At 41.9% G+C, this 102,377-nt stretch carries 89 protein-coding genes, 4 tRNA genes and 2 pseudogenes; 44 read left to right on the top strand and 51 right to left on the bottom strand.

Annotated elements, in window-relative coordinates:
* Both FTU05_RS07320 and FTU05_RS07315 read left to right on the top strand, forming a co-directional pair.
* A pseudogene (locus FTU05_RS07320) lies at positions 1-92 on the top strand (IS5/IS1182 family transposase); the annotation flags it as partial.
* A gap of 683 nt (positions 93-775) precedes the next feature.
* The gene (locus FTU05_RS07315) at positions 776-2,296 is read left to right on the top strand and encodes a catalase (protein ID WP_111884100.1); all 1,521 of its coding nucleotides are present in this window, start codon (positions 776-778) and stop codon (positions 2,294-2,296) included.
* 82 nt (positions 2,297-2,378) lie between these two features.
* Here FTU05_RS07315 and FTU05_RS07310 read toward each other — a convergent pair whose 3' ends face one another.
* From FTU05_RS07310 to hcaE, 9 genes are all read right to left on the bottom strand, one after another.
* Positions 2,379-3,434 (bottom strand): MBL fold metallo-hydrolase, encoded by a 1,056-nt coding sequence (locus FTU05_RS07310; RefSeq protein WP_180164762.1) that lies wholly within the window; start codon positions 3,432-3,434, stop codon positions 2,379-2,381.
* A 60-nt stretch (positions 3,435-3,494) separates the two neighbouring features.
* Positions 3,495-4,436 (bottom strand): cation diffusion facilitator family transporter, encoded by a 942-nt coding sequence (locus FTU05_RS07305; RefSeq protein ID WP_180034972.1) that lies wholly within the window; start codon positions 4,434-4,436, stop codon positions 3,495-3,497.
* Between the two features lie 231 nt (positions 4,437-4,667).
* A complete protein-coding gene (locus FTU05_RS07300; protein WP_168377924.1) occupies positions 4,668-5,570 on the bottom strand; it encodes a DMT family transporter in 903 nt (300 codons plus the stop codon).
* A 435-nt stretch (positions 5,571-6,005) separates the two neighbouring features.
* On the bottom strand, positions 6,006-7,241 hold the full coding sequence (hcaD, locus tag FTU05_RS07295) for a 3-phenylpropionate/cinnamic acid dioxygenase ferredoxin--NAD(+) reductase subunit (protein WP_180007136.1): 1,236 nt from the start codon (positions 7,239-7,241) through the stop codon (positions 6,006-6,008).
* Between the two features lie 11 nt (positions 7,242-7,252).
* On the bottom strand, positions 7,253-8,215 hold the full coding sequence (locus FTU05_RS07290) for a 3-carboxyethylcatechol 2,3-dioxygenase (protein ID WP_180164760.1): 963 nt from the start codon (positions 8,213-8,215) through the stop codon (positions 7,253-7,255).
* Between the two features lie 65 nt (positions 8,216-8,280).
* Positions 8,281-9,099, bottom strand: coding sequence for a 3-phenylpropionate-dihydrodiol/cinnamic acid-dihydrodiol dehydrogenase (hcaB, locus tag FTU05_RS07285; protein ID WP_078192772.1), 819 nt, complete (start codon positions 9,097-9,099; stop codon positions 8,281-8,283).
* Between the two features lie 2 nt (positions 9,100-9,101).
* Positions 9,102-9,428 carry a 3-phenylpropionate/cinnamic acid dioxygenase ferredoxin subunit gene (gene hcaC / locus FTU05_RS07280; RefSeq protein ID WP_067763933.1) on the bottom strand — a complete coding sequence of 109 codons (327 nt, stop codon included), beginning with the start codon at positions 9,426-9,428 and terminating at the stop codon, positions 9,102-9,104.
* Positions 9,428-9,946 (bottom strand): 3-phenylpropionate/cinnamic acid dioxygenase subunit beta, encoded by a 519-nt coding sequence (gene hcaF, locus FTU05_RS07275; protein ID WP_067763936.1) that lies wholly within the window; start codon positions 9,944-9,946, stop codon positions 9,428-9,430. Before hcaF ends, hcaC begins: the two co-directional genes overlap by 1 nt.
* Complete coding sequence (gene hcaE / locus FTU05_RS07270; protein WP_078192774.1) at positions 9,943-11,310, bottom strand: 3-phenylpropionate/cinnamic acid dioxygenase subunit alpha; 1,368 nt, start codon at positions 11,308-11,310, stop codon at positions 9,943-9,945. The genes hcaF and hcaE overlap by 4 nt, the downstream gene beginning before the upstream one ends.
* A 278-nt stretch (positions 11,311-11,588) precedes the next feature.
* On the opposite strand from hcaE, the gene hcaR reads away from it, so the two are divergent.
* A complete protein-coding gene (gene hcaR / locus FTU05_RS07265) occupies positions 11,589-12,494 on the top strand; it encodes a DNA-binding transcriptional regulator HcaR (RefSeq protein WP_180164758.1) in 906 nt (301 codons plus the stop codon).
* Between the two features lie 405 nt (positions 12,495-12,899).
* On the opposite strand, the gene FTU05_RS07260 is transcribed toward hcaR, so the two are convergent.
* From FTU05_RS07260 to FTU05_RS18090, 8 genes and pseudogenes are all read right to left on the bottom strand, one after another.
* A complete protein-coding gene (locus FTU05_RS07260; RefSeq protein WP_078192776.1) occupies positions 12,900-13,757 on the bottom strand; it encodes an alpha/beta fold hydrolase in 858 nt (285 codons plus the stop codon).
* Positions 13,758-14,050: 293 nt separating this feature from the next.
* A complete protein-coding gene (locus FTU05_RS07255) occupies positions 14,051-15,319 on the bottom strand; it encodes an OprD family outer membrane porin (protein WP_180164756.1) in 1,269 nt (422 codons plus the stop codon).
* 524 nt (positions 15,320-15,843) lie between these two features.
* A complete protein-coding gene (gene dmpG, locus FTU05_RS07250; protein WP_180164754.1) occupies positions 15,844-16,863 on the bottom strand; it encodes a 4-hydroxy-2-oxovalerate aldolase in 1,020 nt (339 codons plus the stop codon).
* 11 nt (positions 16,864-16,874) lie between these two features.
* Positions 16,875-17,771, bottom strand: coding sequence for an acetaldehyde dehydrogenase (acetylating) (locus FTU05_RS07245; RefSeq protein ID WP_180164752.1), 897 nt, complete (start codon positions 17,769-17,771; stop codon positions 16,875-16,877).
* A gap of 36 nt (positions 17,772-17,807) precedes the next feature.
* Positions 17,808-18,605 (bottom strand): 2-keto-4-pentenoate hydratase, encoded by a 798-nt coding sequence (gene mhpD, locus FTU05_RS07240; protein ID WP_180164750.1) that lies wholly within the window; start codon positions 18,603-18,605, stop codon positions 17,808-17,810.
* Between the two features lie 689 nt (positions 18,606-19,294).
* Positions 19,295-19,963 (bottom strand): HAD-IA family hydrolase, encoded by a 669-nt coding sequence (locus FTU05_RS07235; RefSeq protein WP_111884106.1) that lies wholly within the window; start codon positions 19,961-19,963, stop codon positions 19,295-19,297.
* A gap of 151 nt (positions 19,964-20,114) precedes the next feature.
* Positions 20,115-21,086: an RluA family pseudouridine synthase gene (locus FTU05_RS07230; protein ID WP_078189751.1), complete on the bottom strand. Its 972-nt coding sequence runs from the start codon at positions 21,084-21,086 to the stop codon at positions 20,115-20,117.
* A 55-nt stretch (positions 21,087-21,141) separates the two neighbouring features.
* Positions 21,142-21,450 (bottom strand): annotated as a pseudogene (locus FTU05_RS18090) (hypothetical protein).
* A gap of 394 nt (positions 21,451-21,844) precedes the next feature.
* Between FTU05_RS18090 and FTU05_RS07225 the strand changes: the two are divergent.
* The 6 genes from FTU05_RS07225 (at position 21,845) to FTU05_RS07200 (ending at position 28,076) form a co-directional block, all read left to right on the top strand.
* Complete coding sequence (locus tag FTU05_RS07225) at positions 21,845-25,273, top strand: Rne/Rng family ribonuclease (RefSeq protein WP_180164777.1); 3,429 nt, start codon at positions 21,845-21,847, stop codon at positions 25,271-25,273.
* Between the two features lie 185 nt (positions 25,274-25,458).
* Complete coding sequence (locus tag FTU05_RS07220) at positions 25,459-27,300, top strand: long-chain-acyl-CoA synthetase (RefSeq protein ID WP_180164748.1); 1,842 nt, start codon at positions 25,459-25,461, stop codon at positions 27,298-27,300.
* Between the two features lie 140 nt (positions 27,301-27,440).
* Positions 27,441-27,516, top strand: a tRNA-Lys gene (locus FTU05_RS07215).
* A gap of 21 nt (positions 27,517-27,537) precedes the next feature.
* Positions 27,538-27,613 (top strand) — tRNA-Lys (locus FTU05_RS07210).
* A gap of 49 nt (positions 27,614-27,662) precedes the next feature.
* Positions 27,663-27,738 (top strand) — tRNA-Lys (locus tag FTU05_RS07205).
* 262 nt (positions 27,739-28,000) lie between these two features.
* Positions 28,001-28,076 (top strand) — tRNA-Lys (locus FTU05_RS07200).
* 123 nt (positions 28,077-28,199) lie between these two features.
* Here FTU05_RS07200 and FTU05_RS07195 read toward each other — a convergent pair.
* Entirely contained in the window at positions 28,200-28,853 is a 654-nt protein-coding gene (locus FTU05_RS07195) for a hypothetical protein (protein WP_257230097.1), read from the bottom strand.
* Positions 28,854-29,153: 300 nt separating this feature from the next.
* Between FTU05_RS07195 and FTU05_RS07190 the strand changes: the two genes are divergently transcribed.
* Entirely contained in the window at positions 29,154-29,411 is a 258-nt protein-coding gene (locus FTU05_RS07190; protein ID WP_078189754.1) for a PspC domain-containing protein, read from the top strand.
* A gap of 117 nt (positions 29,412-29,528) precedes the next feature.
* On the opposite strand, the gene FTU05_RS07185 is transcribed toward FTU05_RS07190, so the two are convergent.
* Positions 29,529-30,635, bottom strand: a complete 1,107-nt coding sequence (locus FTU05_RS07185) for an HPP family protein (RefSeq protein WP_168377935.1) — start codon at positions 30,633-30,635, stop codon at positions 29,529-29,531.
* A gap of 275 nt (positions 30,636-30,910) precedes the next feature.
* On the opposite strand from FTU05_RS07185, the gene FTU05_RS07180 reads away from it, so the two are divergent.
* Entirely contained in the window at positions 30,911-31,492 is a 582-nt protein-coding gene (locus FTU05_RS07180; RefSeq protein WP_180109050.1) for a hypothetical protein, read from the top strand.
* Positions 31,492-32,100 (top strand): OmpA family protein, encoded by a 609-nt coding sequence (locus tag FTU05_RS07175; RefSeq protein WP_180164746.1) that lies wholly within the window; start codon positions 31,492-31,494, stop codon positions 32,098-32,100. Before FTU05_RS07180 ends, FTU05_RS07175 begins: the two co-directional genes overlap by 1 nt.
* Before the next feature lie 291 nt (positions 32,101-32,391).
* Here FTU05_RS07175 and FTU05_RS07170 read toward each other — a convergent pair whose 3' ends face one another.
* Positions 32,392-32,679 carry a 2OG-Fe(II) oxygenase gene (locus FTU05_RS07170; RefSeq protein ID WP_218956003.1) on the bottom strand — a complete coding sequence of 96 codons (288 nt, stop codon included), beginning with the start codon at positions 32,677-32,679 and terminating at the stop codon, positions 32,392-32,394.
* Between the two features lie 313 nt (positions 32,680-32,992).
* On the opposite strand from FTU05_RS07170, the gene glyQ reads away from it, so the two are divergent.
* From glyQ to FTU05_RS07130, 8 genes are all read left to right on the top strand, one after another.
* Positions 32,993-33,976 carry a glycine--tRNA ligase subunit alpha gene (gene glyQ / locus FTU05_RS07165; protein ID WP_067666981.1) on the top strand — a complete coding sequence of 328 codons (984 nt, stop codon included), beginning with the start codon at positions 32,993-32,995 and terminating at the stop codon, positions 33,974-33,976.
* Complete coding sequence (gene glyS, locus FTU05_RS07160; protein ID WP_180164744.1) at positions 33,976-36,045, top strand: glycine--tRNA ligase subunit beta; 2,070 nt, start codon at positions 33,976-33,978, stop codon at positions 36,043-36,045. The genes glyQ and glyS overlap by 1 nt, the downstream gene beginning before the upstream one ends.
* Before the next feature lies 1 nt (position 36,046).
* Positions 36,047-36,640: a DUF6036 family nucleotidyltransferase gene (locus FTU05_RS07155; protein WP_180041344.1), complete on the top strand. Its 594-nt coding sequence runs from the start codon at positions 36,047-36,049 to the stop codon at positions 36,638-36,640.
* Between the two features lie 4 nt (positions 36,641-36,644).
* Positions 36,645-37,031, top strand: coding sequence for a hypothetical protein (locus tag FTU05_RS07150; RefSeq protein ID WP_180041342.1), 387 nt, complete (start codon positions 36,645-36,647; stop codon positions 37,029-37,031).
* 392 nt (positions 37,032-37,423) lie between these two features.
* On the top strand, positions 37,424-37,813 hold the full coding sequence (locus FTU05_RS07145) for a hypothetical protein (RefSeq protein WP_078189759.1): 390 nt from the start codon (positions 37,424-37,426) through the stop codon (positions 37,811-37,813).
* 352 nt (positions 37,814-38,165) lie between these two features.
* Entirely contained in the window at positions 38,166-38,813 is a 648-nt protein-coding gene (locus FTU05_RS07140; RefSeq protein ID WP_180059395.1) for a hypothetical protein, read from the top strand.
* A 252-nt stretch (positions 38,814-39,065) separates the two neighbouring features.
* Positions 39,066-39,563: a hypothetical protein gene (locus tag FTU05_RS07135; protein ID WP_180054308.1), complete on the top strand. Its 498-nt coding sequence runs from the start codon at positions 39,066-39,068 to the stop codon at positions 39,561-39,563.
* Positions 39,564-39,674: 111 nt separating this feature from the next.
* Positions 39,675-40,184 (top strand): hypothetical protein, encoded by a 510-nt coding sequence (locus FTU05_RS07130; protein ID WP_180054306.1) that lies wholly within the window; start codon positions 39,675-39,677, stop codon positions 40,182-40,184.
* Between the two features lie 30 nt (positions 40,185-40,214).
* On the opposite strand, the gene FTU05_RS07125 is transcribed toward FTU05_RS07130, so the two are convergent.
* From FTU05_RS07125 to FTU05_RS07110, 4 genes are all read right to left on the bottom strand, one after another.
* Positions 40,215-40,640 carry a hypothetical protein gene (locus FTU05_RS07125; RefSeq protein ID WP_180164742.1) on the bottom strand — a complete coding sequence of 142 codons (426 nt, stop codon included), beginning with the start codon at positions 40,638-40,640 and terminating at the stop codon, positions 40,215-40,217.
* A 56-nt stretch (positions 40,641-40,696) separates the two neighbouring features.
* Complete coding sequence (locus tag FTU05_RS07120; protein ID WP_180026635.1) at positions 40,697-41,650, bottom strand: 2-hydroxyacid dehydrogenase; 954 nt, start codon at positions 41,648-41,650, stop codon at positions 40,697-40,699.
* 97 nt (positions 41,651-41,747) lie between these two features.
* Positions 41,748-41,939, bottom strand: a complete 192-nt coding sequence (locus FTU05_RS07115; protein WP_078189765.1) for a hypothetical protein — start codon at positions 41,937-41,939, stop codon at positions 41,748-41,750.
* A gap of 124 nt (positions 41,940-42,063) precedes the next feature.
* A complete protein-coding gene (locus FTU05_RS07110; RefSeq protein ID WP_180164773.1) occupies positions 42,064-43,335 on the bottom strand; it encodes an alpha/beta fold hydrolase in 1,272 nt (423 codons plus the stop codon).
* A 116-nt stretch (positions 43,336-43,451) separates the two neighbouring features.
* On the opposite strand from FTU05_RS07110, the gene FTU05_RS07105 reads away from it, so the two are divergent.
* Entirely contained in the window at positions 43,452-44,228 is a 777-nt protein-coding gene (locus tag FTU05_RS07105; protein WP_180054300.1) for a class I SAM-dependent methyltransferase, read from the top strand.
* A gap of 9 nt (positions 44,229-44,237) precedes the next feature.
* Positions 44,238-44,813 (top strand): hypothetical protein, encoded by a 576-nt coding sequence (locus FTU05_RS07100; protein WP_180164740.1) that lies wholly within the window; start codon positions 44,238-44,240, stop codon positions 44,811-44,813.
* A gap of 128 nt (positions 44,814-44,941) precedes the next feature.
* Here FTU05_RS07100 and FTU05_RS07095 read toward each other — a convergent pair whose 3' ends face one another.
* From FTU05_RS07095 to FTU05_RS07085, 3 genes are all read right to left on the bottom strand, one after another.
* Entirely contained in the window at positions 44,942-45,352 is a 411-nt protein-coding gene (locus FTU05_RS07095; RefSeq protein WP_078189768.1) for a GFA family protein, read from the bottom strand.
* A gap of 73 nt (positions 45,353-45,425) precedes the next feature.
* The gene (locus FTU05_RS07090; protein ID WP_180164738.1) at positions 45,426-46,631 is read right to left on the bottom strand and encodes a TIGR03862 family flavoprotein; all 1,206 of its coding nucleotides are present in this window, start codon (positions 46,629-46,631) and stop codon (positions 45,426-45,428) included.
* 6 nt (positions 46,632-46,637) lie between these two features.
* Entirely contained in the window at positions 46,638-47,288 is a 651-nt protein-coding gene (locus tag FTU05_RS07085; protein ID WP_180164770.1) for an SAM-dependent methyltransferase, read from the bottom strand.
* 83 nt (positions 47,289-47,371) lie between these two features.
* Here FTU05_RS07085 and FTU05_RS07080 point away from each other — a divergent pair, with 83 nt between their 5' ends.
* Positions 47,372-47,557 carry a DNA gyrase inhibitor YacG gene (locus FTU05_RS07080; protein ID WP_078189771.1) on the top strand — a complete coding sequence of 62 codons (186 nt, stop codon included), beginning with the start codon at positions 47,372-47,374 and terminating at the stop codon, positions 47,555-47,557.
* 93 nt (positions 47,558-47,650) lie between these two features.
* Here the strand turns inward: FTU05_RS07080 and FTU05_RS07075 are convergent, their stop codons facing one another.
* The 5 genes from FTU05_RS07075 to FTU05_RS07055 form a co-directional block, all read right to left on the bottom strand.
* Positions 47,651-48,295: an MBL fold metallo-hydrolase gene (locus FTU05_RS07075; protein ID WP_078189772.1), complete on the bottom strand. Its 645-nt coding sequence runs from the start codon at positions 48,293-48,295 to the stop codon at positions 47,651-47,653.
* A gap of 12 nt (positions 48,296-48,307) precedes the next feature.
* The gene (gene hemH, locus FTU05_RS07070) at positions 48,308-49,330 is read right to left on the bottom strand and encodes a ferrochelatase (protein WP_168377948.1); all 1,023 of its coding nucleotides are present in this window, start codon (positions 49,328-49,330) and stop codon (positions 48,308-48,310) included.
* Positions 49,331-49,395: 65 nt separating this feature from the next.
* A complete protein-coding gene (locus tag FTU05_RS07065) occupies positions 49,396-50,424 on the bottom strand; it encodes a DUF4062 domain-containing protein (protein ID WP_180054294.1) in 1,029 nt (342 codons plus the stop codon).
* A gap of 122 nt (positions 50,425-50,546) precedes the next feature.
* Complete coding sequence (gene murI / locus FTU05_RS07060; RefSeq protein WP_180164736.1) at positions 50,547-51,434, bottom strand: glutamate racemase; 888 nt, start codon at positions 51,432-51,434, stop codon at positions 50,547-50,549.
* A 48-nt stretch (positions 51,435-51,482) separates the two neighbouring features.
* Entirely contained in the window at positions 51,483-52,091 is a 609-nt protein-coding gene (locus FTU05_RS07055; protein WP_078192804.1) for a DUF1285 domain-containing protein, read from the bottom strand.
* A gap of 194 nt (positions 52,092-52,285) precedes the next feature.
* On the opposite strand from FTU05_RS07055, the gene FTU05_RS07050 reads away from it, so the two are divergent.
* Entirely contained in the window at positions 52,286-53,998 is a 1,713-nt protein-coding gene (locus tag FTU05_RS07050) for an electron transfer flavoprotein-ubiquinone oxidoreductase (protein ID WP_180105932.1), read from the top strand.
* A 223-nt stretch (positions 53,999-54,221) separates the two neighbouring features.
* Here FTU05_RS07050 and FTU05_RS07045 read toward each other — a convergent pair whose 3' ends face one another.
* From FTU05_RS07045 to tusA, 6 genes are all read right to left on the bottom strand, one after another.
* Entirely contained in the window at positions 54,222-54,605 is a 384-nt protein-coding gene (locus FTU05_RS07045) for a hypothetical protein (protein WP_180105931.1), read from the bottom strand.
* A 320-nt stretch (positions 54,606-54,925) separates the two neighbouring features.
* Positions 54,926-55,411, bottom strand: coding sequence for a hypothetical protein (locus tag FTU05_RS07040; protein WP_180066036.1), 486 nt, complete (start codon positions 55,409-55,411; stop codon positions 54,926-54,928).
* A complete protein-coding gene (locus tag FTU05_RS07035; protein WP_180066034.1) occupies positions 55,408-56,046 on the bottom strand; it encodes a hypothetical protein in 639 nt (212 codons plus the stop codon). The genes FTU05_RS07040 and FTU05_RS07035 overlap by 4 nt, the downstream gene beginning before the upstream one ends.
* On the bottom strand, positions 56,039-56,758 hold the full coding sequence (locus tag FTU05_RS07030) for a hypothetical protein (protein ID WP_180066032.1): 720 nt from the start codon (positions 56,756-56,758) through the stop codon (positions 56,039-56,041). Before FTU05_RS07030 ends, FTU05_RS07035 begins: the two co-directional genes overlap by 8 nt.
* A 3-nt stretch (positions 56,759-56,761) precedes the next feature.
* On the bottom strand, positions 56,762-59,383 hold the full coding sequence (locus FTU05_RS07025; RefSeq protein WP_180164734.1) for a type VI secretion system Vgr family protein: 2,622 nt from the start codon (positions 59,381-59,383) through the stop codon (positions 56,762-56,764).
* Between the two features lie 133 nt (positions 59,384-59,516).
* Positions 59,517-59,774 carry a sulfurtransferase TusA gene (tusA, locus tag FTU05_RS07020; RefSeq protein WP_078189780.1) on the bottom strand — a complete coding sequence of 86 codons (258 nt, stop codon included), beginning with the start codon at positions 59,772-59,774 and terminating at the stop codon, positions 59,517-59,519.
* A 200-nt stretch (positions 59,775-59,974) separates the two neighbouring features.
* On the opposite strand from tusA, the gene FTU05_RS07015 reads away from it, so the two are divergent.
* Entirely contained in the window at positions 59,975-60,814 is an 840-nt protein-coding gene (locus FTU05_RS07015) for an HlyC/CorC family transporter (protein WP_078189781.1), read from the top strand.
* Positions 60,811-62,370: an apolipoprotein N-acyltransferase gene (lnt, locus tag FTU05_RS07010; protein WP_180164732.1), complete on the top strand. Its 1,560-nt coding sequence runs from the start codon at positions 60,811-60,813 to the stop codon at positions 62,368-62,370. Before FTU05_RS07015 ends, lnt begins: the two co-directional genes overlap by 4 nt.
* An 83-nt stretch (positions 62,371-62,453) precedes the next feature.
* On the opposite strand, the gene FTU05_RS07005 is transcribed toward lnt, so the two are convergent.
* The 4 genes from FTU05_RS07005 to gspF form a co-directional block, all read right to left on the bottom strand.
* Positions 62,454-62,792, bottom strand: coding sequence for a tRNA-binding protein (locus FTU05_RS07005; protein WP_180007254.1), 339 nt, complete (start codon positions 62,790-62,792; stop codon positions 62,454-62,456).
* 247 nt (positions 62,793-63,039) lie between these two features.
* The gene (locus FTU05_RS07000; protein ID WP_078189783.1) at positions 63,040-63,375 is read right to left on the bottom strand and encodes a hypothetical protein; all 336 of its coding nucleotides are present in this window, start codon (positions 63,373-63,375) and stop codon (positions 63,040-63,042) included.
* A 282-nt stretch (positions 63,376-63,657) separates the two neighbouring features.
* Positions 63,658-64,074, bottom strand: coding sequence for a type II secretion system major pseudopilin GspG (gene gspG / locus FTU05_RS06995; RefSeq protein ID WP_373683967.1), 417 nt, complete (start codon positions 64,072-64,074; stop codon positions 63,658-63,660).
* Positions 64,075-64,131: 57 nt separating this feature from the next.
* Positions 64,132-65,337: a type II secretion system inner membrane protein GspF gene (gspF, locus tag FTU05_RS06990; RefSeq protein WP_180164730.1), complete on the bottom strand. Its 1,206-nt coding sequence runs from the start codon at positions 65,335-65,337 to the stop codon at positions 64,132-64,134.
* A gap of 150 nt (positions 65,338-65,487) precedes the next feature.
* Between gspF and FTU05_RS06985 the strand changes: the two genes are divergently transcribed.
* From FTU05_RS06985 to FTU05_RS06940, 10 genes are all read left to right on the top strand, one after another.
* A complete protein-coding gene (locus FTU05_RS06985; RefSeq protein WP_180164728.1) occupies positions 65,488-67,710 on the top strand; it encodes a primosomal protein N' in 2,223 nt (740 codons plus the stop codon).
* 78 nt (positions 67,711-67,788) lie between these two features.
* Positions 67,789-69,630, top strand: coding sequence for a monovalent cation:proton antiporter-2 (CPA2) family protein (locus tag FTU05_RS06980; RefSeq protein WP_180164726.1), 1,842 nt, complete (start codon positions 67,789-67,791; stop codon positions 69,628-69,630).
* 50 nt (positions 69,631-69,680) lie between these two features.
* Complete coding sequence (hslO, locus tag FTU05_RS06975; protein WP_078189788.1) at positions 69,681-70,556, top strand: Hsp33 family molecular chaperone HslO; 876 nt, start codon at positions 69,681-69,683, stop codon at positions 70,554-70,556.
* Between the two features lie 246 nt (positions 70,557-70,802).
* Positions 70,803-71,255 carry a DUF2147 domain-containing protein gene (locus FTU05_RS06970; protein ID WP_257230096.1) on the top strand — a complete coding sequence of 151 codons (453 nt, stop codon included), beginning with the start codon at positions 70,803-70,805 and terminating at the stop codon, positions 71,253-71,255.
* A gap of 284 nt (positions 71,256-71,539) precedes the next feature.
* Positions 71,540-72,004, top strand: coding sequence for a DUF2147 domain-containing protein (locus FTU05_RS06965; protein ID WP_168377964.1), 465 nt, complete (start codon positions 71,540-71,542; stop codon positions 72,002-72,004).
* A gap of 188 nt (positions 72,005-72,192) precedes the next feature.
* The gene (locus FTU05_RS06960; RefSeq protein ID WP_168377965.1) at positions 72,193-72,657 is read left to right on the top strand and encodes a DUF2147 domain-containing protein; all 465 of its coding nucleotides are present in this window, start codon (positions 72,193-72,195) and stop codon (positions 72,655-72,657) included.
* A 141-nt stretch (positions 72,658-72,798) separates the two neighbouring features.
* Positions 72,799-73,761 carry a DnaJ C-terminal domain-containing protein gene (locus FTU05_RS06955; protein WP_180022610.1) on the top strand — a complete coding sequence of 321 codons (963 nt, stop codon included), beginning with the start codon at positions 72,799-72,801 and terminating at the stop codon, positions 73,759-73,761.
* Between the two features lie 10 nt (positions 73,762-73,771).
* A complete protein-coding gene (locus FTU05_RS06950; RefSeq protein ID WP_078189792.1) occupies positions 73,772-74,110 on the top strand; it encodes a chaperone modulator CbpM in 339 nt (112 codons plus the stop codon).
* A gap of 69 nt (positions 74,111-74,179) precedes the next feature.
* Positions 74,180-74,443, top strand: a complete 264-nt coding sequence (locus FTU05_RS06945) for a YdcH family protein (RefSeq protein ID WP_180002890.1) — start codon at positions 74,180-74,182, stop codon at positions 74,441-74,443.
* A gap of 256 nt (positions 74,444-74,699) precedes the next feature.
* Complete coding sequence (locus tag FTU05_RS06940) at positions 74,700-74,906, top strand: hypothetical protein (protein WP_180164724.1); 207 nt, start codon at positions 74,700-74,702, stop codon at positions 74,904-74,906.
* Between the two features lie 14 nt (positions 74,907-74,920).
* On the opposite strand, the gene FTU05_RS06935 is transcribed toward FTU05_RS06940, so the two are convergent.
* The 6 genes from FTU05_RS06935 to FTU05_RS06910 form a co-directional block, all read right to left on the bottom strand.
* Entirely contained in the window at positions 74,921-76,189 is a 1,269-nt protein-coding gene (locus FTU05_RS06935; RefSeq protein WP_180041037.1) for a magnesium transporter CorA family protein, read from the bottom strand.
* Positions 76,190-76,327: 138 nt separating this feature from the next.
* Complete coding sequence (pnp, locus tag FTU05_RS06930; protein ID WP_171262611.1) at positions 76,328-78,415, bottom strand: polyribonucleotide nucleotidyltransferase; 2,088 nt, start codon at positions 78,413-78,415, stop codon at positions 76,328-76,330.
* A 273-nt stretch (positions 78,416-78,688) separates the two neighbouring features.
* Positions 78,689-78,958 carry a 30S ribosomal protein S15 gene (rpsO, locus tag FTU05_RS06925; RefSeq protein ID WP_005007057.1) on the bottom strand — a complete coding sequence of 90 codons (270 nt, stop codon included), beginning with the start codon at positions 78,956-78,958 and terminating at the stop codon, positions 78,689-78,691.
* A gap of 868 nt (positions 78,959-79,826) precedes the next feature.
* Entirely contained in the window at positions 79,827-81,608 is a 1,782-nt protein-coding gene (gene recD, locus FTU05_RS06920) for an exodeoxyribonuclease V subunit alpha (RefSeq protein WP_180164766.1), read from the bottom strand.
* Positions 81,609-81,748: 140 nt separating this feature from the next.
* A complete protein-coding gene (locus FTU05_RS06915; protein ID WP_180164722.1) occupies positions 81,749-85,519 on the bottom strand; it encodes a UvrD-helicase domain-containing protein in 3,771 nt (1,256 codons plus the stop codon).
* Positions 85,516-89,301 carry an exodeoxyribonuclease V subunit gamma gene (locus tag FTU05_RS06910; protein ID WP_180164720.1) on the bottom strand — a complete coding sequence of 1,262 codons (3,786 nt, stop codon included), beginning with the start codon at positions 89,299-89,301 and terminating at the stop codon, positions 85,516-85,518. The genes FTU05_RS06915 and FTU05_RS06910 overlap by 4 nt, the downstream gene beginning before the upstream one ends.
* A gap of 179 nt (positions 89,302-89,480) precedes the next feature.
* Here FTU05_RS06910 and FTU05_RS06905 point away from each other — a divergent pair, with 179 nt between their 5' ends.
* Positions 89,481-90,002, top strand: a complete 522-nt coding sequence (locus FTU05_RS06905) for a hypothetical protein (protein ID WP_180164718.1) — start codon at positions 89,481-89,483, stop codon at positions 90,000-90,002.
* Positions 90,003-90,138: 136 nt separating this feature from the next.
* Here the strand turns inward: FTU05_RS06905 and FTU05_RS06900 are convergent, their stop codons facing one another.
* Entirely contained in the window at positions 90,139-91,557 is a 1,419-nt protein-coding gene (locus tag FTU05_RS06900; RefSeq protein WP_168377973.1) for a phosphate--AMP phosphotransferase, read from the bottom strand.
* Between the two features lie 205 nt (positions 91,558-91,762).
* Here FTU05_RS06900 and FTU05_RS06895 point away from each other — a divergent pair, with 205 nt between their 5' ends.
* The 7 genes from FTU05_RS06895 (at position 91,763) to FTU05_RS06865 (ending at position 98,062) form a co-directional block, all read left to right on the top strand.
* Complete coding sequence (locus FTU05_RS06895) at positions 91,763-92,476, top strand: hypothetical protein (protein WP_180002883.1); 714 nt, start codon at positions 91,763-91,765, stop codon at positions 92,474-92,476.
* 226 nt (positions 92,477-92,702) lie between these two features.
* The gene (gene ubiE / locus FTU05_RS06890; RefSeq protein ID WP_078192823.1) at positions 92,703-93,647 is read left to right on the top strand and encodes a bifunctional demethylmenaquinone methyltransferase/2-methoxy-6-polyprenyl-1,4-benzoquinol methylase UbiE; all 945 of its coding nucleotides are present in this window, start codon (positions 92,703-92,705) and stop codon (positions 93,645-93,647) included.
* 16 nt (positions 93,648-93,663) lie between these two features.
* Complete coding sequence (locus tag FTU05_RS06885; RefSeq protein WP_180147084.1) at positions 93,664-94,332, top strand: SCP2 domain-containing protein; 669 nt, start codon at positions 93,664-93,666, stop codon at positions 94,330-94,332.
* 18 nt (positions 94,333-94,350) lie between these two features.
* Positions 94,351-95,970 carry an AarF/ABC1/UbiB kinase family protein gene (locus FTU05_RS06880; RefSeq protein WP_180164716.1) on the top strand — a complete coding sequence of 540 codons (1,620 nt, stop codon included), beginning with the start codon at positions 94,351-94,353 and terminating at the stop codon, positions 95,968-95,970.
* A 111-nt stretch (positions 95,971-96,081) separates the two neighbouring features.
* Positions 96,082-96,489, top strand: a complete 408-nt coding sequence (locus tag FTU05_RS06875) for a hypothetical protein (RefSeq protein ID WP_180026788.1) — start codon at positions 96,082-96,084, stop codon at positions 96,487-96,489.
* A gap of 106 nt (positions 96,490-96,595) precedes the next feature.
* Positions 96,596-97,675 (top strand): patatin-like phospholipase family protein, encoded by a 1,080-nt coding sequence (locus tag FTU05_RS06870; RefSeq protein WP_180002876.1) that lies wholly within the window; start codon positions 96,596-96,598, stop codon positions 97,673-97,675.
* 72 nt (positions 97,676-97,747) lie between these two features.
* On the top strand, positions 97,748-98,062 hold the full coding sequence (locus FTU05_RS06865) for a hypothetical protein (protein ID WP_078189807.1): 315 nt from the start codon (positions 97,748-97,750) through the stop codon (positions 98,060-98,062).
* 70 nt (positions 98,063-98,132) lie between these two features.
* Here FTU05_RS06865 and FTU05_RS06860 read toward each other — a convergent pair whose 3' ends face one another.
* Positions 98,133-100,313: a SulP family inorganic anion transporter gene (locus FTU05_RS06860; protein WP_180164764.1), complete on the bottom strand. Its 2,181-nt coding sequence runs from the start codon at positions 100,311-100,313 to the stop codon at positions 98,133-98,135.
* A gap of 235 nt (positions 100,314-100,548) precedes the next feature.
* Entirely contained in the window at positions 100,549-102,195 is a 1,647-nt protein-coding gene (locus FTU05_RS06855) for a DUF2075 domain-containing protein (protein WP_257230095.1), read from the bottom strand.
* Between the last annotated feature and the right edge of the window lie 182 nt (positions 102,196-102,377).

Raw genomic sequence — 102,377 nt, 5'->3', positions numbered from 1 at the left:
TTAGAGGAATTGCCACAAGATACGATAAGCTAAAACGTAACTATCAAAGCGCTGTTGCTTTAGCTTGTATATTTATATGGTTGCCTCTTTAGCTCAATTTATCGGCTGTAAATGTCAACACACCCTAGTTGCAAACTATACACAGGCCCATTGTATAATCACTTGAAGGAGCACTTGTATCAGCCACACAGTCGTGCCATGTGCTCATGCCAATACGGTCCAGTCTTGTTTAAGTGCTTATCCTTTTGGGAGTAAAATATACCCCGAGGTCAAAATGGGTTCGCCATTAACCCCCTCGACTACGATATGCGATCACGTAAGGTTGCCTAGTATGTTGATATGATGTAGGAATCGATTCACGCTGGAGTGACAACACCTGACCTGACAACAATAAAGATAGGTGTGCCAACTAGCATCACCCCATCACCCCATAAAACATTAAAACAAAATATATAAATAATATAAATTCAATAACTTAATCAATCGAATTAACCATTCGTTCAAAACTATATTTCCATTTGTCAAAAGCTAAATAAAGTTTTAGAGTAAATGAGTAGATAAAGACTCTTAAGCTTTCAATCACAACAGTTTTATGATATCTCGTCGATTTATTGCTGCCTAAAAATTTTTTACAATAAGAGAAAAACTGTTGTCACATTGTCACTTTAAAATGAATTAACAAAACGGTTAATGTCATGTGCTGTTGAGCGTGTTATCAATTGATAAGGTTATAACTCCCAACTTTAATACATGATTATAATAATGGAGATACTCAATGAGCGACGACGTTAAAAAATGTCCTGTCACCCACCTAACAACTGATGCTGGTGCTCCTGTTGTAGATAATCAGAACAGTATGACGGCAGGTGCACGTGGTCCTTTGCTTGCCCAAGACCTATGGCTTAATGAAAAACTCGGTAATTTCGTTCGCGAAGTGATTCCAGAGCGTCGTATGCACGCCAAAGGTTCTGGTGCCTTCGGTACGTTTACCGTAACTAACGATATTACCCAATATACTCGTGCTAAAATTTTCTCAGAAGTTGGTAAAAAAACTGAACTTTTTGCTCGTTTTTCTACCGTAGCAGGTGAGCGTGGTGCTGCAGATGCAGAACGCGATATTCGTGGTTTTGCCCTGAAATTCTATACTGAAGAAGGTAATTGGGATTTAGTTGGTAATAACACACCAGTCTTCTTCCTACGTGATGCTCGTAAATTCCCGGACTTAAACAAAGCAGTAAAACGTGATCCGAAAACCAATAAGCGTAGTGCAACTAATAACTGGGATTTTTGGACTTTACTTCCTGAAGCTCTACACCAAGTTACGATTGTGATGTCTGACCGCGGTATTCCAGATGGTTACCGTCATATGCATGGTTTTGGTAGCCATACTTTCAGTTTTATTAATGCTAATAATGAACGCTTCTGGGTTAAATTCCACATGCGCACTCAACAAGGCATTAAAAACTTAACCGATGCTGAAGCTGAAGCGATTATTGCCAAAGACCGTGAAAGCTCACAAACCGATCTGTTCAATGCAATTGAACGCGGCGATTTTCCAAAATGGAAAATGTACGTTCAAATTATGCCTGAACTTGATGCAGAAAAAGTACCTTATCACCCATTTGATTTAACCAAAGTATGGCCTAAAGGCGACTATCCGTTGATTGAAGTGGGTGAATTCGAACTCAACCGTAACCCTGAAAACTATTTCCAAGATGTTGAACAAGCCGCTTTCGCACCAAGTAACTTGGTGCCGGGTATTAGCTTCTCACCTGACCGTATGCTGCAAGCGCGTTTATTCAACTATGCTGATGCTGCACGTTATCGCGTGGGTGTAAACCATTACCAAATTCCTGTAAATGCACCACGTTGCCCTGTTCATTCCAACCGTCGTGATGGACAAGGCCGTATGGATGGTAACTATGGTGCAACACCGCATTATGAACCAAACAGCTTCAGCCAATGGCAAGAGCAACCACAATACAAAGAACCACCATTGAAAATTACTGGTGATGCTGACTTGTGGGATTATCGTGAAGATGACAGCGACTATTTCAGTCAACCACGTGCATTATTCAACTTAATGAATGATGAACAAAAACAAGCATTGTTTAATAACACTGCTGGCGCAATGGGCGATGCACTCGACTTCATCAAATACCGTCATATCCGTAACTGTTACGCATGTGATCCAGCTTATGGTGAAGGTGTTGCAAAAGCATTAGGCTTAACTGTAGCGGATGCGCAAGCTGCTCGTGCAACTGATCCAGCTCAAGGTAATCCTGGCTTGCTTTAAGTTTTATCTTTGAATAAAAAAACCACCTTTTAAGGTGGTTTTTTCTTGGCATTAAATATTCCAATTACCTTCTAATTAATCCTTAAACAATCAGTTTTTTGCCTTCATGCATGGTCAAAAATGGATTCATTAACTTTGACGTTTTACGCATGGCTTGATGTAAGTCATGCTCCGGCTGATCTCTAGCTTCATCGGTCAACTGAAAAGTCCGATAATGCATGGCCAATGAACATTTAGACTGTAAGTCTTTATGCGCTTGAAAAGCCTCTTCGGGATTCATATGCAAATATTTCATTAAACGACGTGGCTCATAAGCCCCAATCGGCAATAACGCCACACGCGGTGCGCCTAAGCGTGTATGAATTTGCTTGAAATGTGCGGCATAACCGGTATCACCTGCAAAGAAGAAATGCCCTGTGCTATGTAAGATAGAAAACCCGCCCCATAAGGCATGATTTTGATCGCGCCATCCACGCCCTGAACCATGCTGTGCAGGCGTATAAACGATACGCAAATCTTCAAACATTTCCGATTGCCACCAATCAAGTTCAATGACATTGAAATGTGTGGGTAAATAATAAGCATTGCCTAAACCAGTATAAATCGGCATAGCAAATTGTTCATGTAACCAATTCAAGGTTGCTAAATCCATATGATCATAATGATTATGGCTCAGTAAAACCCCATGAATTGTAGGTAATTCTTCTAAGGCAATTCCTGCAGGACAAGCACGTCGTGGTCCAGTCCCTTGACGTGGGCCTGCATACTCCGCCCATACAGGATCGGTCAAAAAATTATATGGCCCAATTTGAATCAAAACCGTCGCATGTCCGACAAACCAAACCAACCAATCATCCATTTTAGCCAATGGCCGATTGTGCGGAATGCTACGCGAAGAGGCAAAAAACTGTTGGTATTCTTGCTCACGATCTACTTTCCACGTGTCGCTTTTACGCGTCATGATCCATTTCAGCATATCTTTACGCGTAAACGGATCTGGATTTCGAATGGTATTAAAGAATTTTTCCCCATTAAAATGGTCGGTTGCCAGATAATCAAATACAGGCTTCGTCCACGTATGTTTCATACAACGTTCAGTACTGATTTGAAATTGTGCTGATTGAGTTTTTTGATTCATGTGTATTTAAAATTCATTCACTGTGCTGACAAACCATGCAAAGTATTTAACCTCGCAGACCTATTGATCAAGACGACCTTTCATGCGCTCAAGCCAAACCTTCCGAGATTGAGGCTTGACAAAGAGTGCCACAATTTCAGGATGAAGCTGTTTAATTTGTGCTTCAATTCTGTTGACACAAGCTTCTATATCATCTGACGTTAAATTATCTTTAAATTCAAGACTCAAAGATGCCAAAACTTGATGTGCACCCATCTGCTCTGTTAACACCCCATTGGCAGAATGCACTGCTGGATCTTGCTCTGCAACCATCAAGACATTATGCCTCAATTGTGGGTCAGCAGTTTCTCCCATGAGCAATCCTTTAGTCTCACGTGCAAGTAAAATTGCTGAAATAGCGAGTACAACCCCAATTAGAATTGATGCCAGACCATCAAGCATTGGCATATTCAGCGCGTGTGATAAATAGATACCGATCAGGGCAATAAACAGACCAATCAGCGCTGCTGAATCTTCAAATAACACGGTAAATGTCGTCGGATCTTTACTGCGTCGAAATGCTTCAAAATAGCCCTGTTTCCCTTTGATTTTACGAAATGCTTTCAATGCCACAAACCAAGAAGTCCCTTCACACAAAATCGCAATACCTAATACGATATAGTTAATCATCGGATTTTGCATTTCTTCGGGGTGATAAATATGACTAACCCCTTGATAAATCGACACGATCGCACCCAAAGCAAAGACCATCAACGCCACAATAAAAGCCCAAAAATACAGCTCTCGCCCATAGCCAAACGGATGGCGTGCATTTGCTGGCTGCTGCGATTTTTTCATACCGTAGAGCAGTAAGATTTCATTTAAAGTATCAACCACAGAGTGAATAGCTTCACTCAACATGGCCGAACTATTCGTGATATAGGCAGCGACAAACTTCACCAGTGCAATCGCTAAATTGCCGAAGAGCGCTGCATATACCACGATTTTGTTAGATTCAGACATTTAAAATTGTCCTAAATTTATTTTTATCAAACAGATCTATTTGATTTTATAGCTCATTCCATAGTACTCAAACTGACTGTAGCTGTTGTTTGTTATTTTGTTGTTTTTACACCAACTGTCGATTGTTTCGACAATGCCATCATGTTCCATGTGAAACACGCTCTTTAGCGAAAAGGTATAGAACAAAAAAGGAAGCCGCAGCTTCCGTATAATTCTGTAGATGTACGAGGTTCAACGTACTTTATTAAAATATTGCTCGCGCCACTCTTTCCAAAAGTACATCACAATACCAAACATCACGACCACGATTCCAACAAAGGCATTGGAGCTAATATGTTCACTGTTCAACGTCGCTCCCAAAACCAATGCTATGACAGGTGTCATCACATTACTGAGTGACACCGTTGATGCGGCCAAACGTCTTATAAGCCAGAAGTAACACAGCATTGCCACAATGGATGACATGATCATGGTAAAGACAAATCCAATCATGGCACGGCCGCTTGGCAATTCGGTTGGAAAATGCTGCCAGATAAAAGGAATAATGAGCATCGATCCTAAAGCAGAAACAATCAGGGAACCGGTTGCCTGTGACATCGGCTTTAACGGTGCATTAATCTGCTTCACCCAAAAAATCGAACTAATATACGACACCATGCTGATTAGCATCAGTACAACGCCAATTGGATTGACTTTGCTATCAGCAGAATCTGCAAAGACAAAAGTTAGACCTCCCACTGCAACCGCCATGCCCAACCACTGCAAAGCGACCAATTTATGTGTTTTTAAAATTACATGCCCAATCAAACCGGCAATTAAGGGTGAAAAACCAAAAATCAGTGCCATTAAACCAGAGGTGAGATAATTGGCTGCGAGATAAATAAACAACTGTGCGCCAATCAAATTCAAACTCCCTGCCACATAACTTTTTAATGAGGTTTCATCAAACGGCAAAGGATCACGCATCAATTTCAACAGAAACAGCGCAATAATAGATGCGCCGAAGTAACGGATAATCAACACCCACATCGGATGTATTTCCTGCACACTCCACACAATCGCGAGCGGCGTCGTCGCCCAAATCAGTACCAAAAGAGCATATATACTTGCCGTCAGCGGCAGTGAAGATTTCATTTCATTCTCAAATTTGATTGTTCTAACGACTTAACCTGAAACCCACTATTCAGATCTGGAACTACTCGTAAGACCATTAACTAATAAAGTTTAAGACCAATTATTGTTCTCCCCTTTATCAACTAAATTGGAGGCGGTATGAATGCCACCCGATCGTTTGGGGTATAAGGACTTCTCCTCAAACGATCAATAATCTCCCCTAACCCCTCTTTAAAAAAAGAGGGGGAATCATCCAAACGAAATCCATTCTTCACAAAGACTACTCCCTCCTTTGAAAAAGGAGGGCTGGGGAGGATTAAAACCGTTGAATAGATCTACATAAGCTAAAACTATATACATGGACTACAAAATAGCTTTATAAGTGCGACGCTAAAACTAAAGACATAAAAAAACAGACCTACGTTACCGCAAGTCTGCTCCTCTTAGACATTCAGCTTACTTTACAAGTTTACGTAAATCTTGGCTTAAATCTAAATATTTATCCGCTTCAAACGCCGCATTCTTGCTAATCAATTTTTTCAAATGACGCATCTCTTTTGCAGCATTCACCGTAATACCACCAACAATGACACCGTCAGTTACACCAAACAATACAAATGAAGACTCAGCCGCCAATTCAGGTTTAATTTCACCACGAACGATCCATTCGCTTGCAGCCATATCACCTACAAATTGATAGTTGATATTCAATTGATCTGTCCAGAACCACGCTGGATTTGGGGTTGGATGTTCTACATCCATTACATGACGAGCAAAGATACCTGCTTGCAAGTTCGCATTTTCCCATGTTTCCACGCGGCGGTGGTTACCACAGTCACGAAGCTGAGTCGCAACGTCACCCGCTGCATAAATATCTGGATGCGAAGTTTGGCAGTTATTATTCACTTTAATGGCAAAATCAACGTCTAAACCTGCATCAACCGCAAGTTGAGCATTTGGCACAATGCCAATACCATAGATCACTGCATCGGCACGAAGTTCTTCACCGCCTTCAAGCGTGATCACTACTTCTTCGCCATCAAGCTTACAGTCAGCAATAGAAGTCGAAAGACGAACATCTACACCTGCAAGACGTTGCTGTGCCAATAAGAATTCACTTAAAACACGTGGAGATGAACGACCCATGACCATCGGACCCATTTCAATCACGGTCACGATACAGTCTTTAGAACGTGCTGAAGATGCAAGCTCAAGACCAATCACACCACCGCCGATCAATACAATACGGCGACCCGCTTGTAATACAGGCACCAATGCTTGTGAATCTTCAAGGTTACGTAAGGTATAAACGTGTTTACCCAAAGCATCGAAATTCGGTAAACGGCGTGCTGCACCACCGGTTGCTAGAAGCAACTTGTCAAATGCAACAATTTCGCCATTTTTCAGTTCAACTGTTTTCGCATCGCTATGGATTTTCACAACGCCATTGCCACGAATATGTTCAACACCGAGTTCTGCCAATTTTTCTTCTGACAGAATTTCGATTTTGGTCTCTTCAGGTTTTAGAATTACGTCTTTAGACAAAGGCGGACGTTCATAAGGAAGATGTGTTTCATCACCCACCAAAATGATTTTGCCTTCATACTTGTTCGCACGGAGTTCTAAAATGGCGCTAGCACCAGCTTGACCAGCTCCAACAATAACGATGGTTTCGATACCATTTTGGCTCATGGGTTTGTTCCTTATTTCAATTCTGCAGATACGATGCCGAAGCCCGCAATCCACTCACTAATATCTTCGTAGCAATGTGTTGTCATGTCGTATTCGCCCACTTCATGTAGTGCAGCAAAAGCAGCCATCCAAGAACGAACTTCTTGACCGCCACGACCGCCTTCAACACGAATTTCAGCTTCAGTCATCGCTTCAATGGCAGCAAAGTCAGCTTTGGCGAAAGTATCAAGCAATGCACGATCCCATTCTGGGTTTAAAGGCACTGCGACAGAAGTATCACCCGCTGCGAGTTTTTGACCGACAGCAATGATTTTGCCTTGACGTGTATTACGTGCCTCTTCAGTTGGATTACGACCTGCAATCAGGAACTCTTCCACTTCTGGTGGAACTGAACCCATTTGCGGCGTTGGTGGATCATGAGACAAACCACCTGTACCCAAAACAAGTACACGTTCATTCTCTAAGTTCAATGATTTAATGAACTGACCGACTGCACGACCCAAAGCGACTGTACGCTTGGTTGTTGGCATCGGTGCAGCAGCACCATTGATAAAAATTGGAATCGTTGGATAACGATCAAGTTTGCCGTCGCACAGGAAGTGCAATGGCTGAGTCACACCATGGTCAGCTTGCATACGGTATGAGTACGCAACATCAACACCTTCATCCAACACACGACGTACTAAATTCACTGCAGTTTCTTCAGGTACGTTGATGTGATCATTGTCTTTACCATAATCCCAATCACCTGCTGCTTTGGCACGAATACCGACGCAGAAAGATGGCATGAGGTCATAGAAGAAACCATTGAAATGGTCTGGACCAAAAGTAATGATCAATGTTGGATTATAGTCTTCAACTTCTTTAGCGAGTTTGGCAAAAGTTTCGCGAACTTTTTCCTCTTTGTATTTCTCTTGCGGAGAAGCGAATTCCATTAGGGGACTGTGCGATGCACAAATAAGTTTAACGGCCATGGGTGACTCCTAAACGGAAGGCAGCCAAGACGGCTGCCGAGTAAGTCCTTTACGTATTTGGCGAATTAAATCTCGTCAAAGAAGCCAGCACGTGGTTGACGTAAACCACGGATACCCAGACCACATTCAGCATTAATTAAAACACCAGTTAATGGGCGGTTGTTTTGACGAGAAGCCAATAACACGTATGAACCAGTCATATCTTCAGGTTCGGGTAAGAAATTGAGCGGCATGCCGCGTGCAATCTTCTCAGGATCGCGTGCATCGAGTAGACCGAGGTTTTCTTGGCCTAAAGAAGCAGCACCTTTGATGTTTACATTCATACCCGACGGAGCAACAGCGTTCACTCGTACTTTAGGCGCAAGCTCGTAGGCTAATTCTTTCATGATCCCAACGCCAGCATGCTTAGACGCTGTGTATACAGGGCCTCCGCCTGCCGAATACAGTGCTGAGTTAGACAAAGTAAATATGATAGAACCTTCCGAAGCTATCAATGCATCAAGTGCAGCTTTGGCACCTAAGATGAGAGATTTGGTGTTAATACCCATAATCTCATCAAAAGCTTTTTCCAGCTGTTCACCCGATGTATTGACGATATCTGCGTAATGATCCCAGATACCTGCGTTTCCGACGAAACAGTCAAGTTTGCCATAATGTTCTACAGTTGCTTGAACTGCACGAACATTATCCTCATAGCTGGCTACATCTCCTGCGATCGCAAGCACGCGGTCACCAAAATGTTCTTTCAATGCATCAACTTTCGATTGAGAACGTTGAAGAACAGCAACTTGTGCACCTTCTTCTAAGAAACGTTCAACCAATGCCCAGCCTAAGCCTGAACCACCACCGGTAATAAGTGCAACTTCGCCTTGTAGCCAACCCATGATTACTCTCCTGCCATCTCTACGTATAAAGCACCATCTTCAACAATCACAGGGAATGTTTTGATAGGATCTGTTGCTGGTAAGCATAATGCTTGACCAGTTTTCAAACAGAATCGAGCCGAATGAAGTGGACATTCAACAGTGCCATCATCTTCAAGGTAACCTTCAGACATTGAAGCATTACCATGTGAACAACGGTCGTTCATCGCGAAAAATTCGCCATTGTTGTTGAATACTGCAAGCGCATCGATACCATTCACGCCGCAATCTACTTTCAATGCTTCGCCTTCGTCTAATTCGTCAACTTGGCAAACAAAAATCTTATTCATTAGAAGAACACGCTCAGGTTATGTGAGTTGTAAGTCACCTGATCAAGGGTAATCTTACGGTTGAAGATTTCGAAACCTTGCTCAGTGTCAACTTTGCGGATCTTGTCGTGACGCTTACCACAGTAGATTGTTACATCTTTCTCTTTCTGGGTACGGTACAACAAGTACGTTACGTAAACGTCGTATTCGCCTTCAACTTCTGTCGCTTCAACAATCACATTTGAAACCATGTGTGTTGTACGTGAAGGAGGTTCTTCAGCCCAAGCCATACCTGTCTCTAAACGAGCTACACGGCGTTCCAACAAATCTTTAGTATCGTTAAATACCCAAGTTGTTGGCGGCTCAATCGAACGACGACGGTCACGTGTTTGCGCGTTTGGTGTTGTGCGTAGCGTATAAGAAATATCTTCCGCTAATACAGCTAACCAATCACGGAACTTCCAATCGTCCAGCAATTTTGCTTCACGATAAAGAAACTGACTAATTTGGTGATGGAGTTCTAAACTAATTTGACTCATTTCATAAGCTCCTTCTCATATTCGTCAGCCGCAGCTTCAACGTCTTCCCATTTTTCATGAATCAATAGGTCAGCCCAACGACGGTACATACCTCGTGCAGCTGTTTCTGAGAAAATGTAGTTGGTGATACCAGGGATACCATCTTCACGTACTTTCTCGTTACCTTTACCCATTTCCATAATTAATTTGTTTTGACGGGCTTTATAACCACGTAAAACTTTTTGAATTTCAATCCAGTTCTCAGAGTCATCTTGCTCAAGGAAACCAGCAGGACCGAAGGCACGTGTTGCAGAACGTTCAAATGCTGCTTGTACATCTTCTGGCGCGTCCGCATCACAGATACAGAATGCCCATACTTCAGTTTTGTTTGGACCACGTGGGTGCCATACACGAAGCGTTGCAGTACCGTTCAACCAAGATAGTGTTGGGAACATAGTGTTGTGACCAGCAAGACGCAGTGCACGAGTTTCACCTAGGCGTTCTTTCACTTCTTCATACGTTTCACGGAAGTAGTTTGCTACTTCACCATCCACCCATACGTTTGCGTCTGGTTTCTCAGTGAAGAAGAAGCCTGAACCGTGACCACGTGAACCGTATTGGATCGCGTCTTTGGCAGTTTCCCAAACTGGACGGGCAGTTTGTGCAGCACCTAATTTCTTAGAAGATTCATCATCTGGTTTAGCACCAAGCACCTGAATCGCAGATGCATGAGAGAACAACGCGTGGTATTGGTCAGAAGCGAACTGTTCAGCTGCAAATTTCCAGTTACAGTCGATTTCCCATTTGTGTACACCACCAACGATCACAGTACCACCTTCACGACGGTCTACAACGCCGTCCAGGTACCAAGCGATATCGCCCATGTATTCTTCTAGATCTGGAGTTGTTTCATCCCAGCAGCCGAATACTAAGCCTTTGTATGATTTAACGCGGTTAACTTCTACCAGACCCCATTGCTCTTTACATGCACCATGTGGGTAAGCACGATCTTCAAGCGGGATATCTTTTAGAGAACCGTCAATACCGTATGACCAGCCGTGGTATGGGCAAGTGAACGCACGTGTATTACCACAGTCCGCGAAGCTCACACGCATAGAGCGGTGACGACATTGGTTTAAGAATGCTTTGATTGAGCCATCTTTTTGACGTGCCACGATGATTGGATCTTCACCCATATAGGTATTGAAGAAATCGCCAGCTTTAGGAATTTGGCTCTCATGGCATAGGAATAACCATGTACGACCGAACACACGTTCTAATTCAAGTTCGTAGATGTCTGGATCTGTATAGATAGATGGCGTGATACGTCCATTTTGTGCATCGACTAAAGCATCGATTTCGCGCACATCAATTTTTCCACTCATGAAAAGCTCTCCTGTGACCATAAGGCACAAAGTAATAGACTCAACTTTTCAACGATGATGGATTTTAGAGCGATATTCGGGAAATATTTATTTTGTTTTAATTAAGAGATTTTATGGATTATTACGGTAGATTTTTTTTATAGTATTTTTTTTAAATTACCGAGAACACCATTTATTTCGTGAATGGCAAAATAATCCTCACGCAATAGTTGTTTATAGATTATACTGAACGAACTTCTAAGTAAGACATTTTTTGGATTACTCCACGGGTTGATTATATGGAATTACGACACTTACGCTACTTCATTACTGTTGCTGAAGAACTCAATTTCAGTAAAGCTGCGTTAAAACTTTATACTGCTCAACCTTCTTTAAGCCAACAAATTAAAGATCTTGAAGAAGATGTCGGCGTAAAATTGTTGCACCGGACTAAACGCAAAGTTGAGCTCACAGAAGAAGGTGCCGTATTTCTAGAACAAGCACGTTTGACACTAGCTCAAGCAGACAAGGCCGTAGCGATGGCACGTCAGGTTTCACAAGCCAAGCAACAGATGCTACGGATTGGTTTTGTGCCTGTCGCAGAGATGAAAATCTTCCCTTATGTACTGCCTAATCTACGTGTTCAAAACCCAGAACTCAAAATTGAATTACTTAGTTTAAATAATCGCGATCAGATGAAATTACTGCAAAAAGGTGAACTAGATATCACTTTTACTCGCAATAACTTTCATAGCGACGAAATTGAAAGTCAGTTTGTACTACGTGAACCATTGATCTTTATTTTACCCAAAGATCACCCTTTAGCGAAGTACGAACGTATTCCAGTTAAAGCATTGAATGGTATTGATTTTATCATTTCTGCACGCGAACAATCAGGCACATTGCATGAAGCCATTTTAGACTTTGCTTCTAACCATGGCGTTCAATTTAATATCGTGCAAAAAGCCGACAATATCCTGTTTAACATTAACTCCATCGGCATGGGTTTAGGCTGCACGATCCTACCGGGATACATCGCGCCATTGACCATGAACAATACTGTGATTCGTCCTTTAGATGTCGAATTACCGTATCTAGACCTGTACGTAAGTTACCGAAAAACAGCGAGTTCTGTGGCTGTAGATAAATTCCTTGAACTGCTAACCAAAGTTTTTTATCTAGATATCAATCGCGAACAGGGTTAATTTTCGCCAAGTCATAATTTATAGATATAGCACCATTATTTTTGAAATAAATAATGGTGCTTTTTTTATGGCTAAAAAGTCGCTTTTTTAATCGTTTAAATGTTTTAATCGACGCATTTTATCTATCATGCATATCGACTTGATGGAAAATAACTTATAAATTTTAGTTTAGACATTGATAAAAATTGCTAAGAATAGCCGATTTACAACTTAAGTCTAATAAATAATTCCCCTTCCCCAACCATTTAGATGAGCTTATTTTATGTCTTTTTACTGATTTAGACCGTACACTGTCGACCTACTAATGAGAATAATACTCATTTAAAGTATTTCTTTCAAAAGATTTATATAAAAAAAGGATGGCAAAACCATCCTTTTTTTGAATTTCATGTCAGTGACAAGAAATTACACACCACGCGCTTTTAAATAATCTTTAATCACGGTGTTGAATTCTTCTGCTTTTTCAACTTGAGACCAGTGGCCACATTGGCTGAAAATATGCGCATCAGCATGAGGAACGGTATTCAAAATATCCCACGTACGAGATACAGGAATCACCACGTCTTGTACACCGTGAATCAACAATACTGGCACAGTAATGTCTTTCATTTTTTCGAAGTCGAGTGGGAATTCGAAACGGTCACGGTCGCGTGCGCCAACAACATCCATCAAACGATTTGATGCATAGTCATTTGCAGCAGATGCAAAACGTACTTTTACCAATTCATCTGTGATCAAGTCTTTGTTTACAACAAACATAGACAAGGTTTTCTTGATGCCTTCTTCGGTTAATACAGGGTTTGCATGTGCTTTAAGTGCTGCAGTTTGTTTAGCACCGCCTGTACCCATAGACACGATACCCAATACACGTTCTGGATAGTCCAAAGCCATTTGGAATGCTAACCAGCCACCGAGTGAGTTACCCACTAACCAAGTTTTTTCAATACCTAGTGCGTCTAACGTACGTACAGCGTGATCAACCCAAGCACGGATACCATAAGCAGTATTCGGTGCAACAACAGTTTGACCATAGCCAATCGTATCGATAGCGATACAACGTGCTTGTTCACCAATTTGAGGTAGGTTCAACCACCAGTTAGCAGCAGCAGATACACCTGTACCTGAACCGTGTAAAAATAGAATTGGTGTGCCTTCACCCACTTCGTGGTAATGCGTTAATTCGCCTTCAGCAGTTTCAATCCATTTATCTTCTAAACCAAAGAATGAATCAGTTGTATAATCAGGAATCTGAACAGTGCTCATACATGCTCCTCGTATTGCGTAGAGCTTATGTTTCAATCCATAGCGGATTTAAACACAAGGGGGACTCTTTTGGATTTTGTGGTTTTTACAGTCTCATATTACCTGTTCAGCCACTGCTAACTGATACATATTTACGATCATAAACAATAAATAGACTATAATTTAAGTTATTGTTTTTAAATACATAACTCAAAAATATATCCATAAAATCTTTGAGGTATTTCTTTTTTGAATAACCCAGCGAATAAAAAGGGAAGCGATGAATCGACTTCCCTCTTTTTTATCCTGAGAAATTAGAACTTATAGGTATAAGTTGTCGCGACACGGTACTCTTGCAAGTCAGATTTGTAATCGAAATCGGCATCGATATACATTGCCTGGAAGCCTAAGCCCTTCAACTTACCTTCAGGCACGGTGTAGTTCACAATTAAGTTCAATTCATCTGACTTCTGATCTTTAAGACCAGCAATTTCTGCATCTGAACCTGTGAAATACACAGCAGTTGTATTTAAGCCTTTCAAACCCATTTCTGAGAAATCATAGCCATAAGTAAAGCCCCATGATTTTTCATTTTTTGCAGTAAATGTTGCTATACCCCAGTTGACTAAGTACGGCTGCGGCACCCATCCACCCAGTGTTGGGAATGCATTATCACCAAACATTTGTTGATAACCCAAACCAAAGGTATGCGAACCGTAATTCACTTTCGCACCAACCGATAACGCTTGGTTATCAATTTCGCCATATAGTTTGTCACCCGAATCCGAGTTATCGAAGTAACGGATATGGCTATCCAGTTTAGCTTTTTCACCTAACTTAGTTTTATAGTTCGCGCCGACATATTGCTGTGTGTAAATGTCTTGAACATCGGCATACCAATAGCTACTACCAATTTCAGGTGTGAATTGATGGTCAATACCCGCAATATACATACCATCAGAAGTTGGCCCAAGATCATAATGACCCATGGTGCCATCTGGTAATCTTTTACCTGGAGCGAACATTGATAAATCACGGAATTGGTTGTCATAACGGTTATTGATCCCGTCAATGTATGCCAAAGTTAACTTAGTATCTTTAATCTCTTTCGATTCTAACCATGCACCGCTATAAGTCGTCATTAACTGACGTGATGGATCGAAAACCAACACTGGAGAAACTGGTAATAACTCACCCACTTTCAACTCAGTTTCAGATACTTTGGCTTTCAGGGTCACGCCCACTTTACCAAAGTTATCTTTTGATTCTTTACCATCGTGCGGCAAGATCCAGTCTGGGTTTTTATCACGTGCATTAAGTTTAAATGCATGTTGAACCAAAAGGTCAGCACCCACTTGAATACCTGCACCAATATCTTGATACCCTGACTTGGCATCCAAAGTCACACCCTGTGACCATGAACCCCAGTTACCCGCCGGATTTTCTTTAATTTGACGGTCTAAGTAGAAGTTTTTAAATTTCAATTGTACTTGGCTGTCGTCAACAAAGTCCGCATAAGTTGCAGATGTTCCTAATGTTGCTGTCGCAGCAAGAATTGCTATCCATAAATTTTGACGACGCATGGCTTATTCCCAGTGATCAAATTAAGCTATGACATCATCATGCTCAACAATACCTTGGAAAAAAATCCGACTACAGTATTAAGGTTTATCAGGCTTTTGTGCGACTTGAACTTTGGATGCGATTTCTAGTTATTTTCCTTAGAGATTAAAACAATAACTCTTTTTTATTATTTAGAACGACTGATTAAATTAACCCCATGTTTTATTAACGTAAAATTTAAAGTTTTTTATTTTTTGCAATTACATACGCTGTATTAATTGCTTTTAAGTTTAATCAAAGTTTTTTGCTGAGATTTATCCTTATTTAAGTTATAAAATTTAGCTATCACATAATATTTAATTTATATAATCATCAACAGCTTAAAGTTAAATTTCACTATTATGACTGCTCGGAATCGACCATTGGTTCGCAGAACTTTTCTTATTTCAATCCGCTTTTCATGCCTCAAATCAATCTCAAACCAAAACAGCCACTTAAGACATAAAAAAAGCGCCCATTTCGGGCGCTTTTTTTTTAAAGCAAATTAAGCATTGACTTCTTTTGCTTTAGACATGGTCAATGCTAGGTCTTCGATCATATCTTCCTGACCACCAACCGTACCACGACGACCAAGCTCAAGAAGAATTTCACGCGCAGACACGCCATATTTCGCTTCAGCACGTTTAGCAAATAACAAGAATGAAGAATACACACCTGCATAACCTAAAGTTGCTGCATCACGGTCAGCACGGATCGGGTTGTGCATCATTGGAATAACAAGGTCTTCAGCAATGTCTTGTACTTTAAACAAGTCAACGCCAGTTTCCATTTGCATACGGTTCGCAACAGCCACGAATAACTCAAGTGGTGTGTTACCTGCACCCGCACCTAGACCTGCAGATGCAAGATCGACACGAATCGCGCCAGCTTCAACAGCAGCAACCGTATTTGCTACGCCCATACCTAAGTTGTGGTGACCATGGAAACCGAGCTCAATCTCTGAACCCAAGTTTGCACGTAAGATACCTACACGGTCAGTTACATCTTGAGGAAGCATGTAACCTGCAGAGTCTGTTACATAAATACAGTTTGCACCGTAAGACACCATTTTTTGTGCTTCTTCGAGTAATTTCTCTGGTGTCGCCATGTGCGCCATCATCAAGAAGCCCACAGTGTCCATGCCGAGTTTACGCGCAGCCGTAATATGCTGTTCAGAAACGTCTGCTTCAGTTGAATGTGTTGCTACACGAATCGTAGAAACACCAACATCATGTGCCATATGCAAATGATCAACCGTACCGATACCAGGAAGTAAAAGTGCAGACACTTTCGCCTGTTTTAGGTTTGGAATAACGGCTTTTAAGTATTCTTCATCAGTTGCTGCAGCAAAACCGTAGTTCACTGAGTTACCACCAAGACCGTCACCATGAGTAACTTCGATCAGCGGTACACCGGCATCATCAAGCGCAGTTGAAATAGCAATCATTTGCTCGATTGATGTTTGATGGCGCATTGGGTGCATACCATCACGTAAAGTCATATCGTGAATAATAACCTTAGACATGTGGCTACTCCTTAAGCTTCAATAGTGGATAAAACGCGTTCTGCAAACATTTCTGCAGTACGTGCAGCTGCCGCAGTCATAATGTCGAGGTTACCTGCATATTTAGGAAGATAATCACCTAAACCTTCAACTTCTAAGAAGATTGAAACACGGTTACCGTCAAATACAGGACCATTTACAAGTTTGTAACCTGGTACATATTTTTGAACTTCAAGAATCATCGCATGTACAGATGCTGTGATTGCTGCTTGATCTGGTTCACCTTCAACAAGACAGTGAACAGTATCACGCATCATCAGTGGTGGCTCAGCAGGGTTAATGATGATGATCGCTTTACCTTGTTTCGCACCGCCCACTTTTTCAATAGCGCCAGCAGTCGTACGAGTAAATTCATCAATGTTTTTACGTGTACCTGGACCCACAGATTTTGTTGAAACTGTTGCAATGATTTCGCCGTATTCAACAGGCTGAACACGTGAAATCGCTGCAACCATAGGAATCGTTGCCTGACCACCACATGTCACCATGTTGACGTTCGGAACTTCACCTGCGTCCAATAACGCTTCTAAGTTTACTGGTGGTACGCAGAATGGACCGATTGCAGCAGGTGTTAAGTCAATCATTAACACACCAAGTTCATTTAATTTGCGGCTGTTTTCAGCATGAACATAGGCAGAAGTTGCATCAAATGCGATTTTGATTTCGTCTTCAATTACGTGTGCAAGTAAACCATCTACGCCTTCAGCAGTGGTTTTTAAACCCATTTTAGCAGCGCGAGCCAAACCTTCAGACGTCGGGTCAATACCAACCATCCATACTGGTTCTAAAAATTCGCTGCGTTGAAGTTTGTAAAGCAAGTCAGTACCAATGTTCCCTGGACCGATCAATGCACATTTAATCTTTTTCATGAATGTGTACTCTTAAAAATTCCGTAAAACCCAAGCTTATTTCGCTGCAAATGCTGCAGTCACAGAACCAAAGCCTTCAATTTCAACTTTGAATTCATTACCAGGATTTGCCACAACCATTGGGCCTAAAGCACCGGTCAATACGATGTCACCTGCAAGCAATGGACGACCACGACGAACCATTTCGTCAGCCAACCACACTGCTGCATTTAATGGGTTAGAAAGACACGCTTTACCCACACCTTGTGAAACCACTTCTTCACCACGCGTCATGACCATTTTGCAATTTACAAGGTCAAGATCTGCAAGTTTTACAGGCTTAGAACCCAGTACGAAACCTGCTGAAGATGCGTTATCTGCCACAGTATCAATCAACGAGATTTTCCAGTTTTCGATACGGCTATCGACCACTTCAATTGCAGGCAGTGCATATTCTGTTGCACTAATAATGTCTGCATAGGTGTGTTTTTCTTTGGTCAAATCTTGGTTAATCACCAAAGCAATTTCTGCTTCAACTTTTGGCTGAATCAATAAACCAGCAGGGATTTCTTCACCATCGCCATACGCCATGTCAGCAAACAACATACCGAAGTCAGGTTGATCAACGCCTAACTGCGCTTGTACAACTTTTGAAGTTAAGCCAATTTTACGACCTACAAGGCGACGACCTTCTGCCACCGCACGTTTGGTATTCACTTCTTGAACGGCATAAGCAATATCTACATCAGCACTTTCACCACCAAGTTGTGGACGGATCGGTGCAATCGCAGCCTGATTTACTTCCGCATCGCGTAATGCTTGCGCAACTGATTCAACAACAGCAGAATTCGACATCAATGTTTCCTTAAACTGCAAAAATTGGATGCACAACGTGTTTCATCCCGATCACCATCAAAATCAAAGTGATGAAAGTCATGTCAGGATTCGCCTAAAGCATTTCACTTGACATACTACACGTTATGTTTAGATGCATTTAGCATCGAGATTTTAGAAAGTGAATACCAATACTTATTTTATTTATGACTATAGCTATTAGCTATAAATTAATCATTATTTATTATTAATATTCAAAAACTTAAGTCAAAATAATTAAATAAAATTCACTATTTTTTTCGCCCTTAAATCTGAATCTCTACTAAAAAACTTGGCTTATACGACTAAAAGATAAGATTAAAAGATTATTTTAGCGTCAGGCCAGCTTTTACACATAGGTGTTCAATTTCATCTGATTTAGTTTAATAAATTAAAAATTTAAAAATAAATCAATAAACAACAATAAGATAAAACCAAAAATTCAAACAAAAAATCTATTCCAGCTTGTGGTAAAAGGCCAAATAGTTGCGCTCAACTTTTTAAGGTAAATTTGCTAGAAGACTGCTTGTTATTGTAGAAAAATCTAGTGTTATTACTTTTTTAAATAATTGAATTTACTCATTTCAACAACTAGAGCTTGCGTTACTATTCATTTGGTAACAAAAAAGGTGAAAACAAATTTCACCCTTTTTACTCGTTTGTATCTAAAACTATACAGCTAGACGTAATTTCACGTGTTCTAGTAGAAATTCAGTCAAATCACCTACGCTATGTGCAATATGTAAGGGTTGAAAACACTGGAGTGTTTCTACAGTATGCACTCCATAGCTCACGCCTACACGTGGCATCTGAATATTGAGGGCCATTTCTAAATCATACGACGTATCACCAACCATAATGGCTTGATCGGCACGTAGTCCTGTTTCCGCCAAAATTTCTGCCAACATCAACGGATCTGGCTTAGATTTGGTTTCACTGGCTGCACGTGTCGCACGAAACAACTCATGACTTTGCGTTTGAGCCAAGACACGGTCTAGACCTTTACGACTTTTTCCTGTTGCAACAGCCAATTGTAGACCGGCATCGCGTAATTCCTGCAACATATCCGCGACACCATCAAACCACATATCCCCTTTGGAATGGGCCACATAGTGATCGGCATAACTTTGCAAAATGTCGCTGTGCAATTCAGGAACCGTCGGAAATAACCGCTGTGCGACTTCCGGCAGACCTAAACCAATAATGCTTTTCGCATCAGCATCGGTCAGCGGCTGTGAATATTGATCTGCTGCAAATTTTAAACTCGCTACAATTTGACCCACAGAATCAAATAAAGTGCCATCCCAATCGAAAATGACTAGTTTTACAGCTGAGTTCATACGTTTTCCTAGATTTGATTCAGTGTTTGGTAATTCAGATTCTGGAGTGCATCAATTTATTTACCTCACCCCGGCCCTCTCCTTAAAGGAGAGGGAGAAAGAAAACTTACGAAGCAGTCCTGCTCAGGGAGAGAAGTCTCGTATTTAAAACTTACTCGTCATCTTCTGAAGACTTCACCACTTTGTCGGCTTTTTGCGCGCGTAGCTGCGCCACAAGGCTTTGCATATCTTCTGGCAATGGCGCTTCAATGGTTTGGTAACCCGGAATTTCTAAACGCATAGCATGTAGACATAAACGACGTGGCTTTGGACCACGGTATTCAGTTTCATGACCGTATTTTTCATCGCCCACCAATGGATGACCAATACTTAAACCATGTACACGGATCTGATGGGTACGGCCCGAAAGTGGAGACGCATAGACCAATGTGGCATGCATAAAACGTTCTTTCACGTTCCACAGCGTCTTCGACTCTTTACCTTCTTTAGGTGATACACGAACACGACGCTCGCCATTTGCCAGTTCGTAACGATGCAAAGGCTGATCAATGAGCTGCTTATCCAAACTCACCACGCCTTTCACCACAGCAGCATAAGTTTTTTGGATTTTGTGCTCACGTAACATGTCTTGCAGGCTTTTTAACACACTACGTTTTTTCGAAATCATCACCAAACCAGAAGTGTCGCGGTCAATTCGGTGAATCAGCTCAAGGTATTTCTTCCCTGTTGCGGCACGTAAACCTTCGATCAAGCCATACGCCACACCACTACCGCCGTGAACAGCAATACCAGAAGGTTTGTTTACCACCATTAAGCCTTCATCTTCATACACCACACGGCTCAGTAAACTTTGCGCGACTTTATCCGATACAGGAACCGCAGACTCATCTTTTTGCTCATAACGAATTGGAGCAACTCGAACTTGGTCACCAATATTGAGTTTGGTTTCCGCTTTGACGCGTTTTTTATTGACGCGGACTTGGCTTTCACGAATCAGACGATAAATGCGACTTTTAGGCACACCTTTCAGACGACTAAACAGGAAATTATCAATACGTTGACCCGCCTGATGCTCGTCCACTTCAAACCAGGTGACGCTTTGCCATTCTTGCGTAGAATTCATACAGTTACTGTGACCTAAAAAAATACTAAAATTGATTAAAAATTGATCATTTAAGCTATACTTTTCGCAAGAAACATAAGCTTAGCCCATAGGCAGATGATGCAAGGTTTGATATAGTCAGCGCACGGAAACCACCGTAACTGAGTAAAAGTTGATTCATTTCAGTATTTACTGTCATTGAACTTTCAAGCAATTACTCATTTAGCTCGGAAAGGTCCCAAAAGAATTATGCCGACGCCGAAGGCTTATTATATCGGCAAAACTGCAAACTGTTGCGTTTAATTGTGCCGTAGGTACATAAAACAGTTTGCCCCAAAAAAATATGTGCCAACCAAGGTTGGTTTTTAAACGTAAACTGATACACATCAGACCAGTCGCTCCCTGGAAATCGTGTTCAGGCCACAACGTTTGATGCATTGGATCTGCACAGTTTGTAAAGGTACGATGATAATTCCGTATCAAGACGCTCTATCAGATATGAATGGATGCTCTTCGAGCAATGTGACAGTGAAAGTTACTCACATCCAATGCACCGTTTGTCCGCCAGTGAAACGCGTTCAGGTGACTTTAATCGTTTAAAAGATTGAAGCCGTATTGCCATCATCAATACGTGAATCAAAAACCGTTGCCCGCCCAAAGAAGGTCGGTACACATGCACAGATGATGTTTTTCGATCTGTGCAACTTGATCCATGCTATCTGATGCTCGCTACGAGTCAGGCGATGTTCTTCTGTGTATCACTATTAGGTGTTACACCCATGAAACGTATGTTGATTAATGCAACACATGCCGAAGAAATTCGCGTTGCACTTGTCACTGGTCAGCGTCTTTACGATTTTGACTTAGAGAATCGTACCCGTGAACAAAAAAAATCGAATATCTATAAAGGTCATGTGACTCGCGTAGAGCCGTCTTTAGAAGCTGTATTTGTTGAATACGGTGCAGGTCGTCAAGGTTTCTTGTCGATGCGCGAAATAGCTAATTCTTATTACAAAGCAGATCCTCGCCAAACTTCAAACATCCGCGAATTGATCACTGAAGGCACTGAGCTTTTGGTTCAAGTGGAAAAAGAAGAACGTGGTAATAAAGGTGCTGCCCTTTCTACATTTATCTCTCTTGCTGGTCGTTATTTGGTCTTGATGCCAAACAACCCGAAAGGTGGCGGTATTAGCCGTCAAATTTCAGGTTCAGTTCGTGAAGAATTGAAAGAAATGTTGGCGTCTTTAAATGTCCCTCGTGGCATGAGCGTGATTGTACGTACTGCAGGTATTGGTCGTTCTCAAGAAGAACTCCAACTTGACCTTCAACACTTGCTGGACCTTTGGGCACAAATCCAAAGCACATCAAGTTCTGGTCCATCACCAATGTTGGTTCACCAAGAAGCCGGTGTGGTTACACGTGCGATCCGTGACTATTTACGTGATGATGTTGCTGAAATTCTGATTGACTCTGAGCAAGCGTATAACGAAGCGTATAACTTTGTTAAAGCAGTGATGCCACGTCAAATCGACAAATTAAAAACCTATACTTTAAATGAACCGTTATTCGCTCATTTTGGTATTGAAAGTCAAATCCAAACTGCCTATGAACGTGAAGTAAAACTTCCTTCTGGTGGTTCAATTGTGATTGACCAAACTGAAGCATTGGTTTCAATTGATATTAACTCTGCAAAATCAACACGTGGTAGCGACGTAGAAGATACAGCGCTCAATACCAACCTTGAAGCTGCAGAAGAAATTGCTCGCCAATTACGTTTACGTGATATCGGTGGTTTAGTTGTGATCGATTTCATCGACATGACCAAAGACCGTAACCAACGTATGGTTGAAGCTAAACTTCGTGAAGCAACACAAAGTGACCGTGCGCGTATCCAATTCGGTCAATTGTCACGCTTTGGTTTGATGGAAATGAGCCGTCAACGCTTACGTCCATCGCTTGAAGAAGCCACAGGTTATGTGTGCCCACGCTGTCATGGTACAGGTATGGTACGTGACCTACGTTCTTTATCACTTTCAATTATGCGTAAAGTGGAAGAAATTGCGCTACGCGAACGTCATGGTGAAGTTCAAGTTGAAGTGCCTGTTGAAATTGCTGCATTCTTATTGAATGAAAAGCGTCACAGCCTTGTATATCTTGAGCAAACTTCAAATGTACGTGTGACTGTACTTCCACACCCTCACCTAGAAACACCACATTACGAAATTTCGTATAACCCTGAAGGCTTTGCACCGACAAGCTATGAACGTACTGAAGCAACACGTTCTAGTGAAAAAGAATTGGGTTACGAAGCATCTGAGTGGCATTTAGGTGAAGAACAGGCCGCTGCTGCTCAGCAACAAGCACCTGTACAACAACAAGAAAAAGGCCACAAAAAGAATAAGCAACAACCTGTTGCTGCTCAACAAGCACCTGCACAAGTTGCAGCTCCTGCTGCATCATCTAGTCCATGTGCATGGTTAGAAAACTTATTTGTTCAAAAACAAGCTGCAACCGTTGACCAGTCGCGTACTGCAAACAATGCCGCTGCTGCAATTGAACAAATGGTGAATGGCGGTGCTGCAAGCCGTGGCCAGTTTGGTCAAATTACCCCTGCATCGGCAGCGCCTGCTGTTGTCGCAGATAATAATGCTTACCTTGCACCTTCTACTGTTGTGCATAAACAAGAACGTGACAGCCATTCAGAAAAAGCTGAACATGAAGAAAAACGTCACAATAAAAAGCGTACTAAGCATAAAGAACCACGTGAACAAGAAGCTCAACCGCATCAAGTTCATGAAGAAGTGTTACAACCTTCACGTCAAGACCGTCAAGAACAGCGTAATAACGAAGCACGTCAAAACGAACGCCAAGAGCAACGTTCTGAACGTCAAGAACCGCGCCAAGACAACCGTCAAGACCAACGTGAAAACCGTCGTAACTCACGCCGTCAACACAACAACGAACAAGTGCAGCAAGATGTTCAAAACAATGAACAACCGCAGTCTGTTCCGCGTCGCGACCGCAACAACCAACAACGTCCAAATCGCCCAAATCGCCACCGCGATCAAAGCGTATTGAACGAGCAAGCGATTGCTCAGGAAGTTGCAGCTGAGCAACAACCTGAAAACCGCAATCAACGTCAACCTAAAGTTGAAGTTGTTGATGCACCACGTCAAGACGTGATGCCAACAGCACTTGTGGTGAATGTTGATCAAGCTCAAAGCGAAATCGTAGCACTAAATACTGCCCCAGCAGTTGAAAAACCTGTAGAAACCCCAGTAGTCCAAAAAGCCGCTGTCGTTGAAGCAGAAAAAGTGGAAAAACTTGCGACTGAAACAAAAGAAGTAGGATATAAACCACAGCATGCGCAGCAAAAACCGTCTCGTGCAAGCAATGACCCACGTCAACGCCGCCGCGAACAACGTGCAGCTCGCGCTCAACAAGCACAGGCTCCGAAAATTTCGCCATCTCAAGTGCCGACACTGGGTCAATACACTGTAAGCAGCTTGATTAAGCATGTATACGGTGAAGACTGCTCAGTACTGATTGAGCAATTTGGCTTAATTCCAACATTCAACCGTGCATTGCAAAAATTCACGGAAGAATATGCCGCGACTTTGTCTGCACCTGCAGCTGAAGCAGCTGTAGAGAAAAAGCCTGTCACTCGTGATGTTCAAGTTACAAAAGCTGCACCTGAAGCTGAACCAGCGCCAATGTTGGATTTAACACCACCAAAGCCTGTGTCAGATAAACGTGTTGCTAATGACCCACGTGAGCGTCGTCGCCTTGCTAAACTTGCCGCTGAACAAGCGAAACAAGACCAAGCAAAAGCACATGTTGAGATGGAAGCTACGCCTGTCGCAGACACTGCTATTGAGGCGCCTGTAGTTGCAGAAGCTAAAGCTGCTACAGTTGAAGCCAATGTATCCGACGTTGCAGGTCAAACTGAAGCACCTGAAGCCGTTCAAGCTGAAGTACCGACACCCGTTCAAGCTGAACTGGATGTGAGTGCGCAGCCTGAAAAGACGGAAGAAGTGTCTAAAGCTCCTGCTAAACCAGTAGAAGAAAAAGCTCAAGCCGTTGAAGCGGAAAAGAAAGTTGAGGTTCCTGTAGACGAGAACTCGGCCACTGAAGGTGAAAAATCTGCACGCCCTCGTCGTCCTCGCGGTCGTCCACCGAAAAAAGCAAACACCGCAACTGAGCAGTAATTTGCTATTTTGCAGGTGAATAAAAAAATCCAGTCATTTCGGTGACTGGTTTTTTTTTGATACTTTTGTCAAATTAGGTTGATTGCACTAGATCGAAACGATTAAAAGACAATTGTAGAATTTGCTGCAAATTTCATTGCAAAGAAATAGACCGTATCGGATTACGAAAAATAAATAGGATTCACATGAGCCAAACTACACAACACGACCTTATTGGGATTGCTGATGTTGCAGCAAAAATTCCCGCGTTCATTAGCAAAGTACCCAACCTGTTGAGTGGTCTAAAGCAAGCCTATTTACGTACCCCAAATACTTCCGCAGGCTTAGGAATTGCATTTGAAAAAGCCGTCAAGCGTAATCCCAAAGGTTATGCACTTTATTTTGAAGAGCAAAAATATACCTATAACGAATTAAATGAATGGGCCAATCAAATTGGTCACTATTACCTAGCACTCGGTGCAAAAAAAGGTGATGTGATTGCAGTGATGATCGAGAACCGATCTGAACTCGTGGCAACTATCGTGGCATTAGCCAAAATTGGCGTCACTAGTGCCTTGGTCAACACCTCACAAGTCGGCAAAGTCCTGACACACAGCATCAACTTAGTGAACCCAATTGCGGTAATTGTGGGCGAAGAATGCCGTCAAGCCGTAGAAGATATTCGTAATGATCTCAGTGTGGCTACAGATCGTTTACATTGGTTTGCAGATCAAGCCACTCGTGTAGATGCTGGTCAAGCACCTAAAGGCTTCTTAAACCTTGCAGAAGCGATTGATGAATTTCCAAAGTTCAACACACCCACCACTGCAAGTGTAAAAGGCAAAGACGGCCTATTTTATATCTACACCTCTGGGACAACAGGCTTACCTAAAGCGGTGATTTTCACCAACAGCCGTTGGACTTTGGCTTATGGAACATATGGTCACGTCCTTAATCTGAATAAAGATGATGTGATGTATGTGACCTTACCGCTCTACCATGCTACAGGTACTGTAGTTTGTTGGTGTGGGGTGATTGCCGGTAGCGCCACGCTTGCCCTGCGTCGCAAGTTTTCAACTTCATCGTTTTGGAAAGATGTACAAAAATTTGATGCGTCAGCCATTGGCTATGTGGGTGAGCTTTGCCGTTATTTGATGGATGCCCCACATTCAGACCTTGAAAAAGGCCATCGTGTGAAAAAAATGATTGGTAACGGCATGCGACCAAACATTTGGGATAAGTTTAAAGAACGCTTTGGGGTTGAGGAAGTCCTTGAACTCTATGCTTCAAGTGAAGGCAACGTTGGCTTTAGTAATGTGTTTAACTTCGACAATACCGTTGGTTTTTCACCAACGCCTTATGCGATTATTCAGTTTGATAAAGAAAAAAATGAAGCTGTACATGATGCTAAAGGTCGCTGCATTAAAGTGAAAAAAGGCGAAGTCGGCTTACTCATCGGTAAAATTACCCGTCGCTCACCTTTTGATGGCTATACCGACACGGAAAAAAACAAATCCGTCATTATGAAAGATGTATTCAAGCATGGTGATTCATACTTCAACACTGGTGACTTGGTTCGAGACATTGGCTTCCGACATGCACAATTTGTCGACCGTCTAGGTGATACTTTCCGCTGGAAAGGTGAAAACGTTTCAACCACTGAAGTTGAAAACATGGTGAGTGAGTACGATAAAATTGCTGAAGCTGTGGTTTATGGCGTAGAAATTCCAGATACCAATGGCCGTGCAGGTATGGCTGCCATCACGCTCACCGACGGTGCCGAACTCAACGAACAAGATTGTAGTGAAATGGTTCTACAATTTAAAAAATGCTTACCAGCTTATGCCGTGCCAGTATTTTTACGTGTACAGAAAAAAGTCGAAACCACAGGCACATTTAAATACCAAAAAAACAAGCTGAAAGAACAAGCTTTTGATCCTAAGCAAACTGATGAACGTTTATTGGTATTGCTGCCAAATGCAACTGCTTACTGTGATTTAACTCCTGAAATTTATGCCAATATTCAGGCATATAAATACCGTTTTTAAGCAAATAGCGCTCATTTTAGCGACAGATATCCGCTAAAATGAGCTACTTTGTTGTATTTATAATCAAACACAAGCAAGTTTATGAATTTTTACTTGCGCTTGAAGCAGATCTTGCTACAATACGCACCATCAAGCGAAATGGGTCGTTAGCTCAGTTGGTAGAGCAGTAGACTTTTAATCTATTGGTCCCGCGTTCGAGTCGCGGACGACCCACCATTTCCTTCGATACCACAAGATGGGTCGTTAGCTCAGTTGGTAGAGCAGTAGACTTTTAATCTATTGGTCCCGCGTTCGAGTCGCGGACGACCCACCATCTTTCTAAAATGCCAGTTTTAGATTACAATCTTGTGCATACCCCCTAAGGGTCGTTAGCTCAGTTGGTAGAGCAGTAGACTTTTAATCTATTGGTCCCGCGTTCGAGTCGCGGACGACCCACCATTCTTTCTTAGGGCTTCTTTCTTCCGGCAGTTGAAGAAAAAGAAACCTGCAGGTTCCGACCAAGACAAACCATCACCATTACTGGTTTTGATTCGCCATTCTCGAAATTTTGCTATAGCGATGTTGCGAAGTATCATTCTTGTCTTGCTAGATGAAGTATTTGACCTGAAAAATTTTAGATAACAAATATTCCCTAGTATTCAAAACTACGCGCTTCGTTTATCTTGCTAAAATTTTAAAATGCTCTTTTAAAATTTTCCCAGGGTTGTTAGCTCAGTTGGTAGAGCAGTAGACTCTTAATCTATTGGTCGTGGGTTCGAACCCCACACAACCCACCAATTCTATGTCGTATTAATAATTCAATTTTTTATAAGCTAGTTGCATTCGATTAGCCAAGATTTGCGAATTTCACGCCGACGCTCAAACGCAATTTATAATTTTATTTACTTCATTCGCAGTATTTAATTTGGGTCTTTCACCAAGGTATAGGCATGTTGCGGCTGAGGATAACCCTTGGAAAATAATTCCTGATTTCGATCAACTGCACCTTGACGAATTTTGTCTAAATCCATGGTGATTTTATTTTCATTAATCACGTGATAATAAAAATTCACGCCTTCTTTTCGATGAACCACCAGCTCGGTATGTGCTTCATTGACACTCCACGTATCCTTACGGTATTTCACATTAATGCCTGGCGTATTGGTTTTTTCAGCAAACACTTTACCAATTTGAATAATACTGCGGTGTACCGTGCCATCTGGCAATAAGTTAAGAATGAACTCCGCATCGCCTTCTGGGCATGGAATAAAACTGTCATCGCATTTTACTTTGGCATGAAAACGTCCAATAAAAATTTTGGCATGCTCAGGAACAGGAGCTGACTTTATGTCATCGTCATTCGGCAATGTCGCCTGCCCTGCCACTTGGGTTAATTTTTTTCCATGATCTTGCTTCGCTTGAACTTCCGATGCGACAGTTGATGCTGAACTTTCACCCTTATCCGCTGCGGGTTGAGGCGTTGGACTACAACCAATAAAAGAGAGGCTGAACACTCCTGCAAACACTGAAAGATATGCAAATTTCATCAAAAAAGGTGAAGCCGATGTTTTCATATAATGTGCCAAGACCAATCATTCATTGGTTTTTTCAGTTCTTGCTGACTTAATATTGTAATCAAAAAATCAACGCTGTATACATATATTTGCGATATATGTTAATCATATCTCATTGTTATCGTTGATATTTAATTAATACTCAAGCTATTTTAAAGGCAAACTAATCAAACCAATTCTTCAAATTACATAACTTTACTTAATTTTTTTTCTGCACCCTTTAAATCGCAAAGCTTGTCACCATTTCTATAATATGAATTTGGAAATATTCAAATTTATTCTTTTTTGAAGGAGACCTGAATGGCCAATGTTGGTTTATATCGCTCAAACCGCTCTAACATGATTGCTGGTGTGATGGGGGGTATTGCTGAACGTTTTGGTTGGAACGCAAATTTACTGCGTATTATTTTTATCTTTGTATCATGCTTAAGCGCAGCCTTTCCCGGTATTTTGGTGTACTTGGTTTTATGGTTAGTCATGCCTAAAGCACAAGATAACTTTTTCCGTACCAATGGCTATTCAGACCCTATTCGTACTGTGAATGATGACAGACGTTAAAATCCTTTGACCCAGTTTGGTCGCTACGGTTTCTCCCCCAAGATTCCGTAGCTTTTTTTTGTCTACATATTGGCAAAGCCATATTTAAGTCTGATGAATTTAACTAAAGTTTAAGGCTTAAGATTTTGTTTGCTGATTTAACTGTTGATATAACGCGGCAATCATATCAGCACGGCTAATCATTCCCACCAACCGTTTTTGCTCAACAACTGGAATATAATTAAAAGATCTTTCCACAAAATATGGCACCAAGTCTTCAATCGGCTGATCCGGCTGCACGGTCACCACTTTGGGATTCATAATTTGATAAACGTGATTTTCCCAACTGGCTTTGGGGTCTGCGGCACGTTTAAACCATTCCACTACATCATATAAAGCCAAATTTCCCACCAAGCGATCCAGATCACTCACCACTGGCAAACTCATCAAATTGACTTGTTTAAACTTTTCCAATGCTGACTGAATATCATCTTCTGCACGCAAGCTAATCACTTGCTGGCTCATGAGATCACGACAATGAAACTGGCTTAGACCACGACGACTAGCTAACTGCTGTGCTTCTAAAATGATTTTTTGTAGGTCGTATTCACTGATATCGAGTAACTGACTTTGCTGTTCTAAGACTTGCTGAATATCCGCAGGTTGAATCGACACTTTTTGTGTCGGTGTTGGATCTGTCGTCCGTGTATTAACTTGTGATTTTTGTGGATACTGCTTACCTAGTAATCGGTTATAAATAATAGCAACCACCATCAAGAGGACCGAATTTAAAAGGACTGGATAGAAGAGAAAGGCGTAGCCTAAATCATGGACTGCCTCTCCGCCTAATACCGCGGTAATCGCTACTGCCCCACTCGGTGGATGCAATGAGTCCGTGGTCATCATTAAGATAATCGCTAATGCAACTGCGATACTAAAAGCTTCGGTTAAATTAGGAATATACATCGCACAAGTCACGCCAATCAAAGCCGCAAGACTATTACCGACCACCATATTCCACGGCTGTGCCAAAGGACTAGCAGGTACAGCAAAGAGCAGCACAGACGATGCGCCCATCGGGGCGATATACCATGCATTTAAGTCACCTAGCGCTAACCAACTAATCAGCGAAGATATACTCAAGCCAAGCAAAGCACCTACCCCACATAGGATGCGATCTTTTAATGGTAAAACTTTAAAGTTGGGTTTAAGCGTATTAAGCCAAGCTGATTTTGCGTGAAACACGAGATGCCTGATTGATTATTCGAACAGATGGGCGATTATAAAACGAAGTCTCTTATAAGATGTATTTATTTTATACCTTTATCTTATAAAATTTTCTACTGAACAATATCTAATCCAAATTAAAGCCGAAAGAACTGAATAATGCTCACGAGTCAATCACCTGCTCATCTCTCTTATTTCATTAACGTTTTACAACAAAACCTAGACAGGCTAGCTGTTTAAAATTCCCTATAGTCAAAAGACCTATAAAAATATTTGAAAAAAGGATGTTCTGAATGAATAAAAATATCTTCGCAATGTGTGCCCTCTGTGTGCTTGGCTTGGGTTTATCGGCCTGCTCCAAAGAACCTCAACAAGCCAATCCGCCAGCCAATGATAATACACCTCAAGAAATGGCCCCAACTGAAACTGCAAAAAATGGGGATGATCTTATTCGAGAACCAGCACCACAAGTTGAAGCACCAGCGCCTCAACCCACTTTAGCTGAAATCCCCATGAGTAAAGGCACTTTAGGTTTACAAAGCGTCAAGGTGATTGGAAAAATTTTAACTGTAAAAGTGATAGCTCAACCTAACCCTGCCCCAAATGGAAACACTGAATTTATGAGCACATCCATCAATTTGGAACAAACCAATTATATTGATGATGACACAGCCAAAAAAGTAGGACTGCTGCAAGATGATGCTGGCATTTGGATGGCAGCACCTTTAAATGCAACAAATAAAGCTATCCAAAAAGCCAGTTATGAACCTATTTTACTCACCTTTAAATTCCCTGCGCCGCCTGAAAGCACCAAGACCATTAGCATCAATTTAGGTAATGCAGGTTCTTTTGACGGCATACCGGTTGAACGCTAATGAGAACATTACTGTATAGCGCAAGTTTGAGCTTATTGATTGCAGGATGTGCAGATTCCAAAACTGATCCACCGCCTACTCAGACTGAACAGAACGTCACGGAAATAGACAACTCTCAGACTGTGCCAGAACAGCAGCCGAAGTCATCTGAACCAAGTCAACCTCAGGCAGAAGCCAGTAATTTATCGGCTGTCGGTTCAGATTTAAGTGCCAATCATAATGAATTTAATATTCAGGTGAATTTAAGTTCGGATGTGCTGTTTGATTTTGGCAAAGCCAATTTAAAACCCGAAGCTGAACCTGAGTTGCAGCAAGCAGCCCAGACCTTAAAAAGCAAAGGTAAAGGCATTATTGCCATTGTTGGCCATACCGATAATATTGGTTCAGATGCCGCCAACCAAAAACTGTCGTTACAGCGGGCTGAAGCGGTGCGTGATTATTTTAAAGCGCAAGGTATTGATTTAAATTATCAAATCAGCGGAATGGGAGAAAGTCAGCCGCTTAAACCGAATACCCTATCTAATGGTGAGGACAATCCTGAAGGTCGTCAGAAAAATCGACGGGTTGAAATTGTAATTAATAAAACCAAAAGCTTATCTGAGTCATAAAGCCTTGATAAAAAATGAGTCTAAATGGCTCATTTTTTATTTTATGACTAAATTTTTAGTGGTGAATTTTGATTCTTTTTTTGAGAATATCTCTAAACGATAGACGCGCCAAAGTCATATAGCAAACGTTCATTGAGCGGCGATATTTTTTATTCGATTTTCGTATGCTGTACCAAGCCACATAAGTTGCAAAAGACGTTATAAAAGACCGATTACCCTGTTGGTTATTTGGGATTTTTTTGAAGATGACAGGCTGAATTTTCTTAAAGATATTAATTTTATCTATCAAATTTAATCGATTACGCATCCGATACTTAATACATAGCGTGAGCTGCCCTGCACTTCTGTAACCTCATGCCGATACAAATCCGGTCTAAATAATTTAACTCTTGGTAAATCAATGATGCTTCGCTCACATATAAATTCACCACCTGCTTTAGATTTTTTAATCACGATATTCAACCTAAAATGCCGCCCCTGCTGTACGAGATCTTGATGTGGTGGAATCATTGAACCCACAGGAAAATGAAGAAAATAGGCATCACATTTAAGTCCTAAATGGTTTTGTAATAACAACATTTTGTCACAACCCGAATGCTGTCTTCCTTTTTACCAACGCAACCATTTAAAACCCATAAGTCTTTGAATAATTTTATTATTCCTAAATTTCATTGTATTTTTATAGCATGATCATCGTTAACAACAGTATCACTGATGAAGTTGTCTTATTGCCACCATATTTCACCAATAAAGACTCAGCTTCATTTAAAACCCGCAGTGCCTTTATTCTATCTGGCATTAAAAGCCCACTTGTTCACGCGAAACCTTTGCCACACACCCCCAAAATCCTTATAATTGAGCACAATTTTTATCTAATTTTAAGTGGATGACCATGAGTCGCGCCATATCGCATATTGATACCTTCCAAGGCTTAATTCTTGCCTTACAAAACTACTGGGCTGAACAAGGCTGTGTAATTCTTCAACCTTACGATATGGAAATGGGTGCGGGTACATTCCACACTGCAACTTTCCTACGTGCCTTAGGCCCTGAAACTTGGAACGCTGCTTATGTTCAGCCATCTCGCCGTCCGAAAGATGGCCGTTATGGTGAGAACCCAAACCGCCTACAACACTACTACCAGTTCCAAGTCGTGTTGAAACCAAACCCAGACAACATCCAACAGTTGTACTTAGATTCATTAAAAGCCATTGGTATTGATACCCTTGTTCACGACATTCGTTTCGTGGAAGACAACTGGGAATCTCCAACACTTGGCGCATGGGGCTTAGGTTGGGAAGTTTGGTTAAACGGCATGGAAGTGACTCAGTTCACTTACTTCCAACAAGTCGGTGGTGTTGAGTGCTACCCTGTGACAGGTGAAATCACTTACGGTCTAGAACGTCTGGCGATGTACCTCCAAGGTGTAGACTCTGTTTATGATTTGGTTTGGACCAAAGGTCAGTTTGGTACTGTAACTTATGGCGACGTGTTCCACCAAAACGAAGTGGAACAATCAACCTATAACTTTGAATATGCCAACGTTGAAAAAATGTTTGAATTATTCGACTTCTATGAAGCTGAAGCGACTCGTTTAATGGAAGCTGAACTTCCACTGCCTGCCTATGAACAAGTAATTAAAGCATCGCATAGCTTTAACTTACTTGATGCACGTGGCGCAATTTCAGTAACTGAACGTCAACGTTATATTTTACGTGTACGTACATTGGCTCGTGCGATTGCCCAAAGTTATGTCGCTGCGCGTGCGAAGCTTGGCTTCCCGATGGCAGAACCTGCTTTACGTGACGAAGTATTAGCTCAGTTAAAAGCACAAGTTGAAGCTGAAGCAAAAGTAGAATCTAAGGAGAGCAAATAATGTCTAAACATACAGTATTGTTCGAATTAGGCTGCGAAGAACTTCCACCAAAAAGTTTAAAAAAATTACGTGACGCGCTACATGCAGAAACGGTAAAAGGCTTAAAAGACGCAGGTCTAGCATTCGATTCAATCGAAGCTTATGCAGCACCACGCCGCCTTGCACTTAAAATTGTGAATGTCGATGCTGCACAAGCCGACACACAAAAACGTTTTGATGGCCCTGCTAAACAAGCAGCGTTTGATGCCGAAGGCAAACCAACTAAAGCGCTTGAAGGCTTTATGCGTGGTCAAGGCATCACTGTTGATCAAGTATCGACTTTCCAAGCCGGTAAAGTTGAAAAAGTGTGCTACTTAAAAGACGTGAAAGGTCAAAGCCTTGATGTTTTACTTCCACAAATTTTACAACACGCTTTAGATAACCTACCTATCGCAAAACGCATGCGTTCTGCTGCAAGCCGTACTGAGTTTGTACGTCCTGTAAAATGGGTTGTTTTGTTGAAAGACAGTGATGTAATTGAAGCAACCATTCAGGATCACCAAGCAGGTAACGTGACTTATGGTCACCGTTTCCATGCTCCTGAAGCAATTACACTTGCAAATGCTGATGCTTATCTTGATGCCCTTCGTACTGCAAAAGTGATTGCAAACTTTGAAGAGCGCCAAGCCATCATCGACCAACAAGTCAAAGCTTTAGCTGATGAAGTCAATGCCATTGCGATTGTCCCTGCGGACTTACGTGACGAAGTAACAGCATTGGTTGAATGGCCAGTTGCGCTTCGTGCAAGCTTTGAAGAACGCTTCCTTGCTGTTCCTCAAGAAGCACTCATCACGACGATGCAGGACAACCAAAAGTACTTCTGCTTAGTGAATAGCGACAATAAGCTTCAACCTTACTTCATTACCGTGTCAAACATTGAGTCGAAAGATCCGTCTCAAATTATTGAAGGTAACGAAAAAGTTGTTCGTCCACGTTTGTCAGATGCTGAATTCTTCTTCTTACAAGACCAAAAGCAACCGCTTGCATCTCGTAAAGAGAAACTTGCAAACATGGTGTTCCAAGCAGAACTTGGCACACTATGGAACAAGTCTGAACGTATTGCTAAATTGGCTGTGGCTTTGTCGGCTATCACAGGTGCAAACCCAGCAGATGCTGAAAAAGCTGCACTCCTTGCAAAATGCGACTTAACTTCTGAACTTGTGGGTGAGTTCCCTGAGCTTCAAGGTATTGCCGGTACTTACTACGCACGTATTGAAGGCGAAAATGATGAAGTCGCTGAATCTTTAGGTGAACAATACTTACCTAAATTTGCAGGTGACGTTTTACCAAAAACTAAGACCGGTACAACGCTTGCACTTGCTGACCGTTTAGATACGCTCACAGGTATTTTTGGTATTGGTCAAGCGCCGACAGGTTCTAAAGACCCATTTGCACTACGTCGTTCAGCAATTGGTATCTTGCGTCTTGTGACTGAAAATGATTTAGATGTTTCGATTGAAGATCTAATCAAACTTGCACTTGCTGCTTATGGCGATGTGATTAAAGATCACGATAAAACTTTAGCGGATGCTGTTGCATTCCTTGAAGGTCGTTACCGTGCGAAATACGAAGACCAAGGCGTGGCTGTAGATGTGATTCAAGCTGTTCAAGCACTTTCTCCAAAATCGCCACTTGATTTTGATAAACGTGTAAATGCGGTAAATCATTTCCGTGACTTACCTGAAGCTGCTGCGCTTGCTGCTGCAAACAAACGTGTTGCAAACATTCTTGCAAAAGAAGCTGCTCCTGAAGGAAATGTCGTTGAAGCAAACTTAGTTGAAGATGCTGAAAAAGCATTGTTCGCTGAACTTGCGAAAATCACACCTGTGGTTGAGCCGTTATTTGCTGCGAAAGATTACACTGCTGCGTTGTCTGCACTTGCTGCACTTCGTGCGCCTGTTGATGCGTTCTTTGACGGTGTGATGGTGATGGCAGATGATGCTGACCTAAAAGCAAACCGTTTACGTATGCTTGCACAAATTCGTGACTTGTTTACGAAAGTGGCTGATATTTCAGTGTTACAGCACTAATATGACAATCTATAGCGATTCTCCAATTGCTCTAGCAATTTTCGAGCTCTTCTCAGAGCTCGAAAATTGGATCCTAGAAAACCATTCTGATTTACCTCATGGTGCAGTCAAAGCATTTATTTTTGGTGGATGTGCTTTTCATATTCACACTAATGCTCGAGGTAGTAATGATATTGATGCACACATAGAAGCTATCAAAGAGTTAAAGAAAGATGAAATTTATTTATTCCTAGAAGGAAATGATATCGAATATTTAGATAACCATAATCTTGAAACCAATTTAGAATTTGACCGCGGATTCAATACTAGCTTAGCTTCTATTGATCCTGACTACGATGAACGTATAATTCCTCTCGTAACAGAACATGTGGTTGAGGTTTACTTAGTTTCTGGTCTAGACCTAGCCGTTTCCAAGTTAGCTCGTCTATCTGATCGCGATATAGAAGATATTAAAGAGCTATTTCTTAGAAATAAATTCACTCTTGAAGAATTTGAAAAATCAGCGAATAATGCTATGGATTACTATGCAACTCCGCAACAGTTAGAATCCAACATCAGATACATGATTTCGATCTTGTCAGAACTCAGAGATTAATTGTATGGATCAAGTAGAATTTGAAAATGCTTTGAAAAAACTATTAAAGCAGCCCCTAACCTCTGCCACATTTGAGGAGGTTCGACCTGTGGCTGAAGCATTACTGTATTCAGAATTTCTACCGTCCGTTACATTACATCTAAATAGACTAGAGAAACGCCGTCTTGTTTTCTTACTAGAAAAATTTAGACGCTATTCTTGTTCCAGCGTATCTAGAAGACAACAACTCAAATCCTTTTCGCAATCAATGAATGTTCAGCATACTTATAGAGTTCATGATGTCAGAACATTAGTTGATCCTTTAGCTAAAAAATATGGATTAAATGAGGATTTAAATCATCTAAAACCCCAATTGCTCAGCTTACAAACACGACATTATTCTCACGTTTAAATAAATCAATCAAAACCCTTTAAATAAAAATTACTCACTTAAGATTTGAAAATACAAAAACCTTTAGAGCAGTAAGCACAAAACAAGCTCAATATAAAAACAAAGAACCTCTCTCCGTCATCGAATACATCATGATTGCTATGCTCCCGCCAATCATAGCTGAATTTTTAATATTTTCAGGAGCTGAGCGCAACTTTTGATTTTATTTTTCTACCTATACAATCATCATTCTGGCATTACTATACATCCAATATAAAAAACAAAATCAGATAGATCTACCGATCCGTAAAATCGAATAGCATGAATATCTTAGACTAGAACCTTAAGCCTATAGCCAATAATTCACCAATTCCCTATACTCAATCCAACAACACTCAACAAGAATGAAACTTATGAAATTGAAAGCATTCCTTTTGACTGGTCTTGCGGGTCTAACACTTTCTGCATGTACATCTGCACCAACGATTCCACAACTTGAAACAGGTGTATTACAAGAGGTTCAAAACATTGATGTCTACCCAGATACCACAGATAACAAAGCAAAACTGACTAAATTTGTAGATAAATGCGTGATTGAATTTACAGGCAATTTAGAAGAAGCAAAATCGGTTGAACAATGGTCATTTAAAGGCTTAACCCTGATTTCAGGTGGTACAGCAACCTTTGCTAAAGACGGCACAAGTTCAGCACACAATTTTGATTTAAATGCTGCGGATGTACAAAAGAACTTCCTTGCATTACGCGGTCATTTTGCAAAAGATGCACTTACACAATGTGAATAAATGATAAAAACCATATCTCCAAATGGGGGTATGGTTTCATTTTTCCTTGAATCTTGAACTATAATCCGTTCAAACCCATTATTTTTTATGATGAAAATCGTAACTAGAACCACACCACAGCAACGCGCAAATCACATATAAGCCACTGTATTTTCATAAAATTACAATACTACGTTAACTTAACTAAGTTTCCACATTTCAAACTTCCGCGTATCTGAGCTGTTATCGCATTGTGTGACTTATCGCACAAAACCACTTTTTGCTTTTTTTTTACTCTTAAGATGTCCTCTGCTCCAAAAGCGCAAATGCTGAGTGCAACAGCAGCGTTCAATAAAAGAGGACAAATGCAAAGATGAAACCTTTATTTAAAACAACACTGATCACCGCAGCATTATTCGCAACCACCCCACTATTTGCGAACACCGCAGTAGAAGCCAATGCGAAAGTTGAAACACAGCAACCGTCTGTACTGCAAAATCTAAAACAAGACATTAATCAGTCTGCGCATACAGCCGGTGACAAAATTGAAAAAGGCGTCGATAAGACCAAAACATTCACCCAAGAAAAATGGCAAGACACCAAAGAATTCAGTGCTGACAAAAAGCAAGATGCAAAAAATAAATGGGCTGACCTAAAACAGTCTAAAGATGAAAAGTCAGATGCAGCGAAAGCCAAGATCGATGCCAAGGCTGAGCAAAATAAAGCTAAGCTTGATGAGCGCAAAGCACAGCTCGATGAAAAAGCTGCAAAAGACAAAGCAAAACTTGATGAACGTAAAAGCAATGTCGACAACAAAGTTGATCAAACCAAGAGCTATTTAGGTGAAAAAGCTCAGGAAGGTCGCCAATTTTCCAGTGAAAAATGGCAACAAACCAAAGCGAATTTCCAAAAAGGTCAAGAAGCCAATGTGAGTGGCAGTAGCAATGTGCAGTTGCAAACGCCTGTGGCACAAGCTGAAGTACATAGCTCACACGAGGCCAGCTTAGGCGCTCACAAATAAGTAAACTGGCTTTCATACCCTCTCCTCCAGAGAGTAGGCTCACCCTTCGGTGGGCCTTTTTTTGCCTTCATCAAAATACAACCGTGTACAAAGCTGTCATTTGCTGTATTGATTTTGCTACGGCAAGTTTTTTTCGCTGCAATTTTTCCTATAATGCATTAAAACCATTCATCAGATAGAAAATCTATAAAATTCAGAGGTGAAGCTGTGAAGATTTCATTAAAAGCAACGTTATGCATAAGCTTAATATTCATGACACCCATGCTTTGGGCACAAGAAAAAACAGCAGCGCAAAGTACTGAGCAACAAGCGAAAAAGCCTGTGAGCCCTTATGGCGACAATCCAAATTTATTGCATGTGTGGGCCTATAAAGCCCAAGAAGGCGTGGTCGGTGCTGCTAAAAATATTGGTGAAATGACTGAACGTGGAATTTCTAAAATTAAGCCTTCGGTTGACCAAGCTTGGGACAATACGAAAACAGCTACACAAAATACAGTACAACAGGTTGATCAGGGCGCACAGCAAGCCACCCAAAACGTCAATGAAAAATTGAAGCAAACCCGTGAAAATATCACAGGCAAAACCAGCCAACCTGCGCCCATCAGCCAACAGTCGTTGAGTGAACCGTCTTCAGGCAACACGATTAATACGGCTCCAAGCAACAATGCGGGACAAAATAACAATCAATATCCACAAAGTAGTTATCCATCGAGTTCGACGTCTACGACGTATCCAGTGACTGATTTATAATTTAACACCACATTTAAAAGCTCAACTTTGGTTGGGCTTTTTTAAAACCAAAATTGAATGCTGTTGGTCTTTGACCTATGCCTATAAAAACAATGAATTAATGAGAAAAAAATGCGAATTTTATTTGGTATCTTGCTTGGTATTCTGCTCTGCGTTGGCTCTTTGATTGGCTTACAACGTTTTCCACAATTGTTAAAAAGTTATCCACAGTTGCAGGCCATTTTTCCCCAATTGTACAATTCTCACCAATATAACCATGATGCCGAAGGTAAATTATTACAAACCTTAGAGATGCTAGATGACGAAGAATACAAATCGACTGAAGGCAATGAAGCGACACTGTATCAACTCGATGGTCAATGCAAAATAAACCTCTATGTTTTTGGTGAATCCAATCAATCCCTAACAAGTTTCTATTTTCACAATGATCAGATTTTACGTGCCTATGAGACAAATTTGATCTACCCAAATGGTGGCTTTAATCCTGTACCCAATACCAAAGATCCTTTTAAACTCGAAAAAAGTTATTTACGAATCATGATGCCAAACAGTATCAAGACTGAACTTGAATTTGAGCGGATCAAACATCACTTCAATGCTAAATTTTTGAAAAAATGCTGAAATTTAACTATTAAATTAAGCATTAATGCATTAAGCAGTAGGCTTGAGATATCCCCTACGTACAAACGATGCTGTACAAATTTGAATAAGCATCAACAGGCAAAATGGATAGTCAACCCAGACTGATAAACGATCAATATGCGCAACCTCTCCAAAGACAGAAAAATAGACCTGTCCCACAATAATAGGCACCACAACAAGCCATAGTCCCCAATACCAATAGCGATTTAAAAAATCAATAAGCGCTAAGACGCAATGCGCAATAAAAAATACCGAAACCAACACAACTTGTAAGGTCGGCATGAATTTATGAACTTCAAAATCAGGGTTCTGGAATAAATAATTTTCACTGATATTTAGTACATAACTGTACCATGCCCAAGTGATGCATGCGGTAAAGAGAATCAGCATGCAAAATAATCTTAAACTTTTTTTATTGGCAAGATCGACCTGCATAGACATCCCTATTTATATGGAGCATTGTTCAAAAATAATGTTCCTTAAACTCGATTTTAATTCACCTGTCGAATTACCATCCCAGCTTTAAAGGCTTCTACATTTTCCACCAATTGCTGCACAATGCGTTGTCGCGCATCGACGCTGCCCCATGCACTATGTGGGGTAATGATTAAATTTGGAATACTTGGGTCAAGCAACACATTGCCCTGCTTTGGTGGCTCAACGGTCAAGACATCGGTTGCCGCACCTGCGATCTTTCCTGATTTTAATGCCTCGGCTAATGCAGTTTCATTGACAACACCACCTCGTGCGCAATTGATCACAAAGGCCGATGCTTTCATTTGAGCCAAGCTTTCATAATCGAGTAAATCACGGGTTTCCTCTGTTAAAGGACAATGCAAACTGAGAAAATCGACCTGCGCTAGCATCTCAGAAAAGGCCACTCGCTCAGCCACCATAGGTCGATTCGGTAGCGCACCAATCATAATTTTCATGCCAAAAGCTTTAGCCAAATGTGCCACGGCTTGCCCCAATTCGCCATAGCCGACAATCCCCAAAGTCTTACCGGCCAACTCAATAATTGGAAAATCCAGTAAGCAGAACTGATCCGCTTTTTGCCAATTTCCTTGTTGAACCGCCCGATCATACTGTCGAAATGATGTCGCCAAGTTCAACATTAACATCAAGGTATGCTGTGCGACCGCAGCGGTGCCATAAGCTTGGCAATTACACACCACGATGCCTTGTTGCTGTGCTTGTACAAGGTCAACGTTATTGGTGCCAGTGGCAGAAATTAAGATCAGTTTTAATTGCGGATTGAGCTGCATGTACTCAGCATTGATGTGTACTTTATTGCTGATAATCACATCAGCCCCTTGTATGCGCTGGGCAACCTCTGCAGCCGCTGTTGCGGGATAGAGCATCAATTCATCAAACTGTGCTTCTAGTCCGCTAAAATCTAAGTCTTGTTTATCTAGAGACTGATAATCTAGAAATACCGCTTTCATGGCTGCTTCCCTTCTGGCCGATTATAAAGATTCGATTGTGAATGATTAAAACCTGTGATGCACCAAAGTGCAATCGAACAGCATATAAAAAAACCCGCTATTTCGCGGGTTTATCGAGATGATGTTGCAGTGAATTTCGAATTTTGAGTATGACATAAATGGTCAGTATCGTAAGTAACAACATACTGCTGCTAAAAATCAGTATGCTTGAACTAACCCCCTGTGCATAGGCTGAACCCATGGTCAGCACTAAGATGAATAATACAGCAAGCATCTGTGTTGAATGCATACTGATACCCCTCATATTCCTTATGATGTTTTGGGCAGTATGATTGTTTTTTATACTGCCTTTATCTCATCATAATCTCTTCCGACAAATTAGCAAGCTTTGGATTTTCAACTAAATGTCGAGCTTAAATTTGTTCGGGTTGCACCACGAACTGACAAGATGCATCGGCATTTTCCACAAAGAAGATTTGACCAAATTCATCACTACTCAAACGCAGTTCTTTATAGTTCAGCGTGTAATAGCCCACATATTTCTGCATTAAAATCGGATGCATACCTGTCGCCAATTCATCTTGAGCTAAGACCAGTTTCATTACCTGACGGTCATTCATCACCACCATGTAACGCTCATCTTGGACTTGTACGTATACCAGGCCTGTGCCCTTCGGCTGCAAAGGAATCAAAAACTTGTGATTCAGCGCAATCACACCGGCTGCATAGCTTTCAATTTTTTGGCTAATCACGTTAAACACTAAACCATGATCAAACTGGTCGAGTAACAGGCTACGATTTTCCTGAGGTAAAAAGGTCGTGATTCCCAACTTTTGCAGATCTTGCTCACTGACTTGTTTGTTATTAAACAATACCCGTAATAAGGTCTGTTTTTGTTTGGCATCAAAAAATTGTGGATCAAGCTGAAACGAATTGCTTTTTAAAATTTCACCCAAGGCATCTCGATGGCGAGTCAGTAAATTTTCGATAACTTTTCGATAATAAAATTTGCTGTTTTTCTTAACCCGACGCATTTTTTGATAAAAATACGGCGCATCAAAAGGATGTCTCAAGAAATCATTTAACAGTTCAGAACTCGCCAACACTGCAATGGCATCATGCCCTGTAAACGGCAGATGTAACACATGCACATGCGGAATTAAAGCCTGTAGTTTTTCAAAGTGAGCGCGATCTTCTGGACAATAAGGATCATACACCACGATATATTCACGTGTAGTCGATACGTCTTCAGCAAGCACCCGCATATTGGCATGCAGATTAGGTTGAAAGAACATGCCATAGCGTGTATCGACAATGTCTTCAGGGTCTATGGAGTACTGCGGCACCATACTGACCACACGATGGAATCCAAATAAATTGGCATACTTAATGGCAGCATAGCCGCCCATGGAACCACCATAGGCAATACGCATCTCAAATTGTTCGAGGATCGGCTTGATGGCTTGATACATCGGTTGCATTGACGATGCTGGAAACCACGATTTTTGTTTCGGCATCACACCGATCACATTAAAATCATATTTTTGCAAAGACTTCTCGGCATTGATGCTCAAACCCTTGGCACGGGTAATCAAATCACCGAAGGAGAAAATAAGCTCACGAGAATTGCCAGGCTGAAAAATGACACGAATTTGATCATCTTCAAAAATGATGTGCTTTTCCATTGTGCTTTGCTCCAGTCCTTGTTGCGTCACGCTTTTCCTTCCTTGTTGCATTCAAAGTTTATCTTGTTCCGAATATGCTATTTTATAGAGGCCATACAGATTAAAAAGTGCAGAATATGACACATTCAATACATCCTGCCGCACAACAAGGCTTTAGCTCTGCAGCTGAACTCTATCAACAAGCCCGTCCTGACTACCCGATTGAAATCAGTGCGTGGCTACAACAACATTTAGCTTTAGCCCCTCAAGCCCATCTGGTGGACTTAGGCTCAGGTACAGGCAAATTTCTCGAGTATATTCGCCCACTCAGTGAAAATATCACCGCGATCGAACCTGTGCATGAAATGCTGCAACAATTGCAGAAAAAACATCCGCATATTGCAACTTTAGCCGCCCAAAGTGATCAGATTCCACTGCATGATCATTCTGTGGCAGCGGTATTTTGTGCCCAATCTTTTCATTGGTTTGCCACCCCTGAAACCCTCAATGAAATCAGTCGTATCTTAGTTCCCAATGGGGATCTTGTATTGATTTGGAACCAACGTGATATTCAAGTCAATTGGGTCAAACAACTCGCTGATGTCTTGAGTGAGCTCGAAGGTGACACACCACGTTATCATAGTGGGCAATGGCAAAAAGTGTTTGCACAGCAGCAAACATTTAAATTAATTGCCGAAACCACCTTTCAACAATTGCATCATGGTACAGTGGAACACGTGGTTTCCAAACGATTATTGTCCACCAGTTTTATTGCAGCATTAAGCCCGGATGAACAACAAAAACTGAAACAACAATTTGAAAATATCGTGGCTGAATCAACCCAAAAGACTGCACAGGATTTCATTGATTTCCCCTATATCACGCATGTCTATATCTTTAGAAAAACATATTAGGACACGATTATGCTCTTGCCAATCTCTTTAAAGAAACTCAGTGTCATCTTCCTCATGGGTACGGTGCTAGGACTCACTGCATGTGAAAAATCATCAAAAACGGTGGAACAAAATAGTGAAATCAGTTCCGATGATCAAATCATGAAAGAGCTGAATAGTGATCCTATTAAAAACTTTGCCAAGACCCCAGATGATCTACACGACTTAACGCTACTGACACAATATGACGAGAGCTTTAGTCAAATTAGCGATAAGATGGAAGATGAGCTGATGAAACTGCGTGAGGAAGGAAAACTCACCGATGAATTTGCTACACAGCGTAAGCGTGACAACATCCAGTCGGCGCTGAATATGCTCAAAGAACTCGAAATGAAAACTGAGCAAGGCCGTTATATTCAAGGCTTGATGTATCAGTACTGGGACAATCAATCACAAATTTATCGTGAGAAAAATCAAGCAGCCGATGGCGAGTTAAAAAATCCTAGTGATAGTGTCAAAGGTCTCGGTCAGTTTATTCATGCTCAAGAACAATTGGGACATTGGCAGGAACAATATCCTGAACTACAAAAAACTCGACAGCCTTAATCTTCCAACCCTGTTGCAATCTATTCACCCAAATTCAACTTGGATGAATGAGAGAGCGATACGAGCTTATTACTTAACATCAAGGGTGCAAACCTGCCCTTGATGTGATTGCTCAATCTTGATTTTCGCTATGGTCGTTCAGCATATTGTGGTAAATCACCTGCGATATCATCCCATTCTGCTTTGGATGCGACAAAGATATGACAGGTTGGTTTCTGCGTCAGAGGTGTATCTAAGGTGCCTATACGTAAGCGGTAATAATCAGGCGTTTCAGCCTTTATACTGATGATCGGCGAACCACACTCACTACAAAAACAGCGCTGTGTGGTAGCGGTAGACGCATACTGTTTCAGAAACTGCTCACCGGCTACAATTTTAAAATCTGCTTTAGCAATCGGGGCATTGGTCGCAAATGCTGTACCATTGGCTTTTCTGCACCGAGAACAATGACATTGCACGATCTCACCAATCGGACCATTGATCTCATAACAAACCGCTCCACACAAGCAGCTTCCGGTATATTGTTCTTGTACGCGCATAGTGGTCTTTCTTAGAAGAATTTCATCTCAAAATATCACAACTCCTCAGCAAGATTGTGACAATTTGAAGCGCTTAGTTCTGCAAAGAAACCAGATAGTTTTGAACCCCTTCACCCGCTGCTCGACCGGTTGCAAGACATGCTGTCAGCAAATAGCCTCCAGTAGGCGCATCCCAATCCAACATTTCCCCGCAGACAAATACTGCAGGATTGCTCTGCAATTGTAAGCCATCATTTAGGACTGAACGCTTCACACCACCCGCGCAGCTAATCGCCTCATCTATCGGGCGAAATCCGTCAAGTTGAATATTTAAGTGTTTAATTTTCGCTGCAAGTAAGGCTGGCTCATGCCATAAAGATTTATCTACCAATTCACGGACCAGCGCAGCTTTCGCCGCATCTAAACCGGCTTTACGCCAAACATTGGTTAAAGACTGCTTCTTCGAAGGCTGTAGTTTCTTTGCCAATTGCTCAACACTTTGATCTGGCAATAAGTCCAAAGTTAGCTGCATGGGCTGAGCAGATTTCACCTGTTGACGCAGTGCTCGACCTTGTTTGTAGATCAATCCACTTTCCAGTCCATAGTGTGAAATGATGATATCGCCTTGGGTTTGCTCTGCATGATCGACCCATGCATTGACTCGCTTTAAAGGCTGTCCAAACACAGGCTGCATGAACTTCGACCAAACGCGTTCCACGCCTGCATTACTGGCCTGAAAAGCTTCAATGCTCTCAGGCTGTAGCCATTTTTGCCATGCGCCATCACTGCCTAAACGTGACCAAGACACAGCCCCACACGCCATAATAATCGCATCAAAGCCAAGCGCTTGATTTGATCCATCAACAAGGTTTTGAATCGTTAGCTGATTAGAGCGTAAATCCAAAACTTGATGTCGATAATGAAACTGCACCCCGTCTAAACTGAGGCGTTTTAACCAGGCACGAAGCAAAGGCGCAGCTTTCATTTCAATAGGAAAGACCCGACCTGATGAACCAATATAGGTTTCAATACCTAGCCCCATCATCCATTGTTGAATCCATGCTGCATCCCACTGCTTAACCCATGGGCTCAGCCATTCCACTTGATCATAGCGCTGCACAAATTGTTCAACGGGTTCTGCATGCGAAATATTCAGCCCCGTCTTGCCAGCCATTAAAAATTTACGGGCTGCCGACGGTTTTTGCTCATAAACATGAATGTCATAGTCAAATTGGCTAAGCACTTCCGCAGCCATCAATCCCGCAGGCCCTGCCCCAATGATTGCAATACGCTGAGTCATGCCCAATTATTCCGCAGATGCTTCGGTGGGTTGCTTACCTTGTAGCGGCTGAAAATCATCAAAACGTGTGGTGTAATCTACAGGCTTGGTAATGATTAGCTGCTGACAGAGTTCACCACGTTCAAGATATTTAATCTCAAAGTGTGTACGTGCTGAAGTCTCTGCAATGCGTTCTTTAAGAAAAGGCAGCTTCCAAACATCGATTAACTGCTGCTGCGCTTCCTCAATATATTCAGGAATATTACTGGCCAAGGTAATCTGACCACCCGGCTGCAAACGCGACAATAGAAATTCAAAAAATGGCATATTTAACCAGCGCTGTGCAGGATTATGCGGTTCAGGGTTTGGATACAAAATAAAGAATTGCTGTACTTGCGCAGAATGTAAGGCATGTACTACCCAAGGTAATGCATCAGCATGAATTGGAGTTAAATTGCTTTGCCCTTCAAGTTGATGCTGCTTTTGCATTGCCACAAATTTTTCACGTGTCCGCTCAACAGCAATCAATTGAAATTCAGGGTGATTGGCTGAAAACAATAATGCATGTTTACCTTTACCAGCCCCAATTTCCACACAAATCGGTGTGGAATCAATCGGCTGAAAATCACGGGGAGCTCGCATACGCTGCGCTTGAAATTGACGAATAGGCATAAACAGATCAAACTAAACAGAACGGCATAAGTCTAACAACTGCGACTGTATTTGCCTAATTGAATCATCCGTTTTTGCTGGAGTTAAGCATGCCCACCACCATGAATTGTCCACGCTGCGGCGCATTGACGACTTGGGAAAATAATGAATATCGCCCGTTTTGCTCAGATCGTTGTAAATTGATTGATCTCGGTGCATGGGCCAATGATGAATATCGTCTGCCGACACAAGATGCACCTCAGGCCGATGGTGGCCGTGAAGAAGACCAATTCTAAGGACTCAAGTGCATAACCCTATTATTTAGGTAAATAAAACAGGAATCCGTTTGGATTCCTGTTTTGTTAATTTAAGTTTCTCAATCTAGTTGCTTAACCCGCTTTACCAGCAACGAAAGGATTATGTTGTTTTTCATAACCAATGGTACTCATTGGACCATGCCCTGAAATAAACTGCGTGTCATCCGGCAAGCTAAAACATTCACGCTGAATGGAGTCGAGTAATTGTTGATGGTTACCGCGTGGAAAATCTGTCCGGCCTATCGAGCCTTTAAATAACACATCCCCCGTCCAAAGCACGGCATATTTTGCGTTATAGAACATGACATGACCTGGTGTATGCCCCGGTGCAAAACGAACTTCAAACTCTTCTGCACCCAGCTTCAAGGTTTCGCCGCCTTCCAACCATTGGGTCACATGGACATTTTCAGGGATCGGGAAACCGTATTTCGCAGAAACCTCCTGAATCATGTCCAACCAAAACGCATCTTCTTTATGCGGGCCAATCACTGGAACATTCCAAGCTTGGGTTAATGCCCCAACCGCACCTGCATGGTCTAAATGGCCATGCGTTAACCATAAGGCTTTGACCGTTAAACCGAGCGCTTCAACTTCGGCTTTTAATTTTTCAGGCTCTCCCCCTGCATCAATCAAGACCGCTTCTTTCGACTCAGAGTCCCAAACAATGGAACAGTTTTGTTGAAATGCCGTAACGGGCACGATTTTAACTTGCAACATAGGGCGAAAACCTCAAGGCGATGAATGGGCTAATGTTTGCTTTAAGGCATCAAGATTAGCTTGAAGTAATAAATTGAGCAATGCGACATGATCATCCCGCGCGTTTAATGCAGGAATATAACCATATTCACCACCGCCTGCAGCTTGGAAAATTTCAGCATTTTGCAGCGCCAACTCTTCTAGCGTTTCCAAACAATCCGCTGAAAATGCAGGGCTCATAACCTGTACCGATTTCACGCCTTGTTTGCCCCATGCGTCCAAAGTGGCATCAGTATAAGGTTTCACCCATTCTTGCTTACCAAAGCGAGATTGGAAACTGATTTCATATTGATCTTCAGTTAAACCAAGCGCTTGCGCGACTAAATGTCCTGTTACACGGCAACGGTCAGCATAGGGATCACCCTTGTCTGCATAAGGCTGTGGAATGCCATGAAAAGACATCAATAACTTATCCGCGACCCCATGCTCCGCTTGATAATCACGCACACTTTGCGCTAAAGCTTGAATAAATAGCGGGTGCTGATAGTAATCACGAATAATACTCAAGCCCGGCAAATTGCGTTGCTGCGGAATCCATTGTGCGATCGCATCATATAGCGGTGCAGTCGATGTTGCTGAATATTGTGGGAATAGTGGAAACAGGACGATGTGGTCTTGTGGCTGCTGTGCCAATTGATCTAAAGCTGCTTGAATGCCTGGATTGCCATAGGTCATGGCAGGAACCACCTTCAGTTCAAATTCTGGATACGCTTGAGTTAAATGTGCTTTTACAGCGTCAACTTGCGCCAACAATATTTCACGCATAGGCGAATCATTGCCCCAAACCATTTCATAGGCATGCGCCACACGCTTTGGTCGAAATGGCAAAATGAACAAACGCAAAATCAATTGCCAAATCGGTTTTGGAATTTCAATCACCCGCTGATCTGACAAAAACTGTTGCAGAAAACGACGCACTGCGGGCACAGTTGGCGCATCAGGCGTGCCTAAGTTCGCCAGAATAATGGTGACTTTAGCTTTTTCGGCAGACAACATTACACTTTTTCCATCAATTTGAATGACGCTAATGTAGCAGCTTTTTATCTATTTTATAAAACAGATTAATATACAGTTTTAAATTGAAAAACCCGATCATTATCCAACAAATTACTTTCCAGTAGTTTTTGACCTTTCGAGGTCACTTGCCACAACATGCGTTGACGGTCATCACGTCCATTTGGAATGATCCAATCATTTTGACGCATTTGACTCTTGATACTATGCAAAGCCCGAATATTCACCTGAGCACGAGCAACCGCATGCGCACGAGGCATTTCAACGCGGGCATCTTCCAAACCTGTTTCGTTTAGAAATTCATTCATGCGTTTAGAGAAAAACTCTTCTGGGGTCGGATTGACAAAAGTTGAACCTAAAATCGAAAGCAACTGTGCCCACGTCATTTTTTTCTGAACTTTCAGCTCTTTAAAATTGCCGTCTTGATAGGCATGCATGCGATATTCAAAAGAGAACACTTCATGCATAGACACTTTCGGTAAGCTCAGGAATGGGTCGACTTCTCGTTTTCCTGATTCTGTTTCGAGTTGAACTAACTGGGCTTTTAAGCGATCAATTTCATCATGCAAAGCTTGGGTATTTTGCGGACGAACCCAACCTGAAACAGGATAGCGCTCTAGCATTTGCGGCATGTTCAATCGCACTGCCATTTCTAAATCACGCAAGGTTCGATAGCTAAAGACTTGATCCACTTCATTTTGCAATAGCTTACGAAAGTCTTTGAATTTTTCACGTAGCTCAGGCTTTTCATCATGCAAAGAAAGATCACGTGAATTTGGATCTTCATGCATAAACACAATGACCGGCTTTTGTTTCGTCACTGCATAAATATATTCAAGGTGCATATAACCCACACCTGAAACAGACTGCTCGCCATACTGACTACCCAGTAAGATCACCACATAATCACAGTCATCAATTTGACGACGCGCAAAAGCCGTACTTAATGGTGTGCGCTGTTCCAACCCCCAAGAGAAAAAACCCATCCCTACAAGCGTCTGAGCCAAAATGATCCGTTCTGGCTGCATTTCACTGCCAGATGTGGAAATGAATACTTGATAACGCTTATCGAGCATTAGAGATCCTCTTCCCGTTGCACGCTATATCCAGCACTCAAAAAAGTGGTTGCTGAAACATACAGCATGACTACCCCAAATAGATTTAAATTGTTTTATCTAAAATCGTTCAATCACAATGATTAAAATTCTAAACTTGCCGCCTGAATATTGCAGATTTTCCAAGTGATTTGATCATCTTGAATTAAGCGTGCTACCACAGGTGTTAAGTTTTCCGCATTATTTCCACTGACATAACATTCGATACGCAGTGAATCTTGGCGGTTATGCTCAAATAATAACTCATTTTTAATCAAAATTTGGGCTGTTTGTCGTGCAACTGCAAAACCTGAGTCAATTAATGTCAGCTTCTGACCAAAAATATACTGAATTGCCGATTTTAGGAAGGGGTAATGCGTACATCCAAGCACTAAATAATCTGCACCTGCATCTACAACTGGCTGTAATATCTCAGTTAATGTCTGCAGGCAAGGCTCAGTCATTTGCGCCCCCGCTTCAACAAAGGGCACCAATTCCAAAGAAGTCACTGACAAAACTTGCACCCCTGCAGGTTCAGCAAAACGCTGCATGACATCTTTAATTAATTTACCCCGAAAAGTCGCAGGCGTTGCGAGGACAGCCACTGTTTTACTTTTTGTTTGCAGAACGGCAGGCTTTAACGCAGGAACTAAACCAATAATGGGGAAGTTCTCCCCATAATGTTCACGCAAATAATCCAAACTAAAAGCAGATGCCGTGTTACATGCCACGACAGCGACTTTACAGCCTTGGCGGTATAACCACTCTATGGCATGTGCAGTCAACTCACGTATATTTTGATCATCACGTGGCCCATAGGGTACATGTGCAGTATCGGCATAATACACAATGCGTTCATTCGGCAAGTAGCGCGCAATTTCTAAAGCCACAGATAAGCCACCAATCCCCGAATCAAATAAACCGATCGGTGCATCTGCGCCAGCTTTCGGCATGGGTACATCCAGTGGGTAAATGGGGTGAATGGCGGTCATAGGGTCACTTATATATTGTTCAGAATGACAAGGTGGAAAGCTTAAACCTCAGGTGCCTAATTGCAAGCGCAAATCACCACTTTGTAACACTAAAATGGATTCACCTTTTTCATTTTCAAGCAGTTCACCCATCTCAACCAAATGAAAGAATGCGGCACGCTGGATCAGTGCATTAATTCCAAAACGTACATGCACATAAGGACGTAGTTCACCCTGATATTCACGCATAAAAATCGGATGTTCATCATCCACAACAATCACGTCTTGTGTTGTGGTCGTAAACTGGATATAGCGCTTGTTTTCTAGCTCAAGCGTATCGACTTGATTAACAAATAAAGGCTCATCTTCCACCTGTATTTCAATTTGTTCCACAGGGGTTTTTAAATAGAATTTCCCATCTTCTTTCCAAAGCACGGTTGAGAACAGATCAATGAGTGCTTGCCGCTTGATCAATTGACCATCGTGCCACCATTCTCCATTGGCTAAAACCTTCAAATCCATTGCACCACAATGCTTTGGATGCCATTGATCTAATGGGGGGATTGACCTTTTGTGACCGGACTGTCCATCTTTTAAGTATTGTGCAATGTTCATTAAATTTCTATCATCCCTATTAATGAATTTTTTCGTCGGGTTTTCGTTCAATTGCTGCTTCATCCGCCTAATAAATACCTTAGTGACGGAAAAATAATATGATTCAGCCAATTGGCTAGAACTCGGTTTAAAACTATACTAGCCCACAATATCAAAGACACGATAGAAAAATTGTGTCTGGGCATTAAGAACACTCATGGCAGCACCATTTAAATGAATTGAATGGATGCCACCTTCCGAAATATGAGGAGTCCTACATGGAACACATCGAACGTGAATCGATGGAGTTTGACGTAGTTATCGTCGGTGCAGGTCCTGCCGGCCTATCTGCTGCGATTAAAATTCGTCAACTTGCAATTGAAAATAACCTAAACGATCTGTCCGTTTGTGTCGTGGAAAAGGGCTCCGAAGTGGGTGCGCATATTCTATCGGGTGCTGTGCTTGAACCCCGCGCGATGAATGAATTGTTCCCAGATTGGAAAGAACAAGGCGCACCGTTAAATGTGCCTGTGACTGAAGATAAAACCTTCTTCTTATTGTCTGATGAAAAATCACAAGAAGCACCGCATTGGATGGTGCCTAAAACCATGCATAACGATGGCAACTATGTTATTTCGTTAGGTAACGTTGTTCGTTGGTTGGGCGCTAAAGCTGAAGAATTAGAAGTGTCTATTTTCCCAGGTTTTGCCGCTTCTGAAATCCTTTACCATGAAGACGGGACTGTGAAAGGTATTCAGACTGGCGACATGGGTATTGGTAAAGATGGCGAACCAACGCACAACTTTACCCCTGGCTATGAACTTCATGCGAAATACACATTATTTGCTGAAGGCTGTCGTGGTCATTTAGGTAAACGTCTGATTGCTCAGTTCAACTTAGATAAAGATGCTGATCCGCAACATTACGGTATTGGTATTAAAGAACTTTGGGAAATCGATCCTGCTAAGCACAAACCAGGTTTGGTGATGCACGGTGCAGGTTGGCCTTTAAGTGAAACAGGTTCTTCAGGCGGTTGGTGGTTATACCACGCTGAAAACAACCAAGTGACATTAGGTATGATCGTTGACTTGTCATACACCAATCCACACATGTATCCATTTATGGAAATGCAGCGCTGGAAAACACATCCACTGATCAAGCAATATCTTGAGGGTGGTAAGCGTATTTCTTATGGCGCACGTGCGGTTGTAAAAGGTGGCTTCAACTCACTACCTAAATTCACTTTCCCAGGTGGTAGCTTAATTGGTGATGACGCAGGTTTCCTAAACTTTGCGAAAATCAAAGGCTCTCATACAGCAATGAAATCAGGCATGCTGTGCGGTGAAGCTGTATTTGAAGCGATTGCTGCGGGTGTGGAAAAAGGTGGTGACCTTGCCATTGCACGTGTGACTGAAGGTGAAGACTTCTTCGCTAAAGAGTTAACTGCGTACACAGACAAGTTCAACAACAGTTGGTTGAAAGAAGAGTTATATAACTCTCGTAACTTCGGCCCTGCTATGCATAAGTTTGGTCAATGGATGGGTGGTGCGTTCAACTTTGTTGATCAAAACATCTTTAAAGTGCCGTTCACGCTGCATGACTTACAGCCCGACTTCAGCGCTTTAAAAACTGTCGATGCTGCGAACTTCAAACCGAATTATCCAAAACCAGATGGTAAAATTACATTTGACCGTTTGTCTTCAGTATTCGTATCAAATACGGTACATGAAGAGAACCAACCTGCTCACTTGAAATTGACAGATGCTTCTATTCCTGTACATGTGAACTTACCAAAATGGGATGAGCCTGCTCAGCGCTACTGTCCTGCTGGTGTTTATGAAATTATGGAAGAGAATGATGGTTCTAAACGTTTCCAAATTAACGCGGCCAACTGTGTACACTGTAAAACGTGTGACATCAAAGATCCGTCTCAAAACATTACTTGGGTAACACCTGAGGGTGGCGGTGGTCCTAATTATCCTAATATGTAATCTCTTTTGAGATTGAAATAAACCCGCTTAATGCGGGTTTATTTTTTAATAGACAATCACACTCTTTAAATAAATATTATTACAAAAAAACTAATTCCTATAAAAAATGAATTTCATAAGTATTTCATTTAAAATAATTATCAATGTATTATTTTATATCCACTAGATTTAGATATTTTATAAATAATTAAAATAAATAACCTCACTAAGCCTAAATACAAATTTAAATTTCATCTATATAGTAATATAATTTTTTAGACCCTTCAATTTTATAATAATTAATTTTAATTTCTCTAGAACTTTCCATATTACAAAGCTTACTTACAACTTCATCTCCTCCACCGTACATTGTAATTTCCTTATTTTCGATCAGAAAATTAAACGATGTCGGCTCTTCATGATTTCGATGAATTTTTTCCAACTTATATTTTAAAGTTAGATCTTTTATTTTAGAAAAATCAGTACTATTAAATGGGAAAATCCCCCTATTACACCCACCTAAAAAAAGCACTTGTTTATTTTTCTCGTATAAATATGCTATTTTTTCGTCATCAGCATATACATGCAAGCTAATGAGCATCATAAAAACTAATATATTCTTCTTCATTTTAATGGCCTACTCTTTCTAATTTGAGTAACCCCATATTGATCATACTGAACAGCATCACTTTGAAAATATGCATTATCAGGATGATGAGATAATCATTTTTTAGCCATCACATTATAATTTATTCTGACCTAAAATACTGTAGCTCAATCAAATACTACACCTATATTTAAGTATTTTTTTATATCAGTTCGCGCCACCATACGGAATATCTTCCAGTATTCACACATTATTCAGCCATTAAAATTCCGCCCCAAAAACTAGATTCAACCATTCTAAAAAAACCACTAGTAAAACTAGTTTAACTGGTGGAATAAATTCTAATGATTCGCTACTTGCGCATCTAAAGTTCTAAACTTTGAATTGATAAAACTATAGGTTCCATAATATAAAAAAATCGCATTTCCGATTACATCTATTTCATAGCGCTTCATAATAATATTATTGATCCGCCCCTGACTAGCATTCAGCTCATTGCGAAAAACATCTCTATCTCTGCTATTCTTAAATTTAAGCGCAATAAGCCCAACCTCTTTGTTTTTTTCCTCCAGTATATAAATACGAGATTCTAATCCACAGATTAAGTGCACAGAGGGCGCAATTTTTTTCAGAAAATTTTTCTTTAAATCCTGTTCGGCAAATTTAGCTCTAGCAACGCCTCTTACTGCGCTGTGCATTTGCACAAATGCGTAATTATAAACATTCAATTCATGTTTTTCTTGAGCGCTGAAACTGCAGTTTGCGTAGGAAAGCGTGCTGGCAAAAAAGCATAATATAAAAATTTTTAAATTCAGATATATGTTCATAAAATTCCTCTGTTATAAAGTTCGCCCGTCCGCGTGTCATAAATGTTGTAATCTTTGATTTTTGGTCTGACCGCTTTGTGATAGGTAATTTTCGCTTTGACCTTCTTAAGCTCACTTTCACCCGACAATTCCAGCATTTTTTGGTTAAACACACTAAATCCTTTATGTCCAAAAACTTCTAAACAGCCTGCTGTGCCATACATATCATCCATTGAGCAGGTATCCGGCCCATCATGAATGAGGAAATTTCCTGTCACAATCCAAGCGCCGTTCTCGGCTTTATCTGTACTATGTAGAATATATTCTTTGTACCAGGTCAATTTATGAACCTGCTGATCCGCCAGTCCGGCGACTGACAAAATGGTATTGCCTTTTTTGTCGATTACGCAGCGTGGGCCGAATCTGCAAACTTTAAAGTAATATCCTTTTTTATCCTTGGTATACATATGCAGACGGTATAAAGGCACTTTAACCGCTGTATGCGGGCTGCCGTGAGGATAGCCCCACATATACATATAGCTGTTTGGAATCGGTTTACTCGCTAGTTCCAGCAAAACCTCATTCTTTTTGCAATTGGTGATGGCATTCTGTTTATTCGCCATTTCTTTTCTTATTTGTTCAAATGGATCAGACATCAGCAGCCACCATATAACTTTCTAATTGTAATATTTTCATTAAATCGGGTTCATCAGGGTCTTTCAAAAACGGATATTCTCGGTTGAATTTATTCACATCAAATTTTATTTTCTGCGCAGCAATGACAAATCGCTCAATATAAGGGATTTCCAGTATCTCGCATTGCAGTGCATAATCAACGATTGCTGAAATTTGATAAAAATCTGCATTATTTTTTTTGCAAAAATTTATTTTAAAGTATTCTATTCTTTTTTCGAAAATCGATTCGAACTGCGCATTCTCAAGCATGATCAACGTTTTTAAACAGTCTGTACTCTGATAAAAATGCGAACGGATTTCTCCATTAAAAAGAACCGTAAACGATTCAAAACCTGAAAATACAATGTGTTTCTGCTCAACATTTAAAATGTCAAATAATGAAAATACAGTAAATGGCTCATACAGTTTGCACATTGAATTCTCAAAATTGGAAAAACTGAAGCATTTTTTAAACAGCGCATTTAAGACTTCATCCATTTCCAACCGGCTACTGATAACAATATATTCATTGAACTGGTTTAAAATGTTCTCGTTATACACAGCTAGCACAGGAGAAAATTCTAATATTTTAGGATTATTAAATTTTTCAAAAAGATATTTAAAATCAGAACCGTTTAATGCTTTTTTTGCCTGCTTATACTGCAGCAGATCAATTAAAATATATGTATTCATTGTTTAGCCTTTTATAAAAAAGGTTAAATTTTTCAGAGATGATATCAAACACTCAACACAAATATTAGGCATCACGCCTAAATCAGCACTCTGCGTTTGCCCAGCTAAAAACTGATGCTGCCCCGCCTTCACTTCAAACTTACCGCTAGTTGTCGGCAATACACCCGCACTACTAATCTCAATCTGACTACCACCCGCAACCAAAACAATTTTTTTGCTCGCTTTGATTTCAACTTTATCTTCCGTGGAAATAATTTGAATACCCTTTCGTGCAATCAAATCTGCCCCATCGCCTTGGGCTTGGATTTCAACTTTGCCTTTGCCCGCATACGCACGTAAGCCTTCTTGTGCTGCAAATAGACTGATCTTGCTTTGTGCATGGGCAATTAAGGATTTTTGACTGCTGAGATTGATGCTATCGCCTGCACTTTGGCTGATCTGTCCATCTGCTGAAAGATGAATATCTTCCTGACTACTTACAGCAATTGAGTTTGGTGCAGATAAAATCATTAGGGCTTGTTTAAAGGCATCAGCTTTTTCTTTACTGCCTTTTTCGATTTGTCCAAGGAGGTTTTTCAGATTATCTAAGACTTCAAGTGGGTCAGTTTGTTGATTTTTCGCCACTTCACTTAAGGCTTTACTGCTGTTTAAGTTCGCTTCGATTTGTTCTTTCGCAGCTTGTGCATCGAGGTGCATTGCTGCTGCTTGTTGTTGTGGGTGTGTGCTGACAAGGAGCCCTTGTCCTGCACGCACTGCGCCCCATTGGTCGGTTCTCAGTTCAAAGCCTTCGCCTCTTCCCTCACTTTCTGCGGTTTCTTTGGGATGACTGAGGTTTCCTAGGTTGAGCTGAGTGGCACCATGGGTACTTTGTAATTGTGTCGAGATTTGTCCTGTGGTGTCATCAAAGCGCAGTTGTCCAAAGCCTTCACCTTGGACTTCCTTACTTTTTATTCCAGCCAGTTTTTTGGTGTCTGGCAGTTTGCCTTTACTATCAAATTGGGTTGGACTGCGCTGTGCCTCATGTATGCGCCCCACTACAAATGGTCGGTCGATATTACCGTCAAAGAAATCGATGACCACGATTTCATTAATGCGCGGTAAGAAGCGTGTGCCATAGCCTTCGCCTGCCCATGGAGTAAGTACATCTACCCATGCAGAGTCCGTATCATTGTCATTGCTGCCTGCACCGCCATCATGGCTGTGGTCATTACCACGGGTAAATAAGAAGCGGACTTTGATACGTCCCCATTCATCGACATGAATTTCTTCACCGCTTGGACCAACGACTTTAGCACGTTGCGGATGGGTGCTTGGACGGTGTTCGAGTGGGTTATATTCAGGAACCGTCGCAATATTGCGGCGTTGTAATGTGAGCTGATTGGCCTGACGCTCGGCCTGTTCATGGATCGGTTTAATGTTCCACTGACTTTGTTCAATCAGTTGATTGACTTGTTCAGAGAGGTCTTTAGGTAAGTTATTTTGGTTATAGAATTTTTTTTCTGTGATTAAAAATTGTTTGTCTGCACCACTGTGTTGATCGATTTCTGGGTGTTCATTCAATTCAAACCAATAACCCACTTGGGTATCACGCACAGTCGATTGTGCATTGAATTTTTTCGATTGTAGCTCGTGATAGCGCGTTAGGTTTTGATTCAGTTTTTCAATTTGGCTATTGGATGAAGCAGTGGCTTGATCTTCACCTTTTAAATCTTGCATCCATGCAGGGCTGACATGCCATGCTTGTTCCAAACTTAAGCTGGCATTGTCTTGGCTTTGGCTATGCTGATGTTTACTTTGAACTGAACCTGCGCCTTCTTCTTGGCTGAGTCCATCGGCTTGCCAGCGCTGTACATGGACCGCAGTCGGTTGAATGCTACGCTCACCGATCAAGCTGGTGATGCTGTCTTGTTTTTCTGTGGCACTAGAACGATGAAAGCGGATGCTACGACGGCTGAGTACTTGATATTGGCTATTGTCATCAATCAGGCGAAGTTTTTGTTTTTCAATTGGCGCTGAAGAATGCGGCACTTTCAGCTGCGCTTCATCGATGAGCCAATTGATGCCTTCACTGCGCCAAAGACGCGTTAAAAAGTCATAATCGCTTTCATTCGACTGCATGATGAAAGGTCGTACATCATAGTTCTGACTTAAACCGCTTAGATCTAGCGTTAGACTGGCAGCAAAGAGCGGACTTTTGCTTTGCCATTCTTTAAAGAGAGTTTCACTGACATCGCGAACAGATTTGTTCATAAACACACGGCTGTTCCTGCGTTTATGCCACAGCGATGTTGCATCTTCTAAAGTGAGTTTATACAGCGTGAGTGAACCGTCACTCTGGCCTTGGGTGGCTTCGGTAATAATACCCGTGGTGCGGAAGAGTTCGCCCTGATCGGTCACTTGATCAACGGCGACCTGTGCGCCAATAAATTGTTTTAGTGGAATAAGTGCATTCGTAGATAGGCAAATCAAAGTCGCTTGCAGGCCTTGGTTTAAGACATGCTCCCCATCAATACGTTGAATAAAAAGCTCGTCATTCAACGCAGGGTTGGAAAATTGCACATGAATGGCACGTTTTTGGGCGGATAAGCCTAATTTTTCAAGTATAAGAGCAATCGAATTTGACATTTTAAAAGTCTGTTTTTTAAACTTTGTATAATTATGCTGCGAATGATATAGGCTAGCCATCAGACTTGACCAGCCTATTTTATTAATAAAAATGTAACATCTTAATAATTATTATTTTTTACAATCTCTTAAATTAACCTTTCTGAACCAAATAATGGAATTCTTTATTTCCATTTTCATCAAGACGTTCTTCTTGAAGCAAAAGCTCATGACCTAAATGCATACAAAATTTCGGAATATCCCAAGAGGTCGAATTATCTGTTGCAAAAACCTCCACAATATCACCCGATTTTGATTTACGAATGGCTTGATGCAACATCATCACAGGCTCAGGGCAACGTAAGCCACGGGTGTTTAATTGAATTGATGGGGGCACAGAAGGCTCAGACATTAGAAAACTCAGTATTAAAATCTAGGGCTATTTTAGCATAATCCTGACGACCGAATGTTAGCTTGAAAAATGCAAACGATAGCGTCTTAAAATGACTTGATCGCTCATCATCGAGATCAACATTAACAATAGACAACTGTATTTTCTACGGTATGATAAAATCATCATTTATTAGATATTAAGAGTCTTTAGGAAAGATCATGCAAGAGGAATCCGGCCCGTCGTGGGGCATGCGCGGCTTACGTAAATGGCTGGGCACTGCACCAGAAACCCGTGACGAACTGTTGAAATTGGTACAAGATTCACGTCGCTTCTTAGAACCCGATACAGTTGCCATGCTCGAAGGGGTACTCGACTTACCTGCAACTAAAATCCGCGAGGTCATGACCCCCCGTACTGCGATGATCAGCTTACAAGAAGATGATGAGCTATTAGATATTTTGCATGTACTTGTTGAATCTGCACACTCACGTTTCCCAGTCTTTTCCTCAGACCAGCCAGACAATGTTGTCGGTATTTTGTTGGCCAAAGATTTGTTGCCATTTTTGACAGAACCGACCACCAAAGTCGATATTCGTGCATTAATGCGTCAACCCTTATTTGTACCCGAGAGCGCGCGTTCTGACCAAGTTTTACGTATGTTGAAAAATACCCAAACCCATATCGCTGTAGTGATTGATGAATATGGCACAACTTCAGGCTTAGTCACTTTAGAGGACATTCTTGAAGAAATTGTGGGTGAAATTGAAGATGAACACGACAAAGTCGATGAAGAAGCTCAATTTATCATTCCAGATGAAGACCCGTTAAGTGCAAATACATGGTTGGTTCAAGCACTTACACCAATTGAACACTTTAACAATCTTTTAGATGCTGATTTTTCAGATGATGAAGTAGAAACTGTGGGCGGCTTACTGCTACAAGAAATGGGCTTGGTCAGTGATTTACAAGGTCAAGTGATTGAACTTGAAAACTGGGAATTTACCATTTTGGAGGCAGATGCACGTACTATTCATCTGATCCGAGCTGTCCGTAAATGAGAACCTACTTTGATAAGCTGCTAAACCACTCAGAACAAAAAAAACAGCTACCTTTCATCTATCCTTTGCTGATTGCATTATTTTCAGGTGCCATCTTCAGCTTGTCGCTGGCACCTTATCATTATTGGTGGTTGGCAATTTTATCTCCAGCCCTGCTATATGCATGCTTAAGTCAGCGTACCCCAAAACAATCGTTTTTCATTGGTCTAGCTTATGGCTTTGGCTTATGGTTTGTCGGGGCTTTTTGGCTGTATACCTCGATCCATGTCTATGGTGATACCAATTCAGCACTGAGTGTTTTGATGATTGCCATTATGGCGATTGTGATGGGGCTGTTTACCGCAGTTCAGAGTTGGCTCTACCGCCGCTTCTTTCCAGAAACCCCACTGACCTTTGCGCCACTGTGGGTGTTTTTCGAGTGGAGTAAAACTTGGGTCTTTACCGGTTTTCCATGGCTGTTTGCAGGTTATGCCTTTACTGAACGATTCCTCGATGGCTATGCGCCATTATTCGGGATCTTTGGAGTATCTTTTGCGGTCATTGTATTGGCCTGCGCCTTGGTTGAAATCCTGCGTAAACGCATCTTTTGGATTGTTCCCTCTGCCCTTGTTTTGCTCGGTGCATGGGGTGCAGCGCAATTGCAATTTGTTCAGCCTAAAAATGAAAAACCGCTGAGTGTTTCCTTAATTCAAGGCAATATTCCACAAGATTTAAAATGGTTAACAGAATACCAAGCTCAAACCTTAATGAAATATGCGTCATTAAGTCGGACCGAATGGGGCCGTGATGTCATTGTTTGGCCAGAATCCTCCATTCCAATGTTCCAAACCGATATAGAGCCGTTTTTGGATGCGATGAAAGTCCAAGCCAATAAAACAGGTACGGCTTGGGTGACAGGTATTCCCTATTGGGACTTGACAGAATCACAGCAAAACCAACACCCTATGTATTACAACACCATCATGGCAACTGGTGATGAGTCTTCTGGCCTATACAAGAAGCAACGTCTAGTTCCCTTTGGTGAATACATTCCGCTTTCAGGGATGCTAAGTTGGGTACTGCCTGCCCTACAAAATGACCCGTCGATGAGTGGCTTTTCACGTGGCGCAAACAACCAAAAGCCTTTGAATGTTAAAGGTCATGATTTAGGTGCGGCGATTTGCTATGAAGTGGCTTACCCCAACTTAACGCGCCGTAATGCCAGTCAAAGTGACTACCTAGTGACTATTTCTAATGACGCTTGGTTTACTGGAACAGCGAGCCCACATCAGCACCTACAAATGGTTCAAATGCGTGCCAAAGAAAATGGCCGTTGGTTTATCCGTGCAACCAATACCGGCATTACCGCCTTTATTGATCATAATGGCCACATTGTGAAACAAGCACCGATGGATAAAGATGCGGTACTTCGTGGTGATTTACCTGCCATGCAAGGCGAGACACTTTACACACGCTTAAGTGATTGGCCTGTGTTGATTTTCTCATTCTTGTTATTGGTTCTCGGTTGGATTTATCGCCCGCGTAAAGTTGATATTTCTTTTAAATCACGCCGTTAATTCCGCTACAAAAGATCAAAAAACCGAGCCAAAGCTCGGTTTTTTATTGATCAACTTTCAGGGTGCCAGCTCACCTTACTTTTTCAAAGTAACTTAGTGCCTAGGGGAATCTCTGCATCAGGCACACAAAGAGCAACATGCCCCTCTGCATTATGAAAACCTGTGACCAAACACTCTGACTGGATTGGACCAATTTGTTTTTTTGGAAAATTCACGACGGCAACGACCAATTTTCCCAATAGATTTTCCGGCTGATATAGCTGTGTAATTTGCGCACTGGATTTTTTAATGCCCAGTTCCTCTCCAAAATCCACATAAAGAATGTACGCAGGTTTACGTGCTTGCTCAAAGACTTCCGCCTGTACAATTTTCCCCACACGTAATTCAACTTTCAAAAAATCTTGCCAATCGATCTGTTGCATCTTTTCCTCTTGCTTTTCTTTGTTGTACTTCATCTGACTATCTAAGATCTGATATCTAAGCATTATAAAAATTTCATTCAGGCTGACGATATGTGAAGCAGACATTCGATGCGTCAAAACAGACAAAGCAAGGTCATCTTAGAACACGTATCACATTAATGTACGCTTTGATCTAGGCTAACTGTTCATTTGCACGAGACATAAAAAAACTGGAACAAGCTCCAGTTTGGAAAGTTTAATTTTGGGGTTATAACTGCGTAACTAAATAGGAAAGCATGGCAGCTAAAGATACCATTGGAATATATCGATAAAGACGAACAACCATTTGTTCGATGGCAGATGCATGTTCTTGTTTTAAATTTGCCACAGTCGCTTTTAATGCAGACCAAAAACTTAAAGCCAGTAATGAACTCATTAAGCTCATGGCAAAGAAGCCCACCATAATTTGGCTACTGCCCTCAGTGCTTTGCCATAAATACACAATGCCTTGACTGATCGGCAGAATACTTAAAATCAAAAGAACAGATTTCAGCATAGACCAATGAAATTGGTTAATTTCATCCGTTAATAATAATGCTTTCATACTATCCTCCATGGCTAAAAAAGTACCATAAAAGATATTATGCTCGGTTTTATTTAAATGAAAAGCCTATATTTATTCATATTTTACGATTATTGTAATCAATAAAATTGGGAATAATTCTTATTATAAATATCACATATTTTATATTATATAATTTAAAGTAAATTCAACAACTTAATATTAGTTTATAATTAAGATTTATTATCACTTCACTCAATATTGAAACATCCTATTAAGTGAAGTGATTAATTCCATTAAAACTGAATTTATAATTATTCTCAGTTAGTGTTTATAGTAAATATCGGCATCATTTTCTTCACCGCCAGACTGACCATCCGCACCAAATGAATAAAGATCATAAGGACGGCCTTCAGAACCGGGAATCACATATTGAATGTCATTGTCCCAACTGTCTTTTGGATATTGCCCATTTAAGTATCCATCTGGTAACCAATTTTTTGCAGATTCTGGCTTAGTGATTAAGGCATTTAAACCACCATCTTGCATCGATGGATATTTACCATTATCAATTTTGTATTGCTTTAGTGCACCTGCCACAGTTTTTAAGGTAATCGCCGTAGTATCGACTTTGGCTTTTTCACCACGGCCCATCACGTTCGGTACAATCAGCGCAGCCAAAACACCTAAAATGACAATGACCACCATCACTTCAATTAAAGTAAAACCTTGTTGCTTCATATTTTTTGTCTTCACTTGCATGTTACAAATCTCTGTTCACATCATTGTTCGAATGTCTTAAATCATATTATTCATATTCACGATTGGCAGCATCACAGCAATCACGATCACCAGTACAATGCTCGCCATAAATACCAACATCAGCGGTTCAAGCAACGCCAATAAAGTTGAAATTAAGGTCGTCACTTCACGGTCTTGCATCGTCGACGCACGTTCTAGCATCCGATCCAATTCGCCTGAACTTTCACCACTTTTGATCATTTGTACCATCATCGGTGGGAAATAACCACTTCGCTCAAGCTGTGTTGCTAAATTACCACCTTCTGTTACTTTCTCTGCCGCAAGGTTGACCGAATCTCGAATCACCCAATTATTACTGACCGCTGCGCCAATTTTTAAAGCATCGACCAATGGCACGCCAGACTTGGTTAAAATCGACAAGGTACTGGCAAAACGAGCGGCATTAATACCTTTAGACAGTTTGGAAAATAACGGTAATTTCAAGGTCAATCGGTCAAAGGCATAATGTCCCGCCGCTGTTCTGAGGAATCGAACCAAGAGAAAAATCGAGACTACGCTACCGACCAATAAAAATGGCCAGGCCATTCGAATAAAATCACTGGCTTTCATTAAAGCGATCGTTATCCACGGCAAGGCATCTTTGCTTTGGTCAAAGGTTTTGACAATATCTGGGACCACATAGGTCATGAGTCCCATCACAATACCGAAAGACATTAACATCAGGATGATGGGATAAATCATCGCACCCTGCACTTTTTTTTGCATGGCAAAGCGGTTTTCGGTGTAATCGGCAAGTTGGTCGAGAATGAGATCGAGATGACCTGAACGCTCACCTGCTGCAATCGTGGCAATATACAGTTCAGGAAAGCGTCCCGCTTGTTGTAGTGCGTTGGCTAAAGAATGCCCTTCCAAAACTTTAGAACGCACCGACATCAACAGGTTTTGCACATGGGCTTTTTCGTTTTGTTTTCCCACAGCACGAATCGCTTCTTCTAATGGAATCGCAGCGGCAACCAAAACTGAAAGTTGGCGAGTCAATAAAGCCAAGTCATAGGCATTCAGCCCTTTTTGAAACAAGCGCTGCTGCGTGTGTTTGTCTTTTTGCTCTATCGGATCGACAGCAACTGGAATGAGTGACTGATCTCTGAGCTGTTGACGAATTTGACGCGCAGAATCACCCTCAAGTACACCCTTCTGCTGCTTCCCTGAAACGTCTATGGCAGTAAACTGATATGCAGGCATTGTAATGCTCTAATTTTCCAAAATTTCTATCAGCGCAGTTGCGTCTGACCATCAAAATCATTCATATTCTTAGATATAAAATATGAGCTCACTCTAACACAACTCCTTTACGATCACGACGAAATTTAATCAGGAACTTATCCACGTTTTATGGCAAATTCAGCGAGCATTGCAACACCTATTTACCGCGTTCGAGTCGCCGTTCCGGTATATTTATACGACTGCTTCGATTACAGCTTAAGCCAAGAGCAATACCAAAAAGCTGAAGTAGGTGCACGCGTTGCTGTATCTTTTGGTCGGCAAAATTTGACCGGTATCATCGTGGAAAAAATTGCACCCGATGCACCACTCGATTCAAGCTTTAAACTCAAGGCCATTACTGAACTACTTGATGATCGCGCCATTTTAGATGAGAAAGTTTTAAATTTATTGACATGGTCTGCACAGTATTACCAATTTCCAATTGGTGAAGTCATGCAAAGTGCCCTTCCAACGCTGTTACGCCAAGGGAAACCCTATAATTTATTGGCACGAACATGGAATCTCCTCGACCACCATGCCGATGACAAAATTAAACGTTCAGAGCGTCAACAAGAAGCGTATAAAATACTAAAATTACATCCCACAGGCACAGGTGAAAATCTTTTAAATTTGTCAGGTGTGGAAACAGCAACACTCAAAGCCTTAGAGAAAAAAGGCATCTGCCAATGTGTCTTGGCGGAACAGGACTTTAGCCCGATGCCCATGAGCATGGCGCAAATGCCACTTACAGCAAACCCTGACCAAAAAAAAGCGATCGATAGCGTATTAAAAGCACGTAAAAAATATCAGGCCTTCCTGCTCGATGGCTTAACTGGCAGTGGTAAAACTGAAGTCTATTTACAAATCATGCAAGAGGTTCTCAAGCAAGGCAAACAGGTCTTGGTTTTAGTTCCTGAGATTGGACTTACCCCACAGACCATCAGCCGCTTCCAATCACGTTTTCATTGCAATATTGCCCTATTACATTCGGGGTTAAACGATTCAAAACGTATGCAAGCTTGGCAAGCGGCGCAAACGGGCAAGGCGTCTATTATCTTAGGCACGCGTTCTGCGATTTATACCCCACTGCCGAATCTAGGTTTAATTGTGATTGATGAAGAGCATGATCTGTCCTTTAAACAACAAGAAGGCTTTCGCTATCACGCTCGGGATGTCGCACTTTACCGTGGGCATCTGGAACAATGCCCTGTAATTTTAGGTTCTGCCACGCCTAGTATCGAGTGTTATGCCCTTGCCAAACAAGGCAAGATGACAATTTTGGAATTAAACCAACGCGCAGGCACCGCGGTCATGCCGAAAATGCACATCCTTGATTTGAAAGTGGCACAGAAACAGCATGGAATCAGCCAATTATTAATTGGTGAAATCCGTAAGCGCCTTGAAAAAAAAGAGCAAGTATTGGTGTTTTTAAACCGCCGGGGTTATGCACCTGTACTGATTTGTGAAAGTTGTGCATGGCAAGCTAAATGCCCACATTGCGATGCCAATTTCACGGTTCATCGTACACCTTATCAACATTTACATTGTCATCACTGCGGCACCATTCACCGTATGCCAGATCACTGTCCACAGTGTAATCATCAGGAGCTCAAATCTATTGGGATGGGCACAGCCAAAGTTGAAGAAAGTTTAAATGAGTTGTTTCCTGAACATGACATCATTCGAGTGGATCGTGACTCGACCAGCCGCGTTGGTAGTTGGCAAAAGATTTATGACAAAATTCAAAAAAGTGAGCCTGCTATTTTGCTTGGTACGCAAATGTTGGCCAAAGGTCATCATTTTCCTTACGTCACCTTGGTGGCGATTTTAGATATCGATTCAGGTCTGCTGAGTGTGGACTTCCGTGCCATCGAACGTACCGCTCAACTCATTGTGCAAGTCACAGGTCGTGCCGGCCGTGGTGAACGTAAAGGCGATGTGTTTTTACAAACCCTAAGACCCGACCATCCACTTTTGAATATCTTGGTCAATGAGAACTACCGAAAATTTGCCAAAGAAACCATGAAAGAACGGGAAATGGCACAAATGCCACCGTTTCGCTACGCCGCATTGGTACGCTGTGAGTCCAAAAACCAAGAACTCAATACTGAATTTTTACAACAACATGCCCAATTGCTGCGTCAGGACTCTGCTGGAATTATTGACATTTGGGGGCCGATTCCTGCCCCGATGGAGCGCAAAGCCGGACGTTATCAATCCCACATGGTTTTACTGTCTACAGATCGTGCGCGCTTACATTATTATCTGCGTTATTGGTGGCAAAACATCTTGCATAACAAGCCATCAAATATGAAATTGAGCCTCGATATAGACCCACAGGAACTCAGTTAAACGCGTACAATTCAGTCTGAAAAATCAGTCATACTGAATTGCAACTTTCGACCAAAAACACAACTCTAGGACGAGTAAATGTCACTACTGTTACAGATCACAATTTTCCTTGGCGCATCCTTATTGCTTGTCCCTTTGCTCAAGCGCTTTGGTATTGCAACGGTATTGGGATATCTGTTCACTGGTATTTTGCTCGGCCCCGATGTCTTTAACATTGCCAGTGATCCCCAAGCGATCCAAGATCTCGCTGAGTTTGGCGTGATCTTACTGATGTTCCTGATCGGCCTCGAACTCCGTCCACAGCGTCTATGGAGTATGCGTAGTTCTATTTTCGGCATGGGGAGTTTACAAGTCGGTCTGACCGGTCTTGTTTTAGCGCTAGGCAGTTTTTTTGCCTTACAACAAGGCATTGCAGCCAGTATCGTTATCGGTTTCGCTCTCGCTCTTTCTTCTACTGCCTTTGTCTTGCAGATGCTGAGTGAGAAGCAGCAATTAAACACCACCTATGGGCAACAATCCTTTTCGATTTTGCTGTTTCAAGATATGGCCGCGATTCCCCTGATTGCAGTCATTCCCCTGCTCGCAGGAACAGAATCATCACATCACGGAATCGCCTATTTCGCTGCAATCATTGCGACTTTTTCAGGCTTATTTTTATTTAGTCGATACTTAATGCGGCCTTTTTTCCGCTTCGTCGCGAAAAGTGGTGCGCATGAACTGATCACTGCTGTTGGCTTATTTATTGTGCTGGGTGTCGTGGTGTTGATGGATGTACTTGGCATCAGTACCACACTCGGAGCATTTTTGACTGGCGTGCTATTGGCAGACTCGGAATTCCGCCATGAACTCGAAGCCAGTATTGCTCCGTTTAAAGGGCTTTTACTTGGTTTGTTCTTTATGACCGTGGGCATGACCACAGAACTGTCATTATTCGTTGAAATGCCATGGTTCATTATCGGTGGTGCATTGGCACTGATGCTCATCAAAATGGCGTCACTTACGGCGATTGCGCGTTATCTTAAAAATTCATGGCGCAACAGTATTTTACTGGCGACCTGTTTGGCTCAAGGCGGTGAATTTGCCTTTGTGGTCTTTAGTGTGGCGAAAAGTGAAAATGTCGTACAGCAAGCCATTTTGGAGCCATTAACCCTCATCGTCACTTTGTCGATGGTGTTGACCCCTATGTTGTACTGGTTAATACAATCACAAATTTTGCCACGTTTTAATCCAAAAACCATCCCCGAATATGACGACATTCCGGATGAACATAATCCTGTGATTATTGCGGGCTTTGGACGTTTTGGACAAATCATTGCTCGTGTGGCGCATTTACAGCATTTGTCTTTTACCGCTATTGATAGCAACTTAGACAAAGTCGATTTCGTACGTAATTATGGTGGTCATCTATATTATGGCGATGCCACACAACCAGATATTTTACGCGCTGCGGGCATTGAACATGCCAAAGTGTTCGTCCTTGCCATAGATGATATTGAAGACTCGATGAACGTGGCGCGTCATATTCGCCTGAATTACCCTCAGTTAAAATTATTGGTCCGTGCGCGTGACCGTCATCAGGTGCATCTGCTGCGTGATTTGGGGATTGAGCATATTTGGCGTGAAACCTATTTATCGTCTTTAGGAATGGCCTATCACATGCTGTGCGACTTAGGCTTCAGCGATGAAGATGCCTATAAAAGTATCGAATTGTTCCGTGATTATGATGAAAAACTGCTGACTCAACAGCAGCAAATCTATACCGATGAACAAAAAATTTATGAAACGCATCGTAACGCTTTAGCTGAACTGGAACATTTGTTTGAAAGCGATGCGCAAGCCCTTGAAAAACCTACAGGTGTTGATTTACAACGCAGCTTACAACGTCATCGTATTGATGTCACAAGAGATGATAATGAATGACTTGTGTTTTACAATATCGTCACCATTAAAGCAGGGTTATGGAGAATTTTATGTCAGATTTACGCCAACGCTTTTTTATTGAAGATAGCCCTGTTCGTGGAGAAGTGGTTCATCTTGAAGAAGCCCTACAAACGATTCTTGCACAGCGTGACTATGCACCTGCTGTACAAATTCTCTTGGGTGAAATGCTCAGCGCGACTGCCTTGTTGGCCAGCACCTTAAAAATTAAAGGTCGTATTAGCTTACAAATTCAGGCTGCAGGCACTTTTAAATGGGCAATGGCGGAATGTAATCATCTCGGTGAAGTTCGCGCACTTGCAGATTATGAAGAAGACCCGCACTTTCAAACCGCTGAAGACAGCAGCACGGTACTCAAAGCCTTGGTAAACCCAGTACTTTTCATTAATATCGAGCCTGAATTTGGTGAGCGTTATCAAGGGATTGTACCTTTAGACAAACCGACTTTAGCGGGTTGCTTGATGCAATATTATGATCTATCTGCACAGATCCCGACACGCATCGTCTTAGCAAGCAGCAACAGCCGTTCAGGTGGTTTACTGATCCAGTTATTGCCGCGTAACAGCGAAGAAGAACAACGCCGTGTCGATGAAGACCTATGGCCACGTTTAACCATGCTGACCGAGACATTAAAAGCAGAAGAGTTAACGTCTTTATCTGCAAACGAAATTTTATATCGTTTATATAACGAAGAAGAAGTTCGTCTACCTGAAACTGAAGCCTTAAAATTTGGCTGCACATGTTCAAAAGAACGCTGTGCGACAGCACTTGAACAAATTGGTGTTGCTGCAGTTCGTGAAACTCTAGAGTTTCAAAACCCAATTGAAATGGACTGCCAATTCTGTAATACAAAATATACCTTTACGGCAGAAGAAGCTTTATCCCTTTTTGGTCAACACCTTAGCTAAATCATTGCATGATTAAAAGCCTAAATCTAAGCATCCTTCGGGGTGCTTTTTTATTGTCCCGATAAAATTTAGACCTACTACTTTCTTGCGCTTAGTCGAATGGGTTCGAACTATAAAGCATCAACATGATCAGCTGTATTTGCGATCAATTTTTTTTCGAGTAGAATCGCGCCAGAAATAAAGTCAAAAAAACCAACAAAGCTTTATTTTTAATTGAAAAATAATGTAAAAAAAACTGGATAAATTATGAAACTCAAAACACTCGCTATTGCTTTAGCCATGTTCTACTTTGGCCCAATGACAGCACATGCAGCAGACCTCGTCGGGACATGGAAAACCATAGATGATAAAACAGGCTATGCTCGTGCTGAAGTCAAAATCACTAAATTAAAAGACGGCAGCTATACCGGTAAAATCACCAAAGTGCATGCCATCCCCAACCGCCCTGTCACCACGATTTGTGAAAAATGCGAAGGTAAACTCAAAAATGCACCCTTAATTGGTTTACCGATATTCTCTGGCTTTAAACATAATGCAAAAGAGGATGCGTACACCGATGGCAAGGTGATCGACCCACTTTCAGGCAATACTTATCAAGGTAAAGGGCAATTGAATGCGCGCGGCAATGTCCTGACACTTCGAGGTTATGTTGGAACCACGCTTCTCGGCCGGACGGTATCTTGGATCCGCGTCAACTAAAGTCGCCATTTGGCTTTCATTGGCATGATGAACTCAACTCCAGACGAGTTCATCATGCCGATAATAATCTACTTTGAGATGAATTCCGACTATTTTACTAGTGCGTAGACGTTCAGCATAAACCTCATTTAGCGCCAACTCGTTCATGTTTTGGCTCAAAATATAAATACCAATTCTTAAAAAATCACTAGAATATTCATATTATTTCAGGCTACATTAAACCCATAATATTTTTATGCCTTTAAGTTTTAGGCATCCGCTTTTTGTGTAATGTGGGTAATTATATGGCTGTTAAATTCCTCCCTTCTATCCTGTTCGGCATGTTCTCCATCTGCAGTTTATCCTCTGCTTTTGCAGCGATTGATCCCTTAGTGGGGACATGGAAAACCATTGATGATCGAACAGGATATTCCCTTGCCGATGTGGTGATTCGCAAAGATAAGCATGACCTGTATTCGGCCACCATTATCCAAAGCCGAAGCGTACCCGGAACAGCAAATGTTTCGACATGCACGCAATGCACCGGTGCTCAGAAAAATAAACCCATGGTCGGTTTAACCACTTTAAGCGGCTTAAGCGCTGATCCAGAAAAGCCCAATGAATTTGTGGGTGGAGTGATGCTCGATCCCAAATCAGGCAAGCACTACAATGCACGCGCTCGTTTGATGAATAATGGCAAGCATTTGATCATCAATGGTCGTACTGAAGGCTCTGCAATTGGACGTAATGTCACTTGGGTCAAAAACTAAGCACGAGGCCTTTAAATCATTAAAGGCCTTTTTTAACTTAAAAATTAGAGTAAAAAATCCATATTAAAGCAGTGTTTTAAAAAAATCTGCCAAATACATCACAAACCATCACATTGATTTTGTAGGGCTTTATATATAAATTAGGCAACTTACTCTAAAAACACAATTCTGAATTTTCAGGGGATGAAATGAAAAAAATATATCAACAATTATTTGCCGGAATAGTACTTAGCACTTTGTCAGGATTGTCAATCGCTGCGGAAACCGATCCGCTAGTGGGTAAGTGGAAAACTGTCGATGACCGCACCGGATATTCACGTGCAGACGTTGAAATTCGCAAAAAAGCCGATGGAAGCTATGAAGGCATCATTGTCACCACACGCAATGTCCCTGGCACTGAAAAAATGGGCGTCTGCTCGAACTGCCCAGGTGAATTGAAAAATAAACCTTTTATCGGCTTGCCATTTATTTGGGACTTTAAACAAGATCCAAAAAATCCACGTGAATTCCAAAATGGTAAAGTTCTGGACCCGATTGGTGGAAAAATCTATAAAGGCAAAGCAAGACTTAGTGCTTCAGGAAAACATTTAACTATACGTGGGTATGTTGGTGTATCTGTGATTGGTCGTAGTGTCACTTGGATAAAATATTAATTTTAAATGTGTTTTTAAAAGCCTCCTCGTGAGGCTTTTTTATTGTCATGTTTTGAAACAATAAGATGCTGTTTGCCCCTATGACAGTTTGATGAACCCTTCTATATTGATTAAAACATAATCAATATTTATACAGAGAGTATGCCAGACAATCACTATCAAACTTTAGGGATCGCCCGAGATGCTTCGGCAGATCAAATTAAAAAAGCCTATCGAAAATTGGCGCGTAAATATCACCCTGACGTCAGCAAAGAAGCTGATGCCGAAACGCGTATGCAAGCGATTAATGTTGCATACGACACTTTAAGTGATGCCGAAAAGAAAAAACAATACGATTTTGAACTCGATCATCCTCAAGGATTTGCTGGGTTTAATGCTGGCAACCAAGGTGGTTTTGACCAATCTCAGTTTTATCGCCAATCGACGACTGATGGTCAGCATGCGGACTTTAGTGGATTTGAAGACTTGTTTGGTCGTTTTGGGCAAGGCTTTGGTGGCGGTGACTATCAGTATCAACGTGCAAACCGCCAAACCAAGAGCTTCCGTGGTGAAGACCAACACGCCAGTTTAGAAGTGGATTTAGAAATCGCATTTCATGGTGCAACGCAGAATATCACCTTGCAGATTCCGAGCTTAAATGCCCATGGTGAGCCTGAAGTTCAACGTAAAACCCTACAAGTCAAAATTCCTGCAGGCATGAAATCAGGTCAACAAATTCGACTCTCGGGCCAAGGGCAAGCTGGCTATAACGGTGGAGCTGCTGGTAATTTATACATTGAAATTTTGTATAAACAAACCGAGCAAACCCGTGTAGAAGGTGCTGATATTTTCCAACAACTGAATATCAGTCCTTGGGAAGCAGCATTGGGTCAAAAAATTGCATTTACCAGTCCTGATGGCAAAACATTAGAGCTACAGATTCCTAAAAATGCGCGTACTGGACAGCAGCTACGATTAAAGGACAAAGGGATACCAAACAAAACACCCGGACAGCTTTACCTGGTTTTAAATATAGTGATACCAGCTGCACAAACAGAACAAGAGCAACAAGCTTATGCGGCTTTTGCTCAAGCTTTTCCGTCATTTAATCCACGACAGTCTTAAGGAGAGCACCATGACAACAATTCATTATCGTGAAATTGTCTGTGACGGATGTAAACAGACTGAAATCGTAGACGAAAAAAGTAGTTTTGATCTACAACACTTTGCCTCTGCCTGTGGGCAAAGTCCAGAATGGGTTCTGCAACTACTCGAATACGATATTCTGCCTAGCCGTTCAGAAGACAGGATTCATCAATTTTTTGGCGATGATATATCTCGCGCACGGCGTGCCTATCGGCTTCAACGAGATTTCGATGCCAGTTTTACTGCGGTCGCCATGATGCTCGACCTGATTGATGAAGTCCAACAACTACGTCGCCAAGTGAAACACCAACAGCTTCATTCGCACTAAATGTATTCGTGAACGCTCTGTCCTGCAGGGCGTTTTTCTTTTTTCTTGTAGAGGAAATGATCGACAACCATGAAAACACGAGATTGCAATAAAAAAGTCAAAAACATGTTTCCTGAGTACCGTGATTTGGTCACTCAGTTACGTGATGAAAATCCGCATTTTGCGCGGATCTTTGAAGAACATGATGAGTTGGATCGCGAAATCATTCAATTGGAATTAGATCCTGTTAATCACTACAACACGGATATTGAGACCATTAAGCGTAAGAAATTAAAGCTAAAAGATGAAATTTATCGCTTACTGAAAAGTAATGAAAATGATGATATATCTTGAGATATCGACTCGTATAGGGGAATTTTCATGATGCATGTCGTTCGCAGTACAACCCACGAGGCTAAGCAATTGAATTGCTAAGACCATAAGGATCGGTCAAATCGCGTTGTACTGCAGATTCTTTAAAAAACAAAATGTAAAACAATTACATCATGACAAAGGATTCATCATGCACATGCATCATGTCCTATTGGGTGGCATTACTCAGTTTCAGTAGTCTATTACATGCCAGTGATAAACGAGTATTTGAAAAACCATGGATGACCAAACAGGATATTCACGCGGTGATGTGACCATCGTCAAAAATGCCGATGGGACGTATAGTGGAACACTTACTGCAATACGCCCAATGCCGTACAAGCCCTTGGTCGAAGTGTGCTTAAAACGCAAAGGCAAACTCAAATATGCACCCTTGGTGAGTCTCGAAGTTATCAAAGGATTTAAAGCAGACCCATCCTTCTGAGAAGCTGATGCGAATTATTTGAGTTTCGTCAGCTTCTCAATTTCTTTCATGGTTTTAACCGTACCTTTGACTGTGCCCTTCACCGTCTGTTTGATTGGTTCATAATCCATAAACCAAAACAGATTCATGTGTTGATCGCCGTGCTGCTGTGCCAGCATATCAATCACACTTTTTTCACCGCGCCCGACCAAATGCCGTCGATAAAAATAATACAGCAGTAAAATCGTGGTAATCAACATGATACCAAGCATGATCCAAAAACCGGTTGGCGATTTGAGTCCGGGAATAAACTCAAAGTTCATACCGTATATACCAGTTAATAAGGTTAATGGTGCGAAAATCGCCGTAATAATCGCTAAAATACGCATATTTTCATTGGTTTGGTTGGCAACGGCTGAAAAATGCAGATCAATGGCGGCCTGCACGGCACTGCGTAATCGTGTGGTGTGTTTTTGAATGCGTTCGATATGGCTAGTTAAATCATCTACGCGAACCAGCATGATATCCTGCTTTTCACTGCGCTTTTTGCCTTTCAAATGCGGGTAATTATCCACAACTTCATCACGCAGTTCTTGCAAGGCTTCAATTTGCTCTTCACACAAGTTTTCCACTTGCTGAAAGGCCATATTTTCCTGCAACAGTTGATGCCACTTGGTAAACCGTCGATGCCCTTGTAATAACTCTTGCTGCCAAAACTCGACACGGCGCGTCAAAGGAACACGTAAATCCAAGTATCCATCCACCATATTATTCAGTAAGCGCAATGCCAAATCTAAGGGCGTCATGGCTAATTTTCGTGGTTTATTTTGTTCATCAATCGGACGAGAAATTAAGGTTTCAATCCGCTGGATATAACTTTCAATGGCTTTGTTGCCCTTTTCACGAACCGTAATCAACACTTGGGGCGTGAGCAAAAAACTGATCGGGGTAGTCGCCAAACCAAAGACCCGCTCATGCTTTTCAAGCGCGTCGGCGCCTGCAACAATTTGGTCATCGGGGGTGACCATTTTTCTAAAAATTAATAAATCGTAATCATCGAGTGTGTCAAAGGCACACGGATGCTCTAGATTTAAAATATCCCACAGATGATATTCATTGACCCGTAGATCACACGCCTGAATAATCTCACGCTGCCATTGCTCAGGGCGGTTAACGACATCTTCACGGGTACAATCAATCCAAATAAACTCAGGCTCAAGTTCAGGATGATGCTCACATTGCACTTGGTCTTGCACATAGATATGCGCGGCTGTTGGATGCTGAAAAAAATAATAGGTTTGCATATCTCATTTATTATTGTGTTTACTTTTTGCATGATGCCATAAAAAAAGCCTTGAGCAAGTCAAAGTTCATACTCTGACTGCACTCAAGGCTTTTTAGAATCCATTCACAGAGCCGAAACCCTGTGAATCAACAAACCATTAAGCTTGTTCGATGTCTTTCATGGTTAATTTGATACGACCGCGGTTGTCGACATCAGCAACTTGTACTTTGATCTCTTGACCTTCAGATAATACGTCTGAAACGTTCGCAATGCGTTCGTTAGAAATTTGAGAGATGTGAAGTAAGCCATCAGTACCTGGAAGGATGTTTACAAACGCACCAAATTCAACGATACGAATCACTTTACCAGTGTAGATTGTACCTGGTTCGATTTCAGCAGTAAGCGCTTGGATTTTCGCAACAGCAGCAGAAGCAGCCGCTTTAGTTTCACCAAATACGCGAACTGTACCGTTATCTTCGATATCGATTGCTGCTTTAGTTTCTTCAGTGATCGCACGAATCGTTGCGCCACCTTTACCAATCACATCACGGATCTTATCAGGGTTGATGTTGATCACTTGGAATGTAGGCGCGTGCATAGAGATTTCAGGACGAGCGCGTGAAATTACTTGGTTCATTGCATTTAAGATGTGCATACGACCTGCATACGCTTGGTTCAATGCAACTTCCATGATCTCTTCAGTAATACCTTCGATCTTGATGTCCATTTGAAGTGCAGTAATACCGTTTGCAGAACCTGCTACTTTAAAGTCCATGTCGCCAAGGTGGTCTTCGTCACCCAAGATGTCAGAAAGAACTGCGAAACGCTCGCCTTCTTTGACTAGACCCATTGCGATACCCGCAACTGGCGCTTTAAGTGGAACACCTGCGTCCATAAGTGATAGAGAAGCACCACATACAGAAGCCATTGAAGATGAACCGTTAGATTCAGTGATGTCCGATACGATACGGATCACGTACGGGAAGCGGTCAGCTGCTGGAAGTACAGCTTGTACACCACGACGCGCTAAACGACCGTGACCGATTTCACGACGTTTAGGACCAGATTCACGACCAGTTTCACCTACAGAGTATGCAGGGAAGTTGTAGTGCAACATGAAGTTGTCAGTTTTCGTACCCGCTAATGTATCTACCATTAACGCATCACGTGTATTACCCAAAGTTGTTGTTACCAACGCCTGAGTTTCACCACGTGTGAATAATGCAGAACCGTGAGCACGGTCTAACACGCCAACTTGTACGTCAAGCGCACGAACTGTTTTAGTATCACGGCCATCAATACGTGGTTTACCTGACAAGATGTTGTCACGTACTGTACGGTATTTCAGGTCTTCGAATAATTCAGCTAAGTCGTCAGCGATACCGTCAACGTCTTCTTCTGGAACAAATTGAGCAACAGCTTCAGCTTGAAGCGCATCAAGTGCTGCATAACGATCGTGTTTAACAGCGATTGTGTATGCTTCAGAGATTTTCGCTTCAAACGCTTCTTTTAATTTTGCACGAAGGTCTTCGTTTTTCGCAGGTGCAGTCCAAGTAGACTCTGTTGCACCAGCAGCCGCAGCAAATTCTTTAATCGCTTGGATCGCGATTTGCATTTCGTCATGACCGAACAATACAGCGCCAAGCATTTGGTCTTCAGAAAGTTCTTTCGCTTCTGATTCAACCATCAATACTGCAGATTCTGTACCTGCAACCACAAGGTCAAGGTCAGATTCTTTAAGCTGTTCGTGGTTCGGGTTAAGGATGTATTCACCGTTGATTAAACCAACGCGCGCACCACCGATTGGACCACGGAAAGGCGTACCCGCAATTGCAAGTGCAGCAGATGTACCTAACATTGCAGCAATGTCAGCATCCATCGTTTTGTCAGAAGAAATCACAGTCGCAGTCACTTGGATTTCGTTGTAGTAACCTTCTGGGAACAACGGACGGATTGGACGGTCGATTAAGCGTGAAATAAGAGTTTCAGCTTCAGACGCGCGGCCTTCACGTTTACCGTAACCGCCCGGGATACGACCTGCAGCATATTGTTTTTCTTGGTAGTTAACAGTCAATGGGAAGAAGTCTTGACCTGCTTTAGCTGTTGGTTGAGCAACAACGGCAACAAGAACTTGTACACCACCCATAGTGATGATTACAGTGTTCGCTTGACGCGCAACACGACCTGTTTCTAGGACAACTTGATGCTGACCGTATTGGAATTCTTTACGAATAATATTAAACATCGACATGTTTTATTTTTTCCTGATTTTATTCTAGTGGAGACCCCTAAGGTTTGGCATTCACTCAACGCCCCAAACGCTGCAACATAAATGACAAAGCTTAGAAGCCGACCTCACTAGATATTAAAAACATTAATTAAAAATACTAATTTGAGACACAAAGAAGGAGCGAATCAACGCCCCTTCCCCATTATCCAACCAAGGTTGGATAGACTTTAGTTTTCAGTAATACAGCACTAAGCATGCAATAGTCCGAAAATAAAAGTTTAAATCGAATTAACGACGTAAACCTAAAGCAGCAATCAATGCGCTGTAACGAGTAGCGTCTTTACCTTTAAGGTAGTCAAGAAGCTTACGACGTTGGTTAACCATACGGATAAGACCGCGACGGCTATGGTGGTCGTGTTTGTGCTCTTTGAAGTGACCTTGTAAATCATTGATTTGAGCAGTTAAAAGAGCTACTTGAACTTCTGGTGAACCAGTGTCGTTTTCAGCGCGAGCGAATTTTGCAACGATCTCTGCGCGATCTGCGTTTGTTAAAGCCATTCGATTTCTCCGAGATGCTTATAAAGTTAACTTTTGATACGAATCAACTGATAAATCAGCTGACTGCCGTGCATCACTACAGCAAGTGCATTATATTAAGGGAAAATCGTCCCAATTGCAAAAAGAGATGGCCGACTTCGTCAGGTTTTCATGACGATAATAGCGCCTTTTTTTTCACATCGATTCCATTATAAATTTTTTATATGTTTCGATACTTTATGCGACACAAAACCGCATATTTCTAACATGTTGAATGCGATGTCATTGAATGAATTTTAAACTGATTTTTTGATATATTTTGCCACTCGATGTTTAGCATGCAAAACTCAAAGTGGAATGATTAAAAAAAAGCCCGAGCTAGGCTCGGGCTTTTTTGCGCTGTAGTTTCTTCTTTTTTAGTTATTGTTTTATTATTTATTGTTTTATGTGGCGCTTTTCCGCGTCCTTATGTCAAACATTCCATGTTTTAACTTGCACTTCCTTATGTGGTAGATTTTGCCACAACGGCTATTAGATAAAAGTCGTATTTTTCGTATCTATATGTAAGCTTTTTCGTACATCAGTTAAGCTCTATTTCTTTTCTGTTACAGCGTATAGGCATTTCTTATTTTCCAGACATAAAAAAGCCCTGTAGTCTCTCCCAAAACTACAAGGCTTAGCGGCTGTAAGTTTCCTATTTCCTTACTTCACTGTAAGTTCGCTGTCTTTTGACGTTATTCTTATACTTTTGCGATTTTACTCAACCATCCGTGTTGAGTTCTTTTTCTGTGAAGTCATCTTCTCAAAAAGCTCTAAAAAGCTCTATGCGCAAATCTCCTGAATCGATGTAAGCCATTTCTTACAAAATACGGTACATTTTGCCTAGGCTTTACAAAGGTAGGTGATTGTTAATTTTTTCTAACAGACCACTAACTCGCGCTGTTCTTTTTATAAGCGCTTTTGCCAATGCATCTTTTGCAACAAGCAAACTCACCACTTTTTTGGCACGAGTGATGGCGGTATAAATCAGCTCTTTACTCATCATTTCGGTAGCATGATTTTCCAAAACTACCGCCGTATGGGTAAATTCAGAACCTTGAGACTTATGTATGGTCAAGGCATAGGCGGTTTCTATACTTTTAGGTAACCGTGTTGCCACCACCCATTTATCCAAACTTGGAAAATAAACCTCAAACTGCGACTTTTCCGTCATCGGTCGTTTTAAGCAAATCCCGATATCACCATTTGATAGTCCAAGTTGATAATCGTTATAGGTCATCATGACTGGACGACCGACATACCAATCCCCTTGTTTCAACACACCCAAGGTATTTAAGACCCGAAGTTCAATCTGCTGATTGAGTTCGTGTAAGCCTAATTTTCCATGTCGAATGGCCGATAGAATCCGATAATCATCAAAATAGCGAATCAATTGGGCTGACCAATTTGCATATTCAGCGGGTTGCTCTGGCCATTGTTTTAACCACGCCACATAGGGCTGAAAACCATACATCAGTTGATCATAATATTTTGCCCAATGTGCCGCACTGTTCGTAGCGTCGGGGAGATATTGCAACTGAATCACATCGCTCATATTCGGTGTCAGTTGAATCGGCTGAAGTTCGGATGCAGATACCACCTGATGTTCGAATTTCGCCAGAACTTCAGTGGTTGTTTGCTGTTGTTCTTGTTGTTGAATAAAACGAGCAAACTCACCAATGGCTGCACCCTGTACAAAACGGCGGCTGGTCTGTAAATGGGTACGGTTGGCTTGTAAGGCATCGACATCCTGAAGGTTGGCCAAAACAGCGCCAACATCGACCGAAGCCAACTGTTCTGCATCCCCTAAGAGAATCAGCTTGCTGTGTTGAGGGATTGCCGCGAATAGCATCTGCGCCAAACTTAAATCCAACATGGAGGCTTCATCGACCACAATGACGTCATAGGGTAAGCGTTGGCGCTCATTAAACCGCGGGATAGCGCGCGTCCCTAAACCCAATAGACGATGCAAAGTTACGGGTTTCAAATGTTTGTGAATAATCGAATAATGCTGCAATGCAGGATCTTTAAACGCTGCTTGTAAGGCTTCTTCCATTCGCTGCGCCGCTTTTCCTGTCGGCGCTGCCATCGCAATTCTTAAATTTGGATTTTGCTCATTCAACACGGCAATAATCCGAGCCAAGGTATAAGTTTTACCTGTCCCAGGCCCACCGGTAATAATATTAAAATTGTGCTGACACACCATGTGCAGTGCTTGGATCTGATGGGGATCGGTCAGTAAATCCTTTTCAATATTAAGCATCTGCGTTTGATTAAGATCTTGCTCTGTTTGCTGTTTTAAACGTGCAACTTGCTTGGCTAAAGCATTTTCTAGTGCCCAATAGCGATAGAGATACAGTCGCTGTGAATCAAATACAAAAGGCGCAACCGGCGTTTTTTCAGCTTGCTCAAGCTGAACCATCTGAGCCAAACATTGAATCTGTACATTTTCGGCCAAAATACAACTGTCGCCTTTTTCCACGGCTTGCATCAATTGTTGAATTAACTGATTTGCAGCAGGATGACTGACCTGATTGGGTAAATAATGTTGGATTAAATAGTCAATCCAATCCGGCAAAACCGCATCTAAATCAGCAGTTTCTTGGGGATTTTGGGTAACTAAAACCTGCATTTCTACAGTGTTTTCTTGTCCCGCGTGCAAAGGCTGTGCTGACAAGGCTTTTTGATCATTTTCCACACAGTTATCCTCAAACTTATCCACAAAGCAACTTATTGTTTCAGCGTGAATATTTTTATCTTTTTCGTGCTTTTTCACGTTTTAGCCACAACCTTTTCGCTCAATATTGCATCGAGGTTTTGAATGAATGTATCCGCCGGCTTCCAGTGATATACTCCACGATCGGACTGTCCATCCATACCACGAAGATACAGATAACTCGCCCCACCCAAATGCTGCGTCATATCATAGTCTTTCATCACGGCTTTCAAATAACGATGCAGGGCCACCAAATATAATGCAGCCTGCAACCAGTAACTGGAATGACTCATACTTTCTCGAATATAGGCATGATCATAATGTGCGGTCTGATCGCCTAAGAAATTACTTTTATAATCGGCAATGTGATAGCGCTGACCATCAAAATACACCAAGTCAATCGACCCCGTCAGATAGCGTGCTGTAAACACATCATTCAAATCTTGTATTTGTAAATCTGGCTCTTTTAGGCTTTCAAATAGCATGCGTATTTTACGTATCGCCAATGCACGATCTGCCATACTCAAATGAAAATCCATTTCCGAACGATATTCGCCATCGTTTAACTGATGCAAGCTAAAACCATCATGCAATGGTGTATGAATAATTTGACTGTACCATTCCCGCATTTCTTCAATCAGTTCAGCTTCATCTTGCTCAGGGTTTGCCGTTTGCCCGAACTGTTTCATTAAGTTTTGCAACATTTGCGGCGAATCAAACTCAACATCACTATGAAAACGTGATGCGATGGCTTTGGCCAACTTCTCTTCTGGGGTGCTAAATCGAACTTTTTCCATCAATTTATGCAAGAAACTTCCGGGCTTGGTTCCCTTTGGAAAATGCCGTTTAATCCAGCTTATTTTCTCTGCCGTTTCTGCTTCAACGATTTCAAGCTGTTCAACTTCATCGGCAGCACTGTCTTCCTGTTCGTTCATTGCCGCTGCCAGTTGGTCACGTTGTATATGTGTCTTATGTGCCGTACGCGTGAGCGCGGTAAAACTGGTGGTTTCCCGTGGATAAAAATGGCTGTTGGGAATTTCTTCAGCGTCTAATACAACAGTTTCAACCTGAGTCTGAGTCAAAATTGGTGGTGCTGCACGCAAAACATCAGCATCCACACTTTCTGCATGTTGGAACAGATCAGGTTCGCTTCCACGCCAAAAAGTCAGTCCTGAACGCGCTTCTGCCAATTGTTTCTTTTCTACTTCATGATGACGTAGCACGGCATAGACACGATAACTGGCACGGGTCAACGCCACGTACCACAAGCGATGATGCTCTGCTTCATTGCGCGCATCATTTTGTTGAATATCATCTTCGGGTAAGTCTGAAGACTTCACGGCAATCACACGTTCTAACCCAAGGCTTTTTTGCTGATTGTCTTTAAGGGAAAAATTCAAATTGCCTTTTTCACTTAAGCCCGCATTTGCTCCCAATAAAAACACACAACCAAACTCTAAGCCTTTGGATGCATGAATCGTCATCAGTTGCACCCCCAATTGCCCGGTCAATTTTCGCTCTTGGGTGCTTTCATTATTGATGCCTAAATTGATTTGGCGAATAAACCATTGATAGAGCTTATGCGCACCGGTGTAGTGTTCACTTTGCTGACTTAATAATTCTGCGATATGGCGTAAATTCACCACTGTGCGTTCATTATCTCGACTTTGTCCAGCCACCAACCGCGTCCACACCTGAAAGACCGTCATACAGCTATTCCACGCGCTGCGGAATCCTTGCTCATTCCAAATTTGTCGGACCTGTTCGAGTTTTTCGATGATTTCACTCAGTCCATCCGCTTGCTGTTCGAGTGCGACCAATTGTTTCAGATCAAAACCCAATAAACGGCTCAGTAGCGCACGTTTCACCTTGGCTTCTTGATAAGGATTTAAAATCGCCGTCAGCAAAGCGGCAACGTCTTGTGCGACGGAACTTTTATAGACACTGTCCCGAGATGCTTTATAACAAGGAACGCCCAGCTGCAATAAATATTGCTGTACTTGCTCTAAGTCGAAATGGTTTTGCCCCAAGACCGCAATATCGTTTGCTGTCAGTGCTCGCTGGGTATTATTGTCTTGAAAATATAAATGTCCTTGCTGAGCTTGGTTGAGCAAGGACTGAATCTGCCAAGCCACTTGCTCTGCTTCATTTAGCGTTTCATCCAAAGCCAACCAACGCAGCGGTTGTGGATTGACTTGCTCATGATCAATCAGCGGCGGATGCTCACGCTCACCTGCTTGAATCGGGGTGTATTCAACTTGCTCACCAAAGTCCATTTGCCGATGAAACAAGGCATCCACCACTTCAACCAAGTTTTTGACTGAACGATGGTTTTTGTTCAAGGTATAACAACGCCCACCCTTGGCTTGAATATCATGACGCGCTTTACGATAGGTCAGCATGTCACCGCCACGGAACCCATAAATCGCCTGTTTGGGGTCGCCGACCATAATCATACAACCCTGATGTAAGCGCTCCTTGACCCGCCAAATGCTAGACAGCATGTCATCTTGATCTTGGTTGGTATCTTGAAATTCATCGACTAAAATCAGCGGATATCGTGCTAAAACATGAGCAGCAAAACTGTCTTTCCCTGCGGCTGAGCTTTGCTGTAAGGCTTCCGATAAGGTCCGAATTTGTTGTGAAAAGGTGGTTTCCCCAGCGTGGGACAACACTTGAGGCAAACGCTTTTTAACTTCCTGCGCCAAATAAAAATTTAGATATTGTTCTGCTTGATTGATATGTTCATAAGCGCTGAGCACCGCTCGGAGTTGTTGAACAAAAGCATGTTGATAAAATTCTTTTGAGATATCCGGCTGTTCTTCAACGACTTTGTCTTTAAAGACACGTGGCTTAAATTCAGTTTTATTCGGATCATAAAACAATGAACGAATGGCTTTCATTGTCTGTTGTAACACATCGGACTGAGTCAAAACCCCTTGGCTACCCGCTGCTTCAAAGTGCTGTAAAAACTCGGGAATGCGTGTATTAAAGGTAACAAAGAATGCACCTTTATTAAAACGTCGAGCGTCCACCAAGTTTTTATAATGACTTCCTGCATCAAAACACGCTGCAAGCTCTACACGAGCGGCAGGCAGCATTTGCGCAAGCTGATGACACATCGCTTCAAAATGCGCCAAAGCATTTTCGGGTAATTCAGGGACGCGCAAATCCACCGATGGGAAATTTAGACTTTCCTTTACCACGCCCAGATAATATTCAGGACCTTTCAACTGATGATTCAACATCAAATATTCAATCAAATGTGCAGGCTGCTGCTGGATCCAATCTCTTAATAAATCATGAATGATCCGTTCAATATGCAGGTCTTCATCATCACTGATTTGCACCTGTTCGATACGACCACTTTCAAAGGCAAATTCACGTAATAACTTTTGACTAAAGCTGTCTAAAGTTCCGACAAAGAGTTCTTCATATTGTTGTAAGACCACGTTCAGACGATTGTAAGCATAATCTAAATGATGCCCATGATCTTTTAGCACTTGCTGATACAAAGGGTCACTCAAACTTTGCTGAAGTTCGGCCAACTCATTTTGAGGTGCCGCGAGCAGGCCATAAATAAAGTCACGGGTTTCTTCAATCCGCAGTCGTACCCGCGCTTTGAGTTCCGCTGTGGCTTTACGTGTAAAGGTGGTGGCAATGACCTGATTTGGCATATAGCGATCGAGAAAAATCCGCACCATCAGACTGGAAAGCGTATAGGTTTTCCCTGTACCAGCCGAGGCTTCAATCCAGTGCAGCCCCGTAAAGCTCATGTCTGCAATCGGGTTGGTGGACATTTTCATCGTTTGCTGTGGCATATTCATTTTTTCACCTCAGGCTTGATGACATTAAGTTTTTTTAGGCCGTCATCTGCCTCGGTATCCATCACATGATATAAACGTTCTGCATAATAACGACAGGACAATGCCAGAAGCTCATCTGCCGCTTGTTGCTGTAAAATAAAAGTCCAATCACGATGGTGGCTATTGGCTTCATTCGATTCCAACTCCACTCCACCAAAACTATGATTTTTCAGCCATTCCTCTTGAAGCTTTGCAAAATTATCTGGCATGAGTTGGCCTGTTTCATTTTCCACCCAAGTGCATTTTTCTTGGCGAATTAAGGCAGCAGGCAGCACCACTGGACGTTTTTGTGCATGTTTCCACATCGCCACCCACTCACTGAGCTGCAGCTTGGCTTGTGCAGAGCTTAATCCACAACAGACTATGCTTTTATCATTACAAATCACTTCACGACGATACGCAGCGCCCTCATCCCCTAAGTCTAAATAGCTCAACCACAGTAGATATTCGAGCCACGTTTGCGTCTGACGCTTAGGCTTTGCCCCTGACGCCATACAGCTCAACCAATGCATACTCTGAGGGTCTTCAGGCACGGTGATGCTCAGTATCAAATGCGGTTCAAGCTGTAGGTTTTGTAGGGTGGTCACGGTTACACAACGTCCATCTAAACGCTCTAATAACTGTGCCTGCTCTTGCAAACTGAGCTTCCAAGTCGCTATTTGGCTATGTCCCACAGGCAGTACATCTTGGAACAAGGCCATATCGGGTTCAGCTGAGGTCGTAGAGTTCTGATCCTCTGTTTGATCGACACGAGAGGCAGGCTGCATATAATGCTTTTGCAATAAGTCACGGACATGATATTGCTGTAAACGGTCCAGCAACAAAGGCTCTTGCTGCGGCAATTGGTCACCAGTATAGACACTGGCCACGCCAAGCGTTTTCAAATATGCACGGGCAGGAAACACCACATCTTTAATCCATTCCTGACCATCTAATACCCGTACTTCTTGCTCATCATGCACAGGATAATCACGGTTAATCCACGATTGGCGTTGTCCCGACTGATCTAAAATATGTTCCGCCACAGCAAACCATTGATCTTTATATCGTAAGTTTTTCGACTGCTGAAAACCCATCGGGTCAAAAGGCTGCAAAGGATAAATATGGTATAGCGGCTCGAGCTGCTGTGGAATGCGTAAGCCATCCAAATCCAGCATGGCATCATGGGGTTGGTTCAATTGCTGCGGCTGAATCATCCGTGCGAGGAACTGGCTAAATTCATATATCACAGAGGATGGCTCCCGACTTTCACCATCATTGACATCAAAGCCATTATAGAAAATCCACAAGGACTGTCGGGCAAATAACAAGGCATCTAGAAATGCACCTTTATCATCTTCCAAACGAGAGCGATCACCCAAAACCGGTTTAAACACATCCATCAAATCAAAAGGCACTTGCTGATCACGACGCGGAAATTTGCCGCTATCCATGTTCATTAACACCACCAATGAAAATGGGACTTGGCGGATTTTCCCCATGTCCGCAAAGGTCACTGATCCTGTCGGTTCGATCTGATCGGCAGAGCTATCGATGCCTTGTTGTATTTCTTTGAGCAGCAAAGATAATGGCAAATTAAAGCTGTTTGGGAGCGACTCAACTTTATCACTTTGGGCATTATGCAGACGTTGCGTCATCGCACGCATCACACTGCGAATGGTTTCAAATGCTCGACCACTGGCTTCCACAAAAGGCTTTAAATCTGCATCTAATTGTTGCAACCACACTTTGACAGTCTGTGTGCTGAGATTCGGATTGAGCCAATCTCGACGCGCACTGATATCTCGGTAGATCTGAATTAAAGTTTGAACCAACTCAAAATCACTACTCGACACCCCTGCAAAACTTAAGGTGTCCTCAAATACGGCATGTTGTGGTATCGCAATTCCTAACGCCAAACGGTCTAATGCAAATTTAAAGGTATAACGATAATCTCGGTCTTGCTCGGACAAATAAGCCAACATGTGCTGTTCGTCTAAACCACGACGGAAACCAGCTTGAATCAGCAGTTCCATCATACGTTCCATTTGCACATGGTCGAGCTGATACAGTTCTTGCACCGCATTCAAATTCAGCCAATCATGAAAATCTTCTGCGGTAAAACGACCTTGACTAATTTCAATGCGTCCAACAAAGGCTTGCCATGCATTTTGAATATCTTGACTGACCACCCCTGCAATTTTGACTGGGATATAAGGTAAATCCACAGCACTGCGACCCATGCCTCGAGTCGTCGAAAAGACCGTCCGAATATGCGGTTCCAGTTCTTTTAAGTTTGGCACCAAGACCAAGATATCACTCGGATGGCGTGGCTCTTGTTCCGTGCCATCGGCCAACCAATGCACCAACTGTTCACGTAAAACCTCTAACTGACGCAGGCTAGAATGACAGACATGAAATTGAATCGATTCATCTGCCCCCGCGAGTGCATATTGATGCTGCTCGGGTTCTTCTAAGGTCATGATGTCATATTGAATTTGAGCGAGCAGTGTTGTCGGCTCGGTGTCTGGAAAAATATCTTCCCAGCCTTCGCCACCAGACATATTCACCAATAATGCAAAGTTATCCCGCGCACGCTTGCCTAAACGCGTCAGTAGTGAATGCTGTGATTCACGAAATTCGGCATTGGTCGTACTCAGATAGGCCTGAATTTGCGCTGTGCTGACATTGGGATTTCGCTCAATATAACGCTGTTGTAATTTCAAGTTATAACGATCTTTCCAAACTGGATCGACCATGTCTGCCCAATACTCACGCGATGGGTTGAAATACAACAAATGTACTTCGGTATACGCCGCCAAGCGATATAAAAATTTCAGTTGTGCAGGTGGTAATTCTAAGGTCGTAAAAACAAAAATTTGTTCAGGCAAACCGTTATAGGTTTGATGACGCTCATCATCATCGCGTTCATCATCCTCAGCATCCAAATCAAACTGCTGCTGCCGATTTTGCTCAGCACGCGCCAAGGCAAACCAAAATTTATTGTCTATTTCCTGACGGTCATTAAAGTCTTTTTGGAATACTTGATGCCATAACCAACGCTGCCAATGCTCCAGTTGTCGAGCCTGAGTCGGTAAATATTCATCAGCTTGTTCAGGTTTCAGACCTGTGAGTTGCATAATATTTAATGGCTGGTTATGACTCCACGCTTTTAGCCAGTCGGTATCGCAATGTGGACAAACCCAGTGCTCAACACCTTCATCAGGGGTATGAATACAACTGCCACGAAAGGCCATGTAGTTGGTAAAAAGCCGAGTGACTTGAGCAGCGATCCAGTACAACATTTCTTGGCGCTTTTGCTCACGTTTTTTTCGATCTGAGAGTTGTGCTGTGCTGTCAAAAATACGCTGAACTAAGGGCTGCACGTCTGTCGGAATCTGAGCAGCATCAAACTGATCAGCTGCAATAAAACCGGCTAAAGCATTATAAATACGCCATTGCATAATCAATGGCGGCATGTTGATACCTTTAATTCGCTCACGGTCTTGTTTGTTCGGCAAGGCCCAATCGTAGGCTTTCCACTGCAACCCTAAAATTTTACGATGATGCTTAATATTGGCACTAATACTGATTTTTTCAGCAACTTGTTTTTCTAACCATGCTGCAATGGCTTGATCGGGTACCACGATATGCCGTTCTTGCAAGACAGATAATGCATTAGTCGACTGATTTGATTTCAATTTTTTGATTAGACAATCCACCAAAACTTCGATTCGTTGACTTTGAATTACATGTATTGCCATGGATTACCTTTACAGCCTGAGTGACCAACTACTACAAAACAACAATGATTATTTACTATACATCTTGGGCTGTCTATGCGACTTTGACAAGAGAATAGATTGCAAAAAATGCTTTTAAACAAGTATCTTAATGATACTTTATGAGAAAAAAACCAATCCAGTATCAAGGGTATCTGCTTATGAAAATTGATAACATTCCTGATTCCATCGACCCTAACTTAAATCTGGACATTATTCGCGCTGAATGCTTAGAGCTCGTCAAAAAACGTGCTTATTTTTCAGCAGGTGCAGCTATTATTCCTGTGCCATTTTTGGATGTGGTGATTGATGTCGGAATTTTGTCACAGCTCATTCCAGAAATTAATGCGCGTTTTGGTTTAGCGCCAGATCAAATTAGTGTGTATGACCCGAAAACCAAACAAATTCATTGGACAGAACTGCGTAAACGTGGTGTCGAATTTTCTGGTTTAGTGGTTGCACGAACCGCCATGAAAAAATCGCTAAATAACATTGCAGCAAAATATATTACCAAACAAGTGACCAAATTTATTCCATTAGGTGGACAATTGGTGGCAGCCAGTTTGGGTTATATTGTGATGAAAAAAGTCGCTGAAACCCATGTAGAAGAAAGCTACCAATTGGCGAAGCGTATTCAACAGAAATTTCCGAACCAACCTGTCCTAACGCCGAACAATGTTTAACGGCGATATCTAGCGCATCAACATCGTTTATAAATCAAAGTGATCTAAACCATAGATCTAAAGATTAAGTAGATCTGAAAATGAGCTAGTTTTGAAAATGAAAAAAGCCACGAATATCGTGGCTTTTTTCATGCATTCAATCTGCTTTCAATTGCGCTAAGATCGTCTCTAATACCTGTAAGCGCGCACTATGTTTGTCATTGGTCGCGATCACATGCCACGGCGCATATTCTGTATCCGTACGTTGCAACATATCTGCGGCAGCTTTGAGATAGTCATCCCAACGGTCACGATTCCGCCAGTCATCTGGAGTAATTTTAAAACGCTTATGCGCGGTTTCTTCTCGAGCTTTAAACCGTGCAGCTTGCTCATCCTTTCCTATGGCTAACCAGAACTTGATAACGACCGTTTGACTGTCATATAAGTCCTTTTCAAAACGGTTGATTTCATCATAGGCCCTCTGCCATTCAACCGTATTGGCAAAGCCTTCAATCCGCTCAACCAAGACGCGACCATACCAACTGCGGTCAAAAATCGTGATTTTCTCTTCAGGGACAATTTTATTCCAAAAGCGCCATAAGTAAGGACGGCGTAGTTCATATTTTTCAGGTGCTGCTATGGTATGAATTTCATATTCGCGTGGGTCTAACTTTTTAACAATACGTTTAATTGCTCCGCCTTTCCCTGCGGCATCCATCCCTTCAAACACGATCACCACGTTGCGTGAATCAAAACGTAAAGCTTCAGCCACCTTACGGCTTAATTTTTTTAATTCTTTTTTATAATCGGCTTCATCAGCGACGGCTGTACTTGGCTCCAATAAAGCCTGTGGTGTTTTGGCTTGTTTCCAACGCCCTACCGCTTTAGTTTCATGTGTTGGACAATGTTTTAAAGTGCGTAAAATATACTGTGCAAATTGCTGATCACGGACTTGCTCATCTTCACAGTCGATAATGATCCAGTCATGACTAAAACGCTGACGTAAACGTTGCAAGTTGTCATATTGTTTTTTATTGCGCCAATCTAAACCATGCAATTTATGCCAACGCGCTTCACTCGGGTCCATTTCATCCAAACGTTTTTGTAAAGATTTCCAAGATAAATCGAACCAGACCTTAATCACATCGACATGATTATTTTTTAGGTCTTGTTCATAGGCTCGCATGTTCTCGACATATTCATCAAATAAGGTTTCATCCAAAGGCTTCGACACATGCATGGCGGTACTGAGCAAATCACTGTACCAGTTTCCAAACATCACCATGATTTGCCCTTCGGCAGGAATAAACCGTGCATAAGACTGCCAAAACGTTTGTTTTTGATTAAACATGATCGGGGCATCCGCTTTCACCATTAAGTAGCGTGGATCGACCCATTCGCGGAGCTGTTTGACAGCCTCTCCCTTACCCGCAAGCTCGATTCCACTCACTAAAATCAACATGCTTTTGGCATTGGGCTGACGGCTGGTATTTTTCAGTTGATACTGCGCTTCAATCAGCTCAACCGAGAGTTGTTCTTCATCCATCAATTGAAATTCTGTTTCTTTTAAGCTCATGGCGGACCCTTGGTTTTATTCTGTTTTGAGTATAACCATGCCCTTCACCCCACAACAATGCTTTCATGTATATGCTGAAATGGAAAATATGACCGTTTCTGCAACAAACTGACTCAGATTGACCTGTAATTTCGTCACTTTGTCATAGCCCTAAGCTCCAACACCCACTAAGATTCAAACATCTAAAAAATAATTGAGACACTCAATGTCCAAACTTGCAGTATTAGATGATTTACTTGAACTGTATTACCAGTTGAACTACCACAAAAAGCCAGAAATTTTACAGCGTTTACAAGATGTCCAGCAGTGGCAAAAACAACGTATGCAACGCACACATGCCGTACAATTTGCTGAAAAACACAATGTGCTGATGTCTGAATATTTTATTAATCGTTTATATGGCGGTCCTGATTTTGATGCATTAGCAGCACAAATTGCTCGTCTCACGCGCTATGCACACAAAGCTGAAAAATTGATTCCAGACAATGCCATAAAGACTGGTACTTCGGGCGTTCAACTTGCCATTTTAGCCGTACAGCTTGATGAACAAGTGGCCATGCAATTATTAGAAGATTATCCATCCAATCTGCCCTTAACCGATGAAATGATGCGCCAGACTTATCTTAAGCTCGATCAGGGCAAGGACCGTATGTTACAGCTGCAACTATTGGACGATTTAGGTCGTAATTTAGATAAATATATGCGCTCATTTATGGTCTATACCGCCTTTAAGATGTGCAAAGGTGCAGCAATAAAATATAACTTCGAAGTGATGTATGACTTTATGCAAGATGGCTTTCTCGCAATGAAACCACTTAAGTCAGCAGAAAAATTTGTGCGTGAATTTACCACTGTAGAACGTCAAATCATTGACCGTGTACATGCTGGAGACCCGAACCCGTTTCAGCCTGCGACCTAACAAAATTATCATCCCCATTCAGCCCACATTTGATATAAAACAAACAGGGCGTTCAAGGCTGAATTCAGATTTTTTATAGGGGTTTTGCAAAGCAATTACAGCAGCCCCTTATTTTTTCTGTATATTATTCACAACAAATGCAAATGACTGCTGTATAACAACAGAGAATCTGTCATCATGCTTACAAAGTAACATTAACCCTATTTATAAGTTAGGAGTGACTCTAATGTCTAACGAGAATCAAACGCCTGTCCCTACACCTGAGTCGGCACAAAATACAGACAAAGCGAGTCCATTCTTAACTGAACCTTTACCACAAGGGACAGCGCAAGGTCAGCAACAATCTTTAGAACAACGTCTGACCGACACACCTGTGACAGGTTCAGTACCCAAATATAATCTGCCACGTGGCGCGAACACAGGTAATGTTGGGCCAACCACACACTTTGGTTATCAGACCGTGAGCAGCGAAGACAAAGCGCAAAAAGTCGCGGAAGTTTTCCACTCAGTGGCTGCAAAATACGACATCATGAATGATTTAATGTCATTTGGTATTCACCGTCTATGGAAACGTTTTGCCATTAACATGTCAGGTGTTCGTCGCGGTCAGCACGTGCTTGATATTGCAGGCGGTACAGGCGACCTTGCCAAAGTGTTCAGCCGTGAAGTTGGCCCGACTGGTCATGTGGTGCTTTCAGACATTAATGAATCGATGCTCAATGTCGGTCGTGACCGCCTAATTGATGCTGGTTGTACCAATGTCGATTTCGTTTTGGCCAATGCTGAAACTTTAGAACCTTTTGCTGACAACAGTTTTGACCTATTGACCATTTCATTTGGTCTACGCAACGTGACTGACAAAGATGCTGCACTAGCTGCAATGTACCGCGTACTTAAGCCAGGTGGTCGTTTACTGATTTTAGAATTCTCTAAACCGGTATTTGAACCATTCTCAAAACTGTATGATTTGTACTCATTCACTGCATTACCGATCATGGGTAAAATCGTAGCGAATGACTCTGAAAGCTATAAATACCTTGCAGAATCGATTCGTATGCACCCAGACCAACGTACGCTTAAAGGTATGATGGAAAATGCCGGCTTCCAAAACTGTGATTACCACAACTTAACGGGTGGTATCGTAGCTGTACACCGTGGTTTCAAACTTTAATACTGCAGGCTGAACTATGTGGTCGATTCTCGCACTTGGTGCAGTTGAACGCTTAATTCATCATGTCATTGATTTGGATGCTATTACTCGCATCCAACTGAATGAATTGCAAGGCAAAATGCTTCGTGTGGTGATCGACTCACCACAATTGTCGGTGGATGTGTTTTTTGACGATCAGAAAGTTCGCTTAGAACCGACGCCAACAGGACATACTGAAACTGCATCCATCTTTGAGCAACGCCCTTTCGAACAGCATTCAAACATAACTGAAGCAACGGCGACCTTACATGTCAAAACAGTCGTCGAGCTCCTTAAACTGCTGTTGGCTGAAGATGTTGGCAATATCCCATTGCAAGGTGATTATCACTTATTGCAGGATATCCAGCGCATTATGCAGCAAGCTGAGCCCGATTTAGCTTCGCATCTAAGCCCTTGGATTGGTCCAAGCCTTGCGCATGAAATTGGTAAGTTACAACTTGCACCCAAACATCTCAAACGTACTTTACAAAGCCATTTGTTCTTTGCTGAAGACGCGTTAAAAGAAGATTCAGGCTTGCTTGCCCCACGCTGGCAAATGGATGACCTGAATCAAGACACCCGAATTTTGAATCAAAATCTGGACCGTGCAGAAGCAAAAATTCAGCAGCTGCACAGCCAAATTGACTCATTACAAGACAACACTTAAGACTAGGTAATTGCATATATGATTCCGCACGTTTCACGTTTACTCGACCTTTGGCGCATTGCTGCGCACTATAGACTCGACACGTTGTTTCCTGCGGAAGAATTACCGGAAAAAGCCCGTCATATTCTTTCTCTCATTCGCATGCACCCTGCGGCATGGTCAAGCCGCGAGCGAAAAAATCCGCTCAAGCTCAAAGAAGCCATGGAAGAGATGGGCCCGCTGGCCATTAAAATGGGGCAATTACTGTCTACCCGTCGTGATTTGATTCCACCTGAAGTTTTACAGCAATTGGTGCTTCTACAAGACCGTGTAAAACCTTTTTCAAATGACGTTGCCAAAATGCGCATTCAGGAATCACTCAAAGCCGATGTGAATACCTTATTTGCACGCTTTGACGAGCAACCATTAGCCGCAGCATCTATTGCACAAGTGCATACTGCTGCCCTGCATGATGGTCGCGAAGTCGTGGTGAAAGTGACTCGCCCGAATATTCGCAATCAAATTCTGCATGATTTTGAAATATTAGAGTGGCTTGGTCAGTTCCTTGAAAAACGCCTAGAAGCCGCTCGTGCCCTGCATCTGTCCGAAATTATTCAGGACTACCGTCAAATTATTCTCAATGAATTGGATTTGACTTTAGAAGCGGATAACACACGTCGTATGCGTCATTACTTCACCGGTTCAAGCATGATGTACGTGCCTGAAGTCTATATGGACAGCCGTGATGTCATGGTCGAAGAACGTATTACCGGTGTGCCGATTTCTGATATTGCGACCTTTGATCGCTTGCGCATGGATCGTAAAGATTTAGCCGAAAAAGGGCTCACCATTTTCTTTACCCAAGTGTTCCGCGACAACTTCTTTCATGCAGACATGCATCCGGGGAATGTCTTCGTCGAAACCATCAATCCAAGCAATCCACGCTTTATTGCCTTGGACTGCGCGATTATGGGTGAGCTTTCAAAGCACGACCAAATGACCGTAGCACGCATGCTGCTTGCGGTTATGAACAGCGACTTTATGCAGCTGATTCAAATCGTGCATCAAGCGGGTTGGATTCCACCGGGTACAGATCAAGATGCATTAGCACGTGAAATGCGTCGTACGGTTGGCCCGATGGTCTCTAAACCAATGCATGAATTGGACTTCGCCGGCATCCTGATTCAAGTGATGGATATTGCGCGTCGTTTCCATTTAGAGATTCCGCCACAATTGATGTTGCTGCTCAAGACCTTGGTCCATGTTGAAGGTTTAGGAACTGATCTCTATCCTGAATTGGATATTTGGAGTTTGGCAAAACCAATCCTCACCGATTGGATTAAAGTGCAAATGAATCCGCAGAAAAACTTAAAAGAACTCGGACAAAAAATTCCAGACTTACTTTTAGGTGCGCAAGATTTACCAACGCTGATGATCGACAGCCTGAATGGTTTAAAAAATCAGTCGGCTTGGCATGCTAAACAACTCAATGAACTGCAAAGCATGCGCTTGCAAATGGAACATCAGCAAAAGCGTAGTTGGGTCTTTGGCAGTGTTATGGCCATCTTCCTCTCCATTGCGATAATTGCGCCATGGTACGTTTCCATCGTATTAATTGCACTTTCAAGCTTACTTGCCATTTGGCGTGTGTTTAAATAATCTGTGTTTAAATGATCTTGATGTATCCATAGCTCCTTTAAGCCTTTTGACAATAAAAGGCTTAAAGCCATAAAAACAAAAAATTCAAAAATTTAAATAAGGCTGAACGCCATGTCATACAGTTATTTAGGGGTACTGTATGGTCGAAACCCTCTCCGAGCATGTGCAACGGCCTTGCTGTATAGTTTTTCGACCCTGCTCGATGTGTTGGTTCAATTAAATATGCACATGCCTTTTCTAAACTGGCAACCGACAGCCAACACCACCCTGTATCGGATGCAGCATAGCGCTACATTTTGGTGGATCATTCTCTTTAATGCACTTCCCTGTTTATTCCTACTTTGTTTGCCACAGCAAAAGCTGATGGCGGGGTTAAATTATTGGTTATTAGCTGGGGCCGTGATTTTTATCATTAACCTATTTGCTTGGGCGGTCTTTCCAATGGCGACATGGGCAATCGTCTGCCTCAGTTTGTTTCAATTGCATCGGCATAACGAACAACTATTACAGCATTCCTGAGCGACGCCCTGATATGACTGAGAAGTCATTTGTCGGAAGTTTCAGCCATTGGGTCTGTGCAAAAACGCACTAGAATAATTCTACGACTGTATTTTAAGCGACTACCATGACTCAAATTTTGCAAAAAAGACCGCCTGCGCTCAATATCCGTGCTGGCCATTTAGCCCGCCAACTGATTGAACAAGAGGGTTTAAACGCTGCTCAAGTGGATATCCTGCCCGGTGCTGCGGGTGGTCCGAAAGGCATTGGTATTCAAGGTTTAGATCAGGCGATTTTTGCTGACTTTTTGCCACGCGCGCAACAAAAGCGTACTTTAATTGGTTCATCGATTGGCAGTTGGCGCTTTGCCAGTATTGCTGCTTGGGGAGCCATTGAAGGGACGAAACGCCTCTCTGAGCTGTATACCAATCTGAGCTTTCATAAAAAGATGAGCCGTCAAGAAGTCAGCGATGTGTGTCGTGGCATGCTGATCGATTTGATTCAAGGTCAAGAAGCGGCACTGGTTAATCACCCGGATTATCACCTCACTGTGCTTTCAGTCAAAGCTCAGCATATTTTCCAAAGTGATAAAGCCCTGCCTCTGTTAGCCTCTGTCGCAGGGATCGTGGGCACGACAGCGCTCGCACGTAAACACAGTCGTTATTTCATGCAGCGTGTAATTAGTCAGCCTGTGTCAGGTCATCAATTTACCGTGGCGGATGATGGCTTTACCACGCATTACCATGCATTGACTCAAGACAGTGTCATGCCGTGGCTTATGGCTTCTGCATCTATTCCCGGTGTCATGGCCGCGATACGTGATATCCCTGATGCGCCACAAGGCAGTTACCGCGATGGCGGCCTGATTGACTATCATATTGACCTACCCTTCCAAAGTCAGGGCATCGTGCTGTATCCACATTTCACGGATAGCATCACCCCAGGTTGGTTTGATAAATTATTTAAACGCCAAGCCAATCCTGAAAATCAGGCGCGTACCCTGTTACTGTCACCTTCACAAGAATACCTTGCAAGCTTGCCGCTTGGCCGACTGCCTGACCGTAAAGACTTTACCCTCAAAGGCTTAGACAACCAACAACGCATTAAAATGTGGAATCAATGTGTGGCTGAAAGTCAGCGTATGGGCGATGAGTTTTTGGAGTTGGTTGAAAAGCAACATTTCCCAGCAGTCATGCAAGCACTCTGAGCGTTACAGTAATCTCTTGCGAGGGACGCTATAATCCTATTTCAAAATTTTGAGCTTATTTAGTATAGATTTATGCGGATATTTTTAACTGTTTTGCAGTATGCCTGCATCGCTTTTGCACTTTTCCTTGTTTATCAAGTGTCAACCGCCTTGATCAGCGGCCAATACGATTTAATGGAAGTGGTGGCAGATGTTGGTACGATTTTAATTTGTATCGATTTGGCGGTGTTTTTATTTACCAGTAATGCAAAACAAGGCATTAGCATCGAAGACTATGCGAAACAATTGGAACAAAAGCCGTCAAAATTGGTATATGTGACCCGTAAATTGGGACATTTCGGTATTTTGCTGATCATTACCAGTTGGATCGTACCGATGATTCGCTAGTGTATTTTAGTTCAATAAAAAGGATCATCATGTGTTCATGATGATCCTTTTTTATGTCATCAGATTTTATTTATCCGAAGAAATTAACCCGTCCAGTTCTTACATCATACACTGCACCAACAATCGCCACTTTACCTTCTTGCACCAATTGCTGTAGCACTTCACTATTTTGCAAAATATAGCGGATGTTGTAATGCACATTCATTTGCGTCACTTGCTCTAAAAATGCCGGACTCAGCGTTTGTGGTTGCATCAATTCGGCAACACGCGATACAGACTCATTGAGTGGCCCCAGCACATATTGAATATGCGGCATACGCGTCAGGCTCTGTATCGATTGACCAGCTAAATACAACTGACAAGCACTGCTAACCGCACCACAGTCCGTATGACCAAGCACTACGATCACTTTGGCGCCTTTGGCTTCGCAGGCAAATTCCAATGAACCCAAAACTTTTTGCCCCGCGACATTCCCCGCTATGCGCAAACTAAATAAATCACCAATTCCAACATCAAAAATCATTTCAGTCGGCGCACGAGAATCCATACAACCTAACACTGCCGCAATCGGATGCTGCCCTTCTTCTGCGGTCACCCGCAGTTGACGATAGATATCTCGTTGCAAACGCTCATTTTGTACAAAACGTTCATTGCCTGCTTTGAGCAAAGCGAGCACGGCCTCTGGCGTCAAACGTTGCTGTAAAGCTGCGGTACTGATATCTATATCTAATGCCGCCTCCTGCGCATCGGCATAGTGTGCCTTGAAACCAATCAACTGTACTTGCACTTTACGCTGCACAGCCTTTTCCTGTTGGTACTCTTGAATGAGTTGGAAAATATCAGCATCCATATCACTCACATGTGTGGCATCAATCACCACTTGTTCACCGCGATGGATATGTTCCAATGCCGAGATTAATGCCGACCGGTTGAGAAAACTGACTTGTGAAGGCAATTCAATCCGTGTAATCACCCCATGTAAATGATGCTCTTTATACACCTTCAGCCCCTTATTAAAATTGGCGTATAAAATGAAGGCCGCACTACTGGCTAAACCAATCAAGATTCCGAGCAATAAGTCTGTGAATAAAATCGCCAATAAGGTAATAATAAAAGGAATAAATTGTTTCCAACCTTTTAAATACAGCTGTTTAAACAATTTGGGATGTGTCAGTTTAAAACCTGTGAGGATTAAAATTGCAGCTAATGCTGAAAGCGGAATCATGTTCATCAAAGGCACTAAACACAGCACAGCAAACAAGAGCAACACGCCATGAAAGATTGAAGAACATTTACTTTTAGCTCCAGCACTGGCATTGACCGAACTACGAACAATTACTGAAGTCAGCGGCATTCCGCCTATAGCACCCGAAACGACATTGCCGATGCCTTGCGCCCATAACTCTCGGTTAGGTGGTGAAGAGCGTTTATGCGGATCTAATTTATCTGCTGCTTCTAAATTTAATAAGGTTTCTAATGACGCCACGACCGCCAAAGTGATAGCGCCCGTATAAATCAGAGGATTATTTAAAGCGGTCCAATCTGGAAAGATCATCACATTTTGTGGCTGATCCCAAAGGTTTGGAAGTTGGATGAGGTTCGATGGATGAACTGCCAAAGGTGACCCACTAAGCACCAACACAGCATTACACAGTGCAGCAAGAATGACAGCAACCAAGGCCGAAGGCAAAACCCACTTTTTGCAAGGGCTCTGCTCCCATAGCAACATCAGCACAAGGCTACCGATACCGATCAGAACGGCACCAATATCCCATTGCAAATCGAGCGGCTGTGACTGCCACAGCACAGACCATGAAAATTGGTTCAAGCCAAACAAATAAGGTATTTGACTCCCAATCAAAATCAGCCCGATAGCTGCCAACAAACCCAATATGACATTGTTCGGAATAAAGTTGGCAAAGAAACCGAGCTGAAATATGCCAAATCCAATCTGTAAAATACCGGCAAAAACAATACACAATAAAAAGGCGGCATAGTTGCCGCCGAGTAGTTCAAGCTGTACCAAAATGACTGCTGTTAAACCTGCTGCAGGCCCTGCAACACTGATATGTGAGCCACTCAGTGCCCCAACTAAAATACCACCGACAATGCCGGCAATAATACCAGAGAGAATCGGTGCGCCAGAAGCCAATGCAATGCCGAGACATAGTGGTAAAGCCACGAGAAATACCACTGTTCCAGATAAAAAGTCGTGAATATGAAATCGATATCGTTCAATTTTAGATGTCATCATTTTACCGTTTATAATAAATATCAAATAATTAGATGTAAGTATGTAAAGCCTAAAGTTTGTGACCACTTTATGGCGTGACTTATATATTGTCTGACAATCGAACGATTCTATAGTGTGTTTTGATACGTAATTTGTGTGATTTTTACACTTTATTGCGAAGTTTAAGATTCAGCTCATTTATCTTTGATAGGCCTTAAAAGAAATAAAAAAACCTCCCAAATGGGAGGTTTTTTTATAGCGTATTGAAACCACATTGCTTCAAAAAATTATACGTCGAATCATAATATTTCTTGGGACGAGTCCAGTCACTGTCATCTACAGATGGTATATACAACACCATACCTTGTCGCGCCCGAGTCAGTAGCACTCGATATGCATTTAACAGGTATTTCTGCTTTTCAGTTTGCCTTATATTTTGCCATCGACTACCTTTAAAGGCTTGAAATTGCCAATCTTGATCAAAATAAAAATTAATATCCCATGCCACGCAACTGTAATCTATTTCCAAGCCTTGCACATCAAACTCAGTTGCAATATCTTCCAAATAATACGCAGAACGTACATCTGTATTTGAATTCAAAAACCAATCTGCAGGTGTTATTTTATTCTTTACATCAATACCTTCGGCTTTTAAACGTCTGGCACCCGAACTAGCAATAACCCCAAAGCGCTCTGAACCCTTAGCCTTTCTTTTTAACCACTGTTTAGCAACATTAAAATCACGACAAAGCAGAATAGGATAATCTTGGGACATCATATGGTAAGTTTCTTTCGCGGACTTTGCATCACCATCTAATACATGTTGAATCAAATGTGAAACTTGTTCGCTGCGAAATGACCGGACAGAAACAGCAAGATGTAAATCTTCCTCATTTTTTCCATTTTTTTGAACCCAGAATTGTTGTTTAGGATCAGTTAAATAGACTTTATCCTGCAAAATTTTGTTAGAAAAGTAGATCTTCCATTTCGGGTATTTATGTTCTAATGCTGATAGCCATTCAGAAACACCTGCTTCTCCAGTGTTAATCTCCTGCCCACCACCAATCAGGCAAACAACGACACACCAATCAGCGTGGCGATCCATAACACTAATGAGAAACTCTGGTTCAGACATCGAAAAATTATCAATACCTTTTTTCTGTTTCATAAAGTTTGAAACCTGATCCTTTTGCCAGGCCCTTTGAGCTTCATCAAAAATAACGACTTTTTCGATTGGCACCTCATTTGATTTCAAATAATGATCTCTAAAATGATGAATATTTTGTATAAAGGCTTTGGCTTCACGTTCTGCCTCAGATCGCGTCTTTTTTTCTGTTTGTTGCTTAGCAAGTTCCACGGTATTTCGAACCAATGCTTCACGTAAAACATCAACTAAAGGACCATTCCCAGATAAAAATACAGAATGTTCTTGTTCATTTGTTTTTAAACGCTGGTTCGCAATATTAAGACCGGCCAATGTCTTTCCTGCACCAGGTACACCCGTTAAAAAACAAATCGTTTTTTTATTTGTTAATTTTGCATCTTCAATAATTTGTTCGATTTTTTTCGAAGTGATCGCTAAATTTTTTGCACCGGCATCACTTCTAGAAATTTCATCCACTGTATGACCTTGATATAACGCCTGAGCTGCTTCAATAATTGTGGGTGTTGGTTTATATCGAGACTCAACCCACTGTTTGATATTAAGTTGCGTAAGACCTGCAAATTGATAAAGCGCTTGTTCGATTACAATCCGTAAATTATGGGTGTTACAGCATAAAGTATCTTGATAAGTGGATACCGCTGACCATGACTGTTCACAACTTTGAGCTTGGGTTGAAATTAAAAGTGGTATGACCTTTTGCTGATGACTACCTTCATGAAAATTCAACAAATCCAAACAATAATCTATGACCTGAGTCTTAGCATATTGTGGGTAACTCTTTTCACCTACTTTGACATACTCCCACCACCAAGCTAAGAGCTATGGTGGGGGAATCTTTGCGACCCATGCAATCTTAGAGATTGCACCTTTCGATACCGCACTGCGCTGACAGTATGGCGGTACAGGAACTCTTTATA

The organism is Acinetobacter sp. YH12049 (assembly GCF_013419875.1).
Lineage (GTDB): Bacteria > Pseudomonadota > Gammaproteobacteria > Pseudomonadales > Moraxellaceae > Acinetobacter > Acinetobacter amyesii.
The sequence above is the reverse complement of the archived record's forward strand: the minus strand, read 5'-3'. Positions and strand labels throughout refer to the sequence as shown.

Coding starts and splice junctions, on each gene's coding strand:
- pnp (WP_171262611.1), bottom strand. CDS start 78,415: ATGTTTAATATTATTCGTAAAGAATTCCAATACGGTCAGCATCAAGTT.
- hemH (WP_168377948.1), bottom strand. CDS start 49,330: ATGTTGTCTGCCGAAAAAGCTAAAGTCACCATTATTCTGGCGAACTTA.
- FTU05_RS07220 (WP_180164748.1), top strand. CDS start 25,459: ATGAGCCAAACTACACAACACGACCTTATTGGGATTGCTGATGTTGCA.
- FTU05_RS07140 (WP_180059395.1), top strand. CDS start 38,166: ATGAAACCTTTATTTAAAACAACACTGATCACCGCAGCATTATTCGCA.
- ubiE (WP_078192823.1), top strand. CDS start 92,703: ATGTCTAACGAGAATCAAACGCCTGTCCCTACACCTGAGTCGGCACAA.
- hslO (WP_078189788.1), top strand. CDS start 69,681: ATGTCAGATTTACGCCAACGCTTTTTTATTGAAGATAGCCCTGTTCGT.
- murI (WP_180164736.1), bottom strand. CDS start 51,434: ATGACCGCCATTCACCCCATTTACCCACTGGATGTACCCATGCCGAAA.
- dmpG (WP_180164754.1), bottom strand. CDS start 16,863: ATGTCTAAGGTTATTATTCACGATATGACTTTACGTGATGGTATGCAC.
- rpsO (WP_005007057.1), bottom strand. CDS start 78,958: ATGGCTTTAACAAACGCAGATCGCGCAGAGATCGTTGCAAAATTCGCT.
- FTU05_RS07095 (WP_078189768.1), bottom strand. CDS start 45,352: ATGCGCGTACAAGAACAATATACCGGAAGCTGCTTGTGTGGAGCGGTT.
- FTU05_RS06900 (WP_168377973.1), bottom strand. CDS start 91,557: ATGAGCTTAAAAGAAACAGAATTTCAATTGATGGATGAAGAACAACTC.
- FTU05_RS07260 (WP_078192776.1), bottom strand. CDS start 13,757: ATGAGCACTGTTCAGATTCCTGATTATACAACTGATTCATTCTTTGGT.
- FTU05_RS06940 (WP_180164724.1), top strand. CDS start 74,700: ATGGATGACCAAACAGGATATTCACGCGGTGATGTGACCATCGTCAAA.
- FTU05_RS07015 (WP_078189781.1), top strand. CDS start 59,975: ATGCAAGAGGAATCCGGCCCGTCGTGGGGCATGCGCGGCTTACGTAAA.
- hcaE (WP_078192774.1), bottom strand. CDS start 11,310: ATGAGTGGAAAAATTGATGTGCGCGAAATCGATGCTTTAGTCGATGCA.
- FTU05_RS07025 (WP_180164734.1), bottom strand. CDS start 59,383: ATGTCAAATTCGATTGCTCTTATACTTGAAAAATTAGGCTTATCCGCC.
- FTU05_RS07040 (WP_180066036.1), bottom strand. CDS start 55,411: ATGAACATATATCTGAATTTAAAAATTTTTATATTATGCTTTTTTGCC.
- FTU05_RS06915 (WP_180164722.1), bottom strand. CDS start 85,519: ATGAATATGCCACAGCAAACGATGAAAATGTCCACCAACCCGATTGCA.
- FTU05_RS06980 (WP_180164726.1), top strand. CDS start 67,789: ATGTCACTACTGTTACAGATCACAATTTTCCTTGGCGCATCCTTATTG.
- FTU05_RS07300 (WP_168377924.1), bottom strand. CDS start 5,570: ATGAAATCTTCACTGCCGCTGACGGCAAGTATATATGCTCTTTTGGTA.
- FTU05_RS07110 (WP_180164773.1), bottom strand. CDS start 43,335: ATGGAAAAGCACATCATTTTTGAAGATGATCAAATTCGTGTCATTTTT.
- FTU05_RS07090 (WP_180164738.1), bottom strand. CDS start 46,631: ATGACTCAGCGTATTGCAATCATTGGGGCAGGGCCTGCGGGATTGATG.
- FTU05_RS07075 (WP_078189772.1), bottom strand. CDS start 48,295: ATGTTGCAAGTTAAAATCGTGCCCGTTACGGCATTTCAACAAAACTGT.
- FTU05_RS06985 (WP_180164728.1), top strand. CDS start 65,488: ATGGCAAATTCAGCGAGCATTGCAACACCTATTTACCGCGTTCGAGTC.
- gspF (WP_180164730.1), bottom strand. CDS start 65,337: ATGCCTGCATATCAGTTTACTGCCATAGACGTTTCAGGGAAGCAGCAG.
- FTU05_RS07245 (WP_180164752.1), bottom strand. CDS start 17,771: ATGAAAAAGATTAAATGTGCATTGATCGGTCCAGGGAACATTGGTACT.
- FTU05_RS06965 (WP_168377964.1), top strand. CDS start 71,540: ATGGCTGTTAAATTCCTCCCTTCTATCCTGTTCGGCATGTTCTCCATC.
- FTU05_RS07130 (WP_180054306.1), top strand. CDS start 39,675: ATGCGAATTTTATTTGGTATCTTGCTTGGTATTCTGCTCTGCGTTGGC.
- FTU05_RS07255 (WP_180164756.1), bottom strand. CDS start 15,319: ATGCGTCGTCAAAATTTATGGATAGCAATTCTTGCTGCGACAGCAACA.
- FTU05_RS07125 (WP_180164742.1), bottom strand. CDS start 40,640: ATGCAGGTCGATCTTGCCAATAAAAAAAGTTTAAGATTATTTTGCATG.
- FTU05_RS07310 (WP_180164762.1), bottom strand. CDS start 3,434: ATGAATCAAAAAACTCAATCAGCACAATTTCAAATCAGTACTGAACGT.
- FTU05_RS07290 (WP_180164760.1), bottom strand. CDS start 8,215: ATGGCCGTTAAACTTATTTGTGCATCGCACAGTCCCCTAATGGAATTC.
- FTU05_RS07150 (WP_180041342.1), top strand. CDS start 36,645: ATGGATCAAGTAGAATTTGAAAATGCTTTGAAAAAACTATTAAAGCAG.
- glyQ (WP_067666981.1), top strand. CDS start 32,993: ATGAGTCGCGCCATATCGCATATTGATACCTTCCAAGGCTTAATTCTT.
- FTU05_RS07135 (WP_180054308.1), top strand. CDS start 39,066: ATGACACCCATGCTTTGGGCACAAGAAAAAACAGCAGCGCAAAGTACT.
- FTU05_RS06935 (WP_180041037.1), bottom strand. CDS start 76,189: ATGCAAACCTATTATTTTTTTCAGCATCCAACAGCCGCGCATATCTAT.
- hcaC (WP_067763933.1), bottom strand. CDS start 9,428: ATGAATAAGATTTTTGTTTGCCAAGTTGACGAATTAGACGAAGGCGAA.
- FTU05_RS07190 (WP_078189754.1), top strand. CDS start 29,154: ATGGCCAATGTTGGTTTATATCGCTCAAACCGCTCTAACATGATTGCT.
- FTU05_RS07180 (WP_180109050.1), top strand. CDS start 30,911: ATGAATAAAAATATCTTCGCAATGTGTGCCCTCTGTGTGCTTGGCTTG.
- FTU05_RS07030 (WP_180066032.1), bottom strand. CDS start 56,758: ATGAATACATATATTTTAATTGATCTGCTGCAGTATAAGCAGGCAAAA.
- gspG (WP_373683967.1), bottom strand. CDS start 64,074: ATGAAGCAACAAGGTTTTACTTTAATTGAAGTGATGGTGGTCATTGTC.
- FTU05_RS06955 (WP_180022610.1), top strand. CDS start 72,799: ATGCCAGACAATCACTATCAAACTTTAGGGATCGCCCGAGATGCTTCG.
- FTU05_RS07235 (WP_111884106.1), bottom strand. CDS start 19,963: ATGAACTCAGCTGTAAAACTAGTCATTTTCGATTGGGATGGCACTTTA.
- FTU05_RS07225 (WP_180164777.1), top strand. CDS start 21,845: ATGAAACGTATGTTGATTAATGCAACACATGCCGAAGAAATTCGCGTT.
- FTU05_RS06960 (WP_168377965.1), top strand. CDS start 72,193: ATGAAAAAAATATATCAACAATTATTTGCCGGAATAGTACTTAGCACT.
- FTU05_RS07005 (WP_180007254.1), bottom strand. CDS start 62,792: ATGCAACAGATCGATTGGCAAGATTTTTTGAAAGTTGAATTACGTGTG.
- tusA (WP_078189780.1), bottom strand. CDS start 59,774: ATGTCTGAGCCTTCTGTGCCCCCATCAATTCAATTAAACACCCGTGGC.
- FTU05_RS06870 (WP_180002876.1), top strand. CDS start 96,596: ATGACTCAAATTTTGCAAAAAAGACCGCCTGCGCTCAATATCCGTGCT.
- FTU05_RS07170 (WP_218956003.1), bottom strand. CDS start 32,679: ATGTTGTTATTACAAAACCATTTAGGACTTAAATGTGATGCCTATTTT.
- FTU05_RS06970 (WP_257230096.1), top strand. CDS start 70,803: ATGAAACTCAAAACACTCGCTATTGCTTTAGCCATGTTCTACTTTGGC.
- FTU05_RS07050 (WP_180105932.1), top strand. CDS start 52,286: ATGGAACACATCGAACGTGAATCGATGGAGTTTGACGTAGTTATCGTC.
- FTU05_RS06860 (WP_180164764.1), bottom strand. CDS start 100,313: ATGACATCTAAAATTGAACGATATCGATTTCATATTCACGACTTTTTA.
- mhpD (WP_180164750.1), bottom strand. CDS start 18,605: ATGTCGAATTCTGCTGTTGTTGAATCAGTTGCGCAAGCATTACGCGAT.
- hcaF (WP_067763936.1), bottom strand. CDS start 9,946: ATGAGTCAAATTAGTTTAGAACTCCATCACCAAATTAGTCAGTTTCTT.
- FTU05_RS07080 (WP_078189771.1), top strand. CDS start 47,372: ATGCCCACCACCATGAATTGTCCACGCTGCGGCGCATTGACGACTTGG.
- FTU05_RS07120 (WP_180026635.1), bottom strand. CDS start 41,650: ATGAAAGCGGTATTTCTAGATTATCAGTCTCTAGATAAACAAGACTTA.
- FTU05_RS07155 (WP_180041344.1), top strand. CDS start 36,047: ATGACAATCTATAGCGATTCTCCAATTGCTCTAGCAATTTTCGAGCTC.
- FTU05_RS06895 (WP_180002883.1), top strand. CDS start 91,763: ATGTCCAAACTTGCAGTATTAGATGATTTACTTGAACTGTATTACCAG.
- hcaB (WP_078192772.1), bottom strand. CDS start 9,099: ATGGGTTGGCTACAAGGCGAAGTTGCACTTATTACCGGTGGTGGTTCA.
- FTU05_RS07230 (WP_078189751.1), bottom strand. CDS start 21,086: ATGAATTCTACGCAAGAATGGCAAAGCGTCACCTGGTTTGAAGTGGAC.
- FTU05_RS07195 (WP_257230097.1), bottom strand. CDS start 28,853: ATGAAAACATCGGCTTCACCTTTTTTGATGAAATTTGCATATCTTTCA.
- FTU05_RS07035 (WP_180066034.1), bottom strand. CDS start 56,046: ATGTCTGATCCATTTGAACAAATAAGAAAAGAAATGGCGAATAAACAG.
- FTU05_RS07305 (WP_180034972.1), bottom strand. CDS start 4,436: ATGTCTGAATCTAACAAAATCGTGGTATATGCAGCGCTCTTCGGCAAT.
- FTU05_RS07055 (WP_078192804.1), bottom strand. CDS start 52,091: ATGAAGCAGCAATTGAACGAAAACCCGACGAAAAAATTCATTAATAGG.
- FTU05_RS06865 (WP_078189807.1), top strand. CDS start 97,748: ATGCGGATATTTTTAACTGTTTTGCAGTATGCCTGCATCGCTTTTGCA.
- FTU05_RS07100 (WP_180164740.1), top strand. CDS start 44,238: ATGCTCTTGCCAATCTCTTTAAAGAAACTCAGTGTCATCTTCCTCATG.
- FTU05_RS06880 (WP_180164716.1), top strand. CDS start 94,351: ATGATTCCGCACGTTTCACGTTTACTCGACCTTTGGCGCATTGCTGCG.
- recD (WP_180164766.1), bottom strand. CDS start 81,608: ATGCAGGTTTTAGTTACCCAAAATCCCCAAGAAACTGCTGATTTAGAT.
- lnt (WP_180164732.1), top strand. CDS start 60,811: ATGAGAACCTACTTTGATAAGCTGCTAAACCACTCAGAACAAAAAAAA.
- FTU05_RS07145 (WP_078189759.1), top strand. CDS start 37,424: ATGAAATTGAAAGCATTCCTTTTGACTGGTCTTGCGGGTCTAACACTT.
- FTU05_RS07000 (WP_078189783.1), bottom strand. CDS start 63,375: ATGAAAGCATTATTATTAACGGATGAAATTAACCAATTTCATTGGTCT.
- hcaD (WP_180007136.1), bottom strand. CDS start 7,241: ATGAGCCAAAATGGTATCGAAACCATCGTTATTGTTGGAGCTGGTCAA.
- FTU05_RS07175 (WP_180164746.1), top strand. CDS start 31,492: ATGAGAACATTACTGTATAGCGCAAGTTTGAGCTTATTGATTGCAGGA.
- FTU05_RS06950 (WP_078189792.1), top strand. CDS start 73,772: ATGACAACAATTCATTATCGTGAAATTGTCTGTGACGGATGTAAACAG.
- FTU05_RS07045 (WP_180105931.1), bottom strand. CDS start 54,605: ATGAAGAAGAATATATTAGTTTTTATGATGCTCATTAGCTTGCATGTA.
- FTU05_RS07105 (WP_180054300.1), top strand. CDS start 43,452: ATGACACATTCAATACATCCTGCCGCACAACAAGGCTTTAGCTCTGCA.
- FTU05_RS06875 (WP_180026788.1), top strand. CDS start 96,082: ATGTCATACAGTTATTTAGGGGTACTGTATGGTCGAAACCCTCTCCGA.
- FTU05_RS07315 (WP_111884100.1), top strand. CDS start 776: ATGAGCGACGACGTTAAAAAATGTCCTGTCACCCACCTAACAACTGAT.
- FTU05_RS06945 (WP_180002890.1), top strand. CDS start 74,180: ATGAAAACACGAGATTGCAATAAAAAAGTCAAAAACATGTTTCCTGAG.
- FTU05_RS06910 (WP_180164720.1), bottom strand. CDS start 89,301: ATGGCAATACATGTAATTCAAAGTCAACGAATCGAAGTTTTGGTGGAT.
- FTU05_RS07065 (WP_180054294.1), bottom strand. CDS start 50,424: ATGCTCGATAAGCGTTATCAAGTATTCATTTCCACATCTGGCAGTGAA.
- glyS (WP_180164744.1), top strand. CDS start 33,976: ATGTCTAAACATACAGTATTGTTCGAATTAGGCTGCGAAGAACTTCCA.
- hcaR (WP_180164758.1), top strand. CDS start 11,589: ATGGAATTACGACACTTACGCTACTTCATTACTGTTGCTGAAGAACTC.
- FTU05_RS06905 (WP_180164718.1), top strand. CDS start 89,481: ATGAAAATTGATAACATTCCTGATTCCATCGACCCTAACTTAAATCTG.
- FTU05_RS07115 (WP_078189765.1), bottom strand. CDS start 41,939: ATGCATTCAACACAGATGCTTGCTGTATTATTCATCTTAGTGCTGACC.
- FTU05_RS06885 (WP_180147084.1), top strand. CDS start 93,664: ATGTGGTCGATTCTCGCACTTGGTGCAGTTGAACGCTTAATTCATCAT.